Source organism: Paenibacillus sp. NRS-1781 (assembly GCF_050467745.1).
In the GTDB taxonomy this organism is placed as follows: Bacteria; Bacillota; Bacilli; order Paenibacillales; family Paenibacillaceae; genus Paenibacillus; species Paenibacillus terrae_A.
The window spans coordinates 1-115,343 of sequence record NZ_JBITPI010000049.1; the positions used below are offsets into that span (position 1 = coordinate 1).

Sequence of the window (115,343 nt, forward strand, 5' to 3'; positions counted from 1 at the left end):
GGGTAGCCTCCTACTCGATTAAAAACTAATTATTAGATCCGGCAAATCTCACGCGGGCACAGCTCACAATGACATATACCTTGCAGCATTTCCAAATCCTTTACGACGATCATGCCATTATCATATTCAACTGCATTTTTTTTACGCAAATCACTCAGCATCCGGTTTACACTTTCGCGGGTGGCACCGATCATATTGGAGAGGTCAGTATGAGTGATTTTTTTATGAATAAGGATATGTTCCCCATGAGGCTCTCCATAAGTGTTACACAGACGGATTAGCGTGGAGCATAGAGCACCGGGCTTGCCGTACATCATCAGATCGCGGAATTTGGTCTGAGTTATACGGTGGTGGGACCCCATCCATTTCATAAAGTCAATGGCAAAATCACAGTGCTGGCAAATAAGCAGCTCCAAATCCGTATGATCGACAACACCGATATCACTGTCCTCCAGAACTTCGGCAGAAAAGGAGTGCTTGGTACCGAAAAATGGATCAGCTTGACCAATCAGATCGCCGCTTTGGTACATATATAGTATAAGTTCCTTACCCTCATCCGTTGTTTTCGTTACTTTCACGCGTCCGCGCTTGATATAAAACAGCTTATCCGCTGTATCTCCTTCCCAGAACAGATGTGAGCTTTCTGGCATGACCCGATCCTTCATCATCACTTGCAGTCGGTTGAAGCTGGCCTCCGAGAAGCAACAGGTGTTGCCGCGGGCTTCCATTACGTTTGTAGGGTTTCTCATCGTCCATTTCCCCTTTGTTTCCTTTGTTTTTTTATCTGCAACTTGATCAATTCAAATTCATTATATACCTGTGCTATGCGTTTTTGGGGCAAGAAGAGGGGGTAAAAGTGGCAGAATTCCAAACTTTGTGATTTAATTCACTTCATAAAATAAAATTTTAAATAGATTGTGAAAAAAATCACAATATCTCTTAAAAAGCTGTGTTACGATCAGTGTGTGAACAAGAGATAGTACACGAGATAACAGGAGGATGAGGGAAATGGCTGTAAAAAACGAGGTAATCCAAAAAGAGCAAAGCGCTGAGCAGTATATTCAAACACTGATTGACCGGGGGAACCGGGCACAACAGGCTTTCATGAGTATGAATCAGGAGCAGATTGACGAAATCGTACAAGCTATGGCACTCGCAGGGATGGATAAGCACATGCATCTGGCGAAGCTGGCTGTTGAAGAAACAGGACGCGGTGTGTACGAGGACAAAATCACCAAAAACATGTTTGCTACAGAATATGTCTATCATAGTATCAAAAATGAAAAAACCGTCGGTGTCATTGAAGATAATGACTTTGACAGTTTTCAAAAAATAGCAGAACCCGTCGGCATCATTATGGGGATCACTCCAGTGACTAATCCGACTTCAACTACAATGTTCAAAGCGTTGATTGCTATTAAAACACGTAATCCGATCATTTTCGGTTTCCATCCATCTGCTCAATCGTGTAGTGCGGAAGCAGCTCGCGTCTTGCTTGAAGCAGCCGTCAAACATGGTGCTCCAGCCGATTGTATTCAATGGATTGAAGCTCCATCGATGGATAAGACAAATTCACTCATGAATCACCCGGATGTGGCGCTGATTCTGGCAACTGGTGGATCAGGCATGGTTAAGGCGGCATATAGCTGCGGTAAACCTGCTCTGGGCGTAGGTCCTGGTAACGTGCCTTGCTTCATTGAAAAGACAGCGGACATTAAGCAAGCTGTGACCGATCTCATCCTCTCCAAATCTTTTGATAACGGTATGATCTGTGCTTCCGAGCAAGCGGTTATTATCGAAGAGCCAATCTTCGAACAAGTCAAAAAATTGATGATCGCTAACGGTTGCTACTTTGTAAATAAAGAAGAAGCAGCTAAGCTCACTCAAGGAGCTATGAATGTCGAGAAATGTGCAGTGAACCCAGCTATCGTCGGGCAGTCTGCTGTAAAAATTGCTGAAATGAGTGGTATCACAGTACCAGCAGGAACTAAAATTTTGGTCGCTGAGATTGAAGGGGTAGGAACAAAATTCCCATTGTCTGCGGAAAAATTGAGTCCTGTGTTGGCTTGCTATAAAGTGAAAAATGCGGAACAAGGTATTCAACGCGCGGCTGAAGTCGTGGAATTCGGGGGCATGGGCCACTCGTCCGCTATTCATTCGAACGATGAGGACGTTATCGCTCGGTTCGCAAATCGTTTGCAAACAGGCCGTATTATTGTAAATGCACCTTCCACACATGGTGCGATCGGTGACATCTACAACACCAACCTTCCATCGCTGACACTCGGTTGTGGTTCGTACGGACGTAACTCGACTTCGTCGAACGTATCGGCAGTCAACTTGATTAATGTGAAAAGGGTGGCGAAACGTACGGTGAATATGCAATGGTTCAAAGTACCTTCCAAAATTTATTTTGAAAAAAATTCGACTCAATATCTTGCTAAAATGCCTGATATCACACGTGTAGCCATTATCACAGACCCTATGATGGTGAAACTCGGATATGTGGATCGTGTCATCCATTATTTACACCAACGCCAAACACCAGTAGCTATCGAAGTGTTCTCGGAAGTAGAGCCAGATCCATCGACAGTTACGGTAGAACGTGGTACTGAAATGATGAGACGTTTCCAACCGGATTGTATTATTGCATTGGGCGGCGGTTCGCCGATGGATGCGGCTAAAGGCATGTGGATGTTCTATGAATACCCAGATACTGATTTCAACAACTTGAAACAAAAATTCATGGATATCCGCAAACGGATCTACAAGTACCCGCGTCTTGGTCAGAAAGCACAATTTGTAGCCATTCCTACAACCTCGGGTACAGGTTCGGAAGTTACGTCGTTCGCAGTTATTACAGACAAAAATCAGGGCAACACGAAGTATCCGCTGGCTGACTATGAGCTGACTCCTGATGTGGCCATTATTGACCCTGAGTTTGTATACTCGCTGCCTAAAACAGCTGTAGCGGATACAGGTATGGACGTACTGACACATGCCATCGAGGCCTACGTGTCTGTAATGGCTAGTGACTACACAGATGGTCTGGCAATTAAAGCCATTCAGCTGGTATTCCAATATCTGGAGCAATCGGCTCTGAGTGGCGACAAACTGGCTCGTGAAAAAATGCATAATGCTTCCACGCTGGCAGGAATGGCGTTTGCCAATGCATTCCTGGGTATTAACCACAGTCTTGCGCACAAATGGGGCGGACAATACCATACAGCGCATGGTCGCACGAATGCCATTTTGTTACCACACGTCATTCGTTATAATGCGAAAAAACCGACGAAGTTTGCTTCGTTCCCTAAATATTCGCACTTTGTTGCGGATGAGCGTTATGCAGAAATTGCACGCATACTGGGACTGCCTGCCCGTACAACGGAAGAAGGGGTTAACAGTCTGATCGAAGCGATCCGCAAACTGAACAAAACACTCGGTATCGAGGAATCGTTCCAGCAAATCGGCTTCGATGCGAAGGATTTTGAATCGCGTGTAGATTATCTGGCTGACCGTGCTTTTGAGGATCAATGTACAACTGCGAATCCGAAGCTGCCGCTGGTTACCGAATTGGCTGATGTATACCGCAATGCCTTCTACGGACGTTTTGACCAATAATATATAGGTACGAAGAGGCTTGTGACTAAGCATTTTCCCGTTAATACCAACGCAGGCTCTCTATAATAGAGGGCCTGTTGGTTTGGGAAGGGAGGTGAACGGCAAGGATAAAAGTACGGGCGTGAAGCTAAAGAAAATAAAGTGATAAATGTCACCTATATTGTGATTTTTGTCACATACTACACTCTATCATTATTCTACAATAAGGGTGTAAGAAAGGTCCCGACACTGAGCGTAAGGCATCGGTGAAAAGGCCGGGCTCGAGACACAATTTTAATGTGAAAAAAATCACAAGTCCGGAAGACCAAACAATTTGGAGGGATTTACATGTCGGTGATTGAGAGAGAATTACAAGAGCAACAATCTGGCTGGAGAGGTTTCAAAAAAGGTAAATGGACTAAAGAAGTCAACGTCAACGATTTTATTGAAACCAACATCTTACCTTATGTCGGTAACGAAGAATTTCTAGTTGGCCCTACCGCCAACACAACTGCACTGTGGGATATTGTATCCGATCTTACCAAAAAAGAGTTGGCAAACGGCGGCGTGCTTGATGTAGACGTGAATACGCCATCCACCATTATTTCACATAAGCCGGGCTATCTAGACCGGGATAAAGAACAAGTTGTCGGTGTACAAACAGACGCTCCATTCAAACGCTCTTTGCAGCCGTTTGGTGGAATTCGGATGATGATCGACGCTTGCAAAGCCTATGGCTTTGAAGTACCGCAAAGCATTGTTGATATCTTCACTCATATTCGCAAAACGCATAATCAGGGTGTATTCGACGCTTATACCGATGATATGAGAGCAGCTCGTAAAGCGGGTATTATCACTGGTTTGCCAGATGCATATGGTCGTGGTCGCATTATCGGTGATTACCGTCGTGTAGCACTGTACGGCGCAGACTTCCTGATTAAAGACAAAAAGGCTCAACTGAAAAGCCTTGAAGTGGACTCCATGGAAGAAGATGTAATTCGTCTGCGTGAAGAAATTTCCGAGCAAATTCGCGCTTTGAACGAGCTGAAACAAATGGCTGCTGAGCATGGTTTTGACATCTCAAAGCCTGCTAACAACGCGAAAGAAGCTTTCCAATGGGTGTATTTTGGCTATCTGGCAGCGATCAAAGAACAAAATGGTGCAGCAATGTCCTTGGGACGTGTATCTTCCTTCCTTGATATCTATACTCAACGGGATCTGGAAGAAGGGGCAATGACAGAAGAGCAAGCACAAGAATTGGTCGATCATTTCGTTATGAAACTGCGTATTGTTAAATTCCTGCGCACACCTGATTATAACGAACTGTTCAGCGGAGACCCAACATGGGTAACTGAATCCATTGGCGGAATGTCCATTACTGGAGAAACCCGGGTTACTAAAAACAGCTTCCGTTTCTTGCACACCCTGTACAATCTGGGTCCTGCACCGGAACCAAACCTGACTGTACTATGGTCAGAAAAATTGCCTGAAGGCTTCAAAAAATATTGTGCCAAAGTATCCATTGAAACCAGCTCCATTCAGTATGAAAATGATGATTTGATGCGTCCGATTTATGGCGATGATTATGGTATTGCTTGTTGTGTGTCGGCAATGAAAATTGGTAAACAAATGCAATTCTTTGGTGCCCGTGCCAACTTGGCTAAAGCTCTGCTATATGCAATTAACGGCGGTGTGGATGAAAAATCAGGTGCTCAAGTGGGTCCTGAATATCCTGCAATTACAGGTGAAGTGCTGGATTACGAGGAAGTGCTGAGCCGCTTCAAGCCCATGATGGAATGGTTGGCAAAACTGTACATGAACACTTTGAACGTTATTCACTTCATGCATGACAAGTACAGCTACGAACGGATTGAAATGGCGCTGCATGACCGTGATATTGTCCGTACGATGGCTTGTGGTATTGCTGGTCTGTCCGTTGCAGCCGATTCCCTGAGCGCTATTAAACATACGAAGGTGAAACCGATCCGTAACGAAAAAGGCATCGCCATTGACTTTGAAATTGAAGGGGAATACCCTTGTTACGGTAATAACGATGATCGTGTTGATAACATCGCAGTAGAACTGGTAGAGTCCTTCATGGGCATGATCCGCAAGCACAAAGCTTACCGGAATGCGATTCCTACTCAATCTGTATTGACCATTACTTCCAACGTGGTGTACGGTAAGAAGACAGGTACAACACCGGATGGACGTAAAGCTGGCGAACCGTTTGCACCGGGTGCGAACCCAATGCACGGTCGCGACAAAAAAGGTGCCTTGGCTTCCCTTAGCTCCGTAGCTAAATTGCCTTACGAGCACAGTCTGGATGGTATCTCGAATACCTTCTCCATCGTGCCTAAAGCACTGGGTAAAGAAGAAGAAACACGCAAAACGAATCTCGTTTCCATGATGGACGGCTACTTTGGAAGCCATGCGCATCATCTGAACGTCAACGTGTTTGCTCGTGAACAATTGCTGGATGCGATGGATCACCCAGAAAACTATCCACAGCTTACAATTCGTGTGTCGGGTTATGCCGTTAACTTTATCAAGCTGACTCGTGAACAACAGCTGGATGTTATTAACCGTACCTTCCACGGTACAATGTAACAAAGCTTTACGTATTATATATTACAATGACGCACGCATAGCGGATGCGGGAAGGAAGATGCAACATGCTGAAAGGTCACATACACTCATTGGAAACCTTCGGGACCGTCGATGGTCCCGGCATCCGCTTCGTGCTTTTTATGCAAGGATGCTTGTTAAAATGTCAATATTGCCATAACCCGGATACTTGGGCTTTAAATGAAGGCAATCCAATGACACTGAAGGAGGTATTGGCTGAAATTGAGCCATATTTAGCCTACTACCGTTCTTCGGGAGGCGGATTGACCGTATCCGGTGGAGAACCGACACTGCAAGCTCATTTTGTAGCAGAGCTGTTCAAAGAAGTGAAGCAACGCTGGAATTTGCACACGACGCTGGACAGTAACGGTTTTAATGACGCAGGCCGTATCCAAGAACTGCTGGACGTAACGGACTTGGTGTTGCTGGATATTAAGCATATTGACAACGACAAGCATATTAAGCTTACAGGCAAGTCCAATGACCGTATGTTAAGTACGGCACGCTGGTTGTCTGAACAAGGACGCAAGATGTGGATTAGACACGTGTTTGTACCGGGTATTCATGATGATGAGCAGGATCTGCTGAATTTGGGACGGTTTATCGGAACGTTGAACGGAGTCGAAAAGTTCGAAATTTTACCCTACCATCAAATGGGTGTATACAAGTGGGAAATGCTCGGCAAGGTGTATCCGCTGGAAGGGGTTCCGTCCCCTACAGATGAAGAGGTTCAACGGGCTTATCGTCTCATTGAAGAGGGCCGGTTGGAGACTGCAGGGATACATGTCGCCGTCCGTCTGCAATAATGTTGAATGACTGTTAAAATACTTTCTGTTTATGAAGCCGCCGCCCCATCAGGTCAGATGGGGCGGCGTTTTTTTTATTGTAGTATTTCTTGCAGCCACAGGAGAAAGATCCCTTTTTTTTATGTTCAGCAAAATTCCCAGCAACTTTTGGGCAACATCCGCGTCTAATAGTATGACTTTTTACGGGGATGATAATAATTTGGTAATAGAAGGAGACAGACAATGAATTTCAAGAAATGGACCATGCTCACCGCGCTTGCGGTAGCTCAGGTGGCTGCAGTAGCCCCTGTAGGAGCAGAAGCAGTATCCACTGTTCAATCCACCGATTCGGTTAGCGGACAGCAGGCTCAGGCCAATGTCACAAATTCCGGCGTTGATAATAGCATCGGGGGACAAGATAGCACTGGAACACAAAATGACATGGTGACACCTGTTAACACAGGCGTATCCAATGATCCATTGTCCGGTTTGCCGACGGATACAACCAACGGATCGAACGTATCCAATGATGTATACGGTGGGGACGGAACGCTCACCAACCCTGGTGGTTCTCCAACATCCATGAGTGCAAATCAACTGATTTTGTATTTGAACAGCGCAAAAATGGAACAAAACGGACAGGTGTACACGGCGACTCAGCCGATGACAGTCAAGGACGGTGTTTCTTATGTAGCAATCCGTTCGCTTGTCAGCCGCGTCGGATTACAGTTTAGTTATGACACTGCTACCAAGGAAACCGTTATCACCCAAGGTACAGACGTGCTACGCTTCAAGACTGACAGCAAAATTTATACGGTTAACGGTGAGGCTCGACAAATGAAGGGACCGGCATTCCAGCAAAAGAACGTATTTATGGTGCCGTTGACTTCTATTACACAGGCCTTGAATATTCCTTATACTGTAAATAATACAACAAAACAGGTTATTATGGATTTGAATCAAAAGCCAAAAGCTTCCTTCACGGTTCAGCAAAAAGAAATCTATGCGGGCGAAACCCAAGTTACGTATTTGACGAAGGAATCTTCTCCTACAGGTCTTCCTATTGTGAATCAACGTTGGGAAGGCAAGCAGGACGTATTTCAAGAGCCAGGTACATATGCAGTTACCTATTCTGTTCTTGACTCCGCAGGGAACTGGAGTGATCCATACTCCGTGACCATCACAGTAAGACCGCCCAACCAACCGCCGGTCGCTCTGTTTACGACTGATAAAAAAGAATACAAAATGGGTGAAAAAATTACCATTACCGACTTGAGTACGGACGATGAAAATGCCATCACCAAGCGTGACTGGGTGAATAAGAAGCTGGCGTTTTTCGAGCCGGGTGATGTGACCATAACGCTGACCGTGACTGACAAGCATGGTGCAACAGGTACTGTAAGTCAAACGATTAAGATTACGAATGAGCTGCTATACAACGAAGATGATTTCAACAAAATCTTTACACCTTTTGGTGATAAATACAGTGTAGACGGTAGTCAGGTGCCTACCATGGCTACCATTCCGGTAACCAGTACATCTGCACCACGCCTTCTGATCCGTGCTAACAGCCCAGAACGTGTATTCCAGGATGGAATTGTGTATCAGGAAATGGGATCAGGCAGCACACGTATACTCGTCCATCATGTGAATGAAACGGGCAGAGATGTAAAAATGTACGTTATCGCAACCAACAATAATATTACTGCTGCCAATCTGAACGTCGAAAATTCCGGTTTCGCCGGCCCATCTGAGTTTGCGACAGCTGCGGGTAAGATTTCGATTCAGCGGTACTTTCAATCCATGCAGGATGGAAGCAAACGTTCCAGCACAGTTCTGAATCCAGGCGAAAGCCGCATTATTTTACAGGATTTAAATGCACAAAAAATTAAGCAAAAACAGGTCATTTCTCTCTTATCTGACTTGTATACGGATCAACCTATTCAATACACAGTTGTTGTGTTAGATGCAAATGCAGATCCATTAATTGCAATGCCTACTCTGGCAAAACTGCCTAAGGACGGAATTCATAACCGTGGAACGTATGCGAATTCGGATATTACGCTTGAATATACGGAGGAGGTTGGTAAAACAACTCAGCGTATCGTTCTTGGCGACAATAAAGTAGACCCGAACCTGCTTGGTTCAGACGGTCTGGACGGTTCTTCTTCCTCCAATGCGGGTAATTTTGGTGTTGTGTATAAGGTTAAACTGGATCGCGTAGCGCCGTATTCCCTGATTACATTTAACCCGCGTGGTGGTGAATACTCTGGCTATGCTATGGTAAATAATCAGGTCGTGGGTATCCCGACGAACGGCTCCGTGTGGGCTCCGAATGAGATGAGTGTACTGTATCGTACAGGTCATATCGAGGAGAGTGTAGAGATGTATTTCACTGCGGCTGCGGGCAGTAACTTGCCAGTTTCCGTGGTAGTTATGCCATTACCAGCTATTAAAAATTAATATGAACATCCGGTTTTGTTTATCGGTTTAGACCGAAGGGTCTCATCATTCACCGTTTAAAGTCAGATCACTTACAGAATAAAGACGTTCTCCTGCTGTGGATTCGGTTTCAGCACAGGAGAACGTCTTTTTCTTTATCAAGAGTGCGAATATCTCTTATAACTTTGGCTTTAATCGTGGTATAATAAGTAGATGCAAGCCTAAGCCTGCATCAGATAACCTGAAACTACAGACAGGGGAGGGTGAAACGCATGCTGACAAAGGATGAGATTATCGCAACAATGTCCGCTCAGGGGCTGCGTATTACGGATCAGCGCAAGACGCTGGCCACGTTATTTTCCGAGAATGAAGGGTATCTGTCCCCAAAAGACGTTTATGAATATATGGGTAAAAAATACAGCGGACTCAGTTTTGACACCGTTTACCGTAATTTGCGTGTGATGCAGGAATTGGGTGTGCTGGAGCAGGTATCTTTTGAGGATGGGATGAAGTTCAAGGTGAGCTGCAATGAGCATCACCACCACCATCATATGATTTGCCTGAGCTGTCAGAAAACTTTACCGATCTCTTTCTGCCCGATGCAGATGACAGATACGACAGATCAGTTCCAAATCGTTGAACACAAGTTTGAGATTTTCGGTTATTGCAAGGAATGCCAGAAGAAGAACGGGCAAGCAAAAGCTAATTCTAATGGGGGATACAAACAGGCGAGCGGTCACACTCACAGCCACGGAGGCTACTGAAATGAAGATTACCACACGCAGAGTGGTTCAAGCTCCGATTAAGTTATACCGATCCTATATTTCACCATTAAAGCCACCGACCTGCCGCTTCTATCCGACGTGTTCCCAGTACGCGTTGGAGGCGGTGGAGGTGCATGGTGCGTTCAAGGGCTCCTGGCTGGCCGCCAAACGTATAGCAAAGTGCCATCCCTTTCATCCAGGCGGTGTAGATCTGGTGCCTCCTGCTAAAAAGAGGGCGAATAGATCCGATAAAGATCGTTTTGCTGACCGTACCGGGAAGGGATTGACTTGACATAGCTATGCGGGTTTGGTTATATTTTGGATTATAATGTTTTCCTGCGAAGGGATGAGTAGGGTCTGACGTCCAGTACAGAGAGCCGGGGTTAGCTGCAAACCGGTCTGGAACGAAGCCTGAATATGGTCCTGGAGGAACCTTTTTCGAGCGAGTTTGTCACCAGTTCAATGGTTTATAGGGGGCGACCGTAAGGGAAAGGCGTGATCCAGCGTTAATGGGCGGTCGAAGTGACTGGTGAAGCCTGTAGTCTGCGAGGATACGGGAAATTTGGGTGGTAACGCGTGAGGTGACTCTCGTCCCATAGGGGCGGGGGTCTTTTTTGTGCCCAATTGGTGTGAAAAACATGAATTGGAGTACCAAATTCAAGGGAGCATGCCTTATTTTGCTGCCGTGAACAAAACAGGAGGCAATACACATGTCCAATGAGAAAACATTTTACATTACGACACCGATTTATTATCCAAGCGACAAGCTACATATCGGTCATGCTTACACTACGGTAGCCGGAGATGCAATGGCTCGCTACAAGCGGTTACGTGGCTACGATGTGCGCTATTTGACAGGAACGGATGAGCATGGTCAGAAGATTGAGCAGAAGGCGAGTGCGGCTGGCAAAACACCACAACATTTCGTTGATGATATTGTGGCAGGGATTCAGGATTTATGGCGGAAGCTCGACATATCCAATGACGATTTTATTCGCACAACGGAAGAACGTCACAAGAACGTTGTGCAGGAAATTTTTGATCGTTTGCTTAAGCAAGGAGACATTTACAAGGGCGAATACGAAGGCTGGTACAGCATTCCTGACGAAACTTATTACACGGAAACTCAATTGGTTGACGTGGTGAAGGATGCAGGAGGCAATGTGGCTGGAGGTAAAAGCCCGGACAGTGGGCATCCTGTAGAATTGGTCAAGGAAGAGTGTTACTTTTTCCGTATGAGCAAGTATGCTGATCGTTTGCTGAAATTTTATGAGGAGAACCCGCAGTTTATCCAGCCGGAGTCCCGTAAAAAAGAGATGATTAACAATTTTATCAAGCCGGGTTTGGAGGATTTGGCAGTATCCCGTACAACCTTTGACTGGGGAGTTAAGGTGAAGGGAGATCCGAAGCATGTCGTATACGTGTGGATTGATGCGCTCTCCAACTATATTACATCCCTGGGCTATGGTTCCTCCAATACCGAGCTGTACGATAAATTTTGGCCTGCCAATGTGCATATCGTTGGAAAGGAAATTGTACGGTTCCATACGATATATTGGCCGATCATGCTGATGGCGCTGGATCTCCCGTTGCCTAAGAAAGTATTTGCACACGGCTGGCTGCTCATGAAGGACGGTAAAATGTCCAAGTCCAAAGGTAACGTCGTTGACCCTGTAACGCTGATTGACCGCTATGGTCTGGATCAACTTCGGTATTACTTGCTGCGCGAGGTGCCTTTCGGCGCGGATGGAACCTTTACCCCGGAAAGCTTCGTTGATCGGGTCAATTCTGATTTGGCGAATGATCTCGGCAATTTGTTGAACCGTACCGTAGCGATGGTAGACAAATATTTTGAAGGCAAGGTTCCGGCTTATGAAGCGAATGTAACAGCATTCGACGGGGCTTTGGAGGAAATGGCAACAGCGACTTACAGTAAAGTAGAAGAAGCGATGGAAAACATGGAGTTTTCCGTGGCTCTAACGGCGATCAGTCAATTTATTAGCCGCAGCAACAAGTATATTGACGAAACACAACCATGGAACCTGGCCAAGGATGAGGACAAACGTCGTGAGCTGGCATCTGTTATGGTGCATTTGGTAGAAAGCTTGCGCATCGCGTCCATTTTGCTCCAACCGTTCTTGACCCGCGCTCCGTATAAAATTTGGGAACAGCTGGGTATCAAGGAAGGCGAATTGACGACATGGGATAGCGGTAAGCAATTTGGTCGTATTCCAGAAGGAACGCAACTGATCAAAGGCAATCCTATCTTCCCACGTCTGGATTCAGAGCCGGAGGTTGCTTTCATCGTGGAAGCGATGACGGGGGGCAAGAAGCCAGAGGAAGCTACTGCGCAGCCTCAACCGCAGAATGCGACTGAGGCGGGCCAGGAAGCCCCAGAGGCGAAGGAAGAGATTGGTATTGAGGACTTTACCAAGGTAGAACTGCGCGTCGCTCAGGTTATCTCCTGTGAGCCTGTGAAGAAGGCCGATAAGCTGTTGAAGCTCCAACTTGATCTTGGTTATGAGCAGCGACAGGTCGTATCGGGCATTGCCAAGTTTTATACGCCCGAGGATATGGTTGGACGCAAGGTGATTTGTGTGACGAATCTTAAGCCTGTGAAACTGCGAGGGGAGCTATCACAAGGGATGATTTTGGCAGCATCACACGGAGATCAGCTTACGCTGGCTACAGTACCGGAAAGCATGCCTAACGGCGCGATTGTAAAATAAATAAAGGTTGTAATAAAACGTATGTCCTTCGGCTTTCATGCCAGGGCATACGCTTTTTGGGTTGCAACATATTTGGCTGCTTCCTCACGTATGTTTTAGTAATAGAGCTTGTTTTGCTCACGTTTACTTAAGACTGGCGGGAGGAAATGATGATGACGGATGTTAACGCCGGGTTGGCGATCATAGCAGGACTGGTTTCTTTTTTCTCACCTTGCTGTTTGCCACTGTACCCCTCTTATTTATCTTATATGACGGGTATGTCGGCACGTGAACTGGCCGAAGGAAGGCATAAGTCTGAGGTGCGTTACCGTACGATGGGACATACCCTTGCTTTTGTACTGGGCTTTTCCGTTGTGTTTTATTCCTTGGGTGCAAGCGTAGGGTTGCTGGGAGAATGGTTTGGCAATTATGGGGATACGCTAAGAGTGGTTGCGGGGATACTGATCTTGATGATGGGGCTGTTATCTCTTGGTGTGATACGGCCTTTGATTTTAATGCGGGAGCATAAGCTTCGCTGGACATGGAAGCCTGCCGGTTACGCCGGTTCCTTTGTGATCGGAATCGGATTTGCGGCAGGCTGGTCTCCCTGTATCGGTCCCATGCTGACAGCTATTATCGCTTTAGCGGCAGTAGAGCATCATACCTGGTTCAAGCTGGTCACAGGCTACGCGCTTGGCTTTGCGATTCCATTTTTTGCATTGGCTTTACTGACTGGCTCTGTTCGTCTATCCTCGCGTTATACGTCAATTATCGTCAAAACAGGCGGTATACTGCTTGTTATTACTGGTATTTTGCTGGTAACCGATCATATGACAGATGTAACATTGTTTTTACAACGGATTACCCCGGATTGGATGCTGGTTATGTGAAATACTCAATACGACTTAATGGAAAATGTTCAAAAATGCGCTCGGTGATAAATTCTCGCAGGGCGTTTTGCTGTTCATCAGGGTAAACGTATTTATTTTGTCCCCAGCGGCCCCATTTTTTCTTGCGTTTCTCCATGTCCATTTCCAGCTTGGTTTTGGGATAACGCTTCTCGATTACAGCCTTGGACGTTTTGGTAAAACGGTGCTGAATCAATTCGAACGTCAGATCTTTTGTGGCATCATGAGGCAAGGTTTCCCCCAGTTTGCGCAGCAGCTCGCCATATCCTTCTTCCCAGCCGTCATACCAGATGATCGGGGCGATAATAAAGCCTAGCGGATAACCGGCTCGGGCGATTTTACCTGCTGCTTCAATACGTTCCTCGAAGCGTGAAGTCGCAGGCTCGAACTGTTTAATCACATAATCGGAATTAATGCTAAAACGAATGCGTGTATGGCCATTATGCTGAATATCCAGCAGTGGATCGACATGATGATATTTGGTAACAAAACGCAGGCGACCAAATTCTTCATCTGCCATAAAACGAATCAATTCTCCGAGCGATTCGGTGATATGCTCCAAACCAACAGGGTCTGAGGTACAGGCTGCTTCAAAACGAGTAATTTCGGGCGCACGTTCCTCGATGTAGCCTTTAGCTGCCGATAAGATATCATCGGTATTGACATAGACGCGTATATACGGCTTTGCCCCTAATGTCGTTTGCAAATAACAATAGTGGCAGTGTCCCATACATCCGGTCGAAATGGGAATGGCATATTCAGCAGAGGGCTTGGACTGGTCGAAGGTTAGCGTTTTGCGAATACCGACGACCAGCGTTTTTTTCGCCATTCTATACTTTTCAACTTCGGTTTCGCCCGGTAAATTGGTAATTCGGTTATGAGATGTGGTCATACGATACGGAATGTCTTTGACTTTGACCCAATCCATAATACGCTGACCCTTGGGAAAATTCAGTGCGTCCGGCTCGAAAAATACCAGATCAGGCACGAATGGTTTGGTTCCTTTGGTTTTGACAAGAGTACGCTCAAGCGTGGACATGGGTAACGCTCCTTTCAGGAATAAATATCCAGTAGTAGCTCGGGTGTCCAACTCTAACTCATGCCATAGGAGAATGATACAGGGACGCTATTAGTGTGCCCTGCTTAAATTGAACAAATCGTGGCAATAGCTGTGAGCAGATGGATGAGACTTGCCAATAGGCAATGATAACATGTATCATTATATATGTAGGTTCAACGCAGGAAATGAAGGCGGTAAGCGCCCGTTCAATAATAGAAAAGAGGGAAACAAGTGCCAACGCCAAGCATGGAAGATTATTTGGAGCGCATTTACCAGCTGATTGATGAGAAGGGATACGCCCGTGTCTCGGATATCGCAGAGGGTCTGGAGGTCCATCCTTCGTCCGTTACCAAGATGATCCAGAAGCTGGATAAGGACGACTATCTCGTATATGAGAAATATCGGGGGTTAATTTTAACACCCAAAGGGAAAAAGGTCGGCAAACGGCTGGTTGATCGCCACCAGTTACTAGAGCAATTTCTGGATATGATTGGGGTCGACAAGGACCTGATCTATAAAGATGTGGAAGGTATTGAGCACCATTTAAGCTGGGATTCCATCACCCGCATTGAGACATTGGTCGAATATTTCCGCCGGGATGAAGATCGTTTGCGCCAGCTTCACGATATACACAAGGAATTGAGTGGTGATTCCTGACAGACATCGTCCGTAAGGACAGATGCTTTTTTTATTTGTCCCTACCGCAACAAATACCCGGGTATTAGCGTCTATCCATTATATAGCAGGACAAGACAGGGGTTAAAAATTAACGGGTTAGCGGAGGATTGTAATCATATGAATTGGAAGAAAACATGGGCACTGGCTGCGGGTTTACTGTTGGCGGTGCAGACGGTAGTTGTGCAAGGAGCGCAAGCGGCTCCAAACGTAGAGATTGAAATTATATTGGATGGGCAACCACTGCAAAGTGATGCGTCGCCGTACATTGTACAGGGAGCCAACGTAACGATGGTACCCTTGCGGGTGATCAGTGAGGGATTAGGCGCTCAGGTCAACTGGTCAGCATCGTCCGGTACGGTAACCATTACAGCACAAGACAAGAACATTTCTATGGAAAACGGCGGACAGAGTGCTATGGTGAATGGCAAGTCAGTTCGATTGGACGCATCTGCGCGTATGACGAGCGGAAGAGTCATGGTGCCGCTGCGTTTTGTTGGGGAAGAGTTGGGATTAAAAGTGGACTGGCAGGCTTCAGAGCGAGTCATTACGTTAAGTAGTGGTAAAGAGAGTGCCGCCACTGGCGGAACAACATCCTCCGTTGGCGGCTCCAGCTCCAATACGACCACATCTGACAATCCGGGAACTGTAGATACGAAACAGGGAATCAATGATGATGAGCAAGCGAGTGTTACTTCTCCGTCAACATCAACCAATGAGGGAAGCTCCAATTCTTCGCAGGGAAATGTCGTGCAAGTGAAAGCTTCGACTTCTATGCGCGGGGCTTGGATTTCTACGATTAACGGGGATTGGCCTTCTTCTGCCGCCCGAAGCAGCACCGAGAAGCAAAAGCAGGAATTCACTAAAATGCTTGATGATTTGCAGGGTATGGGTATTAATGCGGTTTTTGTTCAGGTCCGGGCCAGCGGGGATGCGCTGTATCCGTCCAATCTCGTGCCATGGAGCAAATACCTGACGAACACCCAGGGGAAAAATCCAGGCTTTGATCCTTTAAAATTTATGATTAGCGAATCGCACAAGCGGGGGATGGAGTTCCATGCCTGGTTTAACCCTTTCCGCGCCAATTCTACAGTAACGACCAGTAGTTTAGCTGCAAACCATGTCGCTAACCAACATCCGGATTGGATCGTTAAGAATGGCAGCCAGCTATACATTAATCCGGGTATTCCCGCCGCTCGCCAGCATGTCATTGCTGCGATTATGGAGGTTGTGGATGGATATGATATTGACGGTGTTCATTTAGACGACTATTTTTATCCATACAGCGGTACTTTTGATGATGATGCGACCTTTAAAGCGTATAACGCCAACAATATTTCTAACAAGGGCGACTGGCGGAGAGATAATGTGAACAGCTTTGTCCGTGATCTGGGCAAAAGCATCCATGCAAGCAAGTCCAAAGTGCAGTTTGGTATTAGTCCTTTTGGAGTGTGGCGCAACAAGTCTCAAGACTTAACCGGATCAGATACGAAGGCAGGCGTTACAGCGTATGATACGACATTTGCCGATGTACGTACCTGGATTAACAAAGGCTGGATTGATTATGTAGCTCCACAGATATATTGGAGTATCGGTTTCCCGGCCGCTGGCTATGACAAGCTTGTGGCATGGTGGTCCAATGAGGTCAAAAATTCAGATGTTAAGCTGTACATCGGACATTCCCCCTATAAAATCGGCACTCCTGAAAAGGGTTGGCAATCCGCCGAAGAGTTGATTAAGCAACTCAAGCTGAACGAGAATTATAATCAGGTTAAAGGGGATATTTATTTTAGCGCACAGCATTTACGGAAAAATCCGTACGGACTCATTCAGCTTCTTCAAAATTATTATCAATAATGATGTAAAATGGATCATAAGGTTCTAAATAAGCCTCCGTTCTCATACATAAGCAGTAGTACTGCTTACTCCCAAGAGAACGGAGGTTTTTTGATCTATGCTGATCAATGCTGTGTTCCAGGGTGGAGGGGTTAAGGGTATATCGCTGGCGGGTGCAGTCAAGGCTGCGGAGGAGCATGAAATTGTATTCAACCGCGTAGCGGGTACATCATCAGGTGCTATTGTAGCTGCTTTGTTGGCGGCAGGATATTCAGCAGATGAAATGAAAGCCGTGATCGAGAAAACCCCCTTGGTCAGCTTGTTACGGCGTTCTCCGGTGTTTAACATCAAATGGGTTGGACCGGCAGCTCGTATTTTTCTTAAAAAAGGGCTGTACTCCGGAGAAGCATTGGAGCATTGGGTGCGGGAGCTGTTGCTTGCCAAGGGAGTGCGTACGTTCGCGGATCTGCCTCCAGGCAAGCTACGCATTATTGCTTCAGACATAACGAACGGACGCATTCTGGTGCTTCCTGAGGATATCAAACGTTTTGGAATGAACGCCTCTTCACTGGAGGTGGCAAAAGCCATTCGGATGAGCACAAGCATCCCATATTTTTTCGATCCCGTTATGCTGAGACTTGATCCTTTGCACACGAAAGGGAAAAAATTTTCACAGCAATTTGTGTTTGTTGTCGATGGGGCATTGTTAAGTAATCTGCCTTTATGGCTTTTTGATGAGCCTGTAAATGTACGAAAGGCCAAAACCATTCCAACAGTAGGCTTTCAGATGGTGGGCAAAACGGGAACTGAAATGAAGGTTTCATATATAAGAGGTCCATTGACGATGCTGCAAGCCATTTTTGATACGATGCTATCAGCGCATGATGAGCGTTATATTGAGCAGGAGAACCGATATCGGACGATTAAAATCCCGACGCTGGGCATTCGCACAGCACAGTTCAACATTTCTCCTGAGCAAAGCAATTTGCTTTATGATTCTGGTGTGCAGGCAGGAGACGCTTTTTTCCACAAGTGGAGCATTGCTTCTTACCAACAGCAGTATAACAAGTATCAATTACTGAAGGATACGATGTATGCCATGAAATAATCACTTGCTAGTTGGAACTGGAAGCAAGAGTTTAAAAAAGGAGCCATGTCCCGGTCATTTTTCATTACGCCGGTGATGGCTCCTTTGTGTATCATGTTAGAGTGTGATCGACTAATGATACTTAGGTTGTTCTTCTTCGTTTTTGCCCTTAGAACCTTCAATAACATGAAAAGGATACGCTTTACGCTTGCCTGTAGTCTGCTGCTTGCGTGTGTTGGCTGTTTTGGCCATAGTGCGTGCAGAGGGTTTAATCTTGGGAGTACGGGTGCGTCGTCCTGGCAGGTATTTGTACAGCAGAAATATAACTGCAAAAACAAGGACAGGAATTAATAAACTCATAAGAAAGCCCCAGCTTCCTCTCCATACCATATCCACAATCCCATATGCGCCCAAGGCAAGGGTAAGCCAGAAAATAACCGCATGTCTGTTCATCTTTCACTCATCCTTTCACAGGATCAAGGACCGAGCTGTTGAAGGTCTCCTTTACAGGTACATTTTCCAACTCGGCATCCAATTCCAGCATACGCTTGAATGAAGCAATGGATACCTCTACTTGATCATCGGTCGGTTCTTTGGTGGTAAGTAGTTGCAGCCACAGGCCGGGGTATCCCAAATAACGGAGTACCGGGATCTCCCGCAAGGCATTGGTCAGCTTGAGAAATTCAAAGGAAAGCCCCAGCACGATTGGAAGCAGCAAAAGCCGCTGTCCCATACGCTCCCACAGAGTATCATACGTAAACAGGGAATATACGAGTACCCCGATGATCACCGTGAGCATGATAAAGCTGCTACCGCAACGGTAATGCAGACGACTATATTTTTGCACATTAGCAGGAGTTAGTTCTTCACCCGCTTCATATGCGGTAATCACCTTATGTTCCGCTCCGTGATATTGGAACAGTCGTTTGATCAACGGAGTTTGGGAAATGCCCCATAAATAACCCAATAGCAGAATCAGCTTAATAGCCCCTTCCGCGAGGTTATGCAGAATCTGGTTGTGAAATAAATTTCCGAACAGGAAATCTTCCACCATAACCGGAACGAGGGTCAACACAATTTTGCCAAACAGGAAGGATAAAATGCCGACCGCAGCTACGCCGATCATCATACTTAGGCTCCAGCGGGATTCTTCTTTTTTCTTTTGTTCAGCGCGTTCTTCCGGGTCCACTTCATCATCAGCATACGCATCGGCTGAATAGTTCAAATGCTTTGTACCCTTGGCACTGGAGTCGATGATGCTTACAATTCCCCGCAACAATGGGATTCTGCGAAATTTGAACACCCAGGATTGCTCCTTGCGCGGTACTTCCAAATATGTGATTTCGCCAGTCTTGCGGCGAACTGCCGTGACATTGACACGCTTGCCGCCGAACATGACACCTTCAATGACTGCCTGACCACCGTAGCTTACAGGCTTGGATGCTTGTGACAACCGTCTCACCTCTCTTTACACGTGCTTTTTGTATATTGTATCGAATTTGGAAGGGAATATCTAGTTGAGTGTTAAACTCATCCCCATCGGAGCATACTACCTAGCAAAATGGATATGCACGAATCCATCGGAAATGCATTCTTCTTTATGCGCCAATAAAAGTCATCCTTTTCGCATGGAAAAAGTTTGGCATCTTGAAAGGGGATCAATCAACATGAGTGAAGCCTACTCCATACCCAAGGCAGGCCATGATCAGGAACAGACTCGCGAATCTCAGGATCAACGCGACCATAACAATAATAACAGCCGTAGAGGCAGGCAGCAGTCGGGCAAAATACATACGCCACTTATTCCTTTTGCACTCGAACTGGGCTTTTTTGCGGGCTTGCTCTGGGGCTTGCTGCGCTGGTTGTTTTATACATTGCATTTTACGGTAGTCGCACCGGGATTTTTGGCAGAGCCTTTTTTCAAGCATTCGTTCATGAAAACGACGGCGGGGCATCTGGTGGGTCTACTGTTTTTTATGGCATTATCAGTTGTAGTATCGCTGGTGTACACATTGATGTTTCGTAGATATAAGGGGCCTTTGCCTGGCATCGTGTACGGTCTGGTCTGGTGGGTTATTTTATTCGTGTTGACAGGTCCGAAGCTCGGGATGATGAATCCGCTTCATCGTTTGACCTGGGATTCCATATATACGGAAATTTGTGTGTTTATACTGTGGGGGCTATTTATCGGATACACCGTTGCTGTTGAGTATACGGACGAGAGAAAGCGCGAGCCTGAGAAAGCTGGGGACTGAGCACAACAAAAACTTCTCAAGCGGCTATCGCCTGTGTTAAAATAGCATTTGGTTATTTGACAGAGGGGAGCGGGATGAAAGATGAAGAATGACCGGGTGTTAAAGCTGCGGCAGGCGCTGGGCGAGCATGATCTGCGGGCTATATTGATTACAAGCCCTGTCAACCGCCGATATTTGACAGGATTCACAGGTTCGTCGGGTTATGTGCTGATTACGGAATCTCACAGCTACCTGCTGACCGACTTTCGTTATATGACACAGGCTGCCGAACAAGCGGCAGGTTTTACGGTGGTGCAGCACGCTGCACAAGTCATGGAAACGGTGAAAGAGCTGTTGTCCTCCCATCAGATCGGCGAAACAGGCTTCGAGCAGGATCATGTATCTGTTGCGACGCATAAAGCTTACAGTGAAGATTTGTCCCCTGTTACATTGATTCCAGTATCGGGAATTGTAGAAAAGCTACGGGTGTACAAGGATGCGGAAGAACTGGAAGTGATGCAGCGGGCGGCGGATTTGGCAGATGCTACATTTGCACACATTTTGCCTTACATCAAACCGGGTGTCAGCGAGCGTGAGCTGGATCTGGAAATGGAATTCTTCATGCGCAAGCAGGGAGCTACGTCTTCCTCCTTTGACACGATTGTGGCATCCGGGGTTCGTTCGGCACTGCCTCACGGTGTAGCTAGCTCCAAGTTGGTACAAGCGGGCGAACTGATTACGTTTGATTTCGGTGCGTTGCTGGATGGCTATTGCTCCGATGTGACACGTACAGTAGCTACACAAGGGGATTTGTCGCCGCAGCTACGTGAGATCTACGATATTGTGCTCAAGGCGCAGCTTCACGCGTTGGAACATATTAAGCCGGGCATGACGGGCCGAGAAGCGGATTCGCTGACACGGGATATTATTGCAAGCCATGGCTATGGAGACAATTTCGGACACAGCACAGGTCATGGTTTGGGTCTGGAAGTCCATGAATCCACGCGTCTGTCGAAGGCAAGCGATGATATTTTGGAGCCTGGCATGGTTGTAACAGTCGAACCAGGTATTTATGTACCTGGATTAGGCGGCGTGCGGATCGAGGATGATATCGTTATTACAGATAGCGGCATCAAGGTATTAACACATTCAAGCAAAGAATTTACAGTCGTTTAATAACGATAACAGTCCTGTAGGAGGGGTATTTTAGTGATTAACGTTAATGATTTCAAAACAGGCTTGACCGTCGAGGTAGACGGAGATATTTTTACAGTGCTGGACTTCCAACACGTAAAACCAGGTAAAGGTGCGGCATTCGTGCGCTCCAAGCTGAAAAACCTGCGTAACGGCAACACGGTTGAACGTACATTCCGTGCGGGTGAAACGATTGGCCGCGCGCAAATTGAAAACCGTGGTGTGTCCTACCTCTATGCGAGCGCAGACGAGCATACATTCATGGACAACGAAACATACGATCAATTCAACCTTTCCAGTGATCAACTGAAATGGGAACTTAACTTCCTGCAAGAAAACATGAATGTAAACATCATTAGCTATAATGGTGAAATTCTCGGGATTAACCTGCCTAATAGCGTAGAGCTGAAGGTTATTGACACGGAGCCGGGTATTAAAGGCAACACGGCTACAGGTGCTACCAAAAATGCTAAAGTTGAAACAGGACTGAACGTTCAGGTTCCTTTGTTTATCAACCAGGATGATGTACTGCTGATTGATACACGCGATGGTAAATATATTTCCCGCGCATAAAATGGTCTTGCTTCTCCATATCCTCTGTCCTTGTCAAGGACAGAGGATTATTTGTTATGAACAACTGTTATTAAAAAACATTGGCTCCGCATAGCACTTTCGTATTATACTGTACTAAAGTTATGCCGTAGGATGTCACGTTCAAGGTCGGTTGTGCCATCTCAAGGTTACATACTGTTGAGTCTGAGGGAGTGAATGTGTTGTCTTTGTATGTCATGAAATTCGGAGGCAGTTCCGTCGGTGATACGGAGCGCATGAAACGCGTGGCAAAACGCGTTGTTGAGAAGCAGAGTGAAGGGCATCAATGTGTAGTTGTTGTTTCTGCGATGGGGGATACAACAGACGAACTGATCGACCAGGCCAAATTGCTGAATGAGCAGTTGCCTGCACGTGAGTTGGATATGCTGATGACGACTGGCGAGCAAATTTCGATTGCATTGTTGTCGATGGCTATTCAGCAGTTGGGACATGAGGCGGTATCGTTTACGGGATGGCAGGCTGGTTTCCGTACCGAATCCGAGCATGGTCGGGCGAGAATTACCGACATCCAGCCTCAGCGGGTACTGGATGCACTAAGCAGCAATAAAATTGTCGTGGTTGCGGGTTTCCAGGGGATGTCTGCTGAAGGAGATATTACGACGCTGGGACGTGGTGGTTCTGACACAACGGCAGTTGCGCTGGCGGCGGCGATCCAGGCAGATGCTTGCGAAATTTACACAGATGTGGATGGCATATATTCTACAGATCCACGGATCGTGAAGGTTGCCCGCAAGCTGAAAGAAATTTCCTATGATGAAATGCTGGAATTAGCCAATCTGGGTGCGGCAGTGTTGCATCCACGTGCGGTAGAATATGCGAAACATAACCGGGTACCGCTGATTGTGCGGTCCAGTTTTAACCATAATGAAGGAACGGTCGTAAAGGAGGATGCAGTAATGGAGCAGGGCGTAGTAGTCAGTGGGATTGCATATGATAAAAATGTAGCAAGAATCAGTATTTTGGGCGTAGTCGATACTCCTGGTGTACTGGCGAAAGTATTCGGAACGCTGGCGGGAGCCAAAATTGATGTAGACATTATTGTGCAAAGCGGTGTTGAGGCTGGCAAAGCAGACTTTTCCTTTACAGTGGCTCTAACGGATCGCGAAGCAGCCTTGAAGACGTTGGAAGGCATTCGCACAGAGCTTCCATACCGTGAAGTGACGTCTGAAGAAAACCTCGTCAAAGTATCCATCGTAGGTGCAGGCATGGTCAGCCATCCAGGCGTTGCAGCGCAAATGTTTGCTGTGTTGGCAAAACAAGGCGTGAGCATTAAAATGGTAAGCACATCTGAAATCAAGGTATCGTGTGTGATCGAGGCAGGCAAACTCCATGAGGTCATTCAGGCGCTGCATACAGCGTACAATCTGGATACTGAGGAGCAAGCATTTGTAGGAGGACCGCAGGACCGTCGGTAATTGAATGGATTATTGCGCCTCCTAAATTCATAGTTTTATAATCATAGAATATAGCGGTAGGTTAAGAGGTTGTTTTTCAGCGAGTGATGGGCTGAAGGGCAGCCTCTTTTATTGTGAATCTATTGTTTTTGTTTCAGGGTATCCCTTAGCCGTCAAGGCTTCGGGGTGCCTTTTTTAATTTTTGCAGATTCCATGAAGGAGCTTTAGGTGGTGTGAAATATGTTTGTTAAAGGCGGATAGGAGCTTTGAAATCAACGACTAGGTTTTCGATATATTTTCGGCATAAAAAGCGAGAGTCGGCCATAGACTTGTCTTAAAGAAAGAGGACAACTGTGAGGGGGCGGCATCGGTATGGAATGGCTGGAGTTATTTCCCGAACCGTTGCACGGTATACTCGGAAAGCTTCCGGAAACGGTATTCAAGCAACTGGAGGAAATTCGGGTCCGGGAAGGAAGGCCGCTGGAAATTAATACAAATGGTGAACATCATTTTGTAACGTCCGCCGGTCGGCTGACTGTGAACCATATGGAAGCCTATAAGCCGGACCGGGAGGATGCCCACCGTTTGCTGGATTTTATCAGCAATCATTCCCTGTACACCATGGAGGAGGAGCTTCGCAAAGGGTTTATTACCATTCCCGGGGGTCACCGGATCGGGTTGGCGGGGAGAACGGTGCTGAGCAGAGGGCGAGTGGAGCATTTGAGGGATATAAGCAGCTTTAATGTAAGAATTGCCCGAGCGATTCCCGGTATAGCTGATCGCATATTGCCTTATGTAGCGGATCGAAAATCCGGTAAAATCCTTCATACCCTCATCTTGTCCCCGCCTCAGCATGGTAAAACAACACTGCTTAGGGACTTGGCCCGGCAACTAAGCTACGGGGGGATGGAAAGCAAAGGGGGGCGTCGAAGCGGGCTCAAGGTAGGCATTATAGATGAACGTTCGGAGATTGCCGGCAGTCACAAGGGCATTCCCGGTTTTGATGTTGGACCTCGAACCGACGTATTGGATGGATGTCCGAAAGCAGAAGGCATGATGATGATGATTCGTTCCATGTCGCCAGATGTGCTGATCGTCGATGAAATCGGCCGACCTGAGGATGCCGAAGCGGTGCGTGAAGCGCTTCATGCGGGGATCGCAGTCATTGCTTCCGCGCATGGACGTGATGTGGCTGAAATGGCGACCCGGCCTGCTTTTGCCGGATTGACTACAGGACAGGAGCTGTTTCAGCTCTACGTCATGCTGGAGCGGACGAGCCGGGGCGTCTCCTTCCGGCTGGCAGATGCCAAACAGCGCAGGCTGACACTGTCTGCGGAAGGGCAGAACGGAGGCATATTCTATGCTTAAGCTGCTGGGTGCCACGTTGGTTATACTCGCCGCTACGCTGGCTGGCTGGCAGCGGGCAAGGCAGTTTGCGCTGAGGCCGAGGCAGATCAGAGAGCTGATTCTCGCGCTGCAAAGGCTGACCACCGAGGTTTCCTACGGGGTATCGCCGCTACCGGATGCTTTTGCCAAGACGGGAGAGCCGTTGCGGGAACCGCTGCGAACCTTGTTCAAGCAAGCCTCACACTGGATGCACCCCTCCTTTGCGCTGACCGCCAGAGAAAGCCTGCATAAAGCGATTGAAGCCTCGTGGAGCCGCTCCAGTATGCAGCAGGCCGAGAAAGAAGCGATGCGGCAGCTAGCTTACAGTCTCGGAACCAGCGACCGTGAAGACCAGATCAAGCACATTGCGCTAACCATCCAGCAGCTATCCCATGAGGAAGCGCAGGCGCAGGCGGATCAGGTGAGATACGAGCGCATGAGCAGAAGCCTGGGACTGCTGATCGGAGCATTGATCGTCATTTTGATCTATTAGCGGGGTGCTCGAATGAATTTAGAAGTGAACGCTATTTTTCAGATTGCCGGAATTGGCATTATTATCGCCATGATTCATACCGTACTCAAGCAAATGGGCAAAGAAGACATGGCCCACTGGGTAACGGTCATTGGCTTTGTTGTGGTGCTATTCATGGTGGTACGAATGCTGGATGACCTTCTGCAAGAGATCAAATCTATCTTTCTTTTTCAGTAGGTGGACACATGGAAATCATTCAGGTGGTCGGCTTCGCCCTGATTGCCACAGTTCTTATTTTGGTCATTAAGGAACAGAAGCCGATGTTTGCTTTTCTGATTGCGACAGCCGCGGGAATCGTCATTTTTTTACTGTTGATTGGCAAGATTGGGTCCGTGGTTGCTGTGCTGGAGCGTCTGGCAAGGTCTTCGGGCATGGATATGATTTATTTTAAAACCGTGCTGAAAATTATCGGTATCGCTTATATTGCCGAATTTGGAGCGCAGGTGGTTCGGGATGCTGGACAAGACGGGATTGCTTCCAAAATTGAGCTTACAGGAAAGGTGCTCATCATGGTGCTGGCCATCCCGATTATCAGCATAATTATTGACACGATTCTGAAGCTGATGCCCGCCTGAGGGGGTGATGCCATGAAAAGGCTGGAGGGCATGCCGAATCTCAAAGTGGTTGCCATTTTGCTGCTATGCCTCTGGTGTGCCTCGGCTGTGGTCATGTTTGCAGATACACCTGCGAATGAATGGATCAGACAACAGGCGGAGCAGATGCCCAAAGATGAGGTAGAGCATTATTGGGACGGGCTGATGCAGCAATATGGCGGATTTTTCCCTGATCAAAAAACGCCCTCCTTCATGGATATGCTGCTTCCGGGCGGTGAAGGGTTCAGCATTAAAGGTGTATGGAGCGCCATAGCCGACTTTTTCATCCACGAAATTCGGGTGAATGCCAAGCTGCTCGTCACCATTGTCATGCTCAGCATTATGAGTATGGTGCTGGAAACGCTGCAAAGTGCATTTGAAAGTAATCAGGTCAGCAAAGTCGCCTATGCCATTGTCTACATGGTCATTATCATCCTGGCGATTAACAGCTTTAGTGTAGCGATTGGTTATGCAAAGGAAGCCATTGACAGCATGATTCAGTTTATGATGGCGATGCTGCCCCTGCTGTTTACCATGCTGGCTTCGATGGGCAACGTCGTAACGGTTTCGGTCACCCACCCGCTCATTATATTTATGATCAACACGGTTGGGGCGGTCATTCATACGCTGGTGTTTCCGCTACTGTTCTTCTCGGCGGTGTTGTATCTGGTCAACTCACTAACAGGCAAATACAAGCTGACCCAGTTAGCCGATCTGCTGCGTAACGCCGGAGTGGGGGTGCTGGGAGTGCTGCTGACCATTTTTCTGGGTGTCATTTCCGTACAGGGCTTGACGTCGTCTGTAACGGACGGATTAACGATCCGCACGGCCAAGTATATTACAGGCAGTTTTGTTCCGGTGGTTGGCAAGGCGCTGGCAGATGCGACAGATACGGTCATTTCGGCTTCGTTGCTCGTGAAAAATGCCATTGGTCTGGTGGGAGTCATCATTATCCTGTTCCTCTGCGCCTTTCCTGCCCTCAAGATTCTAACGCTGGCCCTGATCTATAAAGTCACAGCAGCGATTATGCAGCCTTTGGGAGATACGCCTATTGTGGAATGCCTGGACGCAATCGGTAAAAGCATGATATATGTCTTCGCAGCGCTGGCGGCAGTGGGTTTAATGTCCTTCCTTGCGATTACGATCATGCTCGCGGCAGGCAATATGACAGTCATGATGAGGTGAGTGAAGGATCGGAAATCAAACGGGGGGAGGGGAGTGACGTGACCTGGCTGGGAGGCTGGCTTAAGGAACTGGTACTGATTGTGCTGCTGGCTTCTTTTATAGATATGATCTTGCCAAGCCGTTCCATGGAAAGGTATGTCAAGCTCGTACTCAGCCTGCTTATTCTGCTGACGCTGCTTTCTCCAGTCGTGCGTTTGCTGAGTACCAGTCCCTCTGAGCTTCTGGGGCGCGCGTTTGATCTTCAACGTCAGGCAGAGACGGGCAAGGGCGAACCGACATTGGAGGAAATATTGGCAAAAGGCAACAAGCTGAAGCAGCAGCAGGAGCAAAGCTCCATGCAATGGGCTGGTCAAGAGGTAGCCAAGGAAATCAAGGGACAGCTGGAGCAGAGTACCGGGTTAGCGATTCAATCGGTTCAGGTTACGCTTGCTCAGATGAAGCAGGGAGCGTCCGATCTGGAGGCTGGAACGGGGATTCAGTCGGTCGTGGTTAAGCTGGCGGAGCAGCAGTCTGGGCGTAAGGAGAAAAACGCGAATGTCCCGCCAGATTCGGACTCCAAGCCGATTATGGTAGAGCCTGTCGCTGAAAAAGCAGTAAATATCCGTATAGAGCCAACTCCAGTAAAAGCATCGGACCAAGAGAAGAGAACGTTAGAGGGTACCAACAACCGTGTAGAAGGCTCTGATGGTGAAAAGACAGCAGATACGCAAGCTTTCGGTTTAATTACAGGACTGTTGCACGAAAAATGGGGTGTCGACAGCAAAAATGTGCAGGTGCTTTCTTCGCAGGACAGTACACATGAATGGTAACAGGAGGTGAGCAGACATGGGCAAATGGATGAAAAAGCTGGAGCAATGGATGGGCAGGGGGGCAGACGGGCCCAAAAGGTTTAATTCATTTCGCTGGCTGCTTATTCTTGGTCTTATCGGGGTCGCGATCATGCTTTTTAACTCGTTTGTCAATGTGAAAAAGGTGGACCCGGAAAATGTGGGGCGGGAGCCGCCTGGCGTGATGAAAAATGAACCCGCACTTCAGACAACGGGGGGTGAGGAAAGTTCCTTTGCCGGAATTGAGAAGGTGTTCGAAGATAATATGAAGCAGATGCTGGAGCAGATCGTTGGTGTAGGAACCGTCGATGTCATGGTTACAGTTGACTCCACCGAGGAAGTCATCGTTCAACGTAATGTGAAGGATATGCAGGAAGAAAATAATGAGACGGATGCCAATGGCGGTCAGCGACATACCACTCAATATACACGCGATGGAGAGATTGTCACCTATGAATCGTCAGGAGGTCAGCACACCCCGATTGTTACAAAAAAAGTAAAGCCGCAGGTGAGGGGCGTGCTGGTGGTGGCAATGGGAGCAGAAAATCCCACCGTGAAGCAGTTGATTGTGGATGCCGTACAGAAGGGACTTAATGTGCCTTCCTATAAAATTTCAGTTGTCCCGCGCAAGCAGGGATAGATTGAAATCATAATCAAGGATAAATGAAATCCTAATTTAATGATATTGGAGGACGGAACATGAATAACAAAAGACAAACCGTTTGGCTGGTGTCCATGCTGAGTTTAATGGTCGTGCTGTCTGCGTACTATCTGTTTACGGAGGATTCCAGCCCGGCTAACCCGCCTGTGGCGGACAGTGAGCAAGTGAGTAAGGTTAAGCAGGATACCGCCCAGGAAGCGACAGGCAAGGCAGAAGAGCAACTGAACGAGCTGAAAGTGAATGAAGTGGTGACCAATGGAGAAGTAACCGGTGAAGGGACTGCCTCTACCGCGAAGACGGACACGGCTGCGGCAACGGATCCTGCTACTGAATCTACTACAGGCGAAAATAAAGATACGGCATCTGCCCAAGCTGCTGAGTCTGCTAAATCGGATCAAAATACTACTGCTAACGCGCCGGATCCTGCGGCAAAAAGTGACGACAAAGCAGCATCCACCGCGAAAACGGACCAGCAGGTACTCGATCAGGTGGCAACCGAACAAGCCGCGAAGCCAACGGCCGCTGCGGTTATCGACAACTACTTGCTGGAGCGGGATGTGGAGAATCAAAAGAAAAACGATGAGCTGACGACTGCAATGAACGATAGCACTGCTAAGAAAGCCGCAGAAGCACAAAAAGAATTGCATGTGCTGGAAGACAAACAGGCGAAAATCACCGGAATTGAGGAAGAGCTTCAGCAGCAGTTCGCCAATGCGGTGGTTCGTGAGGAAGATGCTGATAAATACAAGGTAGTGGTTCTGAGTGAAAAACTGGATGCCAAACAAGCGGTAACGATCGTCGATAGGGTCATGAAAGAACTGAACGTAACGCAGGACAAGATCAGCGTCCAGTATGTTACACAATAAGACAAAACTCGAGAAAAAGCCCGGATTTCTGCACATTTCCGGGCTCTTTCTATTTTTAATGATTGTGATATAATACATAAAGCTGTTTCAACAATGTTATCAGCAACCGGCAAAATGCTGAAGGAGTGATTAATTGAGATGTTCAAATTAAGCGAGATTAAGGAATTGATCAAGCTGGTGGATGAAACGTCTGTGCATGAGCTTGAAATTGAAAATGAAGGAACTCGCCTGTTGATCCGTAAACCGGGTAAAAGCGAGATCGTTACGGTACATGCACCTGTGGCAGCACCTACTTATACGATGGCACCACAAGCTGCTATTCCGAATCCACAAGCACAGTCCGATGCAGGACATGCATCTGTTGGGGAGACTAAGGAATATGCAAGCAATCTACATAAAATCGTATCTCCGATGGTGGGCACTTTCTATAGTTCTTCATCCCCGGATACGTCTCCGTATGTGAGTATCGGCAGTAAAGTAGGCGAGAAAACAACGGTGTGTATTATTGAGGCGATGAAGCTGATGAACGAGCTGGAAGCTGAAGTGAAGGGCGAAATTGTGGAAATTTTGGCCGAAAACGGACAGTTGGTCGAGTATGGACAGCCATTGTTCCTTGTGAAACCGGAGTAAGACGCTCGCTTGAACCCTCTGTTTTGAGGGTTCAGCCAGGCTGCTCCCAGGGAGGATAAAGTCATGACATTTCAAAAAGTATTGATTGCGAATCGTGGGGAAATTGCGGTTCGTATCATTCGCGCTTGCCGCGAAATGAATATTTCGACGGTTGCCGTATATTCGGAAGCCGACAAGGACTCGTTACATGTGCGTCTCGCAGATGAGGCTTACTGTATCGGACCGACGCTGTCGAAGGACAGCTACCTGAATTTCACGAATCTGATGAGCGTTGCGACATTGACTGAATGTGATGCGATTCATCCAGGTTACGGATTTTTGGCTGAAAACGCCGACTTCGCTGAAATTTGCGAATCTTGCAATATTACGTTTATTGGTCCTTCTCCAGAAGCGATTAACAAAATGGGGGATAAGGCTGTCGCCAAGCAGACGATGAAGGATGCCGGGGTTCCGGTCATTCCGGGTTCGGACGGGCTGGTGGAGGATTTGCAGGATGCCATTACCATTGCTCGTGATATTGGCTATCCGGTAATCATCAAAGCCACAGCAGGTGGCGGTGGTAAAGGTATCCGTATCGCCGAGGATGAGGATAATCTTATTCAACAAATTACTACCGCTCAGCAGGAAGCGCAAAAAGCGTTCGGTAACGCAGGTGTGTATCTGGAAAAATATTTGACTGGTATGAAGCACGTGGAGATTCAGATCATAGCGGACAAGCACGGCAATGTTGCGCATCTGGGCGAACGGGACTGCTCTGTGCAGCGCCGTCGTCAGAAGCTGCTGGAGGAAGCGCCGTGTCCTGTACTTTCACAGGATGTGCGTGAAGAAATGGGTCAGGCAGCCGTTCGTGCGGCTTTGGCTGTACAATATTCCGGTGCGGGAACGCTGGAATTTTTGCTTGGACCGGATAATCAATTTTATTTTATGGAAATGAACACACGTATTCAGGTAGAGCATCCCGTAACGGAGATGATTACCGGTGTGGATTTGATTAAGGAAATGATTTTGGTCGCTGAGGGGCATCCGCTTTCCTTTACACAGGAAGAAGTCACCATCAATGGATGGGCGATGGAGTGCCGTATTAACGCCGAGGACCCTGATCGCAATTTTATGCCTGCACCGGGTAAAATCGGATTTTATCTACCTCCAGGCGGCCCTGGGGTACGGGTAGACAGCGCAGCATATCCAGGCTACAGCATTCCTCCTTATTATGACTCCATGATCGCCAAATTGATTGTGTGGGCGCCTACACGTCAGGAAGCGATTGCCAAAATGAAGCGGGCTCTGTCCGAATTTGCTATTGAAGGCATACCGACAACCATTTCTTTTCATCAACGTTTGTTGGAGCATCCGACCTTCATCAAGGGCGATTTTGATATTAAATTTTTGGAGGATAACGAAGTTTAATCGGTATATTTCCTTAGTTTGTCATAATGAACGCCAAATGATATAGTATGGATAATAAGTGAGCATGTCTGCTTTGAAATCCAAAGCTGAAGTGAAACTTATTTTGACCGAAAGGTGTTGAAGGTATGAGCACAGTGCCAACCGAATTCGAGCGTACAGAAATTGGGGAGATTCAGATTGCCCCGGAGGTTATTGAAGTCATTGCCGGACTGGCAACCGTTGAGGTGCCGGGTGTAGCGGGAATGAGTGGCGGATTTGCAGGTGGGTTTGCCGAACTGCTGGGCCGTAAAAATTTGTCCAAAGGTGTAAAAGTGGAAGTCGGACAGCGTGAAGCAGCTGTAGACGTCTCCGTCATCATCGAGTATGGTAACCGTCTGCCTGAGGTGGCTGCTGCTATTCAGCAGAACGTTAAGCGTTCCATCGAAACCATGACAGGTCTTAACGTTGTTGAAGTGAATGTGCAAATTCATGATGTTCAATTCAAAAGTGCCGAAAAAGTAGAAGAGCCGGAAGTTCTGGGCGCCGGACGGGTTAAATAGAGCGATACTTTGTACAAACCCCCGACCCGTAAGGGTCGAGGGTTTACTCTAATTTAAGGAGGCTGTGCGTTTCGTGGCTAAAGTTATGGACAGACTTCTGCTGTTCTTGTACAGCTTAAGTATCGGAATTATTTCCATTCTCGCCATCCTCCTCCTGAGCGGGGCCATTCCGTATGCCTTAAGCATTCAGGATGAGCGGATTGTGTGGTTTACCAGCCTGATTATTGCAGGAGTGCTGCTGCTTTTGAGTCTCCGGATTTTCTATATCTCCATTCGCCGAAACCAAACGGTACAGCATTCTATAGATCAACGAACGGAGTACGGCGACATTCAGATTTCAGTGGATACCATCGAAAATCTGTGTCTCAAAGCGGCCTCCAGATTTCGTGGGATACAGGATTTGAAAGCACGTATTCGCGTGCTGGAATCGGGACTTGATATTACGATTCGGGCGGTTGTGGACGGGGAAAGTTCTATTCCGGTGTTAACCTCCGAGGTACAAAAGGGGGTACACGACCATGTGGAAGAAATTACGGGAATTCCTGTGTCCAATGTGTCTGTGTACATCGCCAATGTTTCTCAGTCACCAAGCTTTAAGAGTCGTGTGGAATAGAGGTGATTTTCCCTGATGCCCTGGAAAGAAATATGGGGAAGTTACAAGGGCCGGATCACAGGGATTACGGCTGGCATTTTTTTCGGGTTTATTTATTTGTGGGCGGGCTTTTGGAATATGTTGTTCTTTGCATTGATGGTGTTCATCGGATATACGCTAGGAAGACGTAGCGACGCAGCGCTTGGTTCCCTCCTCCCTTGGAAGGAATGGAGCGACTGGCTGTCGCAACGTTGGCGTCCTTTTAAATGAACCCTGTGATACGCTTTCTCCAAAATAGAGCTGTAGCTTCTTTGCGCCCAACGTTTTGGAGGATGCGTTCACAGGTTTTTTTGTGGAATTGGTTAAAATGAAAAAAGATACAGGCAAGCGTAGGAGGCAGGGCATGAAAAGACGTCTGGCGAGGGAAATAGCGGTACAAAGCATGTACCAAATGGAAATGAACGAAGTGGATGCAGCAGCAGCAATAGATATGTTGCTCCAGGAAGCAGCAGAGGATAACGAAGCGGAAGTAGTCATCAAAAATGCAGCAGTGTTAAGGGCTTACGTATTGGAGCATGTGAGGGGTACCTGGGAACACAAGGAAGCGATTGACAAACTTCTCGTGGATTATCTTAAAGGCTGGCAGATCAGCAGACTTTCACGCGTGGATCGCCAAATTTTGAGACTGGCAGCATATGAAATGATTTTCCGTGAGGATGTTCCAGCTAAAGTTGCAGTTAATGAAGCGATTGAATTGTCCAAGCATTTTGGCACCGAGGAGTCAGGTAAATTTGTCAACGGTGTTCTGGGACGGATTATACAAGAGTTGGAGCAACTAAAAGCACAGTTTTAAGTTGAGATTATTTTACTCAGGTTGGAGAGTGGTTAATATGTCAGCACCGATCATTGATGGCAAACAAATCTCTAAGGATATTCGCGCAAGCATTCAGCAGGAGGTCGTCCGTCTGAAGGAGCACAACTTTCAGCCTGGACTGGCTGTCGTACTGGTAGGTGAAGATCCTGCTTCTCAGGTGTATGTTAGAAACAAGGAAAAGGCATGTCATGATCTCGGTTATTATTCCGAGGTACATCGGCTGGCAGTGGATACTTCACAGGAAGCATTGCTGGAGCTGATGGACAAGCTGAATCTCCAAAGTAATATTCATGGGATTCTGGTACAGCTTCCGTTGCCAAAGCACATTCATGAAAAAGCAGTCATTGACGCCATTGCAGTCGAGAAGGATGTGGATGGATTCCATCCGGTGAACGTGGGGAATCTGGTCATCGGTGATGATAGTCTCCTGCCTTGTACTCCTGCTGGTGTCATTGAGCTGATCAAGCGTGCGGGGGTAGAAATTGCGGGTAAGCATGCGGTGGTTATTGGTCGCAGTAATATCGTGGGCAAGCCGGTATCGCTGCTGTTGCAGCGCGAAAATGCTACGGTGACCATGTGTCACTCTCGTACGGCGAATATCGCCGAGCTGAGTCGGCAAGCGGATATTTTGGTGGTTGCCATCGGAAAAGCCAACTTTATTGATGCTTCGTTCGTGAAGCCTGGAGCGGTAGTCATTGATGTAGGCATGAATCGTCTGGAGAGCGGAAAACTGGCGGGTGACGTTGATTTTGAGAGCGTGAAGCAAGTATGTGGTCCGATTACCCCTGTTCCCGGCGGTGTAGGTCCAATGACGATTACCATGCTGATGCAAAATACGCTCGTAGCGGCCAAGCGGTCGCACGGTCTGGCATAAGGGCGGTTGCCTGTGGCTGAACAGCGTATTTACTCCATTAAGGACCTGAATCGCTATATCCGGATGAAGCTGGAATCGGATCAGGTGCTGTCCGACGTATGGATACGCGGGGAAATTTCTAATTTTACGCATCATTCGAGTGGTCACATGTACTTTACACTCAAGGATGAGGGCAGCCGCATCCGTTCGATTATGTTTGCAACTCATAATCAGCGGCTTCCCTTCGTGCCAAAGGAAGGTACGTGTGTTATTGCCCGGGGAAACGTATCTGTGTACGAACGGGATGGACAATATCAATTTTATGCAATCCAGATGCAGCCTGATGGTGTCGGAAGTCTCTACCTTGCATATGAGCAGCTCAAGCAAAAGCTGGATGTTGAAGGGCTGTTCGACAGCGCTCGCAAGCGCAATCTGCCTGCTCACCCTACGACAATCGGTGTCATTACTTCGCCAACCGGAGCTGCCGTACGCGATATCATCACGACGCTTCAACGGAGATATCCGCAGGCAGGAATTGTGTTATATCCTGTGCTTGTGCAGGGAAAAGGCGCTGCTCCCTCTATTGTTAAGGCTATTGAAGCCATGAACCTTATGCAGGAGGTTCAGGTGATGATCGTCGGGCGGGGAGGTGGCTCTTTGGAGGAGCTATGGGCGTTTAACGAGGAATCGGTTGCGCGTGCCATTTTTGCATCGGGGATTCCGGTCATTTCGGCCGTCGGTCATGAAACGGATTTTACGATTGCCGATTTTGTGGCCGATTTGCGTGCGGCTACGCCGACCGCAGCCGCCGAGCTGGCTGTGCCTCATCAGCAGGAGTTGCGGGATCAGCTGCTCCAGAGGGAACAGCGATTACGTAACGCACTCCGACAGCGGCTGGAAACCAGCCGTGAACGGTTGACCCGGCTTCGGCGCTCCCCGGTGCTGTTGCACCCGCGCCGCTATATGCTACAGCATGCAGAGCGGATGGATATGCTGCATCAGCGGCTCATCCGTGCAGCAGGTAACCGTTCGCGTTTGAACGCTGAGAAAAACGCGCGTATGCGTCAGGTGCTGGAGCGGTTTAACCCGCGCGAACAAATCTGGTCGGCCCGCAAGCAGACAGATGCGGCACAGCGTCAGCTGGAGTCTGCAATGCGTGCTATTACCAAGACGGGACGGCAGCAGCTGCACGCGGGTATTCGTCAGCTGGATGCGCTTAGCCCGCTCAAGGTCATGTCGCGAGGCTACAGCCTTGTGTATGATGAGCAGGAGAAACGATTGATCAAGTCGCTAAAAGACGTACAGCCGGGAGATTCTATTAAAATTAAAGTGAGTGACGGGCAGTTGGACTGCCAAGTATGGGGATTGAAGGAGGACGCGAAGCATGGTGGCGAATGAAACGGAATTGAATTTTGAAGCGGCCATGGCCGCTCTTGAAGAAATTGTCGGACAACTGGAGCACGGGGACGTTCCTCTGGAGCAAGCCATTGATCTGTTCCAGCGTGGTATGAAGCTGTCTCAGCTTTGCAGTCAGAAGCTGGAGCAAGTTGAACGTAAAATTGAAATGATTGTGGAAGAGGATGGAGATTTGCGCAAGAAGCCTTTTGGCGGCGGGTTAGATGAAAACGGTGGTGAAGGCGTTGAATAGATCGTCGTTCAAGGAATATTTGACCGCGACGGTGGACGCGGTTTCGTCTGCATTGACCGAGCAATTCCCAGCTCATTGGAGTATCCCCACCGTTCTCCGTGAATCCATGAATTATTCACTCACCGCAGGTGGAAAACGCCTGCGGCCTCTGCTTGTGATCGCATCTGCCGAAGCATTCGGCGGAAGCCGGGAGGCCGCGTTACCCGTAGCATGTGCGGTAGAAATGGTACATACGTACTCCCTGATTCACGACGATTTACCAGCCATGGATGATGATGATTATCGCCGGGGCAAACTGACGAATCATAAGGTATATGGAGAAGCGGTTGCTATCCTAGCGGGAGATGCATTGCTGACCCATGCCTTTCATAGCGTCGTACAAGCAGGTCGGCGTCACGGGGTTTCCTCCGATGCGCTATTGTCCATCGTGGAGGAACTGTCCGAAATGAGCGGGGCACGGGGTATGGTAGGTGGTCAGATCGCGGATATGTCCGGCGAGCAGGGGATGACAGGTATCGAGGAACTGGAATACATCCATCTCCACAAAACCGCAGATTTGATCATTTTCTCCCTCTTGGCAGGTGGACGGATCGGCGGAGCGGACAAGAATCAATTAGAAGCGCTACGCCAATTTGGACGAGACCTGGGTCTGGCTTTTCAAATTCAGGACGATATACTGGATCTTATAGGCGATGAGAGCAAAATGGGTAAAAAAACGCAAAGTGATGTTGCACAGGAAAAGGTAACTTATCCGTTTTTTATCGGTATGGAGGCATCACAGCTACAAGTAGAGAAACTCACGGCATCTGCCAAAAAAGCGTTAAAAGAAGGCGGTATACCGGATTCGTCGCGTTTGCTGGAGATTGCGGACTACCTGATGAAGCGTGATCATTAGTACGGTTAATCATCATTGGCTTGTCTAGTGTTTAAGCAAGGTCACAAAGTGTGATATAATATTTGTTAACTTTACACACAAACTTGAAGGAAAGCGGGGAGATATGCGTGCTGCTTCCACACATAAAGCAACCAGGCGATCTGAAATCACTGTCGGTTGAGGAGTTGGCTTCTCTAGCCGAGGAAATCAGGAGCTTTTTGATTGAGAAGCTGTCCGTGACTGGGGGGCATCTGGCATCGAATCTGGGAGTGGTTGAGCTCACAATCGCCCTGCATTACTGCTATAACAGCCCGAAGGACAAGATGATTTATGACGTTGGGCATCAGGCCTACGTACACAAAATATTGACAGGGCGAATGGATCGGTTTGATACTCTTCGTCAGCGTGATGGACTTTGTGGATTTGTAAAAAGAAGTGAAAGCGAGCATGATGTCTGGGAAGCTGGTCATAGCAGCACATCTCTGTCAGCCGCGATGGGGATGGTTTTGGCACGAGATTTGAAGGGCGAGGACAATAAAGTTATTGCGTTGATCGGAGATGGAGCATTAACTGGTGGCATGGCTTTTGAAGCGTTGAACCATATTGGTCATGAACGTAAAAATTTGATGGTCATTCTGAATGACAACGAAATGTCGATAGCGCCGAATGTTGGGGCCATGCATAATTATTTGAGCAAAATCCGCTCGGACCGTCATTATTTGCGAGCAAAGGATGAGCTGGAAGTTTTGCTGAAAAAAATACCTGCTATCGGCGGTAAACTTGCCAAATCGGCTGGCCGTGTTAAGGACAGTCTTAAATATATGATGGTTCCGGGTGTGCTGTTTGAGGAACTGGGGCTTACGTATCTCGGTCCGGTCGACGGACATGATTTGCCGAAGCTGATCGAAACCTTCAAGCAGGCTGATAACGTCAACGGCCCTGTGTTGGTGCATGTCGTAACCACTAAGGGCAAGGGTTACAAGCCTGCGGAGGCAGATTCACACAAATGGCACGGAATCAGTCCGTACAAAATGGAATCCGGTCAGGTACTCAAGGCTGTGGGCAACCCCATGTATACGGAAATTTTCGGACGGACGCTGATTGAGCTGGCTGAACAGGACGAACGTATTATAGCGGTTACGCCTGCTATGCCTGGTGGTTCGGGACTGGTGCCGTTTAGCAAGGAATTCCCTACACGGATGATTGATGTGGGCATTGCAGAGCAGCATGCGGCTACTATGTGTGCTGCGTTGGCAATGGAGGGGATGAAGCCGGTATTTGCGGTATACTCCACTTTTATGCAGCGTGCTTATGATCAAATTGTACATGACATTTGCCGTCATAATGCGAATGTGATGTTTGCGATTGACCGTGCCGGTTTTGTCGGGGCTGACGGAGAAACACACCATGGCGTGTTCGACGTAGCATTTTTACGTCATATCCCCAATCTGGTGCTTATGATGCCTAAGGATGAAAACGAGCTGCGCCATATGATGAAAACAGCGCTTGATTACGACGATGGTCCGATTGCTTATCGTTATCCTCGTGTTAATGGGGTTGGTGTGCCGTTGGACACAGAACTGAAAGCTATACCCATCGGCAGTTGGGAGTTTCTCCGCAAGGGTGAGGGCTACGCTGTAATCGCTTCAGGCCCGATGCTCCAGGTGGCGACAGAGGCTGCGGAGGCAATGAAACGCGAAGGCTTGCAGGTGGGCGTCGTCAATGCGCGTTTCCTTAAGCCTGTGGATGAGGATATGCTTCGTGAGCTGGCCCGCCAGCATACGAAGCTGATCGTTTTGGAAGAAGCTTCTGAAGCGGGAAGCTTGGGTAGCGCTGTGCTGGAATTTTACGCCAAAGAAGAAATGCAAAATGCACAGGTGCGTTTGATGGGGATTCCCGACATGTTTGTGGAGCATGGCTCGATCAAGGAGCAACGCGCAGAAGCGGGCCTTACCGTTGAAGCTGTGTGCCTTAAGCTTCGCAAATGGGCTTCCGAGCCAGTGTATGGCATGGGACAATCGGTATAGGGGAGCTTGCGACAACGGTGAAATTTATAAAAAAGTATGACAAGAGCAGCGTAGCTGCCTTAAAGGGAGATTAACATGTCTGTTCCGAAGGAACGCATTGATGTATTACTTGTAGAACAAGGCTTTTTTGAAAGCCGTGAAAAAGCCAAAGCCGCAATTATGGCAGGTCTGGTACTGGCCGACAGTGAACGAATTGAGAAGGCGGGTATGAAGATACCACGCGACAGCGAGCTTAAAGTAAAGGGTGCAGTGCATCCATATGTAAGCCGTGGAGGGTTGAAGCTGGAAAAGGCTATCCGTCAATTCGAGCTGGATATGAAGGGGAGGACGATGCTGGATATCGGCTCATCCACCGGAGGCTTTACGGATTGTGCCCTCCAGCATGGAGCGGAGTATGTATATGCCATTGACGTGGGATATAACCAGCTGGACTGGTCCCTTCGTAATGACGAACGGGTATGCGTAATGGAGAAAACGAATTTCAGGTATATGACACCTGCAGATTTGAAGGGTCCAGTACCGAATTTTGCAAGCATTGATGTTTCATTTATTTCGCTGCGCATTATTTTGCCACCATTGCTTGCGTTGCTGCATCAACCTGCTGACATTGTGGCTTTGATTAAGCCACAATTTGAAGCCGGACGTGAAAAGGTGGGGAAACTCGGCGTCGTCCGCGATCCTGCAACGCACAAAGAAGTGTTGCAGACCATCCTGACGTTCTCGCACGAGCTTGGACTTTCGCTGCAAGGATTGGCTTATTCTCCTATTACTGGTGGAGAAGGTAATATTGAATTTTTGGCGCATTGGCGTTTGGATAAGCCTGCTGCTGACCCGCAACAGGAAAGCGTTGATTTCCGTCCGATAATTGACCTTACTGTTCAGGAAGCAGGGCAGACCTTCAATAATGGTTCGTCGCGCAAATAACATTCAGGGGTTCTCAAGAGTTCTGTGAACTTAAGGGAACCTCTTTTTGGTGTGAGGGATTGATTAACGAACTCATGTTCGCTTATAATTGAGATATACAAAAGAAAAGGGATTCCACCTCCTGTCCTAGAATATGTCCATGAGGTGATCGAATTCATGGACACGCGATATGATACGGTTATCATTGTCGTGATCGGTGTAATATTAGCGGTATGGGCTTTTTACAGTCTACGTACCTGGTTAAAGGAGCCGGGACCGCTTGTATTAAAGACTATACCGATTAACGAGGAGCTGGACGAAGGGCCTGCTGTGGACTTGCTGGAAGACGCGGGTTATGAGCTGGTGGGCGGAAAAATGAAAATACCGCTTGCTTTTAAAGTGAATGGACATACCGTGTATAGCCGTTTGTTTATAGACTATGTGGCTGTGCGAAATGGTTCAACATATATGGTCAAAACGTCACGCCGCAAGAGACCGATGGAGTGGAATGGTCCTGATTTGCGGGACAGGCTTATGCCTTATCTGCTGCTTTATCCGGGCTGTGCGGGCATATTGTACGTTGATACGGACGAACGGAGTATCCGCCTTATTACATTGGCGGAAGACATTGAAGAAGAGGAATATGAGGATTAATCCATAGGAGGATTTTATGAAGGGTCAACGACATATTAAAATCAGGGAAATTATTTCACAACGGGAAATTGAAACACAGGACGATCTGGTCGGAGCTTTACGCAAGGCTGGTTTTCAGGTTACTCAAGCCACTGTATCTAGGGACATCAAGGAACTGCTGCTTATTAAAGTTCCAATGGATGATGGAAGGTACAAATATTCGATGCCTTCAGATCAGCGATATAACCCGGCGCAGAAACTGAAACGTACATTGGTTGACAATTTTTTGCATATTGACTACACGACCAATCTGATCGTGATGAAGTGTCTTCCGGGAACGGCGAACTCGATTGCTGCCTTATTGGACAACATTGAATGGCCTGAAATTATGGGTACCATTAGCGGGGATGACACCATTTTGATTATTTGCCGATCAGAAGAGAACAGCGAGGCCATTGTGAATCGTCTTATGGGCTATATTTCCTGAACATGATTTGTAAGGCCTATTTGGACGTTTGAATTTGTACATCATAGAGGTGAAAGAACGATGCTGGTCACTTTATCTATACGAAATTTGGCAGTTGTAGAGGCTGTCGATGTTCATTTTTATAAAGGGTTCCACGTATTGACCGGGGAAACAGGCGCAGGTAAATCCATCATTATTGATGCCCTCGGTCTGATTGCTGGAGGCAGAGGTTCCGCCGATCTGGTCCGTTATGGGTGTGATAAAGCAGAGATGGAGGCGCTTTTTGAACTGCCGGTTAAGCATCCGGTCTGGGCAACGTTAGAAGAGCAAGGAATCAAGGCGAATGCGGAAGAACATCTATTGATTCGGCGGGAATTGACCGTTCAAGGCAAAAGTTCATCGCGGATTAACGGTCAAATGGTCAATTTAACGATGCTGCGTGAGGTGGGTGAGCAGCTCGTCAATATTCACGGTCAGCATGAGCATCAAAGTTTGTTACGTGCAGACCGCCATCTGACGCTGCTGGATACGTTCGGTGATTCGGTCATCGGTCCGGTCAAAACGCTTTACAGAGAGCGCTACAATGCTTTTGTTAAAGCGGAAAAAGAAGTACGGGAGCTGCAAAGTTCCAGTCAAAAGGCCTATCAGTTATTGGACATGTATCGGTTTCAGTTGGAGGAAATTTCCACTGCCGAGCTTAAATTGGGAGAGGATGAATTATTGGCAGAAGAACGGGTCAAGCTATCCCATAGTGAGAAAATGATGGATGGGATATCAGGAGCCTACGATCTGCTAAGCGGCAGAGGTGGACTGGATATGATCAATAACGTGTTGTCCAGACTGAATGATGTCCAAAGCTACGACAGCAAAAGCCTTCAGCCTATTGCGGAGCAGATTCAATCTGCTTTTTACCAGCTGGAGGATGCGGCGTTCCAATTACGTTCATACCGTGAGGATATTGAATTTAATCCGGGCAAGCTGCACGAAGTGGAGCAACGTCTGAATCAAATTACCGGGTTACAGCGAAAATATGGTGATAGTATAGAGCAGATTTTGGAATACTATAGCCGTATTGAGCAGGAAACCGATATGCTGGAGAATAAGGATGAACGGCTGGAGCAATTGATTGCAAAGCGGGATGAGTTGCTTTCGGATTTGCTTCAGATTGCAGAAGAGCTTACAGAAGCGCGTGAAATTTGTGCTGAAGAGCTGGCCGAGCAGGTAGAGCAGGAGCTAAAGGATCTGCAAATGGAAAGAACGTCACTCAAGGTACGTATTGAACCGATTGAAGATCCGCGCGGATATGAATATAAAGGTCGGCGGGTACGACCAACCAAGCAGGGCATTGATAATGCGGAATTTCTGATTTCCCCGAATCCGGGGGAGCCGCTTCGTCCGATGGGTAAAATTGCTTCTGGTGGTGAACTGTCCCGTATCATGTTGGCGATGAAAAGTATTTTTGCACGTCATGATCAAATTCCCGTACTCATTTTTGACGAGGTGGATACCGGGGTAAGTGGTCGCGCGGCTCAATCCATTGCCGAAAAACTATATCGTTTGTCCTCTGTCTGCCAGGTATTCTCGATTACTCATTTGCCGCAGGTGGCATGTATGGCGGATCACCAGTATCTTATCGAGAAAAATGTTCATGACGAACGTACAATGACGCAAATTGAGGCGTTAAATGAGGACGGACGTGTAAAGGAATTGGCACGTATGCTGGGCGGCGTGGAAATTACCGAAAAAACTTTGCATCACGCACAGGAAATGTTGAATTTGGCGGAAGGAAAGAAAGCCTGAAATGAGCGGCTGGCGTAATGATTAACAGTTATAAAAGCCTGGGGGCAAGGTTACCTTATAGGTACGCAATTGGCGACCACCTTTACTCGTCAAGCGAAAGAAGCAAAGGGAGCGTGACAGCCATTGAATTTTTACTCCAGGATCAAATTGCTCGGTCTTTTGCTTGTTTTTCTTATTTGTTGTATCGGTAACGCCAAGCATGTGCATGCAGCGCTGCCTTCACAAGCTTCTCTGGAATTATTCGGTTCCCATGCAGTGAAGAAGCCTCAAGAAAACATGATCCCCGACTTGAAGGTGTATCCAGGGGGTCAGACGATCGGGGTCAAAGTAAAATCTTCAGGAGTGCTTGTCGTTGGTCATCATGTCATTCAGGAAAGTATGGACCGCAAGGTGTCACCTGGGGAGACTGCTGGGATTCGTCTCGGTGACCGGATCACACATATGAATGGCAAACCGCTGGATAGTCTGACCAGGGTAGCGGAGGCTGTAGAGGAAGCAGGCAGGAACAAAAAGCCGCTCGACATCACGCTTTGCCGAGGGGAGCAGACGATTTCCACCAAGCTAACACCAGCTTATGATCGTGATGACAAAGCATGGCGGCTTGGACTGTATATTAGGGACTCGGCTGCGGGTGTCGGCACCTTGACCTTTTACGCACCGGATCAGGGGGTATACGGGGCCTTGGGGCACGTGATTACCGACATGAATACCCAGACCCCCATTGTTGTGGGGAGCGGGGAAATAGTGCAATCCAATGTGACGTCAATTGCGAAAAGTCAAAGTGGTGAACCTGGGGAAAAACGCGCACATTTTCTCAAGGATCATCGGGTATTAGGTAATATTGAACGAAACACGAACTTCGGGATTTTTGGGAAGATGTCAGATGAGCCGCAATATGGTTTGTATTCAAAGCCGATTCCTGTGGCACTTGCGAATGAAGTAAAGGAAGGACCCGCAGAAATTTTAACTGTATTGGAAGGTCAGCAGATTCAGCGGTTTCAGGCAGAGGTCGTACACATTTCTCAACAGGATAAACCGGCAACCAAAGGGCTTGTTATTCGTATCGTAGATCCAAAGCTGTTGGATAAGACCGGGGGAATTGTACAAGGGATGAGCGGAAGCCCAATTATTCAGAATGGCAAGCTCATCGGGGCTGTGACGCATGTATTTGTTAACGATCCGAAATCAGGCTATGGCTGCTTTATTGAATGGATGCTGCGCGATGCAGGAATCATGCAGAATAACGTAAGCTTGAAATCATCCTCTAATCTTAAGGCGAGCTAGTGGCCTTAAGATTTTTTTGTCGAAATGACAAGAATAAGCTCAGAATAGCAAGTTAAAGAATTAATTATAATGGAAACCATAAAAAAAATAAATAAAAATAATTTTCGACAGAAGGAATTCATAATTCGATGTCGAAATCATATACTCCGACAAGAAATATTTATTTGCTGTAAGCTGATGTCCCAACTGAATAACACTCAATAAGGAGGAAGTACATTGCAAAAAATTGAGGTATTGTTGGCCGATGACAACCGGGAATTTACGAATCTGCTTGCCGAATATATTTCCGATCAGGAGGATATGGAAGTTACAGGAATTGCCTATAATGGTGAAGAAGTGCTCCAACACATCGCAGAATCCCGCAACGTACCTGATGTACTTATTTTAGATATTATCATGCCTCATCTGGATGGTCTCGGCGTATTAGAGCGCTTGAGAGAAATGAACCTGTCTCCTCAGCCGAAAATCATTATGCTGACTGCATTCGGTCAAGAAAATATTACGCAAAGGGCCGTACAACTCGGGGCATCTTATTATATTTTGAAGCCGTTTGACATGGAAGTGCTTGCCAACCGTGTTCGTCAATTGGTGGGACCACAATTAGTCAGCAGCAGTCCGGTGACCGTTTCTTCCATGCGATCTAATGTGGTGCCAATGGGTAAAACGAAAAACCTGGATGCCAGTATTACGGCCATTATCCATGAAATCGGCGTGCCAGCTCACATTAAGGGCTATCAATATTTACGCGAAGCCATCACCATGGTGTACAATAATATCGAAATTTTGGGTGCCATCACCAAAACATTATATCCCGCAATCGCCGAAAAATTTAAAACGACGGCATCCCGCGTGGAACGCGCCATTCGTCATGCCATCGAGGTAGCATGGACACGTGGCAACATCGACAGTATCTCTCACCTGTTCGGCTACACTATCAATATCTCCAAATCCAAGCCGACCAACTCAGAGTTTATTGCGATGGTAGCTGACAAGCTTCGGATTGAGAATAAGGTGTCCTGAACGTTGGTGTAACGCGGAAAATCGGACGTGAGTAGAACGGTTGTTCACGATAATTTATCGGTCGTTCCACCGAAGATTCCGATAAACTTTCGCTCGTTATTCCGATAAACCTGTCCGCAATTGGATTAAACTTACGCGCATATTTACAGGAAATTTTGCTGAAACTAATACTAACTTAATGAAATACAAATGTTTGAACAACGCTCACTCTTTTGAGGTGGGCGTTTTTGTACTCGCAGTGTGAATAGATTAAGCTTCTACTGGAGATGGATGAAGCTCTACGCAGAGATGTACCAGCCGGATATCTCCGTGCAACATACAAAATATTCACCGGTAAATTCGATTCTTAACGATTAGTAGGAGGAATAACGCATGAAAAACCGCTACATATAGCTGGCCATATTCGCTTATGCCGATGAAGGCATCTCGGTCAGCTTCCCGGCTTGCCTGGCGCATTCACCTGAGGGGATACCGATGAAGAAGCGCTGTATATGGCGAAGGATTGCCTCGCATTGCACCTCTACGGAATGGAAGCGGATGGTGACGATATTCCGGAAGTATCACGACTGGTAAGCATCAAAACAGAGGCGAATCAATCCGTTGTGTTGATTGACGTATGGATGCCGTAGGAACGGAGAGGTAGATCGGACTCACTCGCGCGATAATGCGTAGGTGGGTCCGGTTTTCTTTTAAAACATAGGAAAAATATACTAGATTATGGGCTGGTTACATAGTAAAATATGTCTATATTAATCGAGAGGATGTATTTAATGGAGGAATTAAGTAGTTATGAAGTTGTAGAGACAAAGCAGACCGCGCCACTAAATAAGCTTGCATTAATAGCGACGATACTGGCAGGCGTAGCGGTTGTTGCAGCGATCATGCTGTTTGTTGTAAATAACAGTCTAAAGGCGCAGATAGCTTCGTTGAAAACGGAAAATACAGCACTAGCGAAATCGGTGGATGACGTTAAAGCAGCGCAGGAAGCAAACGCGCAGGAAATTGCAACGTATAAGTCTGTCGCTTACATGACAGAAGCGGCCCACGTTATCGAGGGTTCCGTAGTAACCGACGATTTCGTGGTAGATCGGATATACTTCAACCAAACAGGCCGCGACGAACTTGATAGTGTAACTATGGACGTTACTAATCAACCATCGATGGCGTTGGCGTATAAAGGAAAAGGTGCGTACACTGTTGGAGATCGAGAGTTAAGAGCAAAGGCTGACAGTCTTATTGCGGCGGCCAAAAAGTATTACGGTGACGCGCCAGGTTTGCCGAAATGGATGGATTCTACAGTCATTAACCTATCCGTTCAAAACTACGATATTGGCAACTTCGCTGACGGTGAGTTTAAGCTGGTAGGGGAGCAGTAATAACGGTCAGGACGTATCTATGGGATAAGACTAGAAAAAGTGGAAAAAAAGAACCCATAACCGTAGTGACATGTCTACACACTTGGTCCACTTAACTAAGGCGGCAAATGGGTTGAACAAGGTTGAGGTTTTACTGAAGATACTAGGTGATAAGAAAATTAAGGGGAGCGTGCTTTCTAGATACACCTTTATATGGAGTCAGCCAATTTTCCTTTTGGAAACAGTTCTGAAAAATATCTTTAAGTTGATATAAACAATGTGTCGATTCATGTCGATATAATATTTACTATAAAGAGTTTGAGGAGCGAATGTATGAAATTTAACATCCGAGCAAAATTGTTATTGGGTTTTCTTGCAGTAATTGCTTTATTGATCATAATTAGTTTGGTATCCATCTCAAAAATGAAAAACTTGGGTGACACTTCGATGGAAATTGATAGCCACTGGATGCCCAGTGTGACTATCCTGGGAACGATAAACGGTGATATATCTGATGTAGAACGGCTTTCCCTGAATATTATTGTAGAACGCGATCCGGCAGAGGTGGAGAAGGTTCAGGAGGAATACGATAAGGTTTTGAAAAAAATCGAGAGCAGCCGGAAAACATATGAAAAATTAATTGCTACTCCTAAAGAACGTGAAATGTATGATGATTTCTCCAAAAAATATGCAGATTATCTGAATATGTTGCCAGAGGTTATTGAAGCAGGGAAAGCTAACGATTATGTTCAATCCAGCATTCTTCATAAAGATTCCTATGCACTATGGGATAGCGCGAACAATATGATCTTTCAGCTCATCAAGCTGAACTCAGATGGCTCAAAACAGATTACACAAGAAGGCGTTGACAATTTTATCTCAGGCAGACAAATAGTCATCGTTTTGAGTATTGCGGCCATTGTATTGGCATTCATCATGGCACTCATCATCGCCCAAATTATTTCTAAACCCATTTTGCGGATCAGCCGCGCTGCTGAAAGCATTGCATCGGGTGATCTTACAGGTGAAGCTATCGTCGTGAAGGGTAAGGATGAGATTAGCACGTTGGCACATTCCTTTAATACGATGGTTGAAAACCTTCGCCAATTAATCCAATCGGTTAGTAAGACGACTGAAATGGTAACCACATCCTCAGAGGAATTGACGGCCAGCGCAGAGCAAAATAGCCAAGCTTCTGCACAAATAACCGAAACGGTACAAGAAGTAGCTACAGGAACGGGCGAACAGGTGGATATGGTGACCAAGTCGTCCCAAGCTATTGAGGAAATGTCTATCGGAGTTGAACAAATTGCCATCCGTGCGCAAAATGTATTTGCATCTGCTCAGGATGCGGCACACAAATCAGCCGAAGGTAACCAATTGATTCAACAGGCTGTTACGCAGATGAACGCTGTAAATCACTCTATGGAGGGATTGGCTGGTCTGATGGCTGGTTTGGGAGAGCGTTCAGATGAAATTGGCAAGATCATTGATGTAATCACCAATATTTCAAGTCAGACCAACCTTCTTGCTCTGAACGCTGCGATTGAAGCGGCCCGCGCAGGAGAACACGGTCGCGGATTTGCTGTAGTTGCGGGTGAAGTGCGCAAGTTGGCAGAACAATCGGCTCATTCTGCTCAACAAATTACGGAACTTGTTGGTTTGATTCAAAAAGATACTGCCCATGCGATCGAGGCTGTAGCGTCCAATGGAAAAGATGTCATGACAGGTCGGGAAGTCGTGCAGAATGCAGGGGCTTCTTTTGAACTGATTCAGGAAACCGTTAATAAAGTAGCGAGTGAGATTGAAGAGGTATCCGCTGGATCAGAGCAAATGTCTGCAAGTACGGATGAAGTTGTTGGCTTTGTCAAACAGATTTCAGCCATTGCCGAGGAAGCCGCAGCAGGAACACAACATGTGTCTGCTGCAACACAAGAGCAACTGGCATCCATGGAGGAAATTGCTTCAGCTGCAAGAAACTTATCTACCATGGCAGAGGACCTGCAAGGACAAATCGGCAAATTCAAAGTGTAACTCAGATCAACATAGATCAAGCTGGGATTCAACTGAGACAGTGTGTGTAATAACACGCTGTTTCTTTTTATTTTGAGGCAATCCAATACGGAACCTTAAAAGTTTACATAACCTTGGAATCCAAAGAAATATTCTGTTTTAAGCGAAGTGCAGTATTTTAGCTTGCTCCATGATTGTTTATCTTGATGCTATCGTGGGAGATAACTGTAGTTGGCGAGATTGGTAGGATGGTACTAATTAACCCAAAAGCCAGAACGAGATGAACAATTAGAGAATTTTTCATCATTACCTTCCTCCTTAATAATACTTTCGTACTCGTTTTTTTGTTCTGCGGTAGCAAATTTTTTGTTTAATTCAAACATAGTAACACATTGCTTGAAGTCACTGTCATTATTCATGATAATGGCTAATCTTAGGGAATGCAAAGTGCAATTAAGTCCTTGATGCATTCTTTCATTTTTAAAATTATAGATGGCAAGCTCATGTAGGAATGAAAAATAATAAGTTCTGTGTGTCTTGTCACTAAGTTTATTGAATTTAGAAATTTGTTCTCTAAATTCCTCCAATAATTCGTCCACAAAAAAATCATAATTATTCGCTGATTCTAAAATCGTAAGTAGCCCCGCTAGTATTTCATCAGGATGTTCTTTTAAATATTGTATGTAACGGGGAATTACAGATCTTTTGTTCGTAAGTATATCAAGTGTATACATATTACCTTCTGCCCAAAGCTTAAACTGTTCAACTTGTTTCTGATTTTTTTTATCCATACCTTTCATCCAACTAAGATCGTTATACTTATAGATGTAAGCTTTAGCTTCTTTGTACTTTTTTTGCTTTTGTAAGGCAAGAGATTTCATCAGATAACTATATCCGTAATAAAAAACAAAAGGATGATCCGTTACAAGTGGTTCAGCCTTCTTCTTGATTTCTAGTCTACGTATTTTATCATTGTATGCAGCTTTTACAACGATTTGGAATTCATCAGCGTATACCTCGACTTCATCCCATTTATGCTGATTAAACGATGTACCTGTCAGTTTATAATAACCATCTAATTGATAGTTTACAGGTAAACGGTTACGAAAAGGCGCAAACCGTATCGCTGCTTCACGGTTCTTTTCCAAATTCTGACCAAGTGCAGCACGAAAAAGCCTATAGTGACTAATGGCTAAACGCTCTGAATGCTGATATTTCTCATTTTCCACTATGCATTCATAGAAAGGAACAGCTTCCTTCGGTTTATCTGCATTATGTAATTCCTCCGCGATTTCAAATACCAGCTCAAGCTGGTTTAAATCTTCCAGCATACGGGATAGAACGACGATTATGCAGTCCGTAAGGCCAATCTCTACGCAACGCAATAAAAAGGGTTTAATTCGACTACGATGTGGGCTTCCCGTAACAAAGCATTCTTCCACATACAACTCATATAGCCAGCCTTCTGGTTGTCCTAATGCGCTTGCAATGACATCTATATATCTTACCGATATGGGTTTAATTTTATCCACATTCAGTAACGTGCTGAGATAACTTACCGTTACTCCAGACAGATCAGCAAAGCTTCTCAGGGTGTATCCTTTTTGCTGCAAGCAGGTGCGTATTTCCGAACGAATCGCGATAGCTCCTTCCATGGATAGAGACTCCCTTCTTCCAACTTCAGAATGCAACTGAAACAATATCCTCCTGATTTTCATATGTGCAAAGTGATTATATATGCCGAATTGAACATCTGTAAATTATGTCCAAAAATTGAAGGGTGTTAACCAGTATCCTATCATTCCAAATTTTAGTATAAGCATGATAGTGTAAAGCTATGTTAAGCATTATAAGTATAAGTACAACAATACATAAACAGAAAAGGTGAGTCTTTTGAATAACAATAAACATCCTGTAACTGATTTTGGATGGGCGATTAAGCAGAAGTTGGTTGAAAGGCATATGGATCAACAAGCCTTTTGCGAGACTTACCAAATTCCCACGTCCCGTATATCGAATCTAATCCATGGAACCCGCAAAGCTAAGCGATATAGGCGATTAGTTTCTGAATTGCTCGGTATTGATGATACATTTACGAAATAGGCGTTCAAGTATGATTCATGTTATATATGAAGGAGGAATGCTGAATGACAGGGAAATTACACAAGCTTAAAGTACGTTCCCATTCTCATCATTGCATATTCTGTAATAGTAGAGAGTCAATCGTTCTGTATAGAGGAATTGTGATTTGTGCCGAATGCTATCTGAAAGTCACTAAAAAACCTCCTGTAGTGCAAACTCCAAAGAAAATTGGGAAGGATTAAAAGGTAGACCAATAACCGAATATATGCTAATATATTGATAATTATGGTAAATGATACTTTTTGAATAGGTCATCCTCTCGGGGGTGACTGTTTTTGTTTGTATTTTTCAAATTTTTGACAAGTATTGGGAGACAGTATGATGAATTGGAATGTTGGCTGCTGTATTAGCACTAGGTATGATCAATGTAAGTGATGATATAAAGTCATACTCAAAGGAGAACGATTTTCGTAGAGGGGGATATTATCGTTTTTCAGAAGGATGATGTACAATTTGTATAAAGGCGACTTACCTAGCTTGCTTAATTTCCCGTTAAGAGGTGAGTCGGATGTTGTACCGGAGGGTATGATTTTTGTGTTGGGAGACAATCGGATGAACAGCACAGACAGTCGTTTTCTGGGATTTATTTCAACAAATAAGGTGATAGGCAAGGTTATTGCACTGTACGGGATTCCGTTAGACGAAACAGAATAAAGCCTGTACTTGTACGAGGAAGTGGAAGCAAACCTAACGATTATAAAACAAAGGCGGGGATGAAGGCATGTGGAATAGTCTAACTTGGGTGATCGTCGGCGTGTTGTTGGTGGCGTTGGGTTGGATTGTTATGGCATGGCGTGGTCGCAGCAGCAAAAAACAAGTGAATGGACAGCGGAACAGCAATGTCGTTGAATTTCGTCCTCGTAAGCCTGCCCGACAATTCCGGACCGGAAGCGTGTCCAAATCTAAGGTATCTTCGGATTCCCGCGCGAATACAAATGCAGCTAGTATTCAAGTCCAATCTGGATATGGACTGTCTGACTCTATCCAGGGCACGGGCAAGCAAAAATGCTCCTTTTGTAAAAAAGAAGACAAATTAACCTTTTACGCAGATGACAATGGTTCGCTGTACGGGGTATGCAAGGATTGCAAGCACAAGGCGGAACGACAGGACATGCTGCCACTGTAGCCGATGCAGATGATACGGAAACGGCAGAGTATTTTGAACAGCATAATAATCCCCAACCGTGACTTCAACGGCGGGGATTTTTTGTTATATCAACATATTTATCAAAGCTGTCTGTCGAGCAGTTCCTCCAGCGCCTCTGCGATCCACTTCGACAAGCACATGCACGCCTTCAGGCTCCAACTGCATAATTAGCTCCAGTTTCTCGATATAATGAAAGCCGTCGGATACCTTGACCCGAGCGATGCAGCAGGTGGAAGTGGTTTTCTTGTCATCGTGCTCTTCGATATATTCTGTTTTGAGTTCGATGTCAATTTTGCCGATTCCTGCGCTTGCCAAGATCTTGTTGAAAAAACTCTGCTGGTTGTCGTGCCTTTATCGCAGCCTGATGGCAAATTTTCCGTGCTAATCGCAGTTCACTTTATGGGGTGGTATAAAGCAATTACGGCAACGTGGCTCATACGCCTCTGAGTCGCCGATCATTACAATAGGCCCTACAGTGGAAGGCTTTCCGTTCACCATACGCTGGGTATATACAGCTTCCGAGCTTCCACATACGGCACAAAAGGAAGCTAGCTTTTCGATGTCATCTGCCATGGCGAGTAAACCGCCGACATATCCGAATTCCTTACCCCGGTAGTCCAAATTGAGTCCATCTGCAATGACATGCTTGCCACAGTAGGCTAACTCCTCCACCAACGTCATGATATGACGACTGAAAAACTGTACTTCATCAAAGGCGACCACATCGGCATCCTTCGTTTCTTCCAAAATCCGCTGTACGAGCTCATCTGTGAGTTTTTTTGGAATGGAGATGGCAGGCAGCCGATATCCGATGCGGCTTACAATTTCGTCCTTGGCGTAGCGATTATCCTCAGCTGGTTTGTAAGCGACCACCTTGCGGTGTCCGTATTGAATTAATTTTTGACAGCGGCGAATGAGTTCGCCGGATTTTTCGCTAAACATGGGGCCTGTAATGATCGTAATTTGTCCTGTATGCAACGCGAATTCCCCTCTCTGTAACATGCGCATAACGCTGTGAATCTATTATTCCCGAAAGAAAAGGCCATTATAGATTACCATAATGTGCAGCAAACAGACTAGGGAAAATATATTGTATTTCGACATGTTATTGTATATCTGTTCTTGGAACGTAAAAGTGGATGTCATTGCTCTGTTGCCGTGAGCATGATAAGGTGAAGTGTAGTGGAATAAAGGGAAGAGGGGACAGGCATGGACCAAAAAGATACGGATTATAGTGCCAAAAAAGAAGCATTGCTGGAGCAAGGCTTGGTAAGCCCACAGGCTCAGGAGTTGATCACGGAGCTGGAGACAGAGCTTGATCTTCTGCGCAAGCAAAATGAATCGTTTCGCAAAGCACTACGGGCCAAATCAGCCCAAACGCCGAGGATGTCTACCAAGTTACGGGACGCCTTGTATGAATAATATATGTCAGATGCCGCGAGCGGGTTGCTAGACGGCCCGTGGTCTATGCATAAACACTATATTTTGTACAGTGAAATAAAGAGAGTACAATAAGCTATATATAATCAATGTTAATGGAGGAGAAGTATGACTATACATTGTGATGTTGCCATTTTGGGCGGAGGAACCGGGGGATATGTGGCAGCCATTCGTGCAGCCCAGCTCGGCAAGGAAGTCGTTATTATTGAAAAGGACAAGCTAGGTGGAACCTGTCTGCATCGTGGATGTATCCCGAGCAAGGCTTTGCTGCGTAGTGCAGAGGTATATGCGACGATTAAGGAAAGTACGCAATATGGCATTGAGACCTCGGGAGCGCAGCTTGTTTTCCCTAAGGTGCAGGAGCGCAAGGAAGCCGTTGTGGAGCAGCTACATCAGGGCGTGCAATTTTTGATGCGTAAAAATAAAATTACGATGCTGAGCGGCAAAGGGCGCGTGATTGGGCCGTCTATTTTCTCACCAAAAAGCGGTGCAGTTGCCGTGGAGCTGGAAGATGGCGAGATGGAGACGGTTGTTTCTGCCCATCTTATTATTGCAACGGGATCACGCCCGCGTGCACTGCCCGGATTGGAGCCGGATGGCGAATTTATTTTGAGCAGTGACGAAGCGTTGATGATGGAAGAACTGCCCGCTTCCCTGATTATCGTAGGTGGTGGCGTTATTGGCGTGGAATGGGCTTCCATGCTGAACGATTTTGGCGTGGAGGTTACGGTGGTCGAGGCGGCGAATCGGCTTATTCCAACCGAGGACGAGGATGTTTCGCGTGAAATGCAGCGCCTGTTAACCAAGCGTGGAGTCAAGGTTCTGACGGGCTCGCAAGTGCTGGCTGAAACGTACGGTAAGGATGAGGAAGGCGTACAGATTGACGTACAAAAAGGGGAAGAAATCGAAACCCTCAGCGCCTCCAAGCTGCTTATTTCGGTGGGGCGTCAGGCGAATGTGGAAAATATCGGGCTGGAAAATACGGATATCCGAGTAGAGCGTGGCTTTATATCGGTTAACGAGCATTTGCAGACGAATGAGCCGCATATTTATGCGATCGGGGATTGCATCGGAGGCTTACAACTGGCGCATGCGGCGAGCCATGAAGGGCTGCTGGCGGTCCATCATCTGTCCGGCGAAGTGGTTCACAGTGTACCGAATCATCTGATTCCGCGTTGTATTTATACACGTCCTGAGGCAGCCAGTGTCGGCTTGACAGAGCAAGAAGCCCGTGAGCGTGGACATCAGGTGAAGACAGGGAAGTTCCCTTTTCAAGCTATCGGAAAATCGCTGGTGTACGGTAGCCGGGATGGATTTGTCAAAGTGGTTGCCGACGAGAAAACGAATGATATTCTCGGTGTACATATGATCGGTACACATGTAACGGATCTCATCAGCGAGGCGGCTCTTGCGCAGCTGTTGGATGCTACGCCGTGGGAAGTCGGACAGCTGGCTCATCCGCATCCAACATTGTCGGAGATTTTGGGAGAAGCGATGCTGGCGGTTGATGGACAGGCAATAGGGATATAATTTTATCTTAATAAATCGGTGCTTTTCTTTTTGGGGAGAAAAGGATTATAATGGGGTTAGCCAGAGTTTAGTACCAGGTTTTAAGACAAGATGGTACTAGGTGCTGGTAGTAGGATGTTTGACACTTAAGGAGGTGCCTCAATGAGTTCAAAAGGCGCTGTAGACGCTGGCTTCAGACATGAACAGCTGGGACTGACTCACGGACAAGTTATTGACATGTACAGATATATGCTGCTCGCAAGAAGATTTGACGAGCGGAACATGCTCCTGCAACGGGCAGGGAAAATTAATTTTCACGTTTCCGGCATTGGGCAGGAGGCGGCACAAGTAGGTGCGGCTTTTGCACTGGACCGGGAGAAGGACTATTTTCTTCCCTATTATCGGGATTACGGATTCGTACTTGCGGTCGGTATGACGCCACGCGAACTGATGCTGTCGCAATTTGCCAAGGCGGATGATCCCAACAGCGGTGGCCGACAGATGCCCGGTCATTTCGGCAGTAAACGGCTGCGTATTGTGACAGGCTCCAGTCCGGTGACGACGCAGGTTCCACACGCAGTGGGTGTAGCGCTGGCTGCCAAGATGCAGAAGAAGGATTTTGTATCGTTCGTTACATTTGGTGAAGGCTCCAGCAACCAGGGGGATTTTCACGAAGGCTGTAACTTTGCAGGTGTGCAGAAGCTCCCAGTCATCATTATGTGTGAAAACAATCAATATGCGATATCAGTTCCGATTCATAAGCAAATGGCAGGTAAGGTGAGCGACCGTGCTTTGGGATACGGATTCCCTGGGATTCGGGTCGATGGTAACGATGCGCTGGCAGTGTATGCAGTCGTCAAGGAAGCGCGTGAACGTGCTATTCGTGGCGAGGGGCCAACGCTTATTGAAGCGATGATGTACCGCCTGTCTCCTCACTCCACCTCGGATAATGATCTGGCTTACCGGACCAAAGAGGAAGTGGATGAGAACTGGGCCAAGGACGGCGTAGCCCGTATGAAAAATTATTTGCTGGATTGCGGCATTTGGGATGAGGCCAAGGATGCGGATTTGTCGGCTGAGCTGCTGCTCGAGGTCAAGGAAGCGATTGAATATGCGGATAAAGCGCCTTTTCCGAAGCCCGAAGATACGCTACTGCATGTTTATGCTGACAGCGATGGGGAGGGCCAGTAATTATGGCGGTTATGGAATATATTGATGCGATTCGTCTTGCCATGAAGGAAGAAATGGAGAAGGATGAAACGGTTTTTGTGTTAGGTGAGGATGTTGGTGTTAAGGGTGGTGTCTTTACGACCACCAAGGGTCTTATGGATCAATTTGGTGAGCAGCGTGTCATGGATACGCCATTGGCAGAGTCGGCTATTGCCGGAGTTGCGATTGGTGCGGCCATGTACGGAATGAAGCCAATTGCCGAAATGCAATACTCGGACTTCATGCTTCCGGCAACCAATCAGATTATTAGTGAAGCAGCTAAAATTCGCTATCGCTCTAACAACGATTGGAGCTGCCCTATTGTAATCCGTGCGCCTATCGGTGGGGGGATCTTTGGCGGATTGTATCACTCACAGTGTCCGGAATCTATCTTTTTTGGTACACCAGGTCTGAAAATTGTAGCGCCTTTTACACCTTATGACGCCAAAGGATTACTGAAGGCAGCCATTCGTGACCCTGATCCGGTGCTGTTTTTTGAAAACAAAAAATCCTACAAGCTCATCAAGGGTGAAGTACCTGATGATGATTACATTGTTCCGATTGGTAAAGCCAATTTACTGCGTGAAGGTGACGATATCACGGTCATCGGGTACAGCCAACCGCTACATTTTGTTATGCAGGCTGCTGAGGAGCTGGAGAAGGAAGAGGGTATTACCGCACATGTTGTGGATTTGCGCACACTCCAGCCCTTAGACCGTCAGGCCATTATTGAAGCTGCAAAGCATACAGGCAAGGTACTCATCGTGCATGAAGACAACAAAACGGGCGGCATCGGTGCCGAGGTATCCGCTATTATTAATGAGGAATGTCTGTTCGAGCTGGATGCGCCGATTGAGCGCCTGTGCGCTCCAGACGTGCCTGCCATGCCGATCAGCCCGCCGATGGAGAAGTTTTATATGTTGAACAAGGATAAGGTTAAGGAAGCGATGCGCCGTCTTGCAATGTATTAATATAGAGCGGATTGGACGAAAGCATTCCAAAAGTGTAGCGGGGGTTGCGGTAAAATGTGCCCTCCTATGATGTTAAGGAGTTGAAAAAATGTCAGACCAAAAACAATGGACCGACGTGACCATGCCCCAATTGGCAGAATCGCTTGTATCGGCGACAATTGCAAAATGGCTGAAACAACCTGGCGAAACGGTGGAGCAATTCGAACCGATTTGCGAGGTCATTACAGATAAAGTGAACGCTGAAATTCCATCCACATTGGACGGAATTATGGGTGATCTGTTAGCTGAGGAAGGTCAGACGGTAGCCGTTGGAGAATTGATATGCCGTATTCAGACGAAGTCGGTTGCACCTATGGCATCAACTGGAGCGACTCCCGTTGCGCCAGCACCTCAAGGCAACGCACAAGCACAAGTACAAGTACAATCCCAACAGGGTGCTGCCTCAGATCAATCCATGCGAGGTCGGTTTTCTCCGGCGGTGCAAACACTGGCTGCTCAGCACAGCATAGACCTGAATCGGGTGACAGGCACAGGCATGGGTGGACGAATTACTCGCAAAGATGTGCTGAGTTATGTACAACAGGGTGGTTCCGCTCAGGCAGGGGGAGTATCCGAACAGCCAACTGCAACGACACCAGCGCAAGGCTCTCCTTTTGCCGGAAGGCAGCAGTCTGCTGTTCAGCAAAGTACACCGATTCAAAATATGGACCCTGCAATTCCGGTGCGCAACAGCGGCATTCATTTGACGGAAGCTCCGAAAGCTCCTGTGATCGAAGTTGAGGGTGGCAACAATAACAGATCGGAGTATTTTATCGACGTTACACCGATTCGCAGTGCGATTGCCCGCAATATGCGGCAAAGTGTCTCTGAAATTCCACATGCCTGGACGATGATTGAGGTGGATGTAACCAATCTGGTGATGCTCCGCAACAAGATCAAAAATGAGTTCAAGCAAAAAGAAGGCATTAACATTACGTACCTGGCTTTCCTCATGAAAGCGGTCGTGAATGCCATCAAGGAATATCCGATCATGAATTCGGTATGGGCTGTAGACAAAATTATCGTCAAAAGAGATATCAACATTTCGCTGGCTGTGGGTACAGAGGACGCAGTTCTTACACCTGTTATTAAAAAAGCGGATCAGAAAAACATTGCTGGACTGGCGCGTGAAATTGAAGATTTAGCACGTAAAACACGTGAAGGTACGCTCAAGCTGGACGATATGCAGGGCGGGACGTTCACTGTGAACAACACGGGCTCCTTTGGTTCAATACTGTCATATCCGGTGATTAACTATCCGCAGGCTGCGATTCTGACCTTTGAATCCATCGTTAAAAGACCAGTGGTGATTGATGATATGATCGCGGTTCGCTCAATGGCTAACCTGTGTCTGTCGCTGGATCATCGCATTTTGGATGGTGTGATTTGCGGACGATTCCTGCAACGGATCAAAGAAAACCTGGAAGGCTACACCTTGGATACGAAGCTGTACTAATCATCCGAACAGTTGGGTAAATGGACGGAGAGGAAGTGACAGGCCGTGAACAGACGACCGCTGGATGTAACCTATACGAATAGGATGGAGTACGCCCATGCATGGGATATCCAGAAGGATATTGTAGGGAAGCTGGATGCGGGGGAGGCGAGAGAAACACTTATGCTTCTCCAGCACCCGCCAACCTACACGATTGGCTCTCAGCGGCATCCTGAGCATTTGCTTCTCACTCCGCAGCAGTTGAAGGCTCAGGGAATCAGCGTTTTTCAGATTGACCGTGGGGGAGACATTACATATCATGGTCCGGGGCAACTGGTCGGATATCCCCTGCTTATGCTGGGCAACCAGAAGGCACTTGACCTGCACGGATACCTCAGGAGTCTGGAAGAGGTGATCATTCGGTTGTTGACTTCCCATGGTATTGAAGGAAGTCGCAAGCCTGAATACACAGGGGTATGGGTCGGGAATCTTAAAATCGCGGCCATAGGAGTCAAATTCAACAAATGTAAGCACCGTCGGGGCTTTGTGACCAGTCATGGTTTTGCCTTCAATATCAAATCAGGGATACAGCATGAGGGCTTTCAGGGTATCGTTCCATGCGGAATTCAGGAATATGGAGTAACTTCATTGGAGGACTGCACACAGCAGACTTTTTCAGTGGAGCAGATTGCGAAGGAGATTGTACCTTACTTTGAGGAGCAATTTTCATTTGCGGCGGAATGGCAAAGTCATTCCCTCCTATAAAGCAAAGGCGGGTTATTCTGTGATGTACACGGAAGCCCGCCTGTTTTCTTGTGCCACAGCTTGTCCGCCTACAGTCTCCATGGAGCACTGGGATGGGAGGATATCTGGAGCGGCGCAATCCATTATAGTGGCATAATCAACGGCTCAATCACCATGAACAGCGTAGAGCCAATCATCGCGGCGAGCATAATGTAGACGAAAAAACGAACCCATTTTTTGTTCTGCATGTGTAACTCCTTTAGGATAGGTTTAAGTCAGATATAAGACTATCTATCCGTATTGTAGCGTAAACGGGAAAGAGAGGGAAGTTCAATGACAGCAAAAGTAGTGAAAGACCGAATCGTACAAGAATTTATGGAACTCGTACAGGTGGATAGCGAAACCAAGCACGAGCAGGAAATATCGCGTGTTCTGAAAGAAAAATTCAATGAACTTGGGCTGGAGGTAATAGAAGATGATTCGCGCGAAAAAACCGGACATGGTTCGGGTAATCTGATCGTAACCTGGAAAGCGGAAGGCGCGGAGCAAGCACCTAAATTGTTTTTTACCTGCCACATGGATACCGTTACACCAGGCAAAGGCATAAAGCCGCAGCTGGGTGAGGATGGCTGGATTCGCAGTGACGGTTCAACCATTTTGGGGGCAGACGATAAGGCAGGGATCGCCGCTTTGTTCGAGGCGATTCGTGTCGTGCGTGAGCAGAAAATTCCCCATGGACAAATTCAGTTTGTGATTACGGCAGGTGAGGAGTCCGGTCTGTTCGGCGCACGGGCAATGAAACCGGAATTGCTGGATGCGGACTTTGGGTATGCATTGGATTCCAATGGTGAAGTAGGCTCCATTTGTGTGGCTGCGCCAACGCAGGCTCGTATTGAAATGAAAATTACTGGAAAATCTGCTCATGCGGGTGTAAATCCCGAAGATGGCATCAGTGCCATTCAAGTAGCCTCCAAGGCCATTTCCAACATGAAGCTGGGACGGATTGATAAGGAAACGACTGCTAACATCGGCAGCTTCGAGGGCGGCGGAGCAACGAATGTTGTATGCGATTTTGTGCTGATCCGGGCAGAGGCACGCAGTATTGTGCAGGAGAAGGTTCATCATCAAATCCAGCATATGCGTGAAGCATTGGAAACTACCGCGTGTGAATTTGGTGCACAAGGAGAATTCCGTAGCGAAGTTATTTATCCGGCATTCAGCTTCACAGAGCATGATGAAATTGTGCAGGTTGCGCAGCGTGCTATACAAGGGCTGGGACTGGCAACGCCGACCTTCCATTCCGGTGGTGGCTCGGATGCCAATGTATTCAACGGACTGGGAATTCCCACGGTGAATCTGGCTGTTGGCTACCAGAACATTCATACGACACAGGAAAAAATCAAGGCAGATGATCTGGTGAAGGTTGCCGAAGTGGTCGTAGCTCTTATCCAAGAGGCGACGAAGTAAGACTGGCGCGATACACATAAGGTTCAGGCTAAAGACAGGGGTAGCGTTCCCTTGTCTTTAGACCTGAACCTTTTTTGGAACCATGAGCGAGGCGATCGTGGTAGCGGAGTCGTGTTCTTTTTGCCATTGCCGCAGTAGGGCTTGAATCTGCCAGGCTTTGCCGACAATATGGAGAGTGGTTTCGGTACGGTAGCTTTTCATTGGCGAATCTCCTTTGAACAGGGAAATTTGTTATAATACCACCATATGTCCGAAGTGGACAAGTTAGACTAAAGCTGGCGATGGATAATGAAGAGATAAATGATGAAGGAGGCAACATGCTGATGAACAATCATAAGAAAGATCCAGTGAACGAACAGGTGAACAACCCAGACCGCAAGCCTTATTCCAATCCTGCGTTGGAGGAAAAAACGGTATCCACGCAGCCCATTTTTGAAGGAAAGGTGATTACGTTACAGGTGGATACGGTAGAGCTTCCCGACGGCTCCACGGGTAAGCGTGAAATCGTGAAGCATCCGGGGGCGGTGGCCGTGTTGGCGCTGCATGAGGGGAAAATGCTGGTCGTGGATCAGTACAGACAGGCGATGGGCCGCTGTGAGGTGGAAATCCCGGCAGGCAAGCTGGAGAAGGGCGAAGATCCAATGGAAGCGGCGGGACGCGAGCTGAGAGAAGAGACAGGCTATACTGCCAAGTCGCTGAAGCTGCTACATTCCTTCTATACTTCCCCCGGATTTGCGGATGAAATCATTCATCTGTATGTGGCTGAAGAACTGGAACTGGGAGAAATGGAACTGGATGAGGATGAGTTTCTGGAGCTGTTTGAGGTGACGCTGGAGGAAGCACAGGCACTCATTCGCGAAGGTCGGATTAGTGACGCCAAAACGATTCTGGCCGTCTATGCGTGGCAGCTTCACCAACACACAGGGAGCTTCTAAGCGGTATGAATGGAAATACGGTGGAACTTACAGATTACTATGCTGATCTCCATATTCATATCGGCAGAACGGAAAAGGGAGATCCGGTCAAAATTAGCGGCAGTCGGGACCTGACTTTTGCCAAAATTGCCAAGGAAGCATCTGGTCGCAAGGGGATCGGACTGATCGGTATCATTGACTGCCATGCCCCGAACGTGCAGGAGGATATCCACGCTTATTTGCAAACAGGTGAAATGGCGGAAATCAGGGGTGGCGGTATCGCGTACCGGGATACGGTTGTGCTACTGGGAACGGAGTTGGAGATTCGGGCGGAAGGTCGTCCCGAGGCGCACATCCTGGCCTATTTTCCCAATTTGGCGGCGATGGAGGATTTTACGCAATGGATGGCTCGGCACATGAAAAATGTTAATCTCAGCTCGCAGCGTATCTATGCCCCCCCACGCGAGCTACAGCAGCAAATTTACGGCCGTGGAGGCATAATGGTGCCAGCGCATGTGTTCACCCCTCATAAGGGCATATACGGCAGCTCTGCGGCCCGTATGGAGGAACTGCTGGATATGCAGCTCATTAGCGGGGTGGAGCTGGGGTTAAGTGCGGATTCGTCTATGGCCGGATTGATATCGGAGCTGGACCGTTTCAGCTTCCTGACCAATTCGGATGCCCATTCGCTCGGCAAAATTGGACGGGAGTATAACAAATTATCCATAGCAAAGCCAAGCTTTGATGAATTCAGAATGGCTTTGGAGCGCCGGGAGGGACGACGGGTGTCTGCTAATTACGGATTAAATCCGAAGCTGGGCAAGTACCATCGTTCCTACTGTCAAAGCTGCGGTACGATTATGGACGAGCAAGAGATGGCGGACGAACGCTGCCCTGCCTGTGGTCATACCAAGCTGGTGCGGGGCGTACTGGATCGGATATGGAGTATTGCTGACCGTGAGCAGCCCGTGATTCCATCGCATCGTCCACCTTACATTTACCAGATTCCGCTGGAGTTTATCCCCGGTCTGGGCAAAGCCAAGCTGAACCATCTGCTGAATGCGTTCGGAACAGAAATGAATATTTTACATGAGGTCACACAGGAACAATTGGCGGCGGTTGTCGGAGAAGTGTTGGCAGAGCAAATTGTCCTTTCCCGGGAGGGACGACTTTCCCTCGTCTCCGGTGGTGGCGGAACCTACGGCAAAATAGCCAAGTCTTAGTAAAGTCTTGTCCGCATAAAGTCATGTCCTATTAAAGTCATATCGGCGTCTGCTTGTTCATAACCATTAAATATCTATGCCGTTGGCTTGGCACATCACTCGTGAATCTTCTTTTGCAGCGCAAGCTGCCCCGAACCCTAGCCATCAGCCGTCGGATTACGGTTGTTTTTTGGACAAACAAGCAGATGAAAGGGGCAGGACGCCGATGCAATGGTTTCGTCATACGTTAAAGGACCAGACGCCGTATTATGTATTTTTGGCCGTGCTGTTTCTGGTAGGAGTCGTCTTTGGTGCACTGATGGTCAACGCGCTCTCGCTGGAGCAGCTTCAGGATTTGTCGCGTTATCTGAAGGATTTTTTTGTGACGGTTAATCAAAATGAGCAGGGCTTTGCTGGTTCGCAAGCGACCTCAACCTTTTGGGATAGTGTGTCTCTACATCTGAAATGGGTCGGTTTAATCTGGGTATGTGGTCTTTCGGTCATCGGTCTTCCCGGCATTCTCGTACTGAATTTCCTCAAGGGTGTGTTGATCGGATTTTCGGTAGGGTATATGGTAGGACAATATTCGTGGAAGGGGCTGTTATTTTCCCTCGTCTCCGTGGCTCCTCACAATTTAATCGTCATTCCGGTACTGCTCGTGTGCAGTGTGGCTGCGATGACCTTTTCCATTCATATGATCAAAACTAAAATACTCGCTACACGGCCATCTGACGGAATGCTGCGTCCGTTGCTGTCCTACGCAGGGCTGACCGCTGCAATGATGTTGCTCCTCATTGGAAGCGCGTCCTTTGAAACTTGGGTCACCCCGGTTATGATGCAGTGGGTTACTCCCATGCTGACTGCTTCCGTGTCTCCTTGACTCCGTTTCAAAATGTTTGACTTTATTTGTATAGACCCCCTATAATAATAGGAGTGAAAAAAAGTGTAGTGGGCAGTAGCTTTTGCAGGGGGAGGGAGACACATGGAAGCACGGATCGAAAAAATTAAGCAGCAGTTGCAATCCCAGGGCTACAAACTAACGCCTCAGCGGGAAGCCACCGTCAGAGTTTTACTTGAGAACGAAGATGATCATCTGAGTGCGGAAGATGTATTTATGCTCGTTAAAGAGAAAGCTCCCGAAATCGGTCTGGCAACCGTATACCGTACCCTAGAACTGCTAAGTGAACTGCACGTCGTGGAGAAAATCAATTTTGGTGATGGCGTTGCGCGTTATGACCTGCGTGGCGATACGACCAAGCATCACCACCACCATTTGATATGTGTGCAGTGTGGCAGTGTGGATGAAATACTGGAGGATTGGCTTGGACCGCTGGAAGAGCGTCTGGAACGGGAATATAACTTTACCGTAGTGGACCACCGTTTGGACTTTCACGGTATTTGTTATCGTTGCAAGGCTAAGAACGATACGACCGCTCAGAAATTTTTGGGTAAAACCAAGAAAAACAAATCTCAGGATTAATAAGCTGACAACCCAAGCTCTCACCGGCGAAGACGCGTTCGGGGAGAGCTTTTTTGGTTCAGAATCCGCTATACGAGATTAAGCAGTATAAAAATGAACAGCTTGTCATACCCTTCCATATAGAGCCTTAATAGGGCTATAATCTGGAAAAAAGGCGGCTGATTTACATGGTACTATCGTTGCGGAGAGGACTGAAATGGCTGCGTCTGGTCATACTGTTCGGGGCTTTGGCATGTATGTTCTACTATAGCCTTGGGTTGTTCAGGGATTGGATTACACCTGTGGATCATTACCGTATACCGGAAGGACATGCAGTCAAGGTATTCGGCGGGCAGGAATTATCCGACGTATCCGAGCATAAGACGGCAGTGTCGGAGCGTCTACGTTTCTTTTACTGGTATGGAGAATAGTCCATGTAGACGCTGAGACCCATCTGACTGAACCGTTGTATGCAGGACAAGGAGACTTCTGGAACTCATGAAAATGTATATTCAACCTTTTGTTCGATATATGGAAGACGAAAAGGGCTTGTCGCCCAGCACATTGGAAGCGTATCATCGGGACGTGCAGCAGTTTGTCGAGTTCGCTGAAAGCTGCGGCATTGAGCAGCCGGACAATATTCAACGCTCCCATCTGGTGCTGTATTTGGGACGTTTGAAGGAACAGGGAAAAGCGGCAGCGACCATTTCGCGCAGCGTAGCCTCTATCCGCTCTTTTTTCCATTTTCTCATTCGGGAGGGAATTACGGGGCATGATCCTTCTGTCTTGCTGGAGCTGCCGAAGGCCAACAAAAAGATGCCTTCTGTGCTCACGCAGGATGAGATAGGGCGTCTGCTGGCAGCGCCGAATGTTTCCACTCCGCAAGGGGGACGGGACAAGGCGATGTTGGAACTGCTGTATGCGACAGGCATCCGTGTATCCGAGCTGATCGCCCTGAACGTGCGTGATGTACGCACTGACCTGCGTTTCGTTCACTGTGGCGGTGAGGTGGGGAAGGAGCGTGTCGTGCCGATCAGCCGTGAGGCATCGCAGTGGGCACAAGCGTACATGGACGAGCAGCGTGCGTTGTTGCTGCGGTCCGGGCAGGGTGAGGAGGCTCAGATAGAACAGGAAGCCTTGTTTCTCAATATGTCCGGTCAGCGTCTCAGCAGACAGAGTTTCTGGAAAATGATCAAGAAGTATGGTCAGGAAGCAGGTATAAGCGGGGATATTACACCGCATACCCTGCGGCATTCTTTTGCGGTACATATGCTGGAGGGCGGAGCGGATTTGCGCTCCGTACAGGAGATGCTAGGCCATGCCGATCTGTCCACGACGCAGGTTTATGCGCAGACAGCCAAGCGAAGTATGAAGGAAGTCTACGAAAAGCATCACCCGCACGGCGGCAATCGTCCGTCCAGCGACAGCAAGGATCGTATATGACGAACGATAACGGCAACTATAACTAACGATTGTACAAGACAGGAGAGATATTGATGTCAACAGCCAACCAAACTACGATTCAGGAAGCAGCAGATTATATCCGTGCCAAGAGCGGAATCCGTCCGGAAATCGGCCTTATTTTAGGCTCGGGTCTCGGCATTATAGCCGATTTGATTCAGGATGGAATTAGTATTCCCTACCAGGATATCCCTCATTTTCCCGTATCGACGGTAGAAGGTCATGAAGGAGAATTGCTGCTTGGTACCATTGAAGGTCGCGCTGTAGTTATGATGAAGGGCCGCTTCCATATGTATGAGGGCTATGGCCCGCAACTTACAGCTTTCCCGGTTCGGGTCATGAAGCAATTGGGCATTCAAAGCTTGCTGGTGACAAATGCGGCAGGCGGTGTCAATACGTCTTACGAGTCGGGCGATCTGATGGTTATCTCGGATCATCTCAATCTGACCGGACAAAATCCGTTGATTGGACCGAACGATGCGGCTCTGGGTGTTCGCTTCCCTGACATGTCGGAGGCATACAGCCGTCGCTTGCGCGAGATTGCCAAGCAAACCGCTGCTCAGCAGGGCTTCAGCTTGCAGGAAGGCGTATATGCCGGATTGCTGGGTCCAAACTATGAAACGCCTGCTGAAATCGTTATGCTGCGCACACTGGGTGCAGATGCGGTAGGTATGTCCACGGTGTCCGAGGTCATTGTAGCTCGTCATGCAGGTATTGAGGTGCTGGGCTTCTCCTGTATCACGAACATGGCGGCAGGCATTTTGGATCAGCCTCTGTCCCACGATGAAGTAATGGAGACAGCAGAGAAGGTACGTGAGAAATTTTTGAATCTCGTATTGGCGATTATTCCACAAATGTAGGTTGTCACATCCCAAGAACCCCGTTCCAAACGCCATTTAAGGCGCAGGAAAACGGGGTTCTTTTTTGCGTGCTGTTCGGTTGGTAGTTTCTAATGTGATGGAGGCGTGCTGTATGCTTGTCGTAATTTCCTTTTCTGCTACTGTCTGTCTATGCCGTTCCTGTACCTTGATCACAATAACAACAAATATGATCCAGTAGATGGCCAGAGAATTCAGAAAGCGGCTATCCGTAATATTGTTCAATACAATGAATAGGAAAAAGACAGCTGCCGTCAGCCATGTATACATATCGGTTTTACCAATTCTGAATTTAAATAAAGTGGTCATGGCGAGTGTAATGGTTGCCAACATTCCTGTGAGGCCGATATCAATCCACAGATCCCGAAACCCGCTATGGCTGCTTGTCAGATCAAATCGGATTCCATTGGCATAGATGCTGGGCCGGTTTGCCCAGAAGGAGCCGTAGCCATGACCAAACCAGTAGTGACTGTCAATGGCGCCTGCAATCCCCTGCCAGATCTCTGTTCTTCCAGTCAAGGTTGTTGTCTTGCCGAATTCCGATGCAATTGCATCCCCGTAACTAAAGGCGAACACGATACCCAAAAGCACAAGCAGGCAGGAACTGCTAATGAAGAAACCACGCAGCGAAACGCTTCGGATTCTTTTGAATAGCAATATAAACAGGATGAACATAAACAGGGAAGAAGTGAGCAGCAACGAGGTGGTGGATTGGCATTTGATGAGCAGTAAGGCATTCAGCAAAACAAAGCCAACATGCAAAGCTTTGCGTGTTCCCCTGAAAAAATAAATGACATGTGAAACAAAACATAGCAGAGAGAGCGTTCCCAGTGTGTTTTTATGACCAGAAATGCCTTTCCACAGCCCTGTATGTTCGACGCCCCCATGAATGGCAAAGGAGGGAACGAGCACTACCGCCAGTAGATTAAGTACGCTCAAAATACTTAACGTAATGACCAGCAGGCGGATGCAGCCTTGCGTCGTATAATGGGTAACCAGATAAAGTCCAAAGGTGGAAAAAGTAACGAATTTAAGCACCATCAGCATGGATGAGGTCTGTTCCTGTTCAGCCCATAAACAGGAGGCAGCTATGTACATCATGAGCAAGGTCAGCAACGGATTATCAGCCAAGGTTGCGATCAGTGGCTTTAGCGAGGGCAACAGCATCAGATAGCTAAACAACAGGATAAGCAGGGAAATTGCGATCACTCTGGGAGACAAGCCCTGACAGGCATAAGGAATGGAAAAAGCCAGTAAACCGACCACTGTAAGGACAGTCTTCACACATTCACCACCCGGATACGATATGTATCTATTTTATACAAAATGTATCTTTTTGTACAATAATAAATTGTTATTTTCTCATTGTAGAGCAGCTGTCCCGTGCATATACTCAGTCCATGCTAAGAAAATGCAAAATCTTTTGGCTCTGTCTGGAAGATATATTTTCAAAGTTTTTATAAATGGGGGTGTTCGGGTGACGGATCGTTTCACAGATCGTTTGAAGTTGAATTTGAGTGGTACGGGCACAGAGCTAACGCCGCCGCAATTAAACGAAAATTTTAAAAGCATTGAAAAGGAATTCATCCAACGTAGTGTAAATGCAAGCTGGTTTGGAGCAGCAGGTGATGGTGTTCAGGACGATACGGAGGCTTTGCAGGAACTGATCAATAAGACTCCCGACTATTCCATTCTTCATATCCCAAGTGGACGATACAAAATAACCTCCACCCTTCAGATTCGCAAACAGGGCGTACGCATTTTTGGCATTCATAAGGGCAGATACCGACAGGGTAAGGGGGTTACGTCGATTGAATACTATGGTACGGGTCCTTGTTTTCAAATTGGAGACGAGAGTCTTCCATCGTTTAGCGGCTTTCAAAATGTACAGTTTCATGACCTGGCCATCCGGTACGAAGGGACGGATCGAGCATCATTAAATAATCCTTTTTCTCAGGAAGTAAAGCGCGGATATTATGGAAAAGGTACTTTAGGCATTCAAGATTGGAAGGGCGGCGGAGTAACGCTGGATAATGTGTTAATTGAGCATTTTGAGACAGCTTTTTGGGGCTACGAAAGCGATGTGGATTTATTTAATTGTACGGAGATTAATTACAATAAAACGGGTATTCACTTGCAGAACAGAAGTTCACAGTTTACCAGCCTTGCGCTTTTTACACTGGGGAATGATACGGCGCTCGATCTGAATAGCTCCAATGGGGCCAGATTTTTGGCCAGCCAGCACATTAAGGAAGGAAGCTCAAGTGATATCCCCATTCGAATTGATGATTTTATGAATGCCGAATTTATAGGCTGCTGGTTTGAGGGGCTAAGCTTAGAACATAGAGTGACGGTTCCGTCTTTTATTCAAATTGGGGCCACGAAGGAGACGAAGAATGTCGCTCTTCGCGACTCCATTTTAGCTATCGCAGACAAATTCAGGGACAAAAATGACGACAACTACGGATCAGTGTGTGACTATTTTGTAGATGTGGTCATTGGTAAAAAAATTTTAGTGGATGGGGTGGGTGGATATCCACGCAATTTGAGGAATTTGGTTTCCTTCTCTGGTAGCTCATCCACTCAGCAGGTGACGCTTCGTTCGCATTTGGATTTCAATTACGTAGATAACCGTTATTATAAAAACAACGGGACAGGGCAGGCTTTACTACTAGTGGAGAAATATTCGAACAACGGAATAGAGCATTTGGACAAAACCTTTGTCAAAGCCTATCTGGGAGCAAGACAAAATATCCTCGCAGGCAGTTGGCAGAAGGTAAAATTCAACCGGATCAGCTATGATGAACTGACCGAGTTTGAGGCAACGGGCAGCCGTTGGCGGGCCAAACAAGCCGGAAAGTACAGAATACAAGCCTATATTTCGACCGATCCTCAAGTGGCTGGCAATCGTACACGGCTGGCGCTCCATGTGAATGATGAGCAGGTTGCTGGCAGCTCGGCGTATGCCTATCTTGATGATCGGGTGATTGGCGGGCCGAACTACAGTGCCTTGAGTGGAACGATTGAACTGAAGCTGGAGGCCGACTCTTTTATTGATATACGGGTGTACAGCCAAAATAAAACGGATATTTTACCGGGTGGAGGACTTACGTACCTCACGATCAGCCGAATGTAAGTCGCTGTCACGCAGACCATAGACGTTCTTTCATTTTTGGGTAGTAATTGTTGTGAAACTTCCTTAAGGTGTTTAATGCGAAGGGTTTCATCTGCTTTGCATAATGATCGTAGATACCCGACTTCATATAATTCTCAAGCAGACCTTGGAATAGCACTGAGGTGCTTAAACCCGCTGTATGTTTGTGCCATTGCATGTTTACCGATCATGGTACATTTATTATAGGATTTAGCGTTGCCAAACATCATTTGGCTGAGAAACCTGAAAAGGCAGGAATTAATCATTTTCGATAAAATTGTGAAGGCTGGCTATGATCACACCAAAAAGTTGGTGCGTATCTGGTGGGATGGCCCGGTTGATTTCTCATTACTGGAGAGAATGATTGAATTCAATATTACGAAGAAGGCAAACTGTTCAACTTTTTGGCGGAAATAGGCATAGCGGATACCCTAAAAGAAATGACCCTGCTCTCATATACAATGGAGAGCGGGGTCTTTGGGATGGTCATTCATCAATTGGTTTGGGCATTGCACCGAAATAGTCTATAACAACGCTGCGAAACGCGATAGCTGCTTTCGAGATATATCTGTTTTTTTGCGACAATAAAGCAATCTCCCGCACAAGTCTCTGATCTTCTATCGGAAGATATGCAATGCGTTGCTGTGGGTTTCTTGCTGTACTTGGTATAAAGGCAAGCCCAATCTCCGCTTCCACTAGTGCGATTAATCTTGCAGGCTCATCTCCTTCATATACATACTTCGGTACAAACCCGACTGATTGGCATTTGGAGTCTACCAGATCACGAATGCCGTATCCTTTTTTCACACCCACAAACCACTCATCCTTAAGCTCTGCTAATGTGATGCTGCTTCGATCCGCATATCGATGACCAAGAGGCACCGCTACTACGATGGGGTCCTCGAATAGGATCTGACAGTCGATATCATCACCTTGGATCGGAGGAGAGGACAGGCAAAAATCGATCTCCCCTCGATGAAGAAGTGTAGACATGTCTTCCAAATTTACCATTTGTACATGAAAATGGGTGTTCGGCTTATTTTTCCGGAATTCCCGCAAGATACCTGGCAATGTGCTTGCTGTGGTGACCGCCAATTGGAGTGTACCGTGATCCGGGTTGGAGAGGTCAGCAATTTCCTGCTTTCCCTGTTCCAATTCGAATAGGGCTTTTTCGGTCCGGTGAAGGAATGTTCTTCCGAATTCGTTTAGCCGCAGCTTTCTGCCCAATCGATCAAATAACGGTGAACCCAAGTCATCCTCCAATCGCTGTATCGTTTTGCTCAGTGAGGATTGAGTGACATGCAACTTACCCGCAGCTTCCGTAACATGTTCACACCGGGCTAACGTCAGAAAATAGCGTAGCTGAAGAAGCTCCATTTCGCACCACTCTCTTATTCCTTTTAGTTCATCAAATCATAACATAAAATGCGTTGGAATAAATAACAGGATTCCATTAAGATGATCAGAGAAGAAGGGGGTATATACAAAATGAACGCTCGAAATATATGGTTAATGATATCTGTCGGCTTGGGAATCATGCTGAATCCGTTAAATTCCTCCATGATATCTATAGCCATTGCAAGACTGCAACATGTGTATCAACTTGATGTTACGACCGTTTCGTGGATTATTTTTTCCTTTTACATTGCGAGTGCTGTTGCTCAACCGGTCATGGGCAAGTGCAGTGATCTGTTCGGCCGCAGAAAGATATTCCTTATCGGTCTGGTTGTTGTCTTCGTTTCCTCCATGTTAGCTCCGTTATCTCCCGGCTTTTCTTGGCTCATCGTATTCCGGATCGTTCAATCTGTCGGCACAAGCATGATGGTAGCCGTCGGAATGGCGATTGTAAGAATCCATGTTACTGAGAAACAGGCAGCCGCCTTGTCAGTCCTTGCGATGTTCCTATCTGGAGCAGCAGCGGTAGGCCCTTTTATTGGTGGTGTATTGATTCATTGGTGGGACTGGCCCAGCATATTCCTTGTTAATATTCCATTTGTAATCGCTAGCTTTATCTTCGCCTGGAAAACCATTCCCAAAGAGGAGTCATTCAAATCCACCTCTGGTGACATGTCCATCAGGAAATGGCTCCTGCTGATTGATGCGCCGGGCATATTCTTGTTCACAGTCGCATTGGTGACTCTGCTAATTAGCTTGCTTTCAGTCAAATCAATCGGACATCTTTCAACATGGCACCTTATGGTAGGGGGGATCGGATTGATTGCAGTAGCAACTTTTATACGACATGAATTGAAAACACCATCCCCCTTTATTCCTCTGCGGGCATTTGCTATATATCCCGAAATGACCTGGGTGAATGTACAATTTATGCTGGTTAACACTCTTTTTTACGCTCTGTTTTTTGGAATACCGTCTTATTTGCAGCAGGTACGTCATCTCAACGAAATTCAAACAGGAATAATTATGCTAACCCTCGGTTTATGTTCACTGATCAGTTCTCCTCTCGCAGGACGCTGGATCGACAAATCTGGAACGCGGCTGGCTTTAATCCTTTCTGCAGTGTTAATGACATTCGGGTCCGTATTAATCATCACCATGAATGAAGCTTCGCCGATGTTCAGTGTAATCCTCGCCTTGGCTGTATTTGGAATAAGTAACGGATTGAATAGCGTCGGTATGCAGGCTGCCCTGTTCAAGAGCACACCAAAAGAAATGATTGGTGTCTCCTCGGGTATTTTTAATACATCGCGATACCTCGGTACTATTTTGTCGTCATTGTTAATTGGAATCATCATGGGAGATACGTTCAGTGTAATGGGAATCCACTTGCTAGGGGTCATCCTTACGGTATTTTCCACATCTTTGATTATCATGAACTTACGTCCCAAGCGATCCTCGGGCACGCAAGCGTTATAGTTCGGACATAATCAGGATTCAACGTCGAATTAGAACCGCCGTAATGTCGTTTTTTTGTTTTGAGCTATTTAAAACATCGGATATTCGTCCAACCCTTAGGTGAGGAAGGTCACTCGCTCTGGTTCTGACAGCATGTCCAATCATGAGTAAGGCATCCAGGAGATGGGGTTTGCCCGTGAAGTTGCGGATCGGGTTGTCTTCATGGACGGTGGCTATGTTGTAGAGCAGGGCACCCCTGTTGAATTATTCAGGATAAAAAATCTTTTTGAAATAATGGGTACAGTTTAATTTTGAAAATTAGCACCATGCTGACTCAGCTTGGTGCTATTTGATGTTTTCAGGCGTATGGAATATTTTTCATCCAATCTGACGACAATGGTTAGCAGCACGCGAATAGGCCGGAGGAGTAGCTTACGGGCTCCGGTGCTTTACGCCAATATGTTGAGGAGGGAACCGATTGTGAAGAAAAAAGTGGTAGCGTTCATCCTGGCTTGTCTGGTAGCCTTGACTGCTGTCCCCGTCGGCGGTTGGGCCGAGGAAAGCAAACCTGAAAGCAAGCCCAAGGAGGGTTCTGCGGCTGAGCTGGCTCCCGAGGCTCACTCGGCGATTCTGATGGATGCGGATACGGGTACAGTCATCTATGAAAAAAATAGCCGTGAAAAGCTTCCTCCGGCGAGTATTACCAAAATTATGACTATGTTGCTGACGATGGAGGCTATTCATGATGGCAAACTCAAGCTGACCGACAAAGTACGGGCCAGCGAATATGCGGCTTCGATGGGCGGATCTCAAATTTTTCTGGAGCCAGGAGAAGAAATGACGGTCGATGAGATGCTTAAGGGAGTGGCGATGGCTTCCGGCAACGATGCTTCCGTGGCGATGGCTGAGAAAATTGCGGGCTCTGAGCAGGTTTTTGTCGAATTGATGAATGCCAAGGCGCAGCAGCTTGGTTTAAAGGATACCCACTTTGCCAATTGCAATGGTTTGCCGGTAAAAAATCACTATTCTTCTGCGCATGATATTGCGGTCATGAGCCGTGAACTGTTGAAATATCCTCAAATTACAAAATATACAGGAGCGTATCAGGACTATTTACGCAAATCCTCGGCCAAGCCGTTTTGGTTGGTGAATACGAATAAGCTGGTTCGTTTCTATACAGGAGCGGACGGGCTGAAAACAGGCTATACAGGGGAAGCGAAATTTTGCCTTTCCGCTACGGCCAAGCGTGATGGTATGCGTGTAGTCGCTGTCGTACTTGGCGAACCGAATACTAAAACACGTAACAATGAAGTATCTTCCATGTTCGATTATGCTTTTTCCCAATACACGATGAAATCAGTGTACAAACCGGGTGACCTTCTGGGAAGCGTGAAAGTCGAGAAGGGTGTACTGCCGGAGCTGAAAATTCAGGCAGATCGTTCCTACAGTGTGCTGGTGAAAAAGGGAGGAACGAAGGAAACACTGCGTCATGAGCTGCAACTGGCTCCAAGTCTGAAAGCTCCTGTCCGTGCAGGGGATCCGGTCGGCAAGCTGGTTGTCTATCAGGATGGTAAACGGCTTAAGGAATTTAACATAACCACACCTGTAGCAGTGGAGAAGGCTGGATGGTGGAAATTGTTTAAACGTACTATGTCGAATCTGTTTTCTTTGTAGATTTTAAGGGGTTTTCTTCTAGTTTTGTCGGAGGGCAGGAATCGTCTGCGGCTGCGTAGAAATCCTTGTCCAAGACCGGGAGGAGAGTGAGTAAGCATGAACCTGCAAATTGAAATGGAGCATCACCGAGGGGTGCTGATTGTAAGGCTGTCCGGTGAGCTTGATCACCATACGTCGGACATGGTCCGTATGCAAATGGATGAGGCGATTCAGCGCCGCCAATGCGAGCATATCGTGCTCAGCTTGAAGAATCTACAGTTTATGGACAGCTCCGGCATTGGCGTTATCTTGGGACGTTACAAGCTGATTAAACAAAAGGGCGGGAAGATGGCTGTCTGTGATGTCAATCCGCCGGTACACCGACTGCTGGATATGTCAGGTCTGTTTAAAATCATGCCTGTATATGAAGATGAGGGAAATGCGCTCACGGAACTGGAGGTGGTGTCATGAGAGAAAGTACAGGAAACAATTTCATGAGCTTGCAATTTGCCGCCAAATCCGAGAACGAAGCGTTTGCCCGCGTCGCTGTCGCTGCTTTTATTTCCAGGCTTGATCCGACGATGGACGAGCTAAGCGATATGAAAACCGTGGTGTCCGAGGCGGTGACGAACAGTATTATTCACGGCTATGACAGCGATCCCTCTGGAGTCGTGACGATTAAGGTTGGGATTGAAACGGACGTGGTTACATTGGTGATTGAAGATGCAGGAAGAGGGATTGAGGATTTGGAGCTGGCGAAGCAGCCACTGTATACGTCGAAGCCTGAATTGGAACGGTCCGGCATGGGTTTTACCATTATGGAAAATTTCATGGATGAGTTTGAAGCAGTCAGTGAGCCGGGCGGAGGCACGTCGGTCCGGATGAAGAAAAGGATTGAATCCAAGAAAGCTTTATATAATTAGGGGTTGATCCTATGGAAGCAGGAGGAAAAAAAACTTCGAACAGCTATTTGGAGGATGCGGAAGTCAAACGGCTCATTGCACTGAGTCAATCCGGTGATAATGATGCCCGTGAGACGCTGGTCAATAGTAATATCCGGCTCGTCTGGTCTGTCGTGCAGCGCTTTATGAACCGGGGATATGAACCTGACGATCTTTTTCAGATCGGCTGTATCGGTTTGTTAAAATCGGTGGACAAATTCGATCTAAGCTATGAAGTCAAATTTTCAACGTATGCGGTCCCGATGATTATTGGGGAAATTCAACGTTTTCTACGCGATGACGGCACGCTCAAGGTTAGCCGCTCCTTAAAGGAGACGGCCAATAAGGTCCGCAAAATGAAGGACGAGCTGTCCAAACGGCTGAACCGTTTACCTACGATCAAGGAAGTCGCAGATGAACTGGGAGTTACACCAGAGGATGTTGTTTTTGCCCAGGAGGCTAACAAGCCGCCAACCTCGATTCACGAAACGGTGTTCGAAAATGACGGTGATCCGATTACGCTCATGGATCAGATTGCTGATGAATCGCAGGAGCGATGGTTCGATAAGCTGGCGCTGAATGAGGCCATCGGTGGGCTGACTGAGCGGGAACGGCTCATCGTATATCTGCGCTATTATCGCGATCAGACCCAATCGGAGGTCGCAAGCCGACTTGGTATTTCCCAGGTGCAGGTATCACGGCTGGAAAAAAAGATTTTGCAGTCGATTCGCGATCAGATTGCTCAATAATATCGGTTAGGAATTTTGCTAAATCCTCATGTCTGTGTAATTCAAAAGGGTATTCCCAAGCCATGTTAATGGTCGGGAATACCCTTTTTGCGCGGAGAAAAAGAAAGGGCACGGAATATGTTTCTTAGCTTCGCCTCATACTAACCGGTAATTACGAGGATAAGGAGGGGATCGGATGACTCATAATCCGGCTCCTACAGTGGCTCCCATAGTCTACTTACGTCTCCGCAGTCGTGTACGCATGTTACAGGGACATGACTTGCGTTTGGGAGATGTAGCCCATCTGCTGGCAGATCCCGAATGGGAAAACGATCTGTTGGAGCTTGTTCTCAAGCGGCCGCAGCAGCAGGACGGTAATCTGATACTGGTGGACATGCTGCAAATCATTTCGAAAATTAGAGAACGCATTCCGGGTGTTGTCGTGGAATCTCTCGGCAAGCCGCATGTGCTTGTGGAAATCGTGGAGAAACCGCGTAAGCCATCCAGGATATTGTTTGTTCTGGTATGGTTGCTTCTGTTCTTTGGATCTGCGCTCACGATTATGAATTTCCACGCTGACGTCAGCATGATGGAGGTGCAGGTGCGGATTGTTGAGATGATTACCGGACACAAGGATGAGCATCCATATCTGTTCCAGATTGCGTATTCGATCGGCATCGGCTTCGGCATGATTGTGTTCTTTAATCATTTATTCAAAAAAAAATGGAACGAGGAGCCGACGCCGCTGGAAGTGGAAATGTATCTGTACCAGGAAAACGTAGATCAGTACGTTGTAGCGGAGGAATATGAAAAGATGGCCCGCATGCATACGAAGGATAAGCGCCGATGATGATGTATGTACAGGGTGTACTTCAGATCATTTTAGGTATCGCTGGAGGCGTAGCGGTGGGTGGTGGCGTGATCGCACTTTTTATTGTGCTGGATATGATTCCTCGGCTGGCACAGCTAACCCGTACCTATAACCAATCACGAGCATACGAAAAATCTATGATTTTGGGTTCAGTGGTGGGAACGGTGGCCGATTTTTGGAATATTTGCTTGCCGTTGCCGGGTGTACTTACGTGGATACCGGGGTTGTTTTGCGGAGTGTTTATCGGTTTACTTGCCGCAGCACTGACGGAGGTACTGAATCTCTTGCCTATACTCGCCAAACGGCTCCATATGACCGTGTATATGTTTGGCCTGCTGATGGCGATGGTGCTGGGTAAGGTGACGGGTTCGTTTTTTGACTGGTTCGTATACAACCGATAACGAGGAAAGTGAAGGGGGCAATAGAAATGGAGCATAGACCGGATCAAGATCGTCAGGAGGACGAAGCCATCGGGAATGAAGGTTATACTGCTGGCAAGGAAGAGATGAGCCCGTGGAAAAAAAGGCAGGCACAGGAGTCAGCACATTATAAGCATAAAAAAGAGAATGAGCGCTCTGATAACGTAGAGGAATCCGTCCTTTACTGGCAGGGTAAGGATGATATATCGCCAAGAATGAAGGATAATCGTGAAACGCTTAAATCAGTAATCGGTCTGGGGGAGACCTTTGACGTCGTATTCAGGGAGATGACACTAGGAGGGCGTCATATCGGCTATCTGTTTCTGAATACCTTTGCCAAAGACCAGGTCATGGTTGAAGTGCTAAAGCGGCTCACCTATCTAACACCCGATGAACTGTCTACGGATGGACTGCAATCGTATTTTGAAAATTATATTCCGCATATTCAGGTGGAAAAGAGCGAAAAAATGTCGGTTGTCATCAACAAAGTGCTGACAGGCTATAGCGCCTTCTTTATGGAAGGTGAGCGCTTTTCGGTCATTTTGGATACCCGTAATTACCCGGTACGCAATCCCGAGGAGCCGTCACTGGAGCGCGTCGTACGCGGTGCCCGTGACGGCTTTACAGAGACGATGCTGACGAATGTGGGTCTGGTTCGCCGCCGTTTGCGGGACCCCGGCCTTAAATTTGAGGCGATGCAGGTTGGTCGCCGCACCCGGACAGACGTATGCTTGGGCTACATTGATGATATCGTGGATAAAGTGATGGTGGATACCGTACGCGACAAAATTAAAAACGTCGATCTGGACGGCATCCCGCTGGCGGATAAGCAATTAGAGGAGACGATAATTAATAAAGGCTGGAATCCATACCCATTAGTGCGATATTCGGAGCGACCAGATGTTGTGGCTTCGCATATTATGGAAGGACGACTCGTTATTTTCGTCGATACCTCACCCAGCGTGATGATTTTGCCTACCACCTTTTTTGACCTTTGTCAGCATGCAGAAGAGAATCGGCAAACGGCTTTTATGGGGAGTTATTTGCGCTGGGTTCGCTTTATAGGGATTTTTGCCTCGATGTTTTTGCTTCCGATGTGGCTGCTTATGGTCATCAATCCCGAGCTAAAACCGGCGTTTCTCGATTTTATCGGTCCTCAAAAGGAAGCCCATCTTCCGTTGATCGCCCAGTTTATCATTGTGGAGCTAGGGGTCGATCTCATGCGCATGGCGGCTGTCCATACACCGACACCGCTGGCTTCCGCGATGGGCTTGATCGCCGCCATTTTGGTCGGGGATATTGCGGTCAAAACGGGGCTGTTCGTCAACGAAGTTGTGCTGTATATGGCTGTGGCTGCTATCGGTATGTTCGCAACACCGAGCTATGAATTGGGATTGGCGAATCGGCTAATCCGGCTGTTTTTGCTGATCGCTGTGGCTATTTTCCACGTTCCGGGTTTTATCGTTGGCACGACACTGATCATTGTGATGTTGACACTGCACCGGTCATACAATTCTTCCTACCTGTGGCCGTTCATTCCTTTTAATGCCAAGGCTATGGCTTCCATCTTGTTCCGTATGCCTGTGCTGAATGCGCCTAACCGTCCGTCATCGAACAAAACGCGGGACAATACGCGCATGCCGAACACGGATGCAAGCACGGATTCGAACTCTGGCAACAGGCAAGAACATTAATATAAATGATCTGCATAAAAATCCATTCTTCTTGATGCTTTTTTTGCTATACTGGTGTTAACATTCGATGGAATATGACTTTGTTTGTTCCAGAAAGAGAGGCGCCAGAACATGTATTTGCATGGAAGCAGTAAAATTAACAGCAATGGACATTTGGAGATTGGCGGATGTGATACAACGTTTTTGAAGGAGCGTTTTGGAACACCGCTATATATTGTAGATGAACAGTTAGTACGCCAGCGTTGCCGGGAGTTTATAGAAGCTTTTCATGAAACCGGGTTGAAGTTTCAAGTTGCATATGCAAGCAAAGCATTTTGCGTAATGGCGATGTGTGCTTTGGCTGCAGAAGAAGGGATGTCGCTCGACGTCGTTTCCAGTGGAGAGCTGTTCACCGCGCTGCAAGCTGGATTTCCGGCAGAGCGAATCCATTTTCACGGCAATAACAAAACACCGGAAGAAATTGAAATGGCGCTAGATGCGCAAATTGGTTGCTTCGTGGTTGACAGCGAGATGGAGCTGCATTTGCTTCAGGCCCTTGCCTCCGAGCGGAAACAGCAGGTAAATATTTTATTGCGGGTTACACCGGGGGTTGAAGCGCATACGCATGAATATATGGCCACAGGCCAAGAGGATTCAAAGTTCGGTTTTGACATTGCGAACGGTACAGCACGCCATGCGGTGGAGCAGGCTATCAGGCTGGATCATCTGAACTTACTGGGAGTACATTCCCATATCGGATCGCAAATTTTTGAAGTGAACGGCTTCCAAATGGCTGCCGAACGGGTTGCCGCTTTTTCCAGAGAAATCAAGGAACAGCTGCAGTTTTCTTTCAAGGTTATTAATCTGGGCGGGGGATTCGGCATTCGTTACACAGAAGAGGACACACCACTGAAAATTTCCACCTATGTCCAGGCTATCGGCGAAGCGGTAAAAACTCATTTTTCCGGGCTTTATGATGAGCTTCCAGAAATCTGGATTGAGCCGGGACGCAGTATTGTGGGCGATTCAGGCACAACCTTATACACGGTAGGAAGTATCAAGGATATTCCGCAGGTACGGAAATACGTCTCGGTAGACGGTGGAATGACGGATAATCCGCGTCCAGCGCTATATCAGGCGAGGTATGAGGCCATGCTGGCTAACCGAGCGGACGATGTGAACGAGGAGACGGTATCCATTGCGGGCAAATGCTGTGAAAGCGGCGATATGCTCATTTGGGATGTCGAGCTGCCGCGTCCGACCAACGGAGATTTGCTCGCTGTTGCTTCAACCGGTGCCTACAATTATTCCATGGCGAGTAATTATAACCGGATACGCCGACCAGCGGTTGTATTTGTAAACAATGGTGAGGCTGAGCTGGTGGTGCGTCGGGAAAGCTATGAGGATATCGTTCGGAATGATGTCGTGCCACAGCGCCTGGTTCGTGACCAAGCCGGTACATCGGTTCATCCCAACGCCAAGATAACGGTTTCTTCCTGATTTTGATAAGCGTGACGAAGTAGACCATTTAGCCGGAAGGGATATACCGGGGATAATGGTCTCTTTTTTTGGACAAGGCTTTGCTAAGCACGGCAATTCATAGTAAACTGGAACTTGATGCTATTTAGCTTTCAAAACAGGTTGAAAAGGAGCTATAAACAATGAAAAAAGGTAGAATAGATCTTGAAAATGGCGGTATCGTGGAAATTGATTTTTTTCCAGAAGAAGCGCCAAACACGGTTGCTAACTTTGAAAAACTGGCAAACAGCGGCTACTACAACGGCTTGAGCTTTCACCGTGTCATTCCAGGCTTTGTTGCCCAAGGTGGTTGTCCGACAGGTAATGGTACAGGCGGCCCTGGCTACACAATCGACTGCGAAACAGCTACGAACACAACGAAGCATGCCAAGGGCGTTCTGTCCATGGCACATGCAGGCCGTAACACTGGCGGAAGCCAATTCTTCATCTGCTACGCTCCACAGCCGCATTTGGATGGAGTACATACTGTGTTTGGTCAAGTGACCAAAGGTATGGAATTCATTGATGCTGTAAAACAAGGCGACAAAATGAAAGAGGTTAAAGTATTTGACGCGTAATATACCGTTAAATGCATGATCTTTTTGTATAACGTTACACCTAAGCCGTTCTGTCTTTGGACAGGGCGGCTTTTTGTTGTCTTTTGTTTGTCGGTTTGCTGTTTTATAGCAATCACACAGGTATTAAAGTGAATAATATCACATTCGAAAAGTAAGCGTTGTGATAGCCTTTTCATTAGAATGCATCTTCCATTTTTGGATATGAGATTTTCAAGCACAGTAAGGGTTGAAAAGAAGGGGGCTTATCACATTGTCTATTTTAACGCGTACAAATCGACTCGGATTTTTTGAAATCCGGCTGGAATCTATTGGTGGACTCGGTGCTAATCTGGCTGGTAAAATGCTGGCCGAAACGGGCGTGCTTGGTCTGGGGCTTAATGCTTCCAATTTTTCGTCCTATGGTTCTGAAAAGAAGGGGTCCCCGGTCAAAAGCTTTGTACGGTTCTGTGATCCGGGGGTAGATATCCGTGATCACAGTCCGATCGAGCAACCGCATGTGGTAGGCATTTTTCATGAAACATTGTACAAAACGGTCAATGTCATCAGCGGGCTTCCAGCGGATGGGATCGTTGTGGTCAATTCCACGCGTCCGGCAGAGGAAATACGGGCTGATTTGGGAATGGTATCCGGCACGCTGGCGGTAGTGGATGCGATGGGCATCGCACTGGAGGAGCGGACCAAGCTGAACACGTCCATGTTGGGTGCGCTGTTCCGAGTCTGTGATTTTTTAGATCCGGAGGCGATGAGATCGGTTATTCGCAGTACCTTTGAGAAGAAAAATCCGCAGCTGGTGGAGCCCAATTTGCGTACGTTTAACCGGGGCTTTGAGGAAATGGAGCTGCACGTATATCCAGTTACAAACGATGCCCAGGATCACATTTTTGAACGGCCACAGCCTTTGCTGGGCAATGAAACACAACCCTCGGGAGGTGTTATTGCCACACAGGGAAACAGCATGACGAGAGATGTCAGCGGTTCACGTCAGGGCTTTGTGCCTGAATATGAAGCTGATAAATGTACGCATTGTGCCAAGTGTGATTCCATTTGCCCGGATTACTGCTTTGTATGGGAAGAGCAGGCGGACAAACGGGGAAGAATACTGCCATTTTTGCAAGGCATTGATTACCAGTATTGCAAAGGATGCTTGAAATGCGTAGATATTTGCCCGTCGGGGGCATTAAGCTCGCGCCGTGAGCAATGGGGATGGGCCGAGCAGCATCGGGTTGCGCATTCGTTTCCGGTATATGAAGGAGGTCGTGTGTAATGGCGAAACTGGAGGAGGAGCTCAAGCAGACAGGCGCCGCACAGGTGACAACGTTCGAATCCGGCAATGAAATGGCGGCGACGGCGGCTGCGCAGATCAATTATCATATGATGGGATATTTTCCGATCACACCCTCGACTGAAGTGGCGCAATATCTGGATCAGATGAGAACGAGAGGTCAGCATGACATTAAGCTGGTCGCAGCAGACGGTGAGCACGGTTCGGCAGGGATATGCTATGGTGCTGCGGCAGCAGGAGCGAGGGTTGTGAACGCAACAAGTTCGCAGGGCTTTCTGTATATGCTGGAGCAGCTGCCTGTGCAGTCCGGCACTCGTTTTCCTATGGTTATGAATCTGGTGACCCGGGCTATCAGCGGCCCGCTGGATATCCGTGGGGATCACTCAGACTTGTATTATGGTTTGAATACGGGCTGGGTGATTTTGACCGCAAGCACGCCGCAGGCTGTGTATGATATGAACATCATGGCGCTGAAAATCGCAGAGCACAGTGATGTTCGGCTGCCTGTGATGGTCGCTTATGACGGTTTTTACACGTCCCATCAGAAGCGTAAGGTGCAATATTTTGCCGATGCCGAAACCGTGCGCGGTTTTGTGGGGCCGAACCCGAATCTGAATTATCCGAATATTTCCGATTTTGACCATCCGGTTACTGTCGGGGCGCATATGAACGGCGATGACCTGACGAATAATCATGCTCAGTTATCTGAGGCGTTAAAGCTGTCAGAAGGAGTATATGAGCAGGTTGCCGCAGAATATGCCGCATTATCCGGGCGGGAATATCCGATTTTGGATCTCTATCATATGGAGGATGCCGAGGTTGCAGTATTCCTGCTGAATTCGGCGGCTGAATCGGCTAAGGACGTAGCCGATCAGCTCCGCGCGCGCGGCATTAAGGCCGGTGTGATTCGTCCGAATATCATTCGGCCGTTTCCGGCCGCGCAGCTGCGCGAGGCATTGCGCCATGTCAAGGCGCTGCTGGTGGGTGAACGTGCGGATTCGTACGGCGCCGATGGCGGTAATTTGACGCACGAAATCAAGGCGGCCTTGCAGGAGGACCCGCTGAACCGGACGCTTGTATTGTGCCGCATTTTTGGCTTGGGCGGCAAGGATTTTTATGCGGAAGACGCTGAGGCGTTCTTCCAGCTTGCGATTGAGGCGGCGGAAGCCGGACGGACCGAGAAGCCTTTTGCTTATTATGGGCTTAATCCGGGGTCCCCGGACAAGGTCATGCCGCAGGTTATGCAGCCGCCACGGGGAGATGCGTACCGTACGGGTCTGATTCAGGTTACGCCGGATGAGGCGACCGGGAAGCTCAAGGTCAAGGTGCCGCCGCTGCGTTCGCTGACGACCAAACCACGCCGTCTCACGCCGGGTCATGGGGCGTGTCCGGGCTGTGGAGCGCTGTCTGCGTTGGAGCTGTTTTTCAAAGGCATCGAGGGCGATATCGTCGTGTTGTTCCAGACAGGCTGCGTATACGTGGTCACGACTGGTTATCCGTATACATCACACAAGCAACCGATGATTCATAATCTTTTTCAAAATGGGGCTGCTACGCTCTCTGGAGCGCTGGAGGCTTACATGGAGATGAAGCGCCGTAATGAGATTGAGATGGCAGATGATCCGACCTTTATTATGATCAGTGGTGACGGCGGGATGGATATTGGCATGGGTTCGGCTGTCGGGGCTGCTCTGCGCAACCATAAGCTGATTATGCTGGAATATGATAACGAGGGGTACATGAATACAGGCTCGCAGCAATCGTACTCGACTCCGGTAGGCCACATGACGAGCACATCAGGTGTAGGGAAGATGCAAAAAGGGAAGCAGGGTCACCACAAGGATACGGTGCAAATTATGGCAGCCTGCAACATTCCATATGCCTTCACCGCAGCCGAAAGCCATCCGCAGGATATGCTGCGCAAAGCGGCCAAGGCACAATGGTATGCGAATAACGTGGGGACGGCTTATGGTAAAATCCTGTGCGCCTGTCCGCTGAACTGGAAATCCGAGGATAGACTGGGTACCAGTATTGTGGGTGCCGCTGTGGAATCTTGCTTCTTCCCGCTGTACGAAATTGAGCAAGGCAGTACGACGATTACGTACAATCCGGAGGACAAGGGAAAACGGATTCCAGCCGCGGAATGGCTCAAATTAATGGGCAAAACGAAACATCTTCTCAAGGAGGAAGCCACGCTGGCTACTTTTGAGCAGGAGATTGAGCGTCGCTGGAGTATCCTAAAAAAGAAACATGAAATTTCGGAGCTATAATCCATTTTTTTGTATAATAAGCTTTCAGCATTGTTATAAGATGTTTCCATACTGGTTCGATCAAGATTCTTTGCGCTTGTTGCGCGAAGAATCTTTTTTGTCGTTTATGGGATGAAGCATAAAAAATCAGGTAATGATTTCCGATATAGGAGTGGAGGCCTACGTGAAACATGTTGAATTAGAGCTTTTTCTGAATTTTAAGATGCAATGAGGTGCAGGTATGATTAAGCTGAATACAGCTGAGATAATCGAAATTATAAAGAAGCAAATTCCCAAGGTCATGAATATCACGCCAGTGGAGCTGAAATTTACGGATGACTTTGGACGGACATCGCTGGCAGCGACGGATCACAAATTCACGCTGACGAACCAGCATTATTCTGCCAAGGTGATGGATTGTGTACTGGAGACGCAGGTGCGCCCCATTTTAATGTGCGAAATTATTTATTTTCTGAAATGTGAGTTTATCGACGGGCATGTTGATGTACGACTGGATTACGATATATGCGCGGAGGGTGGTCCTAGACCAACCGCTTCAGCGGTCATTACGTTCGATCATGCTACGCAGCTCGGGGTCGAAGAACTGGCCGATCTGATTGATCTGGCGCTTCACATGAATGATAAAACATGGTTTGAAGAGCTTTCCAGCCAATATGTTAAAACAAAAACAGAAGCGTCCATTAGATAACTTGCTTTTTTTAGAAGTCGGTGCTAATATACGAAACAAGTTTAATGCTAATTTAATTGAATAAGAGCAAGATCCTTCGGGGCGGGGTGCAATTCCCCACCGGCGGTGATGACGTGTCTGTAAATCGCTTCTGCGATGAACAGTGCGACTTAGTCCGTGACCCGGATGCTGAGCGATCAGCAGAAGGTGGACCTGGTGCAATTCCGGGACCGACAGTATAGTCTGGATGGGAGAAGGATACGAAGCGCATGTGCATGACGTGACATGTGCCGATTTTTAGCATACGTAATGGTACGTACGGCTTATTTCGTTGCAGATGGCATACGGAAGATTGCTTGTTCATCAAGCTTTTTTCGGAGGCTCTTCTGAGCGTATTTGGTTGTATGCTCATTCATGCTTTCTATTGGCAAACTTATCATTCATGTGGTCTCAAGATGTATATGGACTGCGCCTGTATAATACAAATTCGACTCTCATCACCCCCATGACGGATATGTTCCGGACTGGGGGTTTTTTGCGCTTACGCCTGTTGAATCAGGGATAAACTGAACTTTAGATGGAAAGGAGTGAAGGCATGTTTACCGGACTGGTTGAGGAAGTGGGACGAATTCAGCAGATTTCCAGAAGCGGAGAAGCGATGGTGCTGGGCATTACGGGTTCTGTGGTATTGGGCGATTTGAAAATAGGAGACAGTGTTTCCGTGAATGGTGTTTGCCTGACCGCAACACAGGTGGGTACTAAGGATTTTAAGGTAGATGTAATGCCGCAAACCTTTCGCAGCAGCAATCTGAAAGAATTGAAATCCGGTAGCCGGGTCAATCTGGAGCGGGCTATGGCGGCGAATGGCAGGTTCGGAGGGCATATCGTACAGGGACATGTGGATGGAACGGGCACGATTCGTCGGGTGACATCAGACCAGAATGCGGTTGTGTACGAAGTTACACCTACAGATCAGGCAATATTCAAATATATTCTTCTCAAAGGCTCGATTACACTTGACGGTATCAGCCTGACGGTTGCCCAGCGGACGGGAGATACCTTTGCCGTATCTATCATCCCCCATACCTTATCCGAGACGGCCTTGCATGCCAAACGTGAGGGAGACACCGTCAATATTGAATGCGACATTTTAGGTAAGTATGTGGAGCAGCTTTTGAACTACGGGAAATCATCGGTGACGGAGGGACTGGAAAAAGCTCCTATGAGTCTGGATTATTTGGCGAAGCACGGCTTTGCCTGATGCCACAAGAAATAAGGAGGAAAGCGTAATGGAAAGCGGGAGCAGAGAGAGCCATTCAAATATAGCGGCTGACGTAGTGGAATATGGTGTGCTGGAGCAGGAAGTGGAAATTCGTCTGGATTCCATTGAAGAAGCGCTGGAGGATTTAAAGAACGGTAAAGTCGTGATCGTGGTGGATGATGAGCAACGGGAAAACGAAGGCGATTTTATCGCTCTGGCTGAAAAGGCGTCCCCCGAGGTCATAAATTTCATGATTACCGAAGGCCGCGGGTTGGTCTGTGTGCCGATTACAGGGCAAAGAGCCAAGGCACTGGGATTACAGCCGATGGTGGAGAAGAATACAGATTTCCACAGCACAGCCTTTACCGTGTCGGTGGATCATAGAGAGACGACAACGGGGATTTCAGCAGCCGAGCGTTCATTGACCGTGCGTGCGCTGACCGACGAGATAGCCACAGGGAGCGATTTTCGCAAGCCCGGTCACATGTTTCCGCTGATCGCTCACGATGGGGGTGTTTTGCAGCGTGCGGGTCATACTGAGGCGGCTGTTGATCTGGCCCGGCTTTGCGGCTCCAAACCCGCCGGGGTCATTTGCGAAATTATAAAGGAAGATGGGTCCATGGCTCGGGTGCCTGATTTGGTAGTGATCGCCAAGCGTCATCATTTGAAGCTGATCAGTATTCAGGCTTTAATTGATTATCGTCGTCGTTTGTCATTGTAGGTTCAGTTTTGTCACTCATTATTTTAAAAAAGAGAGGTTGATTTATATGGCACGTTTTCTGGAAGGTAATCTCGTATCGGATGGTTTGAAGTATGGTATTGTAGTGGGTCGGTTTAATGAGTTTATTACAAGTAAGCTGTTAAGCGGGGCAATCGACGCACTTCAGCGGCATGGAGCAGAGGAAGATGAGATTGATGTGGCCTGGGTACCAGGCGCTTTTGAAATTTCACTGATTGCTCAAAAAATGGCTGCAAGCGGTAAATACGATGCTGTGATTACGCTGGGTACGGTGATCCGTGGTTCTACCTCGCATTATGATATCGTCTGCAATGAAGTGGCCAAGGGTGTGGCGGCAAGCAGTCTGAAAACAGGTGTGCCTGTTATTTTCGGTGTAGTGACGACGGAAAACATTGAGCAGGCTATTGAGCGTGCAGGTACGAAGGCTGGTAATAAAGGCTGGGATTCCGCACTGGCTGCGATTGAGATGGCGAATCTGGGCAAGCAGTTCTAATTTTGCGATTACCTGAATAGAACGGCATAACGATAGCCGGAAAAAGGGATTGGATTGTTAAGCAAGGCGATGACGTATATACTACAGAAAGAGGGATTGATAAAGTCGAGCATAAGTGCTAACGGGGAAAGGTATTGTTGAATGATGATTGGAGTAAGGCAGGGGGAAGCACATTGACAGTCGTAAATTACAAGCTGGAAACATTCGAGGGTCCGCTGGACCTGCTGTTGCATCTGATTGATAAGGCCGAGATCGATATTCAGGATATCCCGATTAGTGATATTACCGATCAGTATATGGCTTTTTTGCACAGTATGCAGGAGCTGGAGCTGGACATTACGAGCGAGTTTCTGGTGATGGCGGCGACGCTCTTATCCATTAAGAGTAAATTGCTGCTTCCCAAGCCACCTGTAATGGAATATGATGACTTGGACTTTTATGAAGAAGAGGATTATGATCCACGGGATGAACTGGTACGCAAGCTGGTGGAGTATCGTAAATATAAAGGGATTGCCCGCCATCTGAGCGAACGTGAATGGGAACGAAGTCTGATCTATGGCAAGGAGCCGGAGGATTTGAGCGAATTCCTGCCCACCGAGCCCGCCAATCCGGTGCATGGGCTACATGCAAGCGATTTGGTCGCGGCCTTTCAGCGTGCGCTGCGTAAAGCAGAGCGACGTACAACGGTAACCCGTATTCACCGCGATGAGATTTCGGTCAGGGACCGTATTCGGCAGGTCATTGGGGCGTTGGAGCTGGTAGGTACGGGAGGACGGCTTCTGTTCTCCAAGCTGATGCATGAGGATATGTATCGGCATGAAGTGGTAGTCACCTTTTTGGCTATCCTCGAACTGATGAAAATGAAGCAGATTTTCTGCTATCAGGAGAAGCTTTTCGATGATATTGTAATGGAGTGGAGAGGGGATTTACGGGTTAATGGATTATCTGAAGCTGAAATCAATTATTGAGGGACTGCTGTTTCTCGCGGGAGAGGAAGGGTTGTCCGCCAAGCAGATCGCCGACATTATAGAGCAGCAGCAAGAGCTGGTTGAACAGAGTCTGGAGGATATGAAGCAGGATATGGAGCAGGGAGGAAGAGGTTTGCAAATTGTCCGTATCGCCGGGCATTATCAGCTGGCAACCTTATCCGAACATGCACCTTATTTTGAAAAGCTCGCCTATTCTCCAGCACGTGCTTCGCTGTCTCAAGCGGCTTTGGAGACACTTGCCATTGTAGCCTACCGTCAGCCCATTACAAGAGTTGAAATCGAAGATATTCGCGGTGTCAAATCTGAGCGGGCTATACATACTCTGGTCAACAAGGAGCTTATTGAGGAAAAAGGTCGGGCTGAGGCCATAGGACGGCCGATTTTGTATGGAACGACGAAGTCATTTCTGGACTATTTCGGTTTGGGTTCTTTGGCGGATTTGCCGCAGCCTGAGCTGTTTGAGGACTCGGATAATCTGGAGGAAGAGACACAATTGTTGTTCGAACGTTTGGAGAACAGCCAGCCGGATATGAAGGATACGGAGTCTTGATGCCTGGCAGAAGCCTGTTTTACGGGTTCCTCTTCATGGCTACAGGTTCGAAATTTAGAAAACAGCCAGTCCTCGCATAATGGGGCTGGCTGTTTAGCGTTTCAGGATGCATGTTTTCCGGGCGAAGGGTCATACTATTTTTGCCATGGTATATCCATGGAGAAAAAAGGAAGGGAGGACTCGCCAGTGTGGAAATGGATCGGTATCGCCATCATCGTCGTTTTGTTACTTGTGCTGGCTGTTCTGCTCTCTCGTATCCGATTGAAGCTGGATATTGCCAAGCATGATAGTGATGACCGGGCGCATCTGGAGATCAGATTTCTGTACGGGTGGATTAAAATAAATTATGACATTCCGGCTATTCTGCTGGCAGGTTTGCAAAAAGGGCTTCTCTATCGACTCGATCGCAACAAAAACATACATAAAACGGATGCCACCATTGACAGCGGCACCATTGATAAAGAGAAAATGAAGCGATTTATACACGATGTTCGGATACTTCTGAAAGGAACGCGGTCCTTCCGTCGATGGATACGTCATACGCTAGCCCATGTGACGATGTCGAAAATGGAATGGTCCACCAATATCAGTCTTGCTGACGCTGCTTATACGGCTACCTCTACCGGTATTCTGTGGGGGCTGAAAACAGCACTGATCGGTTTTGCCTCCAGCTTTGTGCGCATGAACTGCACACCCAAGCTGTTTGTCGTGCCCTATTGGGTGGATCGTCTGCGTTTTACTACCACTTTGACCTGTGAGGCAAGTATTTCACTGGGTTATGTCGTTTATTCGATGCTCATGCTGGCTTACCGCATATGGCGCGTACCAGGCGGTCCAGAGGCGTGGAAACGTGTATTCTCCAAGAAACCAGTAAAGCATGAGGAATAATGAGCCATACATATTTCCTTGAACCCCTGCGCACAATAGCGAAAGAAAAGGCAGTCTACGCTTGAACAAAGCAGAGGAGGAATAATCATGTCAGATCACCCGATTCAAGGGCTCATGCAAACCGCAATGGAGAACATCAAAGCCATGGTGGATGTGAATACGATTGTGGGAGACGCGGTGGAAACACCCGATGGTTCCGTTATTTTGCCGATTAGTAAGGTGGGATTTGGCTTCGCAGCCGGGGGCAGCGATTTTAATGTAGATGAAGAGGCTCTTCATACATCATCGTCGTCAGGTACTCACAGCAGCAAGGAAGGACATCCTTTTGGTGGCGGTAGCGGTGGCGGGGTATCCATTCATCCAATCGCTTTTCTGGTTGTTGGCAAACAAGGTGCACAAATCGTTCCGCTGGATAATCAGACTCATCTGATTGAAAAATTGATCGACTCTACACCATACCTGATTGATAAAGTCCAATCTATCTTCCGGAATGCCGACGTGGATATGCATACTCCGCCTCCTCAGGTCCCGGTAGATGTTAACACAGATCACAATCACACTGGTCCGGCTTCTTTGTAAGGGTTATGGAGTAGGATTTTTAGCACAGGAGGGTATTCCAAAGCCAACTATTGGCTAAGGAACACCCTCCTTTTTACATACACCTAACTATCATACTTTTATGCACGGATATACTGTCTTCCACCAATACTCGCATGTATACGGGCAGGGTACTCTTGTGAAGGGCTTAACACAAGTTCTTTTTCCCGGTTTCCTTCAGGGGCAAACTGCGACAGATAGGCAAAATCGGGGTAGATCACTTCATTTGTCAAATAAGCAGAAGTGGTGGCCCCCGGTCGTCGATGACGATTGAGGGAGTCAATGATGCCTTCCGCTGTTCGAATGCCAATGCCGTGACCATAAAACGAGTCTTCCCTTAGCTTGACAACATTTTCTCCTTTCCACTCTGGCGTTTCGGGTGATACATTGGGATTGTTGAAATACAGGATGTCGCCAGGAACAGCCTTGTGACTCCCTTGCTCCTGTATGAGTCTGAGATCACTGTCATAGTGCCAATCATACAGCAGCATATCAGCAAAAATCCGATTAAATTCACTTTCCAGAATGGAATCCAGCACTCCTTTGTAGAGTACAATGACCATAGCGGTCGCACACTCAAAGGCATATTTATGTCCATTCACAAAAATATCCCTGATCCCCTGCGCCGGAGTGATACCTGCTTTGATCTGAAATCCGCCTTTTTCCGTCAAATTCCAAAATTGCTCATTACAGCGTGCGGTATCAAAGGTGGCAAAGGATACACCGCTTCGATTCAAAGCTTCCGCTGCCTCGACAATTCGGCTTCTTAAGATCGTTTCAAACTGTTGCCGCTGCATGTGGGCACCTCCATTCATTCATCAAGTTTAGTAACTATTATATATATGTCATCTGGAGTGCAAGTTGCCTGGTTTCCTTCAAAAAGTAAGCGGAAGAAAGGGACGGTACACCCATATTCCTGGAGGGATTTTCTGTTATAAAGGTGGACATACTTTGAACAGCTTGGACATAGAATGTTACAAGACTTGTTCAAAACCGGAGGAATCCAAATGTTTAAAAGAAAGCCGAAAAACTACGCAGGATACAGCCAGCTTTTGCCTAAGACACGCGTTTTTGTGTTGCCGATGGCACTGCTGCTCGTCTTGACATTGCCACTCACACTGCTAAGTACGCAGGCTGCTTGGGGAGCAGTGAAGAAGGAGGAATTCCCACCTGCTTTTACTACACATGCACAGGCCTCATCTCTAATGGATGTCACATCAGGAAGAATCATATATTCCGCCGAGGGTGACCGAGAGTTGCGTATTGCCAGTCTGACCAAAATTATGACCGCGATCGTAGCCATTGAACATGGACGCTTGCAGGATCCGGTAAAGGTGAGTCCGACGGCTTTTGCCAAAGAGGGCTCCTCGCTTTTTCTCCAAAAGGGTGAACAAATGACACTGGAAAATATGCTGTACGGCTTGATGCTCCGTTCTGGTAACGATGCGGCTTCCGCCATTGCTGAGCATGTGGGAGGGACGGAGGAAGGATTTGTTCATTTGATGAATGAGAAGGCGGTTGAGCTTGGACTAAGCCATTCCCACTTTGCTAATCCGCATGGACTGGATGCCGAGGGTCACTATTCCTCTGCCAATGATTTGGCTCGGCTTACCGCTTATGCGCTGCATAATCCGACCTTTGCCCGCATTGTGAAGACGGAGTTAAAAAAAGCGCCTAATCCAAATGAATCATGGGATTATTCATGGCATAACAAGAACAAGATGCTGAGGCTCTATGAGGGAGCTGATGGTGTGAAAACGGGTTATACAAAAAAAGCGTTTCGCTGTCTGGTCAGCTCAGCCACACGGGACGGTCGCCAGCTTGCTGCCGTTACCCTGAATGACGGAGACGACTGGAACGACCATGCTCGCATGCTCGACTACGTTTTCCAATATTATCCACTCATTCCGATTACGGACAAGCAGCAGCCGATTGACGGTTATCCGCTGCTGACAGGCACAAGCTTTGCCTATCCTTTGCATGATGGGGAGAAGGAGCAGCTGCACAAAAGACTGGTCCTGTATAAAAAGGCCACGTCTGACAGAGCTGACGTATCCTTTGGTTTGCGGGGACGTGTCGAGTTCCTGCTGGAAGGCAAGCTTATTGGCTCGGTTCCTGTGTATGACAAAGGGAGCTTGCTGCCCGTCCGAAGCACAGTACAGCCACAACAGGAAATTCCGACAGCACAAGCTCCTGCAAGCCGTGGCATCCAAGAGCGTACCTGGACGAGCGGATGGAGCGAGATTTTAAGAAATCTGTTCGGAGCATAGGGGTTTGGTTACATTCATCGGTGAAAGGGAGTGATCGGCCTTGATCCATCTTATATGGGTGGCCCTGATTTGTATTGGATTTGTGTTTGCCGCCGCTCAGGGAAATATTGAAGTGGTGACCAAGGCGGCATTTGATGGGGCGGCTACGGGCGTTACGGTATGCTTTGGACTGATTAGTGTGCTTGTATTTTGGATGGGGATGATGAAGCTGGCGGAAGACGGTGGGCTTTTGCAGAAAATATCCAAACTGCTCGCCCCGTTAGTAGCCTTTCTGTTTCCTGATGTTCCGCGTAATCATCCGGCAATGGGGTATATCTTGTCCAATATGAGCGCTAATCTGCTCGGGCTGGGAAATGCGGCGACCCCGATGGGCATCAAGGCGATGCAAGAGCTGCAATCGCTCAATCCCGACAAGCAGACCGCTACACCTGCTATGTGTACGCTGCTTGCTTTGAACACGGCCAGCATTACGCTTATTCCAACCACACTGATCGCGATCCGGCTCAATTATCATTCTGCCAATCCGACAGAAATCGTTGGGACAACGCTGGTGGCGACTGCCATAGCCACCTTTGCCGCGATCGCGGCGGATCGCTGGTACCGTAGCCGAGAGCTGCGTCGTCCTCCAGCCAGTCCACCTTCCACATCATCATTGCCGTCACAGAAAACACAGGCTCCACAGGGCACGCCAGTAGCTGCGTCCTCTCCGGCTACGCCGCCCGTTTCTTCACCTGCCGTTCAGGGAACTGGAATGACGGCTGCCAAGGGCAGAAACACCACTTGGAAAGGATGAGGGAGGCATGCTTTATTTCATTAACCTCGTATCGACGTGGGCCATTCCGGTTATTCTTGCCTTTATTCCTTTATATGCTTATGCCCAAAAGGTACCAGTCTACGATTCCTTTGTGGATGGAGCCAAAGACGGCTTCTCTACGGCCATCAGTATCATTCCTCATCTCGTAGGCATGATGGTGGCTATCAGCATTTTTCGAGCGTCCGGCGCTCTGGATTACCTGATATCCTGGGTAACGCCATGGATCAAAAGCTGGGGCGTACCTGGTGAGGTACTGCCATTAGGACTGTTGCGCCCGTTGACGGGCACCGGCTCGCTTGCGTTTACGACGGATCTGATCCGCACGTATGGCCCGGATTCCATGATCGGTCGTATTGCCTCCACGATACAGGGCAGCACAGACACGACACTCTATGTACTGACTGTATATTTTGGCGCGGTAGGTATTCGAAATGGGCGTTATGCCTTGAAGGTGGGGCTGTTTTCAGACGTGGTCGGTTTTGTGGCAGCGATTGCGATTTGCCTGCTTGTCTTTTGATTCCTGCATTGATTTGTGAACGGGGCTTGTGATTTTGTTCATGGATGGGTATCATTAGCATGAGGTGAATTAGCGAACATGGAAAGATTGCAGAAAATACTGGCCCAGGCTGGTGTAGCTTCCCGACGTAAATGTGAGGAGCTTATTCAGGCGGGTAGCGTGGAAGTGAACGGGGTTACCGTAACAGAGCTGGGAACGAAGGCAGACCCTGATCAGGATATAATTACGGTAAAGGGTAGACCAATCAAAACCGAGAAAAAAATCTATTTAATGATGAACAAGCCTAAAGGCGTGATTACGAGTGCTTCCGATCCGGAAGGACGTAAAATCGTGTCCGACTATCTGAAAGGCGTTAAGGAACGCGTCTATCCGGTAGGTCGTCTTGATTACGATACGGAGGGGCTGTTGTTGCTCACCAATGACGGCGAGTTCGCCAATCTGCTCACCCATCCGAAGCATCATGTGCCCAAGACGTATGTAGCGACAGTCAAAGGCGTTCCGCACGGAACCGAGCTGGACAAGCTGAAAAAAGGGATCGTGCTGGAGGATGGCATTACCGCACCCGCTGAGGTAGAATACAAGGATGTGGACCCGAACGGCAAAGAGTCTGTGATCCAGATTACTATTTATGAAGGCAGAAACCGTCAGGTCAGACGAATGTTTGAGGCCATTTCCCATCCGGTCATCAAGCTTAAACGAATTGCCTTCGGCGATCTTTTGCTGCAAAACCTGAAGCGCGGTCTGACGAGACCCCTTACTAAGGACGAAATCAACCGTCTCATTCAACTTGCACAGTCAGACAACACGAAAAAGAAACGGACAGGACGGGGGTCATAACCCCGGCCTTTTTGGTGTAAAGAGAGCTGAATGAACAGAGTAAGGTTTGACCGGACACGGGAAAATAGTAAAATAGAGAGAATGCTTTTTTTAGCGAAGGGGCTGGGAATATGTCAGAACAAAGCAACCGCATATTAATTGTAGATGATGAAGAACGCATTCGCCGCCTTCTGCGGATGTATCTGGAAAAAGAAGGATATGAAATTGATGAAGCTGAGGATGGCGAAATTGCACTCCAGAAAGCGACTGCAAGTGATTACAGCATTATTCTGCTCGATGTGATGTTACCGGGCATGGATGGAATTGAAGTTTGCACACGTTTGCGACAGACCAAAGCTACACCTGTGATCATGCTGACTGCCAAAGGCGAGGAAGTGAACCGCGTACAGGGCTTTGAAGTCGGGGCCGATGATTATGTGGTCAAGCCTTTTAGCCCGCGTGAGGTGATTTATCGGGTGAAGGCGATTTTGCGCCGTTCGTCAGAAACTGCTTTTTTGACCAAGGAGACGGTGCCGAGCAACAGCATTGTTTTTCCGAATCTTATTATTGAGCATGATGCGCATCGTGTAAGTGCAGGCGGGATTGAAATTAGTCTCACTCCTAAAGAGTACGAGTTGCTGCATTATTTGGCTGTATCGCCGGACAAGGTGTTTTCGCGCGAAGAGCTGCTGAAAGACGTATGGAATTATGAATTTTTTGGTGATCTACGAACGGTGGATACGCATGTCAAACGGCTTCGTGAAAAGCTGAACAAAGTATCACCGGAGGCAGCGGCTATGATTACAACGGTTTGGGGTGTCGGCTATAAGCTGGAGGTTCCAAAATAACGTGAGCTTCTGGAGATCGCTGGTAGGCAAGCTGTGGATTACCATCATTTGTTTGGTAGGCTGTGTGCTTATTTTTCTGGGACTTTTTTTGTTGCCTTACATCAACAGGAATTTCGCCGCATATGAATCGACGGAAATCAAGCATTTGTTCACCTATACATGCATTGTCGGCTTTTTACTTACGACTTTTTTTGCTCTGTTTCTTTTTACTAAAATCACGCAGCCTATGCAGCTGTTGATTCAGGCGGCGAATGCGATCCGTGAGGGAAGATATGATACACGACTTTCGCTGGTAACAAGTGACGAGATTGGCGAACTGGCGAAAACTTTTAATCATATGTCTACGGAGCTGGAAGCGACGATCCGCAGTCTGAATGAGGAGAAGAATCATCTGTCCAGCGTGCTGAGAAGCATGTCTGATGCTGTAATGACCTTCGACAGAAGCGGACAAATCATTTTGACGAATCCGCCTGCACAAATTCTGCTGGATAGATGGAAAAAGCTGGAGTGGCAAGAGCATGATCAGGAGGAATTCGGAGTGTCTGTACCTGGGCCGTTGCTGCCGTTGTTCCACACCGTTATGGACAGGGGAGAGGACGCCGGAGACTATATTCATGTAAAACAGGGCTCTTGGTCGGTACAGATGGCGCCGTTGTACACGGATAATGTGATTCGTGGCGCTGTCGCTGTGCTCAGAGACATCACGGAGGAAGTCAAGCTGGAGAAGATGCGGAGTGACTTTGTTGCTAATGTGTCCCATGAAATTCGTACACCGCTTTCCATGATGCAGGGCTACAGCGAGGCCTTGCTCGATGGAATGGCTGGTTCACCAGAAGAATCCGAGGAATTGGTGCGGGTCATTCATGATGAATCGTTGCGTATGGGAAGACTGGTCAAGGATCTGCTTGATCTGGCTCGAATGGAGGCAGGTCATACAGACATGCACCGTCAGGAAGTGAATGTCAATGAACTGATCGAGCGTGTTCAACGTAAATTTACGGTGCGTTCGAAGGAACAGGGGCTGACGCTTGATTATTATCATGAGCAAGGTCAGCCTCTACTGCTACCTGAAGCAGATGAAGACCGATTGGAGCAGGTGCTGACCAACTTGTTAGATAATGCGTTCAGGCATACGCTCGGTGGAAAAAGTGTTACCATTAGTGCGGATCAGATTTTGGGGGAACGGCATGAGCTGATTCGCATTCGGATTAAGGATGAAGGTGTGGGCATTGCCAGTGAGGACCTGCCTTATATTTTTGACCGCTTTTACAAGGCAGACAAGGCTAGAGTACGGGGCGTGGACAAAGGAACCGGTCTTGGGCTTGCTATTGTCAAAAATATTGTAGAGGCTCACGGAGGCTCTGTCTCCACAGCCAGCGTATTGGGAGAAGGGACGGAGTTCACTATTTTGCTGCCGATCTCCAAAAAAACAAAGTCGGGCTCTGTAACAGGCTTGTAAGCCAACAGAAGAATGTACCCCGGTTCGCAGGCATCCTCGGAAGAGGGTGCTTTTTGTTGAAAAATCAACATTTATCTTGTTCAACGTGGAACATTCAGCTTCTCAGAGCAGTAGGTCTGATGCTGGTATTGGGAATGAGGCGTGAATATATAAAAAAGACGCCCGGTTCGCCGGACGCCTCTCTGATTAGGTAAAGCATGTTAACATTATTCAGCAATGCTGATACCTTAATCGAGTACTACTTCTTGAGCGGTATTCAGTTCAGGCAAGCCAACCAGTTGGATCAGCACGTCTTTAGGAACGGCTTTATCAACGGTCAGAATCATGATGGCTTCACCACCGATAATTTTACGTCCTACCTGCATGGAGGCGATATTCACGCCGTTCTCCCCAAGCAGAGTGCCGACACGCCCGATAATGCCGGGTTTGTCATTGTGGGAGATGAGCAGGAAATGCGCTTCTGGTGCCACGTCCACCGGGAACTGGTTCAACTGGACGATACGTTCGCCATAGCCTGCGAGCAGGGTACCTGCTACACGTTGCTCCTCTCCACTTTGCGTTTTGAGCGTGACGGTGATCAGGTTGGTAAAGCCCTTGGTAGCCGGAGCCTGAGACACGACAAGATGGATGTCACGTGTTTTGGCAAGGTGGACAGAGTTTACAATGTTAACATCGCTGCCCAGATGGCGACTGAGCACACCTTTCAAAATATAACGTGTCAGTGGTTGTGTATCCACTGAAGACAGATCACCTGCGTAATCCACCTGGATTTCACGTACAGCCTGATTCGTCACTTGAGCGGCAAAGCTGCCCAGCTTCTCGCCAAGCGAGAAATAAGGCTGCAATTGCGTCATCACGTTGGATGGCACCGGAGGCATGTTGACCGCATTTTTGAACGGCTCATCACGCAAAATGTGCAGCACCTGCTCGGATACGTCGATCGCTACATTCTCCTGAGCTTCTACCGTGGATGCACCCAGATGCGGAGTAACGATAATTTTCGGATGGCTCAGGAAAGGGTGATCCTGTGCTGGCGGCTCCGATTCGAATACGTCAAAGGCTGCGCCGGCAACGATGCCTTCATCAATGGCTTCAACGAGAGCCATTTCATCGACAACGCCGCCGCGGGCACAGTTGATGATACGCATCCCTTTTTTCATCACTTCAAACTGCGGACGGGCAATCATATGCTTCGTTTCCGGTGTTAACGGTGTGTGTACCGTCATGAAATCCGCGTTGCGGATAATTTCGTCCACACTTGCCAGCTTGATGCCCAGCTTCTCAGCGCGTTCTTCCGTCAGAAACGGATCATAGCCGAGAATGCTCATGCCGAAGGCTTTGGCACGTTTGGCCACCTCGCTGCCGATGCGTCCCATACCGAGTACGCCAAGCGTTTTGTTACGCAGCTCAACACCGAGGAATGTTTTACGATCCCATGTACCGCCGATGGTTTTGGCATACGCCTGTGGAATATGACGCGCCAGAGCCATCATCATGGCAAAAGTATGCTCACATGTCGTAATTGTGTTGCCGTCAGGGGCATTAATGACGATAATTCCGCGTTGTGTTGCTGCTTCCAGATCAATATTGTCCACTCCGACACCAGCGCGTCCGACAACCTTGAGGTTCTTACCTGCTGTCATGATGCGTTCTGTTACCCGGGTTTGGCTACGAACGAGCAGTGCATCATAGTCACCAATAATTTGAACTAATTCGTCCTCGCTGAGACCTGTGTTCTTGTCCACCGTTACATCGTCTGCATCCATCAGTTGCTGGATGCCCAGGTCACTGATCGGATCGGATACTAAAACTTTAAACATTTGGTTTCCTCCTCAAAGTTAACTTCTTTTATGGACAGGATGTACTTCAACTGAAATACATTCCATAAAGAACGTGAAAAAAACTTGAAATGCTTCTGAAAAACAGAAGATCGCGGACAGCACTAACGTGATAACGCATTGACGCAGAAAAGGGGTAAAATAGCATTTGGCACCAAGCTGACGGTTAAAAAGGTCATATGCAGAACCGCTTTGCGGTTTGCGGGCATCAAAAAAACTCCCGAATCGCATACTATCTCCATAGTAAGGGACGAGAGTTTATCGTGGTACCACCCTAATTCGCAGCCGTTTCACAACGGACTGCCTTCAGCGGTCATAAATATGACCGAAAGGATAACGGTTTTCTGCCGATTGCATCTAATGCCGGGAAATCATCCGAGGCTTCGGTGCAATAACTCAGGAGCGCTAAAAGTAATTACTCCGCCACCGGCTTCCACCCAAGCACCGACTCTCTGAAGACGAAATCAAGACCTTTTCTCCATCATTGTTGTTGTCGCTAATAATTTTTTCATAATGTATCATGGCTTACATGGACATGTCAATAGGACATGTGACATGCGTGGACACCGGGCTAGATACATAGCTGCAGAATAATAAGTTTTAAGCCTTCTTGAATCCGTTCGACTTTTTGGCTATGATGCTTAAGAAGACTATGCAGAGGACTAACTACTATGAAAAAGCTTAAAGTGAAATGGAAAAGAGCGCAAATTCATGAATTGAATGACCGCTTGCTGCTTTACAATTTGTATCTAACCCAGGGACTGACCCTGATAGTCGGCGCAATCTGGATTATTTTTCAGAAAAGAAATGTGCTGGAGTTGTTTGCGTGGCCGAACAGTCTGCATGTCTTATGGTGGGGGTTGGGACTGGCTGCGGCTATGCTGCTAGTGGACCTGCTCCTGTCACGGGTTATGCCCGAGGATGCTATGGATGACGGGGGCATTAACCAGATGCTGTTTCAAAATCGACCCATCTGGCATATTGTATGTATAGCAGCCATCGTTTCGATCTGTGAGGAACTATTATTCAGGGGGGCGATTCAGTACAGCTTTGGGCCTTACTGGACAAGTATCTTGTTTGCGGTCATCCATATCCGGTATTTGCGGCATTGGATTCCGACAGGCTGGGTTTTTCTGAGCAGTTACGGTTTGGGGTACATATACGTGCAGACCGGTAGCCTGTGGGCGCCGATCATTTGTCATTTTGTGATTGACCTCATATCCGGTTTGGCGCTACGCTTTCGGAGGTATGAAGCATGAATCAGGAACTTAGCAGAGTGCAGACCTATGGCACCCGCCGAAATGGACGCAAAGGCAAGGGAGATAACAGTCCAAAACCAGTTCGCTCCCGTGCTTCACGTCCCGCACCGGAATGGACTGACGTTGCTGCTGCACCGGAAGTTGCTGTGACGATGGAGGATGATGCTCCTGTCAGCGAGTACCAGACACGGGCAGAAATGTTTCCGTCCCGCCGTATCCGGGTGAGTAAGTGGTTTTTAAATTTTTTGAGCACACTTTTTGTGCTCATTACAGCAGCATTGCTGTGGTGGGGCATCAAAGGGGCACCACCCATTAGTAAAATGCTCTGGTAATTATAAACCAGTGTGATCGCTTGTGCCTAGAGTTATTTATAGGTGCAGGCACTGCAAACGGTATACTAAAAGAGCCTCCTTACCCGCTTATATGACTTGCGGGAAATGGAGGCTCTTTTGCAATCGTTTAGGATCGGTAATAGAAGCACAAGGGCCTGTTAGCTGGCAGGTACCTCAATACTTTGTGGATCGACAAATTGGTAACCCTTTTGCTCCAGACGGGTCAACAGGCTATCCAACGCTTCTGCGGTCCATGGCAACTCATGCATTAAAATATTGCTACCCGGATGCAATTGCTCCGTAACATTCTTGAGAATTGTATCCGTTTTATTCGGCTGTCTCTTTTTCATTGTCCAATCGAGCGAACCAACGGACCATGTCGTATATAAAAGTCCGTAATCCTTGGAGACCTTGCGGCCGACATCCCCACCTGCACCATGAGGAGGACGGAAGAACACAGGCGTTTGCCCCGTTGTTTCCTCAACAATTTTTTGCACCGATTCAATTTGCTTTTTCACTTCGGCCTCCGATTTGTTCTTTAGCACAACGTGATCCCAGCTATGGTTGCCGATAGGCTGCCTACGGTCATGTATGAGCTTGAGCTGCTCAGGGTGCTCCTTCACGCGGTAACCGTTTACGAAGAAAATGGCTTTGGCCTTGTGCTTGTCCAGAATATCAATGATTTTGTTGATCATGACCGCTACCTTGGGTCCGTCGTCAAAGGTCAGTAAAACAATCTTTTTCTCCGCCTCTTGTTGGTTAGGAACCACGTTGTAAGCCTTGTCCCAATGATACGTTTTGTTAACGGTATCCGTTGAATTTGTAGCCTCGTTGCTGTCGGCGACAGTCTTGCCAGTTTGCGGCGTTGTTTGGGCTATTAAGTTATTACCATGATTACTGCCTGCTTGCTCACTGTTGTTGGTTGGGGAAGAAGCTGCGCCCAGACCTTTGTCTGTGTTGTTACTGGTTTCAGACGTTGTATGGGTCTGGTTATTGCTTATGACTGCCGATTCTGGCTTGGGCGCAGCGCAAGCACTTAGCAGCAGACATGCGGTCAACAAAATGGCTGCTGTTTTTGTACCCATTAACTCACCTTCCTGTATTTATACCGTATGAGTTTGTCTCTGCTGACGAACACTATGCTTGATTCTACCACAAAGGGAGGTTCTAATTTTGAAAACATCTTCGTTTTTCCTGGGAATCGTTTTGGGCGCAGTGGCGAGCACTATGATCTCCCGTAACCGCAGTATGTTAGGCTTATCTATGGACATGGATGGAAAAAAAGGCGGTAATTTGGTTCAAAAAGCCCGTACCAAAATGATGGACGCGGCGTTCCCCGGAATGGGTGATATTACGCTTAATAAGCAAGACACCCATAAGGATCAGGATCACCGTTCCACAACAGATAAAACAGCTCATAGCGCCCATACAGCCCAAACTAAAGAAGAAAATATGAAGCTGATTAAAGATTTTATCAGCACCAGTCCCGATGTTAAGCGTGAGGTCGAGCAAATCCTGAAAGAAACTCATACAGCCGTACCGGGTTTGTAACCCGGAACCTCTATCCTGAATCATTTTGCGGCTTTTTTGTAAAAGCCGTTCAAATGATTCTTTTTTTTATCATTTTTATTGCGTGCATTTACGATTATAAAATGATAACATGATTACATAGAACCATTTTCTTCACAAGCACCATAAATGCATCATAATCTGTTAATAACACTCGGCTGCCAGGAGGAGGGTCCAGTATGAAAATAGAAAGATTAAGCCAGGACAAGATACGGATTTTCCTTACCTTTGATGATTTGAGCGAACGCGGTATTCAAAAAGACGACATGTGGCAAGAGATTCCAAGAGTCCATGAGCTGTTCACCGAAATGATGGATCAGGCATATAGCGAGCTGGGCTTCGACGCCACGGGACCTTTAGCCGTCGAAGTATTTGCGCTTCCTGCTCAGGGTATGGTAGTTATCGTCACTCGAGGGAAATATGACCACCAGCAATATGGTTCGGGTCCTGATGATGAGCTTCCAGAGGAAGTATATGAAATGGAAGTTACGCTGGAGCACAGCGATTCCATCGTCTACGCGTTTAGAGATTTCGAAGTACTCATAGAAGCGGCTCACATGCTCCGTAGTAACACCACGGATGCAGGTAAGCTGTATCATTATAGAGGAAAATGGATTCTGCATTTGGAACCGGAAGAAGTAGAAGAGTCCAAGCTTGCGGCCTTGATCGCGGTTCTTGCTGAATTTGGGGAAGGCTCATCCGTAACACCGGCAATGCTGGAGGAGTATGGCAAGCTGGTCATTCCTGAACAGGCGATTGATGTCATCTGCACTCATTTCGACAGCCGCTCTTAATGAGCTTAAAGAAAAGTAATATCGAAGTGACTTTGTCGGCTCTGCGCTGAATGCAGGGCCGACTCATTTTTATGGAGGGATGATCGGTGCTTCTGTTTTCTGTTTTAGCGGCAGCAACTGCGCCGGGTCTCGCCTTATTAATGTATTTTTACTTGAAGGACAGATATGAATCTGAGCCGCTGCACATGGTTATCAAAGTGTTTTTGCTCGGCTTTTTGGTGGTACTGCCTGTCATGATTTTTCAACGTGGGTTGCTGCTTTGGCTGGGGGATAGCACGTTATTTCAGGTATTCGGCATTTCGGCCGGAGTGGAAGAGTTTTTCAAATGGTTTTTGCTGTACCACTTTATATATAATCACACCGAGTTTGATGAACCTTATGACGGTATTTTGTATGCCGCCGCAATCTCCCTTGGATTTGCAACCGTTGAAAATCTGTTGTACGCATGGGCAGGCCACGCTTCTGTTAGTATGATGCTGATGAGATCATTGCTTCCAGTATCCGGTCATGCGATGTTTGGAGTCATGATGGGCTATTACATGGGGAAGGCCAAGTTTTCAGAGGACTGGAAAAGCAAATATATGTTGCTTCTGTCACTGGTACTTCCGTGGTTCTGGCATGGCATATATGACCTGATTCTAACGACAATTTCGCATGACTGGATCTGGTTTATTATTCCTCTGATGGCATTCCTCTGGTATGGAGGGATGGCGAAAATCAGTAGGGCCAACAACCGCTCTCCATTTCGACTATTCAAACGGGAAGAAAAGGTTAATATGTAACGAATTGGGGCACACTGATCTGACAAACCTGTTAGAGAGAGGTGTCTTTTTTTTGCGTATTAAAGTGAGAATACATTGTAAAAGGTGTGGTGAACGTTTCGTACTGAGAGGACGGATGGAGCAAGGGGGTGTTCAGACCGGCTTTAAGCGCTGTATCTGCGATCACTGTGAGTTTATTATCGAAGTTATGGAAAACCATGCATAAGAGAGCATTCTTCTTGTCACACTATCGTTAGTGTACTTGAAGAAAGGAGACTCCCAAAATGTATAGACGACTTAGTACCGTAATGTTTCCGATTGTGACCCTGATTATGATAGGAGCTTTTGTGTGGGGTTATCGGGAAAGCCAGATGAGAAAAGAGGTGTCTCTTCAGGCAAATAGCATGTCGATTAAAGCGGAAAATCAATACCAGCGTGCGTTCCATGATTTGTCGTTTCGTATGGACCAGTTGCACTCCCAACTTGGTAACGCGGTTGCTGTCCATAATACTTCACACGCGATGCATCGCAAATGTTTGATGAACGTGTGGAGGATTACAAGTGAGGCCCAAAATGATGTTAATCAGTTGCCTCTCAATATAATGCCATTTAATCATGCAAAGGATCTGTTGTCGCATCTATCTGCATTTGCGTATCAGACGTCTGTCCGTGATTTGGATCACGAGCCATTGAACGAGAAAGAATTATCAAACCTGAAAACCTTATACACTAATTCCAGAGAAATTTCGAAGAATATGCATGAAGTCCGGCAAAAAGTCCTCAGCAAAAATTTGCGTTGGATGGATGTCGATACAGCGCCAGGCTCAAAGACCGGGCCTAAGGACAACACCATTATTGACGGCTTCCAAACGGTAGACAAAAAGGTGGAGAACTATAAGGAGCTGGATTGGGGACCATCCGTGGCTAGCATCTATAATAAGCGCTCTGTGAAGAAGCTGAGTCTTCCTGCTGTGAACGCGGAGCAAATTAAGCGGAATGCGGCAGAATTTACAGGGAAACCGGAAAGCCAAATCCGTGTCCATGAAAATGGTAAAGGAACGGAATGGGCCTCTTATACAGCTACTCTGAATAACAATCAGAAGCCTGTAGCCAGCATGGACTATACCAAAAAAGGCGGCAAGCTTATTTCTTATCATGATATGAGAACGGTTGGCCCGAAAAAATCAACTCGCAATGAGGCAATCCGCTATGCGAGTGAATACCTCCAACGTAAGGGATATCCGGGGATGAAGCCTGTTTCTTATGATGAAAGTGGAAATTTAGCCAGCATCACATTTGCCACTCTACAAGGGGATGTGATCATCTATCCAGAAAAAATCACAGTTAGATCCGGTCTGGATAACGGGCAAGTGATCGGTTTTCAATCAAGTGACTACGTGTACGAGCACAGCCATCTCCGCCGTATTCCGAAGGCTAAGCTGGATGTGAAGGCAGCACGTGCGAAGCTGAACCCTGAGTTTCGTGAGACTTATCACCGGAAAGCGCTAATTGAAAATGAACTGTCCAAAGAAGTTCTGTGTTACGAATTTGGCGGGAAAATCAACGGTTCCATTTATCGAATCTACATTAACGCTGACACGGGGATGGAAGAAACGATTGAGCAAGTTAAAGATTCGGACGAACCGGCTTCTGGAAGTAACGTTTAAGAGTAAATAGGGTAAATACGTAAAAATGAACCATTAATCACGCTAGACCTCCTTCATTAAGGAGGTTTTTTTGTACTTTTGACATGGTTATAACAAATATAATGCTTAAAATAGGCACAAAGTCGTGGTATTATATACCTTAATAAGGCTTTTAAATGGACAAGGATGGTGGGCGGTTTGTTTCCTGCAATTAATGATGTGCTATATATACAAGTGGCTGGTACCGATCATGCGGATGAACATTTTGAATTTAAGTCGCGTATTGCGGAAGAGGAATCCCAGAACTTTCTAATAGAAATACCCATGTCCCAAACGAGCGGGCAACTGAAAAAACTGTTTTTAGGAGAAGAATTGTCGATATTTTTTATGAGCGAGGGCGGGATAAAAAACTATTTCAATACCCATGTTACTGGTTTTAAAGAGGATGTGCTCCGGATGGTCCGCATTCACAAGCCTGTCCCAGACAGCATCAGCAAAATTCAGCGTCGAAATTTTCTACGGGTTCAGGCCAACCTGGAAATAGCAGTAAAGTATGGATTAAACGAATCGAGGTTTGTAGCTGAGACGCATGATGTAGGAGGCGGAGGCGTTTCTTTTCAGACTCAAGAATCACATCACCTGGAAGAAGGTGAATCATTGTCCTGCTGGATTTTAGTCCCTTATAAAAATGGAACTCAGGAGCATGTCCCGTTCCAATCCGAAATTGTACGTATTCAGCAAATGGAAAATGGTCGCAGGCTAATCATGCTGAAATATGAGAAAATTGCTGATCAGGAGCGTCAAAAGCTTATCAAATATTGCTTTGAACGTCAGTTGGAATTCCGGGGGAAATAGCAATCATCCCGGTTTATTCTTTTTTTGTTAGCCTGCCGTTCATTTTGCATCAACTCTGAATGTGTGGTATAATTTTCACGTCGCAGGCAATGCCTGCTTTTTTCTTGAGGTTAGGTTAGGAGGAATTACCCGTTGGCAAGGCAACATGTATCTTCAAGTAATAAAATAAATGTAGCCATTGATGGACCTGCTGGTGCAGGGAAAAGTACGGTGGCCCGCTTGGTAGCGAAAGCACTTTCTTATGTCTATGTAGATACCGGAGCGATGTACCGGGCAGCAACTTGGTACATGATGTGCAGGGAAATTCCGGCGGAAAATGTACAAAAAGTGCTCCAATTTGTGCCTGAGCTGGCGATTGAATTAGTACCGGACCCTACAGGCCAAAAGGTTTATTGTAACGGGGAAGATGTAACGACAGTGATTCGTTCGATGGAAGTGACAGGCAAGGTGTCACAGTATTCGAGTATTGCGGGGTTACGTTCGCGTTTGACTGAAAACCAGCGTGAAATGGCCGCGCGTAAAGGTGTCGTTATGGATGGTCGCGATATTGGAACCACTGTGCTTCCTGATGCGGAAGTCAAGGTGTTTATGACCGCAAGTGTTCAGGAACGTGCCTCTCGCCGGTTTAAAGAACTAGGCGGAGCTGATGATATCACTCTGGAGCAGCTTGAACGTGACATTGCGGCGCGTGACAAGCTTGATGAGGAGAGGGAGGTATCCCCGCTTCGTTGCAGTGACGACGCTATCGTGCTGGATACGACCCATATGGGCATTCAGGATGTCGTCGATACTATTGTATCTTACTGCACCACGGCGAAGGATGGAGAGATCAGCCAATGATATATGCTGTATGCGTCCGTATTTTGCGTCTCATATACCGCTTTCTGTTCAGACTTGAGGCGGTAGGCAGCGAAAATGTTCCCGCTGAGGGCGGAGTACTGTTATGTTCTAATCATATTAGTAATCTGGACCCTCCGACAGTTGGCATTTTGCTGGATCGAAAGGTTCATTTTATGGCGAAAGCCGAGTTATTTAATACTCCTGTACTTGGTCCGTTGATTGACAAGCTGGGAGCTTTTCCGGTCAAGCGCGGTGGTGTGAGCAAGGAATCCATTAAGCTGGCCTTGACCATTTTGCGTGACGGCAAGGTTATGGGAATCTTTCCAGAAGGCTCCAGAGGAGCCGGAGGAATCGGTAAAAAGGGTGCTGCCAGCTTTGCGCTGCGTAGTGGAGCGGCTGCCGTTCCGGTCGCCATTGTTGGTGATTACAAGCTTTTCCGTAAAACGAAAGTGATATACGGCAAACCTGTTAATTTGGATGCTTTCCAAAAAGGCGCCGTTATCGAAGGAGATCCACTTGAGCTGGCAACAGAAGAGATTATGTCTCGTATTCGTACAATGCGAGACACCGGCAAGCCTACGATTAACTGAAAGGCTTGCATGAATTGTGTCTAATCTCGGAAAACTAGAACAGAAATTTATCAGTGTTTTGAACTCTGCTACGCGCAGGTTTAAATAAATGGTTTTTTTGAATTGAGGAGGGTATTGACATGTCGGAAGAAATTAAAAATCAAGAAGCTGCTGAAGCGGCAAATCAAGACGAGCTCGATCAAATCGTCTCCCTGAAAAAAGGTGACACCGTTAAAGGTACAATCGTGAAATTGGAAGATAACCAAGCGGTAGTAAGCATTGGATATAAATACGATGGGATTATTCCAATTCGCGAGTTGTCTTCTGGTTTGGACAACGCAGAAGAAGCAGTACAAGTAGGCCAAGAGGTTGAAGCTAGAATTATCAGCATCGACGACGGCAAAGAAAAACTTGTCCTGTCCAAACGTGCAATTGACAGTGAAAATGCTTGGGAAAAGCTGGAGCAGCTGTTTGAAAGTAAAGAAGTACTTGAAGTGGTTGTTAATGATGTCGTTAAAGGCGGCATCGTTGTAGACGTGGGTCTGCGCGGATTTATCCCTGCATCCATGGTAGAACGCCATTTCGTCGAAGATTTCAGCGATTATAAAGGCCGCACATTGCGTGTTGTCGTGAAAGAGCTGGATCGTGAGAACAACAAAGTAATCCTTTCTCAAAAAGACGTTCTAGAAGCAGAATTTGAAGCCAACAAGCTTAAAGTAATGGCTGAGCTGAAAGAAGGACAAGAAATCGTGGGTACGGTTCAACGTCTCACTCAATTCGGTGCTTTCGTTGACGTAGGCGGCGTGGATGGTTTGGTTCACGTATCTGAAATTGCCTGGACTCATGTTGACAAACCTTCCGATGCGGTTTCTGAAGGAGAACAAGTAAAAGTGAAAGTCCTGAAAGTGGACCCTGAAAAAGGAAAAATCAGCCTGAGCATGAAAGCTGCACAGCCTGGTCCTTGGGAATCTGCTGCTGGACAATTTAACAACGGTGATATTGTAACAGGTGTTGTTAAACGTCTGGTTAACTTCGGTGCATTCGTTGAAATCGCTTCTGGCGTGGAAGGTTTGGTTCATATTTCCCAAATTTCCCACAAACACATTGGAACTCCACAAGAAGTTCTGGAAGAAGGACAAGAAGTTAAGGTTAAAATTCTTGAAATGAGTCCTACTGAAAAACGTGTTAGCCTGAGCATTAAAGAAACTGAGGAAGCTCCAGAAGCTGCTCCAAGAGCAGAAAGAGCGCCACGTGCATCCCGCGCGCCTCGTGAGGAACTGAACAATCCGAACGTTTCTTTGAACAATTCGGGTCTGAGCATTACGCTTGGCGAACGTTTTGGCGATAAACTGAACAAATTTAAATGAGTTTGAATCAATACACTTTATAAGCATAACGTACACCATCGGCGGACCCAGAGGGTTCGCCGATTGTTGTTACGTGACAATATCGCTAACAGGCATGTTTTTTGCTATGATGAGAGCGGAAGAATTGACAGGAGGAGTGAATGTATGGCAAGACCCGTTGTGGCTATTGTCGGTCGTCCGAATGTGGGTAAATCCACCATTTTTAATCGGATTATCGGGGATCGTTTATCCATAGTGGAAGATAAGCCTGGAATCACCCGTGACCGTATTTATGGTATATCGGAGTGGAACGGTAAATCCTTCAGTATTATTGATACTGGCGGCATTGAGATTGATGGGGAAGATGAAATTTTGAAATCCATCCGGATGCAAGCCGAACTAGCTATAGAAGAAGCAGATGTTATTGTATTCATGAGTGATGCGAAGGCAGGGATTACGCAATCTGATGAAGAGGTAGCCCAAATGCTGTATCGTTCGGGCAAGCCTGTTATTGTGGCTGTAAACAAGGTGGACAATCTGGAACGTGCGGATCTGATTTATGAATTTTATTCTTATGGATTCGGCGACCCCATTGCCATTTCCGGTAGCCACGGTATAGGTCTTGGTGACCTGTTGGATGCAATTACGTCCAAATTGCCTGAGCTGGAAGAGGACATTTATGAAGAAGATGTGATCCGTGTTGCCTTGATCGGTCGCCCGAACGTAGGTAAATCCTCGCTCGTTAACGCCATTCTGGGAGAGGAACGGGTTATTGTTAGTGACATTGCAGGCACAACGCGTGATGCAATTGATACGCCTTTTGAAAAAGACGGTCAGAAGTATGTGCTGATTGATACGGCGGGTATGCGCAAACGTGGTAAAGTATACGAGACGACAGAAAAATATAGTGTGATGCGTGCCATGCGTGCTATTGAGCGTGCAGATGTCGTACTGGTCGTTATTAACGGCGAGGAAGGTATTATTGAGCAGGATAAGCACATTGCCGGTTACGCTTATGAAGCGGGTAAAGCCTCGCTGTTTGTTGTAAACAAATGGGATGTCGTGGATAAGGACGATAAAACGATGCGCCAATTTGAAACTAAAATCCGCGATCACTTTTTGTTCATGACCTATGCTCCGATTGTGTTCTTGTCTGCGAAAACAAAGCAGCGCTTGCAAAAGCTACTCCCTGTTGTCCAGCATGTGGCGCAGCAGCATGTCTTGCGTATTCAGACGCATTTGCTGAACGATGTTATTTCCGATGCGGTTGCGATTAATCCTCCGCCAACTGACAAAGGACGCCGTCTGCGTATTAACTATGTGACTCAGGTTGCTGTTAAGCCACCTACGATGGTTGTATTCGTCAATGATCCGGAAATGATGCACTTCTCTTACGAGCGTTATCTGGAGAACAAAATTCGCGCCGCCTTCAACTTTGAAGGAACTCCAATTCGTATCTTTACACGGCGCAAGTCTGACGAAAGTTAGGAGCGAATAGGTTGATTTTACAAATCGTTGCCATCGTACTCAGTTACTTGCTTGGCTCTGTGAGCTTCAGTCTGCTGTATGGAAAATTAAAAGGAATCGACATTCGCCAGCATGGAAGTGGCAATGCCGGCGCGACGAATACGCTTCGCGTGCTAGGAAAAGGCCCTGCCATTCTGGTACTGCTGCTGGACGTACTTAAAGGGATTGTTGCGGTGCTGATTGGGCACTGGCTTGGCGGAAATTCACTCTGGTTACCGGGTTTGTGTGGCGTTGCGGCGATTGCAGGTCATAACTGGCCGGTATATTTCCACTTTCGTGGAGGAAAAGGTATTGCTACCGCCATTGGTGTATTGGTCTCGATTGCAATAATTCCGGCATTGTATGCCGGAATTATTGCGATTCTCGCAATCGTAATTACGCGTTATGTTTCTCTTGGCTCGCTGATTTTTGTCATTTTGACCCCTTGGATCTTGCTGGTACTTGGTTATGAATGGCCGTTCTTCTGGACGGCTCTGGTTATTTGTGTGTTTTCTGTGTGGAGACATCGCACCAACATTGCCAAACTGGTACAGGGGAAAGAAAACAAACTTGGCTCCAAAGGAGGAGATCGTCTTGTCTGAGAAAATAGCTGTGCTGGTCGCGGGCAGTTGGGGAACGGCTTTGGCTTCCGTCCTTGCGGCCAATAACAACCATGTCTCTGTCTGGACGAGAAACGAACAGCAAGCTGCTGAAATCAATGAGAAGCATACGAATGACCACTATTTACCTGGCTCCATTCTGTCTGAACGGATTATGGCTACAACCGATATGGGAGTTGCGGTGTCTGGTGCTAAAGCAGTCGTAATCGTAGCTCCTTCCGCTGCTGCGCGTCAGGTGGCGCGTAGTCTGAAAGCATTCTTTAGCAAGGACATGCTGATTGTGCATGCCATTAAAGGCTTTGAAACAGAAACACTCAAACGTATGTCCACGGTGATTTCAGAAGAGCTGGAAGTCGCGGAGGGTGATATTGCCGTGCTGTCCGGTCCGAGCCATGCGGAAGAAGTAGTGCGGAAATGCCCTACGACGGTTGTCGTAGCATCATCTAATGAGAAGGCTGCACAGGCTGCACAGGAGCTGTTCATGAACTCTTATTTCCGTGTATATACGAACCGGGATTTGTTGGGTGTGGAGTTATCTGGAGCGTTGAAGAACATTATCGCTCTGGGAGCGGGGATGTCGGACGGATTAGGCTTCGGGGATAATGCAAAAGCCGCTTTGTTGACCCGTGGGTTGGCAGAGATTACACGTGCCGGAGTAGAAATGGGAGCCAATCCGTTGACCTTTTCCGGGCTTGCGGGTATAGGCGATCTGGTCGTCACCGCAACGAGCCGTCACAGCCGTAACTGGCGTGCAGGCTCGTTGCTTGGGCAGGGGCAAAAGCTTGATGATGTGCTAGAATCCATGGGCATGGTAGTAGAAGGCATTCGGACGACAAAGGCAGCCTATGCGATCTCGCAAAAGCTGGGCGTTCAGATGCCTATTACTGAAGTGCTGTACGGGGTACTATTTGAAGGACGTGACGTCCGTAAGGCCGTTGAGGCGCTCATGGGGCGCGACCCGAAAACCGAAATGGAAGTTATGCCTTTGCAAACATGGGAACAATGGCATTCGTAAAGGTTTAGCTACACATAAAAACATACAAAAGGCTGTCTCGCAAGTGGATTCTATCTACGGCTGAGACAGCTTTTTTCAGTTAGGCGTATGGCATGTCTTTTGTAAGCTTAATCACCTTTGGCCTCCACCATTCATACACTGAGTTGAGCAATGGCGGAGGAGGGGAGAATGTGAGTAAAAACTTTCCGAAAGATGCGTTGAAGGCCATTAACAAAAAAGGCGGCAAAAACATATCTGAAAATGCGGTGAAAAAGCTGGCAAGCACCGTGAAAGCGGACACGCTTCAAAGTGAAGCACAGTTGCGTCAGCTGATAAAGCAGGTATCTGCGATGGCCAACATTCCGGTGTCGGAGGATACAGTAAGGGATATTGTCGGTGCCGTCAAAAAGAGCGGAATGAATCCTTCCAATATGGAAGCGTTGATGAAAATGATAATGAAAAAATAAAAAATTCGGCCGTATACCGGCTGATTCTATTCTCCGTGAACCGAACAGGTTCACGTTTTTTTATTTTCCAGCAGATTCTCGTCTGCTCTCTTGTGCATAAAATGTCGAACTACCCACCATAACATGTTATAATGTTGCCCAACAGGAAACGGGATGATGGATTGAAAGGGAGGAAACAATGTGATGAAGGCTATACCTTCGGTGCGATTGAACAAGCTGCCTCATGAGCTGACGGCTGCGCTGAGCAGCTTGGCGGACGGCTGGGAATCCGTTGCTGTTCCGTGGATGCTGGGAGGAAGCTGTTCGCTGCTTGTGCAGGGGGTTGAGCTGGATCGATTGCCCCGAGATATTGATATTTACGCAGATATTCACGCAGCAAAGGAGCTCCATGCGAAAGCACCGGGTATAATGATCGATCGACAGCAGGTAGATCGTAGTGGTTCATACGTTTCATTACTGAGCCACTATGAGCTGGAGGGATTTCCAGTTGAGCTTGTGGGTGGTTTCGAGGTGCTGTGTGAGGGAGCTTTATATCGTTTGGAGGTCGAGCGGTTGCTATGGACGGCTGGAATCCGACTGGACCTGGGGCGTTCTTCACTGCGTCTGATGCCACTCAGTCATGAGCTGCTATTTAATCTATTACGAAACCGCTCCGACCGATATGAGGCGATTGCAGACGCCATAAAGCGTGATCCACAGCGACATATAGCCGTACTGAACCAACTGCTGATCAGCAACATTTGGACATATGACCAACTGGCTAAGCTACAAGAGCTTTTGCCGTGGCCCGAGTTGCATTTCAGAAGCTGAATGAAGCTGTAATTGGCAGGTTCGTGGTTGCTAAAAGAATGGAGGGCCGTTCATGGATGTGCATATTACGTTTAAGCCATCAGACAGGCGCGTACAGGTTGGTCAAGGCACGACATTGCTCCATGCCGCACGTAAAGCGAACGTGTTTATTCCAACCCGTTGTGATGGAAAAGCGGCCTGTCTCATGTGCAAGGTGCATATTTCACAGGAATGGGCTGTACACGCAGGCCAGCCAAGTGATGCAGAGCGCCGCAAGCTGGGATCTCTGCTGGATGAAGGCATCCGCTTGTCCTGTCAGGCTCGCGCCCAGAGTAATGTTGAGGTGATGATACCAGAGGATAAGCTCAAGGCTGCTGTTCGGCGACAGCTTGAGCGTCAGGCACAGGAAGACGAACTGTGGTAAAGCTTAAACTCATAAGCATAAGAAACAAAGGATGTTATCCGACGACTATGAAACTTATACCCTAAAGTGAACGCTCAAAAAAGTGTTCCTAATATGGGTGCCAGTTTGCTTAGTAAGTCAGAGAGACATCCTTTTTTTATTATAAATCTAGCATCGAAGTCATGGGGAATCCCCGTCACGCATATATTAGGTGAGTGGACCCAAACGTAAAATATCGTTTTGCAGTAATCTCTGTGACGTACTCTATTTTTTCGAAAAACTAAACATATTTTACGGAGGGGATACATATGATGGTATCAGTCCAAATGCATGTACGAGTTTACGCCGTTTCGCCGATTCCATCAGTCTCCTGAACCTCGGCGGCGGACGACTTCCGGGCATTTTAAAGGCTGTTCTGCCGCATCTGGGATCAAGCAGTTGGTTGAACACGAAGCGGATGCTCATTAAGCATTTTTCCTTCGGAGACTTTTGAGGAGGGGATTTCATTGGAGAAAGTGGACATTTTTAAAGACATTGCCGAACGAACCGGAGGAGATATTTATCTTGGGGTCGTCGGCGCAGTCCGAACAGGTAAATCAACTTTTATCAAGCGGTTTATGGAGACGATTGTTCTGCCGAACATTACAAGTGAGGCGGACCGTGCCCGCGCCGTAGATGAGTTGCCACAAAGTGCGGCAGGGAAAACGATCATGACGACAGAGCCTAAATTCGTACCGAATAATGCCGTCCAGATCAAAGTAACGGAAGGACTGGATGTGAATGTCCGTCTGGTCGACTGTGTAGGATACGCAGTAGAGGGTGCGAAGGGCTACGAGGATGAAAATGGTCCGCGGATGATCTCCACGCCATGGTTTGAAGAACCGATTCCGTTTCAGGAAGCGGCGGAGATTGGCACGCGCAAGGTCATTCAGGAGCATTCGACGCTCGGTGTTGTCGTCACGACAGACGGCACGATTGCGGAGATTCCGCGTAGC

Annotated in this window: 118 protein-coding genes, 2 pseudogenes, 1 riboswitch and 1 other annotated feature (1 of these 122 running past the window's edge); of the genes and pseudogenes, 106 read left to right on the forward strand and 14 right to left on the reverse strand. The window is 47.4% G+C overall.

Features of this window, described 5'->3' with window-relative positions; translation table 11 throughout:
- Positions 1-32: 32 nt before the first annotated feature.
- On the reverse strand, positions 33-749 hold the full coding sequence (locus ACIFO6_RS18080) for a Crp/Fnr family transcriptional regulator (RefSeq protein WP_430042566.1): 717 nt from the start codon (positions 747-749) through the stop codon (positions 33-35).
- 259 nt (positions 750-1,008) lie between these two features.
- Between ACIFO6_RS18080 and adhE the strand changes: the two genes are divergently transcribed.
- The 8 genes from adhE to ACIFO6_RS18120 all read left to right on the forward strand — a co-directional run bounded on the left by adhE (position 1,009) and on the right by ACIFO6_RS18120 (position 13,817).
- Positions 1,009-3,621, forward strand: a complete 2,613-nt coding sequence (gene adhE / locus ACIFO6_RS18085; RefSeq protein WP_137063582.1) for a bifunctional acetaldehyde-CoA/alcohol dehydrogenase — start codon at positions 1,009-1,011, stop codon at positions 3,619-3,621.
- 327 nt (positions 3,622-3,948) lie between these two features.
- The gene (pflB, locus tag ACIFO6_RS18090) at positions 3,949-6,210 is read left to right on the forward strand and encodes a formate C-acetyltransferase (protein WP_430042568.1); all 2,262 of its coding nucleotides are present in this window, start codon (positions 3,949-3,951) and stop codon (positions 6,208-6,210) included.
- A 65-nt stretch (positions 6,211-6,275) separates the two neighbouring features.
- Positions 6,276-7,034, forward strand: coding sequence for a pyruvate formate-lyase-activating protein (gene pflA, locus ACIFO6_RS18095; protein ID WP_430042570.1), 759 nt, complete (start codon positions 6,276-6,278; stop codon positions 7,032-7,034).
- Positions 7,035-7,256: 222 nt separating this feature from the next.
- Positions 7,257-9,476, forward strand: a complete 2,220-nt coding sequence (locus ACIFO6_RS18100) for a stalk domain-containing protein (protein WP_430042572.1) — start codon at positions 7,257-7,259, stop codon at positions 9,474-9,476.
- Between the two features lie 251 nt (positions 9,477-9,727).
- Positions 9,728-10,219 carry a Fur family transcriptional regulator gene (locus ACIFO6_RS18105; RefSeq protein WP_430042575.1) on the forward strand — a complete coding sequence of 164 codons (492 nt, stop codon included), beginning with the start codon at positions 9,728-9,730 and terminating at the stop codon, positions 10,217-10,219.
- A 1-nt stretch (position 10,220) separates the two neighbouring features.
- A complete protein-coding gene (yidD, locus tag ACIFO6_RS18110; protein WP_430042577.1) occupies positions 10,221-10,511 on the forward strand; it encodes a membrane protein insertion efficiency factor YidD in 291 nt (96 codons plus the stop codon).
- Positions 10,512-10,929: 418 nt separating this feature from the next.
- Positions 10,930-12,948 carry a methionine--tRNA ligase gene (metG, locus tag ACIFO6_RS18115; protein ID WP_430042580.1) on the forward strand — a complete coding sequence of 673 codons (2,019 nt, stop codon included), beginning with the start codon at positions 10,930-10,932 and terminating at the stop codon, positions 12,946-12,948.
- Positions 12,949-13,100: 152 nt separating this feature from the next.
- Positions 13,101-13,817, forward strand: a complete 717-nt coding sequence (locus ACIFO6_RS18120) for a cytochrome c biogenesis CcdA family protein (protein WP_430042582.1) — start codon at positions 13,101-13,103, stop codon at positions 13,815-13,817.
- Here the strand turns inward: ACIFO6_RS18120 and splB are convergent.
- Positions 13,810-14,874, reverse strand: a complete 1,065-nt coding sequence (gene splB / locus ACIFO6_RS18125; RefSeq protein WP_430042585.1) for a spore photoproduct lyase — start codon at positions 14,872-14,874, stop codon at positions 13,810-13,812. The genes ACIFO6_RS18120 and splB overlap by 8 nt on opposite strands.
- 252 nt (positions 14,875-15,126) lie before the next feature.
- Between splB and mntR the strand changes: the two genes are divergently transcribed.
- From mntR to ACIFO6_RS18140, 3 genes are all read left to right on the forward strand, one after another.
- On the forward strand, positions 15,127-15,552 hold the full coding sequence (mntR, locus tag ACIFO6_RS18130; RefSeq protein ID WP_007430946.1) for a transcriptional regulator MntR: 426 nt from the start codon (positions 15,127-15,129) through the stop codon (positions 15,550-15,552).
- A 138-nt stretch (positions 15,553-15,690) separates the two neighbouring features.
- Positions 15,691-17,427, forward strand: coding sequence for a family 10 glycosylhydrolase (locus ACIFO6_RS18135; protein ID WP_430042587.1), 1,737 nt, complete (start codon positions 15,691-15,693; stop codon positions 17,425-17,427).
- 97 nt (positions 17,428-17,524) lie between these two features.
- On the forward strand, positions 17,525-18,514 hold the full coding sequence (locus ACIFO6_RS18140) for a patatin-like phospholipase family protein (protein WP_430042590.1): 990 nt from the start codon (positions 17,525-17,527) through the stop codon (positions 18,512-18,514).
- 111 nt (positions 18,515-18,625) lie between these two features.
- Here the strand turns inward: ACIFO6_RS18140 and ACIFO6_RS18145 are convergent, their stop codons facing one another.
- Both ACIFO6_RS18145 and ACIFO6_RS18150 read right to left on the reverse strand, forming a co-directional pair.
- Positions 18,626-18,946, reverse strand: a complete 321-nt coding sequence (locus tag ACIFO6_RS18145) for a hypothetical protein (RefSeq protein ID WP_404580508.1) — start codon at positions 18,944-18,946, stop codon at positions 18,626-18,628.
- Positions 18,947-18,953: 7 nt separating this feature from the next.
- The gene (locus tag ACIFO6_RS18150) at positions 18,954-19,946 is read right to left on the reverse strand and encodes a DUF1385 domain-containing protein (protein WP_430042592.1); all 993 of its coding nucleotides are present in this window, start codon (positions 19,944-19,946) and stop codon (positions 18,954-18,956) included.
- Between the two features lie 214 nt (positions 19,947-20,160).
- Here ACIFO6_RS18150 and ACIFO6_RS18155 point away from each other — a divergent pair, with 214 nt between their 5' ends.
- From ACIFO6_RS18155 to ACIFO6_RS18310, 32 genes are all read left to right on the forward strand, one after another.
- On the forward strand, positions 20,161-20,748 hold the full coding sequence (locus ACIFO6_RS18155; RefSeq protein ID WP_430042594.1) for a YqhR family membrane protein: 588 nt from the start codon (positions 20,161-20,163) through the stop codon (positions 20,746-20,748).
- Between the two features lie 81 nt (positions 20,749-20,829).
- A complete protein-coding gene (locus tag ACIFO6_RS18160; protein ID WP_430042595.1) occupies positions 20,830-21,903 on the forward strand; it encodes a M24 family metallopeptidase in 1,074 nt (357 codons plus the stop codon).
- Positions 21,904-21,936: 33 nt separating this feature from the next.
- Positions 21,937-22,494: an elongation factor P gene (gene efp / locus ACIFO6_RS18165; protein WP_044647663.1), complete on the forward strand. Its 558-nt coding sequence runs from the start codon at positions 21,937-21,939 to the stop codon at positions 22,492-22,494.
- Between the two features lie 200 nt (positions 22,495-22,694).
- A complete protein-coding gene (locus ACIFO6_RS18170; RefSeq protein WP_430042597.1) occupies positions 22,695-23,948 on the forward strand; it encodes an aspartate kinase in 1,254 nt (417 codons plus the stop codon).
- 351 nt (positions 23,949-24,299) lie between these two features.
- A complete protein-coding gene (gene spoIIIAA, locus ACIFO6_RS18175; RefSeq protein ID WP_430042599.1) occupies positions 24,300-25,295 on the forward strand; it encodes a stage III sporulation protein AA in 996 nt (331 codons plus the stop codon).
- A complete protein-coding gene (gene spoIIIAB / locus ACIFO6_RS18180) occupies positions 25,288-25,806 on the forward strand; it encodes a stage III sporulation protein SpoIIIAB (protein ID WP_430042601.1) in 519 nt (172 codons plus the stop codon). Before spoIIIAA ends, spoIIIAB begins: the two co-directional genes overlap by 8 nt.
- 12 nt (positions 25,807-25,818) lie before the next feature.
- Positions 25,819-26,022, forward strand: a complete 204-nt coding sequence (spoIIIAC, locus tag ACIFO6_RS18185) for a stage III sporulation protein AC (protein WP_137063563.1) — start codon at positions 25,819-25,821, stop codon at positions 26,020-26,022.
- A gap of 8 nt (positions 26,023-26,030) precedes the next feature.
- Positions 26,031-26,420 (forward strand): stage III sporulation protein AD, encoded by a 390-nt coding sequence (gene spoIIIAD / locus ACIFO6_RS18190; RefSeq protein ID WP_025683336.1) that lies wholly within the window; start codon positions 26,031-26,033, stop codon positions 26,418-26,420.
- A gap of 12 nt (positions 26,421-26,432) precedes the next feature.
- Positions 26,433-27,623, forward strand: coding sequence for a stage III sporulation protein AE (gene spoIIIAE, locus ACIFO6_RS18195; RefSeq protein WP_430042604.1), 1,191 nt, complete (start codon positions 26,433-26,435; stop codon positions 27,621-27,623).
- A 38-nt stretch (positions 27,624-27,661) separates the two neighbouring features.
- Positions 27,662-28,432: a stage III sporulation protein AF gene (spoIIIAF, locus tag ACIFO6_RS18200; protein ID WP_430042606.1), complete on the forward strand. Its 771-nt coding sequence runs from the start codon at positions 27,662-27,664 to the stop codon at positions 28,430-28,432.
- 16 nt (positions 28,433-28,448) lie between these two features.
- Positions 28,449-29,090 carry a stage III sporulation protein AG gene (spoIIIAG, locus tag ACIFO6_RS18205; RefSeq protein ID WP_430042608.1) on the forward strand — a complete coding sequence of 214 codons (642 nt, stop codon included), beginning with the start codon at positions 28,449-28,451 and terminating at the stop codon, positions 29,088-29,090.
- 59 nt (positions 29,091-29,149) lie between these two features.
- Positions 29,150-29,977, forward strand: a complete 828-nt coding sequence (locus ACIFO6_RS18210; RefSeq protein WP_430042610.1) for a SpoIIIAH-like family protein — start codon at positions 29,150-29,152, stop codon at positions 29,975-29,977.
- Between the two features lie 138 nt (positions 29,978-30,115).
- Complete coding sequence (gene accB / locus ACIFO6_RS18215) at positions 30,116-30,607, forward strand: acetyl-CoA carboxylase biotin carboxyl carrier protein (RefSeq protein ID WP_430042611.1); 492 nt, start codon at positions 30,116-30,118, stop codon at positions 30,605-30,607.
- 63 nt (positions 30,608-30,670) lie between these two features.
- Positions 30,671-32,014: an acetyl-CoA carboxylase biotin carboxylase subunit gene (accC, locus tag ACIFO6_RS18220; RefSeq protein WP_430042613.1), complete on the forward strand. Its 1,344-nt coding sequence runs from the start codon at positions 30,671-30,673 to the stop codon at positions 32,012-32,014.
- Positions 32,015-32,139: 125 nt separating this feature from the next.
- On the forward strand, positions 32,140-32,553 hold the full coding sequence (locus tag ACIFO6_RS18225; protein WP_014282228.1) for an Asp23/Gls24 family envelope stress response protein: 414 nt from the start codon (positions 32,140-32,142) through the stop codon (positions 32,551-32,553).
- Positions 32,554-32,626: 73 nt separating this feature from the next.
- Positions 32,627-33,166, forward strand: a complete 540-nt coding sequence (gene amaP / locus ACIFO6_RS18230; RefSeq protein ID WP_283657139.1) for an alkaline shock response membrane anchor protein AmaP — start codon at positions 32,627-32,629, stop codon at positions 33,164-33,166.
- Positions 33,167-33,181: 15 nt separating this feature from the next.
- Positions 33,182-33,415: a DUF2273 domain-containing protein gene (locus ACIFO6_RS18235; RefSeq protein WP_014282226.1), complete on the forward strand. Its 234-nt coding sequence runs from the start codon at positions 33,182-33,184 to the stop codon at positions 33,413-33,415.
- A 133-nt stretch (positions 33,416-33,548) separates the two neighbouring features.
- Positions 33,549-33,998 carry a transcription antitermination factor NusB gene (gene nusB, locus ACIFO6_RS18240; RefSeq protein WP_430042616.1) on the forward strand — a complete coding sequence of 150 codons (450 nt, stop codon included), beginning with the start codon at positions 33,549-33,551 and terminating at the stop codon, positions 33,996-33,998.
- A gap of 37 nt (positions 33,999-34,035) precedes the next feature.
- Positions 34,036-34,893, forward strand: a complete 858-nt coding sequence (folD, locus tag ACIFO6_RS18245) for a bifunctional methylenetetrahydrofolate dehydrogenase/methenyltetrahydrofolate cyclohydrolase FolD (RefSeq protein ID WP_430042618.1) — start codon at positions 34,036-34,038, stop codon at positions 34,891-34,893.
- A gap of 12 nt (positions 34,894-34,905) precedes the next feature.
- On the forward strand, positions 34,906-36,270 hold the full coding sequence (xseA, locus tag ACIFO6_RS18250) for an exodeoxyribonuclease VII large subunit (protein ID WP_430042620.1): 1,365 nt from the start codon (positions 34,906-34,908) through the stop codon (positions 36,268-36,270).
- Complete coding sequence (xseB, locus tag ACIFO6_RS18255) at positions 36,260-36,520, forward strand: exodeoxyribonuclease VII small subunit (RefSeq protein WP_007430920.1); 261 nt, start codon at positions 36,260-36,262, stop codon at positions 36,518-36,520. Before xseA ends, xseB begins: the two co-directional genes overlap by 11 nt.
- Complete coding sequence (locus tag ACIFO6_RS18260; RefSeq protein WP_430042622.1) at positions 36,492-37,415, forward strand: polyprenyl synthetase family protein; 924 nt, start codon at positions 36,492-36,494, stop codon at positions 37,413-37,415. The genes xseB and ACIFO6_RS18260 overlap by 29 nt, the downstream gene beginning before the upstream one ends.
- A 107-nt stretch (positions 37,416-37,522) precedes the next feature.
- Positions 37,523-39,421, forward strand: a complete 1,899-nt coding sequence (gene dxs / locus ACIFO6_RS18265) for a 1-deoxy-D-xylulose-5-phosphate synthase (RefSeq protein WP_430042912.1) — start codon at positions 37,523-37,525, stop codon at positions 39,419-39,421.
- Positions 39,422-39,496: 75 nt separating this feature from the next.
- Entirely contained in the window at positions 39,497-40,345 is an 849-nt protein-coding gene (locus tag ACIFO6_RS18270) for a TlyA family RNA methyltransferase (RefSeq protein WP_430042624.1), read from the forward strand.
- Between the two features lie 156 nt (positions 40,346-40,501).
- Positions 40,502-40,978 (forward strand): hypothetical protein, encoded by a 477-nt coding sequence (locus ACIFO6_RS18275; RefSeq protein ID WP_430042626.1) that lies wholly within the window; start codon positions 40,502-40,504, stop codon positions 40,976-40,978.
- Between the two features lie 16 nt (positions 40,979-40,994).
- The gene (ahrC, locus tag ACIFO6_RS18280) at positions 40,995-41,444 is read left to right on the forward strand and encodes a transcriptional regulator AhrC/ArgR (protein ID WP_430042628.1); all 450 of its coding nucleotides are present in this window, start codon (positions 40,995-40,997) and stop codon (positions 41,442-41,444) included.
- A gap of 60 nt (positions 41,445-41,504) precedes the next feature.
- Positions 41,505-43,223 (forward strand): DNA repair protein RecN, encoded by a 1,719-nt coding sequence (recN, locus tag ACIFO6_RS18285; protein WP_430042631.1) that lies wholly within the window; start codon positions 41,505-41,507, stop codon positions 43,221-43,223.
- A 123-nt stretch (positions 43,224-43,346) separates the two neighbouring features.
- Positions 43,347-44,507 (forward strand): SpoIVB peptidase, encoded by a 1,161-nt coding sequence (gene spoIVB / locus ACIFO6_RS18290; protein ID WP_430042635.1) that lies wholly within the window; start codon positions 43,347-43,349, stop codon positions 44,505-44,507.
- A 216-nt stretch (positions 44,508-44,723) separates the two neighbouring features.
- Complete coding sequence (gene spo0A, locus ACIFO6_RS18295) at positions 44,724-45,527, forward strand: sporulation transcription factor Spo0A (RefSeq protein WP_283652305.1); 804 nt, start codon at positions 44,724-44,726, stop codon at positions 45,525-45,527.
- A gap of 491 nt (positions 45,528-46,018) precedes the next feature.
- On the forward strand, positions 46,019-46,156 hold the full coding sequence (locus ACIFO6_RS18300; RefSeq protein WP_430042636.1) for a type II toxin-antitoxin system HicB family antitoxin: 138 nt from the start codon (positions 46,019-46,021) through the stop codon (positions 46,154-46,156).
- Between the two features lie 111 nt (positions 46,157-46,267).
- A complete protein-coding gene (locus ACIFO6_RS18305) occupies positions 46,268-46,903 on the forward strand; it encodes a hypothetical protein (RefSeq protein ID WP_430042638.1) in 636 nt (211 codons plus the stop codon).
- Between the two features lie 312 nt (positions 46,904-47,215).
- Positions 47,216-48,916, forward strand: coding sequence for a methyl-accepting chemotaxis protein (locus ACIFO6_RS18310; RefSeq protein WP_430042640.1), 1,701 nt, complete (start codon positions 47,216-47,218; stop codon positions 48,914-48,916).
- Between the two features lie 233 nt (positions 48,917-49,149).
- Here the strand turns inward: ACIFO6_RS18310 and ACIFO6_RS18315 are convergent, their stop codons facing one another.
- On the reverse strand, positions 49,150-50,550 hold the full coding sequence (locus ACIFO6_RS18315) for a helix-turn-helix domain-containing protein (protein WP_430042642.1): 1,401 nt from the start codon (positions 50,548-50,550) through the stop codon (positions 49,150-49,152).
- 238 nt (positions 50,551-50,788) lie between these two features.
- On the opposite strand from ACIFO6_RS18315, the gene ACIFO6_RS18320 reads away from it, so the two are divergent.
- From ACIFO6_RS18320 to ACIFO6_RS18330, 3 genes are all read left to right on the forward strand, one after another.
- Positions 50,789-50,998, forward strand: coding sequence for an XRE family transcriptional regulator (locus ACIFO6_RS18320; protein WP_430042644.1), 210 nt, complete (start codon positions 50,789-50,791; stop codon positions 50,996-50,998).
- A gap of 480 nt (positions 50,999-51,478) precedes the next feature.
- Positions 51,479-51,691: a signal peptidase I gene (gene lepB / locus ACIFO6_RS18325; protein ID WP_430042646.1), complete on the forward strand. Its 213-nt coding sequence runs from the start codon at positions 51,479-51,481 to the stop codon at positions 51,689-51,691.
- Positions 51,692-51,758: 67 nt separating this feature from the next.
- Complete coding sequence (locus ACIFO6_RS18330; protein WP_430042648.1) at positions 51,759-52,163, forward strand: hypothetical protein; 405 nt, start codon at positions 51,759-51,761, stop codon at positions 52,161-52,163.
- 126 nt (positions 52,164-52,289) lie between these two features.
- Here ACIFO6_RS18330 and ACIFO6_RS18335 read toward each other — a convergent pair.
- Together ACIFO6_RS18335 and ACIFO6_RS18340 are read right to left on the reverse strand one after the other, a co-directional pair.
- Positions 52,290-52,502, reverse strand: a pseudogene (locus ACIFO6_RS18335) (sporulation protein); the annotation flags it as partial.
- A 63-nt stretch (positions 52,503-52,565) separates the two neighbouring features.
- Positions 52,566-53,162 carry a thymidine kinase gene (locus tag ACIFO6_RS18340; protein ID WP_430042649.1) on the reverse strand — a complete coding sequence of 199 codons (597 nt, stop codon included), beginning with the start codon at positions 53,160-53,162 and terminating at the stop codon, positions 52,566-52,568.
- Positions 53,163-53,393: 231 nt separating this feature from the next.
- On the opposite strand from ACIFO6_RS18340, the gene ACIFO6_RS18345 reads away from it, so the two are divergent.
- The 6 genes from ACIFO6_RS18345 to lipB all read left to right on the forward strand — a co-directional run bounded on the left by ACIFO6_RS18345 (position 53,394) and on the right by lipB (position 59,552).
- Positions 53,394-53,606 (forward strand): hypothetical protein, encoded by a 213-nt coding sequence (locus ACIFO6_RS18345; protein ID WP_044647639.1) that lies wholly within the window; start codon positions 53,394-53,396, stop codon positions 53,604-53,606.
- 126 nt (positions 53,607-53,732) lie between these two features.
- Entirely contained in the window at positions 53,733-55,154 is a 1,422-nt protein-coding gene (lpdA, locus tag ACIFO6_RS18350) for a dihydrolipoyl dehydrogenase (RefSeq protein WP_430042650.1), read from the forward strand.
- Between the two features lie 141 nt (positions 55,155-55,295).
- Positions 55,296-56,324 (forward strand): thiamine pyrophosphate-dependent dehydrogenase E1 component subunit alpha, encoded by a 1,029-nt coding sequence (locus tag ACIFO6_RS18355; RefSeq protein WP_430042652.1) that lies wholly within the window; start codon positions 55,296-55,298, stop codon positions 56,322-56,324.
- A gap of 2 nt (positions 56,325-56,326) precedes the next feature.
- Positions 56,327-57,313, forward strand: coding sequence for an alpha-ketoacid dehydrogenase subunit beta (locus tag ACIFO6_RS18360; protein WP_430042654.1), 987 nt, complete (start codon positions 56,327-56,329; stop codon positions 57,311-57,313).
- An 88-nt stretch (positions 57,314-57,401) separates the two neighbouring features.
- Complete coding sequence (locus ACIFO6_RS18365) at positions 57,402-58,808, forward strand: dihydrolipoamide acetyltransferase family protein (RefSeq protein ID WP_430042656.1); 1,407 nt, start codon at positions 57,402-57,404, stop codon at positions 58,806-58,808.
- A gap of 45 nt (positions 58,809-58,853) precedes the next feature.
- Positions 58,854-59,552 carry a lipoyl(octanoyl) transferase LipB gene (gene lipB / locus ACIFO6_RS18370; RefSeq protein ID WP_430042657.1) on the forward strand — a complete coding sequence of 233 codons (699 nt, stop codon included), beginning with the start codon at positions 58,854-58,856 and terminating at the stop codon, positions 59,550-59,552.
- Positions 59,553-59,674: 122 nt separating this feature from the next.
- Here lipB and prli42 read toward each other — a convergent pair whose 3' ends face one another.
- On the reverse strand, positions 59,675-59,779 hold the full coding sequence (prli42, locus tag ACIFO6_RS18375) for a stressosome-associated protein Prli42 (protein ID WP_430042659.1): 105 nt from the start codon (positions 59,777-59,779) through the stop codon (positions 59,675-59,677).
- An 85-nt stretch (positions 59,780-59,864) separates the two neighbouring features.
- Here prli42 and ACIFO6_RS18380 point away from each other — a divergent pair, with 85 nt between their 5' ends.
- On the forward strand, positions 59,865-60,998 hold the full coding sequence (locus tag ACIFO6_RS18380; protein ID WP_430042661.1) for a tripeptidase T: 1,134 nt from the start codon (positions 59,865-59,867) through the stop codon (positions 60,996-60,998).
- Positions 60,999-61,055: 57 nt separating this feature from the next.
- Here the strand turns inward: ACIFO6_RS18380 and mciZ are convergent, their stop codons facing one another.
- Positions 61,056-61,199: a Z-ring formation inhibitor MciZ gene (mciZ, locus tag ACIFO6_RS18385; RefSeq protein WP_430042663.1), complete on the reverse strand. Its 144-nt coding sequence runs from the start codon at positions 61,197-61,199 to the stop codon at positions 61,056-61,058.
- Positions 61,200-61,321: 122 nt separating this feature from the next.
- Between mciZ and ACIFO6_RS18390 the strand changes: the two genes are divergently transcribed.
- From ACIFO6_RS18390 to ACIFO6_RS18420, 7 genes are all read left to right on the forward strand, one after another.
- The gene (locus tag ACIFO6_RS18390; RefSeq protein WP_430042665.1) at positions 61,322-61,933 is read left to right on the forward strand and encodes an NUDIX hydrolase; all 612 of its coding nucleotides are present in this window, start codon (positions 61,322-61,324) and stop codon (positions 61,931-61,933) included.
- 5 nt (positions 61,934-61,938) lie between these two features.
- Positions 61,939-63,135: an endonuclease Q family protein gene (locus ACIFO6_RS18395; protein WP_430042668.1), complete on the forward strand. Its 1,197-nt coding sequence runs from the start codon at positions 61,939-61,941 to the stop codon at positions 63,133-63,135.
- A gap of 205 nt (positions 63,136-63,340) precedes the next feature.
- Entirely contained in the window at positions 63,341-63,994 is a 654-nt protein-coding gene (gene spoIIM, locus ACIFO6_RS18400; RefSeq protein WP_430042913.1) for a stage II sporulation protein M, read from the forward strand.
- Positions 63,995-64,096: 102 nt separating this feature from the next.
- Positions 64,097-64,594 (forward strand): Fur family transcriptional regulator, encoded by a 498-nt coding sequence (locus ACIFO6_RS18405; RefSeq protein ID WP_137063517.1) that lies wholly within the window; start codon positions 64,097-64,099, stop codon positions 64,592-64,594.
- A 167-nt stretch (positions 64,595-64,761) separates the two neighbouring features.
- Positions 64,762-65,004 carry a YqzK family protein gene (locus tag ACIFO6_RS18410; protein ID WP_044647628.1) on the forward strand — a complete coding sequence of 81 codons (243 nt, stop codon included), beginning with the start codon at positions 64,762-64,764 and terminating at the stop codon, positions 65,002-65,004.
- Between the two features lie 67 nt (positions 65,005-65,071).
- On the forward strand, positions 65,072-66,016 hold the full coding sequence (gene xerD / locus ACIFO6_RS18415) for a site-specific tyrosine recombinase XerD (RefSeq protein ID WP_430042670.1): 945 nt from the start codon (positions 65,072-65,074) through the stop codon (positions 66,014-66,016).
- A gap of 53 nt (positions 66,017-66,069) precedes the next feature.
- Positions 66,070-66,894, forward strand: a complete 825-nt coding sequence (locus tag ACIFO6_RS18420; RefSeq protein ID WP_430042672.1) for a purine-nucleoside phosphorylase — start codon at positions 66,070-66,072, stop codon at positions 66,892-66,894.
- Between the two features lie 36 nt (positions 66,895-66,930).
- On the opposite strand, the gene ACIFO6_RS18425 is transcribed toward ACIFO6_RS18420, so the two are convergent.
- Complete coding sequence (locus ACIFO6_RS18425) at positions 66,931-68,196, reverse strand: O-antigen ligase family protein (RefSeq protein ID WP_430042674.1); 1,266 nt, start codon at positions 68,194-68,196, stop codon at positions 66,931-66,933.
- A gap of 193 nt (positions 68,197-68,389) precedes the next feature.
- On the opposite strand from ACIFO6_RS18425, the gene ACIFO6_RS18430 reads away from it, so the two are divergent.
- Both ACIFO6_RS18430 and ACIFO6_RS18435 read left to right on the forward strand, forming a co-directional pair.
- Positions 68,390-70,048, forward strand: a complete 1,659-nt coding sequence (locus ACIFO6_RS18430) for a glycosyl hydrolase family 28-related protein (protein ID WP_430042676.1) — start codon at positions 68,390-68,392, stop codon at positions 70,046-70,048.
- 194 nt (positions 70,049-70,242) lie between these two features.
- Positions 70,243-70,483, forward strand: a pseudogene (locus ACIFO6_RS18435) (iron chaperone); the annotation flags it as partial.
- 69 nt (positions 70,484-70,552) lie between these two features.
- On the opposite strand, the gene ACIFO6_RS18440 reads toward ACIFO6_RS18435, so the two are convergent.
- On the reverse strand, positions 70,553-71,443 hold the full coding sequence (locus ACIFO6_RS18440; protein WP_430042678.1) for a LysR family transcriptional regulator: 891 nt from the start codon (positions 71,441-71,443) through the stop codon (positions 70,553-70,555).
- 111 nt (positions 71,444-71,554) lie between these two features.
- Here ACIFO6_RS18440 and ACIFO6_RS18445 point away from each other — a divergent pair, with 111 nt between their 5' ends.
- The 20 genes from ACIFO6_RS18445 (at position 71,555) to ytfJ (ending at position 91,018) form a co-directional block, all read left to right on the forward strand.
- Positions 71,555-72,940, forward strand: coding sequence for an MFS transporter (locus ACIFO6_RS18445; RefSeq protein WP_430042680.1), 1,386 nt, complete (start codon positions 71,555-71,557; stop codon positions 72,938-72,940).
- A 459-nt stretch (positions 72,941-73,399) separates the two neighbouring features.
- Positions 73,400-74,593: a D-alanyl-D-alanine carboxypeptidase family protein gene (locus tag ACIFO6_RS18450; protein WP_430042683.1), complete on the forward strand. Its 1,194-nt coding sequence runs from the start codon at positions 73,400-73,402 to the stop codon at positions 74,591-74,593.
- A 96-nt stretch (positions 74,594-74,689) separates the two neighbouring features.
- The gene (gene spoIIAA, locus ACIFO6_RS18455; protein ID WP_430042685.1) at positions 74,690-75,043 is read left to right on the forward strand and encodes an anti-sigma F factor antagonist; all 354 of its coding nucleotides are present in this window, start codon (positions 74,690-74,692) and stop codon (positions 75,041-75,043) included.
- Positions 75,040-75,495, forward strand: a complete 456-nt coding sequence (gene spoIIAB, locus ACIFO6_RS18460) for an anti-sigma F factor (protein WP_430042687.1) — start codon at positions 75,040-75,042, stop codon at positions 75,493-75,495. The genes spoIIAA and spoIIAB overlap by 4 nt, the downstream gene beginning before the upstream one ends.
- Positions 75,496-75,506: 11 nt before the next feature.
- Complete coding sequence (sigF, locus tag ACIFO6_RS18465; protein WP_014282155.1) at positions 75,507-76,262, forward strand: RNA polymerase sporulation sigma factor SigF; 756 nt, start codon at positions 75,507-75,509, stop codon at positions 76,260-76,262.
- A gap of 175 nt (positions 76,263-76,437) precedes the next feature.
- Positions 76,438-77,091, forward strand: coding sequence for a stage V sporulation protein AA (locus ACIFO6_RS18470; protein WP_404518917.1), 654 nt, complete (start codon positions 76,438-76,440; stop codon positions 77,089-77,091).
- Entirely contained in the window at positions 77,091-77,513 is a 423-nt protein-coding gene (locus ACIFO6_RS18475; protein ID WP_430042914.1) for a stage V sporulation protein AB, read from the forward strand. The genes ACIFO6_RS18470 and ACIFO6_RS18475 overlap by 1 nt, the downstream gene beginning before the upstream one ends.
- A 26-nt stretch (positions 77,514-77,539) precedes the next feature.
- Entirely contained in the window at positions 77,540-79,225 is a 1,686-nt protein-coding gene (locus tag ACIFO6_RS18480; protein WP_430042690.1) for a spore germination protein, read from the forward strand.
- A gap of 111 nt (positions 79,226-79,336) precedes the next feature.
- The gene (lysA, locus tag ACIFO6_RS18485) at positions 79,337-80,704 is read left to right on the forward strand and encodes a diaminopimelate decarboxylase (protein ID WP_430042692.1); all 1,368 of its coding nucleotides are present in this window, start codon (positions 79,337-79,339) and stop codon (positions 80,702-80,704) included.
- 161 nt (positions 80,705-80,865) lie between these two features.
- Complete coding sequence (locus ACIFO6_RS18490) at positions 80,866-81,300, forward strand: peptidylprolyl isomerase (protein ID WP_430042694.1); 435 nt, start codon at positions 80,866-80,868, stop codon at positions 81,298-81,300.
- Positions 81,301-81,550: 250 nt separating this feature from the next.
- Complete coding sequence (locus ACIFO6_RS18495) at positions 81,551-82,564, forward strand: 2-oxoacid:acceptor oxidoreductase family protein (protein WP_430042696.1); 1,014 nt, start codon at positions 81,551-81,553, stop codon at positions 82,562-82,564.
- Complete coding sequence (locus ACIFO6_RS18500; RefSeq protein ID WP_430042698.1) at positions 82,564-84,852, forward strand: thiamine pyrophosphate-dependent enzyme; 2,289 nt, start codon at positions 82,564-82,566, stop codon at positions 84,850-84,852. Before ACIFO6_RS18495 ends, ACIFO6_RS18500 begins: the two co-directional genes overlap by 1 nt.
- 220 nt (positions 84,853-85,072) lie before the next feature.
- On the forward strand, positions 85,073-85,540 hold the full coding sequence (locus tag ACIFO6_RS18505) for an IDEAL domain-containing protein (RefSeq protein ID WP_430042700.1): 468 nt from the start codon (positions 85,073-85,075) through the stop codon (positions 85,538-85,540).
- Between the two features lie 68 nt (positions 85,541-85,608).
- Positions 85,609-85,782, forward strand: a riboswitch (FMN riboswitch).
- A 332-nt stretch (positions 85,783-86,114) separates the two neighbouring features.
- Positions 86,115-86,780, forward strand: a complete 666-nt coding sequence (ribE, locus tag ACIFO6_RS18510; RefSeq protein ID WP_430042702.1) for a riboflavin synthase — start codon at positions 86,115-86,117, stop codon at positions 86,778-86,780.
- Positions 86,781-86,808: 28 nt separating this feature from the next.
- Complete coding sequence (ribB, locus tag ACIFO6_RS18515; RefSeq protein ID WP_430042704.1) at positions 86,809-87,501, forward strand: 3,4-dihydroxy-2-butanone-4-phosphate synthase; 693 nt, start codon at positions 86,809-86,811, stop codon at positions 87,499-87,501.
- A gap of 46 nt (positions 87,502-87,547) precedes the next feature.
- Positions 87,548-88,012, forward strand: coding sequence for a 6,7-dimethyl-8-ribityllumazine synthase (gene ribH, locus ACIFO6_RS18520; RefSeq protein WP_137063501.1), 465 nt, complete (start codon positions 87,548-87,550; stop codon positions 88,010-88,012).
- A gap of 173 nt (positions 88,013-88,185) precedes the next feature.
- A complete protein-coding gene (locus tag ACIFO6_RS18525; RefSeq protein WP_430042706.1) occupies positions 88,186-88,980 on the forward strand; it encodes a segregation and condensation protein A in 795 nt (264 codons plus the stop codon).
- On the forward strand, positions 88,949-89,551 hold the full coding sequence (gene scpB, locus ACIFO6_RS18530; protein WP_430042708.1) for an SMC-Scp complex subunit ScpB: 603 nt from the start codon (positions 88,949-88,951) through the stop codon (positions 89,549-89,551). Before ACIFO6_RS18525 ends, scpB begins: the two co-directional genes overlap by 32 nt.
- 186 nt (positions 89,552-89,737) lie before the next feature.
- Positions 89,738-90,439, forward strand: coding sequence for a DUF2953 domain-containing protein (locus ACIFO6_RS18535; RefSeq protein WP_430042710.1), 702 nt, complete (start codon positions 89,738-89,740; stop codon positions 90,437-90,439).
- An 87-nt stretch (positions 90,440-90,526) separates the two neighbouring features.
- Positions 90,527-91,018 (forward strand): GerW family sporulation protein, encoded by a 492-nt coding sequence (gene ytfJ, locus ACIFO6_RS18540; protein ID WP_430042712.1) that lies wholly within the window; start codon positions 90,527-90,529, stop codon positions 91,016-91,018.
- Between the two features lie 98 nt (positions 91,019-91,116).
- Here ytfJ and ACIFO6_RS18545 read toward each other — a convergent pair whose 3' ends face one another.
- The gene (locus tag ACIFO6_RS18545; RefSeq protein WP_430042714.1) at positions 91,117-91,833 is read right to left on the reverse strand and encodes a protein-glutamine gamma-glutamyltransferase; all 717 of its coding nucleotides are present in this window, start codon (positions 91,831-91,833) and stop codon (positions 91,117-91,119) included.
- 210 nt (positions 91,834-92,043) lie between these two features.
- Between ACIFO6_RS18545 and ACIFO6_RS18550 the strand changes: the two genes are divergently transcribed.
- The 6 genes from ACIFO6_RS18550 (at position 92,044) to ACIFO6_RS18575 (ending at position 97,760) form a co-directional block, all read left to right on the forward strand.
- On the forward strand, positions 92,044-93,306 hold the full coding sequence (locus ACIFO6_RS18550) for a D-alanyl-D-alanine carboxypeptidase family protein (RefSeq protein ID WP_430042716.1): 1,263 nt from the start codon (positions 92,044-92,046) through the stop codon (positions 93,304-93,306).
- Between the two features lie 40 nt (positions 93,307-93,346).
- Positions 93,347-94,099, forward strand: coding sequence for a nucleoside recognition domain-containing protein (locus tag ACIFO6_RS18555; RefSeq protein WP_430042718.1), 753 nt, complete (start codon positions 93,347-93,349; stop codon positions 94,097-94,099).
- A gap of 7 nt (positions 94,100-94,106) precedes the next feature.
- Positions 94,107-94,637: a spore maturation protein gene (locus ACIFO6_RS18560; protein WP_430042719.1), complete on the forward strand. Its 531-nt coding sequence runs from the start codon at positions 94,107-94,109 to the stop codon at positions 94,635-94,637.
- Between the two features lie 78 nt (positions 94,638-94,715).
- Positions 94,716-95,474 carry a pseudouridine synthase gene (locus tag ACIFO6_RS18565; protein WP_025685819.1) on the forward strand — a complete coding sequence of 253 codons (759 nt, stop codon included), beginning with the start codon at positions 94,716-94,718 and terminating at the stop codon, positions 95,472-95,474.
- A gap of 110 nt (positions 95,475-95,584) precedes the next feature.
- A complete protein-coding gene (locus tag ACIFO6_RS18570; protein WP_014282126.1) occupies positions 95,585-96,301 on the forward strand; it encodes a response regulator transcription factor in 717 nt (238 codons plus the stop codon).
- Position 96,302: 1 nt separating this feature from the next.
- Positions 96,303-97,760 (forward strand): ATP-binding protein, encoded by a 1,458-nt coding sequence (locus tag ACIFO6_RS18575; RefSeq protein WP_430042721.1) that lies wholly within the window; start codon positions 96,303-96,305, stop codon positions 97,758-97,760.
- 227 nt (positions 97,761-97,987) lie between these two features.
- On the opposite strand, the gene serA is transcribed toward ACIFO6_RS18575, so the two are convergent.
- On the reverse strand, positions 97,988-99,580 hold the full coding sequence (gene serA / locus ACIFO6_RS18580) for a phosphoglycerate dehydrogenase (protein ID WP_430042722.1): 1,593 nt from the start codon (positions 99,578-99,580) through the stop codon (positions 97,988-97,990).
- Between the two features lie 261 nt (positions 99,581-99,841).
- Positions 99,842-100,092 (reverse strand) — a binding site (T-box leader).
- 177 nt (positions 100,093-100,269) lie between these two features.
- Between serA and ACIFO6_RS18585 the strand changes: the two genes are divergently transcribed.
- Both ACIFO6_RS18585 and ACIFO6_RS18590 read left to right on the forward strand, forming a co-directional pair.
- Positions 100,270-100,857, forward strand: coding sequence for a type II CAAX endopeptidase family protein (locus tag ACIFO6_RS18585; protein ID WP_283652267.1), 588 nt, complete (start codon positions 100,270-100,272; stop codon positions 100,855-100,857).
- A complete protein-coding gene (locus ACIFO6_RS18590; RefSeq protein WP_430042724.1) occupies positions 100,854-101,189 on the forward strand; it encodes a hypothetical protein in 336 nt (111 codons plus the stop codon). The genes ACIFO6_RS18585 and ACIFO6_RS18590 overlap by 4 nt, the downstream gene beginning before the upstream one ends.
- A gap of 158 nt (positions 101,190-101,347) precedes the next feature.
- Here the strand turns inward: ACIFO6_RS18590 and ACIFO6_RS18595 are convergent, their stop codons facing one another.
- Positions 101,348-102,274 (reverse strand): polysaccharide deacetylase family protein, encoded by a 927-nt coding sequence (locus ACIFO6_RS18595; RefSeq protein WP_430042726.1) that lies wholly within the window; start codon positions 102,272-102,274, stop codon positions 101,348-101,350.
- Between the two features lie 88 nt (positions 102,275-102,362).
- On the opposite strand from ACIFO6_RS18595, the gene ACIFO6_RS18600 reads away from it, so the two are divergent.
- The 16 genes from ACIFO6_RS18600 to spoIVA all read left to right on the forward strand — a co-directional run.
- A complete protein-coding gene (locus ACIFO6_RS18600; RefSeq protein WP_430042728.1) occupies positions 102,363-102,740 on the forward strand; it encodes a hypothetical protein in 378 nt (125 codons plus the stop codon).
- Between the two features lie 197 nt (positions 102,741-102,937).
- Positions 102,938-103,552: a genetic competence negative regulator gene (locus ACIFO6_RS18605; protein ID WP_430042729.1), complete on the forward strand. Its 615-nt coding sequence runs from the start codon at positions 102,938-102,940 to the stop codon at positions 103,550-103,552.
- An 86-nt stretch (positions 103,553-103,638) separates the two neighbouring features.
- A complete protein-coding gene (gene prsW, locus ACIFO6_RS18610) occupies positions 103,639-104,334 on the forward strand; it encodes a glutamic-type intramembrane protease PrsW (RefSeq protein ID WP_430042731.1) in 696 nt (231 codons plus the stop codon).
- 263 nt (positions 104,335-104,597) lie between these two features.
- Complete coding sequence (ypeB, locus tag ACIFO6_RS18615) at positions 104,598-105,980, forward strand: germination protein YpeB (RefSeq protein WP_430042733.1); 1,383 nt, start codon at positions 104,598-104,600, stop codon at positions 105,978-105,980.
- Positions 105,981-106,157: 177 nt separating this feature from the next.
- Positions 106,158-106,814, forward strand: coding sequence for a flagellar brake protein (locus tag ACIFO6_RS18620; RefSeq protein WP_430042735.1), 657 nt, complete (start codon positions 106,158-106,160; stop codon positions 106,812-106,814).
- Between the two features lie 132 nt (positions 106,815-106,946).
- Positions 106,947-107,654: a (d)CMP kinase gene (gene cmk / locus ACIFO6_RS18625; RefSeq protein ID WP_430042736.1), complete on the forward strand. Its 708-nt coding sequence runs from the start codon at positions 106,947-106,949 to the stop codon at positions 107,652-107,654.
- Positions 107,651-108,244, forward strand: coding sequence for a lysophospholipid acyltransferase family protein (locus ACIFO6_RS18630; RefSeq protein ID WP_430042738.1), 594 nt, complete (start codon positions 107,651-107,653; stop codon positions 108,242-108,244). Before cmk ends, ACIFO6_RS18630 begins: the two co-directional genes overlap by 4 nt.
- A 119-nt stretch (positions 108,245-108,363) precedes the next feature.
- Entirely contained in the window at positions 108,364-109,590 is a 1,227-nt protein-coding gene (gene rpsA, locus ACIFO6_RS18635) for a 30S ribosomal protein S1 (RefSeq protein ID WP_430042740.1), read from the forward strand.
- A gap of 144 nt (positions 109,591-109,734) precedes the next feature.
- Positions 109,735-111,057, forward strand: a complete 1,323-nt coding sequence (gene der, locus ACIFO6_RS18640) for a ribosome biogenesis GTPase Der (protein ID WP_430042742.1) — start codon at positions 109,735-109,737, stop codon at positions 111,055-111,057.
- Between the two features lie 11 nt (positions 111,058-111,068).
- On the forward strand, positions 111,069-111,677 hold the full coding sequence (gene plsY, locus ACIFO6_RS18645) for a glycerol-3-phosphate 1-O-acyltransferase PlsY (protein WP_430042744.1): 609 nt from the start codon (positions 111,069-111,071) through the stop codon (positions 111,675-111,677).
- The gene (locus ACIFO6_RS18650; RefSeq protein WP_430042746.1) at positions 111,670-112,710 is read left to right on the forward strand and encodes an NAD(P)H-dependent glycerol-3-phosphate dehydrogenase; all 1,041 of its coding nucleotides are present in this window, start codon (positions 111,670-111,672) and stop codon (positions 112,708-112,710) included. Before plsY ends, ACIFO6_RS18650 begins: the two co-directional genes overlap by 8 nt.
- 170 nt (positions 112,711-112,880) lie before the next feature.
- Complete coding sequence (locus ACIFO6_RS18655; protein WP_430042748.1) at positions 112,881-113,156, forward strand: stage VI sporulation protein F; 276 nt, start codon at positions 112,881-112,883, stop codon at positions 113,154-113,156.
- Between the two features lie 183 nt (positions 113,157-113,339).
- Positions 113,340-113,966, forward strand: coding sequence for a hypothetical protein (locus tag ACIFO6_RS18660; protein WP_430042916.1), 627 nt, complete (start codon positions 113,340-113,342; stop codon positions 113,964-113,966).
- 52 nt (positions 113,967-114,018) lie between these two features.
- Entirely contained in the window at positions 114,019-114,369 is a 351-nt protein-coding gene (locus ACIFO6_RS18665; protein WP_430042751.1) for a 2Fe-2S iron-sulfur cluster-binding protein, read from the forward strand.
- 309 nt (positions 114,370-114,678) lie between these two features.
- Entirely contained in the window at positions 114,679-114,816 is a 138-nt protein-coding gene (locus ACIFO6_RS18670) for a hypothetical protein (protein WP_430042752.1), read from the forward strand.
- Positions 114,817-114,854: 38 nt separating this feature from the next.
- A protein-coding gene (gene spoIVA, locus ACIFO6_RS18675; protein WP_137063472.1) for a stage IV sporulation protein A crosses the window boundary here: on the forward strand, positions 114,855-115,343 show its beginning. Its footprint extends 990 nt past the window's final position; 489 of the gene's 1,479 nt are visible here — the first part of the coding sequence; it begins with the start codon at positions 114,855-114,857; its stop codon lies beyond the right edge, outside the window.

What these genes read in the sequence shown, in the direction of transcription:
- spoIIIAC (WP_137063563.1), top strand. Translation starts at nt 25,819, where the DNA reads ATGAATTTAGAAGTGAACGCTATTTTTCAGATTGCCGGAATTGGCATT.
- ACIFO6_RS18355 (WP_430042652.1), top strand. Translation starts at nt 55,296, where the DNA reads ATGAGTTCAAAAGGCGCTGTAGACGCTGGCTTCAGACATGAACAGCTG.
- ACIFO6_RS18160 (WP_430042595.1), top strand. Translation starts at nt 20,830, where the DNA reads ATGAAGAATGACCGGGTGTTAAAGCTGCGGCAGGCGCTGGGCGAGCAT.
- ACIFO6_RS18630 (WP_430042738.1), top strand. Translation starts at nt 107,651, where the DNA reads ATGATATATGCTGTATGCGTCCGTATTTTGCGTCTCATATACCGCTTT.
- ACIFO6_RS18420 (WP_430042672.1), top strand. Translation starts at nt 66,070, where the DNA reads ATGTCAACAGCCAACCAAACTACGATTCAGGAAGCAGCAGATTATATC.
- spoIIIAD (WP_025683336.1), top strand. Translation starts at nt 26,031, where the DNA reads ATGGAAATCATTCAGGTGGTCGGCTTCGCCCTGATTGCCACAGTTCTT.
- ACIFO6_RS18445 (WP_430042680.1), top strand. Translation starts at nt 71,555, where the DNA reads ATGAACGCTCGAAATATATGGTTAATGATATCTGTCGGCTTGGGAATC.
- ACIFO6_RS18410 (WP_044647628.1), top strand. Translation starts at nt 64,762, where the DNA reads ATGGTACTATCGTTGCGGAGAGGACTGAAATGGCTGCGTCTGGTCATA.
- ACIFO6_RS18505 (WP_430042700.1), top strand. Translation starts at nt 85,073, where the DNA reads ATGATTAAGCTGAATACAGCTGAGATAATCGAAATTATAAAGAAGCAA.
- ACIFO6_RS18080 (WP_430042566.1), bottom strand. Translation starts at nt 749, where the DNA reads ATGAGAAACCCTACAAACGTAATGGAAGCCCGCGGCAACACCTGTTGC.
- lysA (WP_430042692.1), top strand. Translation starts at nt 79,337, where the DNA reads ATGTATTTGCATGGAAGCAGTAAAATTAACAGCAATGGACATTTGGAG.
- ACIFO6_RS18120 (WP_430042582.1), top strand. Translation starts at nt 13,101, where the DNA reads ATGACGGATGTTAACGCCGGGTTGGCGATCATAGCAGGACTGGTTTCT.
- xerD (WP_430042670.1), top strand. Translation starts at nt 65,072, where the DNA reads ATGAAAATGTATATTCAACCTTTTGTTCGATATATGGAAGACGAAAAG.
- ACIFO6_RS18300 (WP_430042636.1), top strand. Translation starts at nt 46,019, where the DNA reads ATGGCGAAGGATTGCCTCGCATTGCACCTCTACGGAATGGAAGCGGAT.
- ACIFO6_RS18440 (WP_430042678.1), bottom strand. Translation starts at nt 71,443, where the DNA reads ATGGAGCTTCTTCAGCTACGCTATTTTCTGACGTTAGCCCGGTGTGAA.
- ACIFO6_RS18475 (WP_430042914.1), top strand. Translation starts at nt 77,091, where the DNA reads ATGATGTATGTACAGGGTGTACTTCAGATCATTTTAGGTATCGCTGGA.
- ACIFO6_RS18560 (WP_430042719.1), top strand. Translation starts at nt 94,107, where the DNA reads ATGCTTTATTTCATTAACCTCGTATCGACGTGGGCCATTCCGGTTATT.
- ACIFO6_RS18670 (WP_430042752.1), top strand. Translation starts at nt 114,679, where the DNA reads ATGTACGAGTTTACGCCGTTTCGCCGATTCCATCAGTCTCCTGAACCT.
- ACIFO6_RS18565 (WP_025685819.1), top strand. Translation starts at nt 94,716, where the DNA reads ATGGAAAGATTGCAGAAAATACTGGCCCAGGCTGGTGTAGCTTCCCGA.
- ACIFO6_RS18470 (WP_404518917.1), top strand. Translation starts at nt 76,438, where the DNA reads ATGACTCATAATCCGGCTCCTACAGTGGCTCCCATAGTCTACTTACGT.
- ACIFO6_RS18235 (WP_014282226.1), top strand. Translation starts at nt 33,182, where the DNA reads ATGCCCTGGAAAGAAATATGGGGAAGTTACAAGGGCCGGATCACAGGG.
- ACIFO6_RS18225 (WP_014282228.1), top strand. Translation starts at nt 32,140, where the DNA reads ATGAGCACAGTGCCAACCGAATTCGAGCGTACAGAAATTGGGGAGATT.
- recN (WP_430042631.1), top strand. Translation starts at nt 41,505, where the DNA reads ATGCTGGTCACTTTATCTATACGAAATTTGGCAGTTGTAGAGGCTGTC.
- accC (WP_430042613.1), top strand. Translation starts at nt 30,671, where the DNA reads ATGACATTTCAAAAAGTATTGATTGCGAATCGTGGGGAAATTGCGGTT.
- ribE (WP_430042702.1), top strand. Translation starts at nt 86,115, where the DNA reads ATGTTTACCGGACTGGTTGAGGAAGTGGGACGAATTCAGCAGATTTCC.
- ACIFO6_RS18365 (WP_430042656.1), top strand. Translation starts at nt 57,402, where the DNA reads ATGTCAGACCAAAAACAATGGACCGACGTGACCATGCCCCAATTGGCA.
- ACIFO6_RS18100 (WP_430042572.1), top strand. Translation starts at nt 7,257, where the DNA reads ATGAATTTCAAGAAATGGACCATGCTCACCGCGCTTGCGGTAGCTCAG.
- ACIFO6_RS18360 (WP_430042654.1), top strand. Translation starts at nt 56,327, where the DNA reads ATGGCGGTTATGGAATATATTGATGCGATTCGTCTTGCCATGAAGGAA.
- ACIFO6_RS18490 (WP_430042694.1), top strand. Translation starts at nt 80,866, where the DNA reads ATGAAAAAAGGTAGAATAGATCTTGAAAATGGCGGTATCGTGGAAATT.
- ACIFO6_RS18585 (WP_283652267.1), top strand. Translation starts at nt 100,270, where the DNA reads ATGAAAAAGCTTAAAGTGAAATGGAAAAGAGCGCAAATTCATGAATTG.
- ACIFO6_RS18140 (WP_430042590.1), top strand. Translation starts at nt 17,525, where the DNA reads ATGCTGATCAATGCTGTGTTCCAGGGTGGAGGGGTTAAGGGTATATCG.
- sigF (WP_014282155.1), top strand. Translation starts at nt 75,507, where the DNA reads ATGGAAGCAGGAGGAAAAAAAACTTCGAACAGCTATTTGGAGGATGCG.
- ACIFO6_RS18405 (WP_137063517.1), top strand. Translation starts at nt 64,097, where the DNA reads ATGGAAGCACGGATCGAAAAAATTAAGCAGCAGTTGCAATCCCAGGGC.
- pflB (WP_430042568.1), top strand. Translation starts at nt 3,949, where the DNA reads ATGTCGGTGATTGAGAGAGAATTACAAGAGCAACAATCTGGCTGGAGA.
- ACIFO6_RS18105 (WP_430042575.1), top strand. Translation starts at nt 9,728, where the DNA reads ATGCTGACAAAGGATGAGATTATCGCAACAATGTCCGCTCAGGGGCTG.
- spoIIIAE (WP_430042604.1), top strand. Translation starts at nt 26,433, where the DNA reads ATGAAAAGGCTGGAGGGCATGCCGAATCTCAAAGTGGTTGCCATTTTG.
- ACIFO6_RS18135 (WP_430042587.1), top strand. Translation starts at nt 15,691, where the DNA reads ATGAATTGGAAGAAAACATGGGCACTGGCTGCGGGTTTACTGTTGGCG.
- accB (WP_430042611.1), top strand. Translation starts at nt 30,116, where the DNA reads ATGTTCAAATTAAGCGAGATTAAGGAATTGATCAAGCTGGTGGATGAA.
- ACIFO6_RS18210 (WP_430042610.1), top strand. Translation starts at nt 29,150, where the DNA reads ATGAATAACAAAAGACAAACCGTTTGGCTGGTGTCCATGCTGAGTTTA.
- spoIIIAB (WP_430042601.1), top strand. Translation starts at nt 25,288, where the DNA reads ATGCTTAAGCTGCTGGGTGCCACGTTGGTTATACTCGCCGCTACGCTG.
- ACIFO6_RS18310 (WP_430042640.1), top strand. Translation starts at nt 47,216, where the DNA reads ATGAAATTTAACATCCGAGCAAAATTGTTATTGGGTTTTCTTGCAGTA.
- ribB (WP_430042704.1), top strand. Translation starts at nt 86,809, where the DNA reads ATGGAAAGCGGGAGCAGAGAGAGCCATTCAAATATAGCGGCTGACGTA.
- ACIFO6_RS18660 (WP_430042916.1), top strand. Translation starts at nt 113,340, where the DNA reads ATGAAGGCTATACCTTCGGTGCGATTGAACAAGCTGCCTCATGAGCTG.
- ACIFO6_RS18315 (WP_430042642.1), bottom strand. Translation starts at nt 50,550, where the DNA reads ATGGAAGGAGCTATCGCGATTCGTTCGGAAATACGCACCTGCTTGCAG.
- der (WP_430042742.1), top strand. Translation starts at nt 109,735, where the DNA reads ATGGCAAGACCCGTTGTGGCTATTGTCGGTCGTCCGAATGTGGGTAAA.
- ACIFO6_RS18390 (WP_430042665.1), top strand. Translation starts at nt 61,322, where the DNA reads ATGAACAATCATAAGAAAGATCCAGTGAACGAACAGGTGAACAACCCA.
- ACIFO6_RS18330 (WP_430042648.1), top strand. Translation starts at nt 51,759, where the DNA reads ATGTGGAATAGTCTAACTTGGGTGATCGTCGGCGTGTTGTTGGTGGCG.
- spoIIM (WP_430042913.1), top strand. Translation starts at nt 63,341, where the DNA reads ATGCAATGGTTTCGTCATACGTTAAAGGACCAGACGCCGTATTATGTA.
- splB (WP_430042585.1), bottom strand. Translation starts at nt 14,874, where the DNA reads ATGTCCACGCTTGAGCGTACTCTTGTCAAAACCAAAGGAACCAAACCA.
- ACIFO6_RS18605 (WP_430042729.1), top strand. Translation starts at nt 102,938, where the DNA reads ATGAAAATAGAAAGATTAAGCCAGGACAAGATACGGATTTTCCTTACC.
- ypeB (WP_430042733.1), top strand. Translation starts at nt 104,598, where the DNA reads ATGTATAGACGACTTAGTACCGTAATGTTTCCGATTGTGACCCTGATT.
- ACIFO6_RS18145 (WP_404580508.1), bottom strand. Translation starts at nt 18,946, where the DNA reads ATGAACAGACATGCGGTTATTTTCTGGCTTACCCTTGCCTTGGGCGCA.
- mciZ (WP_430042663.1), bottom strand. Translation starts at nt 61,199, where the DNA reads ATGAAAAGCTACCGTACCGAAACCACTCTCCATATTGTCGGCAAAGCC.
- ACIFO6_RS18270 (WP_430042624.1), top strand. Translation starts at nt 39,497, where the DNA reads ATGTCTGTTCCGAAGGAACGCATTGATGTATTACTTGTAGAACAAGGC.
- ribH (WP_137063501.1), top strand. Translation starts at nt 87,548, where the DNA reads ATGGCACGTTTTCTGGAAGGTAATCTCGTATCGGATGGTTTGAAGTAT.
- spoIIAA (WP_430042685.1), top strand. Translation starts at nt 74,690, where the DNA reads ATGAACCTGCAAATTGAAATGGAGCATCACCGAGGGGTGCTGATTGTA.
- ACIFO6_RS18480 (WP_430042690.1), top strand. Translation starts at nt 77,540, where the DNA reads ATGGAGCATAGACCGGATCAAGATCGTCAGGAGGACGAAGCCATCGGG.
- ACIFO6_RS18275 (WP_430042626.1), top strand. Translation starts at nt 40,502, where the DNA reads ATGGACACGCGATATGATACGGTTATCATTGTCGTGATCGGTGTAATA.
- ACIFO6_RS18345 (WP_044647639.1), top strand. Translation starts at nt 53,394, where the DNA reads ATGGACCAAAAAGATACGGATTATAGTGCCAAAAAAGAAGCATTGCTG.
- lpdA (WP_430042650.1), top strand. Translation starts at nt 53,733, where the DNA reads ATGACTATACATTGTGATGTTGCCATTTTGGGCGGAGGAACCGGGGGA.
- spoIIIAG (WP_430042608.1), top strand. Translation starts at nt 28,449, where the DNA reads ATGGGCAAATGGATGAAAAAGCTGGAGCAATGGATGGGCAGGGGGGCA.
- ACIFO6_RS18305 (WP_430042638.1), top strand. Translation starts at nt 46,268, where the DNA reads ATGTCTATATTAATCGAGAGGATGTATTTAATGGAGGAATTAAGTAGT.
- metG (WP_430042580.1), top strand. Translation starts at nt 10,930, where the DNA reads ATGTCCAATGAGAAAACATTTTACATTACGACACCGATTTATTATCCA.
- ACIFO6_RS18550 (WP_430042716.1), top strand. Translation starts at nt 92,044, where the DNA reads ATGTTTAAAAGAAAGCCGAAAAACTACGCAGGATACAGCCAGCTTTTG.
- serA (WP_430042722.1), bottom strand. Translation starts at nt 99,580, where the DNA reads ATGTTTAAAGTTTTAGTATCCGATCCGATCAGTGACCTGGGCATCCAG.
- ACIFO6_RS18665 (WP_430042751.1), top strand. Translation starts at nt 114,019, where the DNA reads ATGGATGTGCATATTACGTTTAAGCCATCAGACAGGCGCGTACAGGTT.
- ACIFO6_RS18395 (WP_430042668.1), top strand. Translation starts at nt 61,939, where the DNA reads ATGAATGGAAATACGGTGGAACTTACAGATTACTATGCTGATCTCCAT.
- scpB (WP_430042708.1), top strand. Translation starts at nt 88,949, where the DNA reads ATGGATTATCTGAAGCTGAAATCAATTATTGAGGGACTGCTGTTTCTC.
- ACIFO6_RS18500 (WP_430042698.1), top strand. Translation starts at nt 82,564, where the DNA reads ATGGCGAAACTGGAGGAGGAGCTCAAGCAGACAGGCGCCGCACAGGTG.
- ACIFO6_RS18545 (WP_430042714.1), bottom strand. Translation starts at nt 91,833, where the DNA reads ATGCAGCGGCAACAGTTTGAAACGATCTTAAGAAGCCGAATTGTCGAG.
- ahrC (WP_430042628.1), top strand. Translation starts at nt 40,995, where the DNA reads ATGAAGGGTCAACGACATATTAAAATCAGGGAAATTATTTCACAACGG.
- ACIFO6_RS18570 (WP_014282126.1), top strand. Translation starts at nt 95,585, where the DNA reads ATGTCAGAACAAAGCAACCGCATATTAATTGTAGATGATGAAGAACGC.
- spoIIIAA (WP_430042599.1), top strand. Translation starts at nt 24,300, where the DNA reads ATGGAATGGCTGGAGTTATTTCCCGAACCGTTGCACGGTATACTCGGA.
- ytfJ (WP_430042712.1), top strand. Translation starts at nt 90,527, where the DNA reads ATGTCAGATCACCCGATTCAAGGGCTCATGCAAACCGCAATGGAGAAC.
- nusB (WP_430042616.1), top strand. Translation starts at nt 33,549, where the DNA reads ATGAAAAGACGTCTGGCGAGGGAAATAGCGGTACAAAGCATGTACCAA.
- rpsA (WP_430042740.1), top strand. Translation starts at nt 108,364, where the DNA reads ATGTCGGAAGAAATTAAAAATCAAGAAGCTGCTGAAGCGGCAAATCAA.
- ACIFO6_RS18595 (WP_430042726.1), bottom strand. Translation starts at nt 102,274, where the DNA reads ATGGGTACAAAAACAGCAGCCATTTTGTTGACCGCATGTCTGCTGCTA.
- lepB (WP_430042646.1), top strand. Translation starts at nt 51,479, where the DNA reads ATGATGTACAATTTGTATAAAGGCGACTTACCTAGCTTGCTTAATTTC.
- folD (WP_430042618.1), top strand. Translation starts at nt 34,036, where the DNA reads ATGTCAGCACCGATCATTGATGGCAAACAAATCTCTAAGGATATTCGC.
- ACIFO6_RS18155 (WP_430042594.1), top strand. Translation starts at nt 20,161, where the DNA reads ATGAGTGAAGCCTACTCCATACCCAAGGCAGGCCATGATCAGGAACAG.
- prli42 (WP_430042659.1), bottom strand. Translation starts at nt 59,779, where the DNA reads ATGCAGAACAAAAAATGGGTTCGTTTTTTCGTCTACATTATGCTCGCC.
- adhE (WP_137063582.1), top strand. Translation starts at nt 1,009, where the DNA reads ATGGCTGTAAAAAACGAGGTAATCCAAAAAGAGCAAAGCGCTGAGCAG.
- ACIFO6_RS18380 (WP_430042661.1), top strand. Translation starts at nt 59,865, where the DNA reads ATGACAGCAAAAGTAGTGAAAGACCGAATCGTACAAGAATTTATGGAA.
- ACIFO6_RS18590 (WP_430042724.1), top strand. Translation starts at nt 100,854, where the DNA reads ATGAATCAGGAACTTAGCAGAGTGCAGACCTATGGCACCCGCCGAAAT.
- pflA (WP_430042570.1), top strand. Translation starts at nt 6,276, where the DNA reads ATGCTGAAAGGTCACATACACTCATTGGAAACCTTCGGGACCGTCGAT.
- ACIFO6_RS18260 (WP_430042622.1), top strand. Translation starts at nt 36,492, where the DNA reads ATGAAAACGGTGGTGAAGGCGTTGAATAGATCGTCGTTCAAGGAATAT.
- yidD (WP_430042577.1), top strand. Translation starts at nt 10,221, where the DNA reads ATGAAGATTACCACACGCAGAGTGGTTCAAGCTCCGATTAAGTTATAC.
- spoIIAB (WP_430042687.1), top strand. Translation starts at nt 75,040, where the DNA reads ATGAGAGAAAGTACAGGAAACAATTTCATGAGCTTGCAATTTGCCGCC.